This is a genomic window from Neisseria sp., from assembly GCF_030527965.1.
Classification (GTDB): domain Bacteria; phylum Pseudomonadota; class Gammaproteobacteria; order Burkholderiales; family Neisseriaceae; genus Neisseria.
This window is the reverse complement of sequence record NZ_JAUMZU010000005.1, coordinates 1-115,343: the sequence shown is the minus strand read 5'-3', so window position 1 is coordinate 115,343 and position 115,343 is coordinate 1. Positions and strand designations below refer to the sequence as shown.

The following is a 115,343-nucleotide window of genomic DNA, read 5'->3' as shown; positions in this document are numbered from 1 at the left end:
GACCGTGCCAATGCGGGCCGAATCTTCGCTCCGGAGGATGTGGCCGCTTTGCTGAAAGCAAAACCTCAAAAAGACAAGCCGTCTTATTTGCTGGCCGAAAACCTGCCGCAGCCCGTATTGATTGAAGTTCAAGCAATCGAAGCGCCTGAAAACGTAGATGAGCAATTGCTCCAAGCACGCACTGCTTTGGCTCAGAGTATGAATGCCGATGTATTTGAAGCGCTGATGCGTTACCTTCAACATGAAATCAAACAAAAGCAAGGCTCTCAAAAGTTGGATAAGAGCGAGCAAGATGCACCTTGATTTTTGTAAAGACAATGCCTGTCTGAAAGTCAGCTCATAACATATAACCGGCATTAAGCTTATTCATGAAAGCTTAATGCCGGTTATTCTTTATCTTAACTTCTAACATAGCCGCCGTTGCTGAATGCACAGAACGCCGTTATCCGCTTACGTCTGAAACATGGCGTTTCACACTGTATTCCATAGCCTTGCCGGGATGTAACGTTGCAGAAACATAGCCGTTGGCAGGATTTCGTATGTAATCCAAATAATCCTGCATAGACGGCTGAAAGCCTGCCACATCATCAACAGCAATAACCGCGCCATCTGCCAAACGAGGTTCCAAAATTTGAAATACCGGATAAACAAGGTTCGGCCACCCATCTAACAAAACAAAGTCTGGCGCAATATCAAGTTCTTGCAGCGTTTGCAATGCATCGCCTTCGCGCAACTCAATAAAGTCAGACAACCCCGCTTCAGCAAAATGGCGGCGCGCTGCTTCCGCTTTATGTGGCAAATATTCGCATGTAATTACCTTGCCGCCATTACGTTTAGCCGCTGCCGCAAGATAAAGCGTAGATATCCCGTAGGAAGTTCCGAACTCAACAATATTTCGAGCGCCGGTTGCCATCGCCTGCATATAGAGAAAAGCCCCTTGCCGCGGATCAATAGGAATGTATTTGTCCTCATAAAAGCATTCGTTTTCATCGCGCCAATTAATGCCTTTACCCATAAGATGAAAAATTTTAGGCAGAAAGTGCAAAAAAATACGGCCGCTTTGCTTGAGCGTTTCTTCATAAAGACGCCACAACGTAGCTTCCGCTTGCAGTTCATGTAGAAAAGCAAACATTTCCGGCTTTAATTTTGCCATGCGAGACTCCTACAATGATTCAAACCATACTTGGTTAAGCCAGCTTAACTTATGACTCTTGAATTATCAACCTATATAAGCAATCTTATTCTAATAATTAAGATTCATTCAGCAATATTATTGAACAATAAACACAGATTAAAGAATCTAATATTCCAACCCTTCTAAAAAACATACCGGGCTTCATCGCCTCATGCAAACTAACGCCCATAAAAAAACCGTACTATTCCACCCTATGGAATTTCCGGTTTATCCGCTCTATTTTCAGACAGGCATTTTAAGCAAAGCAATCTATTTCAGAAAATGCCCTAATTTTTCCGCCTTCGTACTTAAATAATTTTCATTTTCTGCATTTTCACCCACTTGCAACGGCACCCGCTCAACCACTTGAATTCCCGCGCGTTCCAAAACCGAAATCTTCTGCGGATTATTCGTTAACAATCTGATGCTTTTAACGCCCAAATGAGCGAATATATCTCGTGCCAAAGTAAAATCACGGGCATCTATCGGCAGCCCCAAGGCTACGTTTGCTTCCACCGTATCCATACCCTGATCTTGCAAATGATACGCGCGAATTTTATTAATCAGGCCGATGCCGCGGCCTTCTTGCCTCAAATACACGATTACTCCGCGCCCGGCACTTTGCACCGCCTGCATCGCCGCTTCCAGTTGCGGCCCGCAATCGCATTTTATTGAAAACAAAGCATCGCCGGTCAAGCATTCCGAATGTATGCGGGCTAGCACGGCCTCTCCGTCTCCCAAATCCCCCATTACCAAGGCCGCATGCTCCTGCCCCTCTGCTTCCTCAAAGCCATACATCGTAAACACGCCCCATTGGGTCGGCAAACGGCAAGATGCTACAAACTTGAGCTTCTCCACAATCACGCCCCCTCTTCTGCCGCATCACTCGCACCGAACACGACCTGCATTGGCTCAGCCAAAGCCAGCGCCAGCCCAACCCACAAGGCCTGTTCTGTTTCATCAAACGCATGTTTCGATTCAGCCTCCACATGCAACACGCCCAACACGCGCCCGTTCAATAAACAGATAGGCAACGACATTTGACTTTGGCTTCGGTTGTGATGGGCGCCTTTCAACTCTGCCATTTCCAGCCACTTCGCCACATCATCGGCAATATTAAGCCAACCGGTTTGAGCCGACCGAACAGCCAAGTAAGACCAAGTATTCTCATCGTCCACCGCCATCCGCTGCTCCATAACCGTCCCTTGTTGCGCCAAACGCAACAAAAAAGGCTCTTTACCCTGCATCAGCCCGTAAACCGCCGCACTTTTGGCTTCAGAGCGCTCAAATATCGAATCCAGCGCCATAAAAATCTGCCTCAAGGCTGCTTCATTCGATTCGTTTTGATCAATGTGCTCCGACAATACCGCCTCTTCATTGGCATACCACAACACATTACGTTCCATCGCCGCTTGGCCTGAAGCCATTACGGCCTGCGCCACCATTTTCGCCACAAGCACTTCGTCTGCAGGCAGTTTCAGGCCCTGTGTTTTCAGATAATCCCGCACCGCTAAATCGTTAGACATACTTTTCCTCTTGATTATTTATATATACTTAAGCTATTGACCAACCAATAAAAAACCGCCCGAATCTCAACGCGAACGGTTTCAGCATATTATTTAAAATCAGCGCTCATTATAGCTTTTTCAATGCCTGTCTGAAAAAATATTTCAGACAGGCATTTCCATTTTTCCTGTTTATCCGTATAATTGCTCGCTCATTTCTAGCGGACGTGGCGAAATTGGTAGACGCACCAGATTTAGGTTCTGGCGCCGAGAGGTGTGAGAGTTCGAGTCTCTCCGTCCGCACCACCCAACCCCTTACAGGGGTTATTTTTTTATTTAATGCCGTCTAATACCGTAAACCAAACCCAAGTAAAAAAAGGCCTTCCGCCTGATTCATCCTTTTCCTGTCGTTTAACTCCATCTAATACCGCATAATAAAAACAACCTAAAAATGTTGGTGCTTTTGTTGGTTCATGGCAAAATCCCCTCAAAAGCACCAACACTATCAGCGCAAAACCGCGCCATACAAAGCCTTGAGCAAATCTCTTTGAAACACAAAAAGCACCAACACCATCATGCCGCTAAACGATTTACAGATTAAGCGCACCAAAGCCTCCGAAAAGAAACAGACACTTTCAGACGGCGGAGGCCTTGCTTTGGTTATCAATCCCGCTACGCGCGGCGGAACAAAATATTTTGTTTACAACTACCGTTTCAACGGCAAACAGCAAACATTACGGTTTGGTAAGTATCCAGATATTTCTTTAGCCGAAGCAAGACTAAAGCACCAACAGGCTCGTAACGATTTAGCCAACGGCATTAACCCCAGCACGGCCAAACAGGAAGCAAAGCAAGCCCGCAAAGTAGCCGAACAGAACACCTTTTCAGCCATTGCTTGCCGCTGGCACACCGATAACCTGCACCGCTGGAAGCCCGATCATGCAAAGCGCGTTTTGCGGTATTTTGAAACAGACATTTTCCCCTATATCGGCGCAATGCCGATTAATGAAATTCGCGTCAACCACATTAAAGAGCTAATCAGCCTGAAAGCAAGCGGCGGCACTGTAGAAACCGCCGAGAAATTGCGGCAATGGATAGGCGCGGTATTCAAATACGGCGCAATGCTTGAAATTAACGAGAACAACCCTGCCGCTGTATTGACTAGATTTTTACCGAAGCGCGAAGCCGCGCACATGGCCGCCTTGCCCGAAACTGAGCTTGTAGAGTTTTTCCGCCGTTTGATATTGGCTGACATCAAACCACAAAACCGCATTTGCATTTTACTGATTATGCTTTGCTTTGCACGCAATACCGAGATACGCGGCGGCGAGTGGAACGAAATCGACCGAGAGAACAAAATATGGACAATCCCAGCCCACCGCATGAAACGCCCACGCCTACACGTCATACCGCTGGCCGATTGGACGCTTGAACTGCTGTCCGAGCTGAATACTATAACAGGCAGCGGGCGGTTTATGTTCCCGAGCCGTCAAAGCGCAAACAGCTACATCAGCGAAAACACCGCAAGCAAAATCATCAACAACATGGGCTACAAAGGCGTAGCCACGCCACACGGTTTTCGCAGCTTGGCAAGCAGCATATTGAACGAACAAGGCTTTAACCCTGACGCGATAGAGCGGCAATTAGCCCACATCGAAGAGAACCGAATCAGAGCCGCCTACAACCGCGCCGACTATATGGACGAGCGACGCAAAATGATGGCTTGGTATGCCGACTTTTTGCGAGAGCGGTACGAACAGGCCAAAGCCTTGATTGACGCAGGGTAACGAGAAGAGGCCGTCTGCAAATACAAACACTGGCCCACCGATGATATTTTTGTTGCATTTAGTAAATCTTATTGCGCATTATCAGTCTTTAATTTACTATTTGTATATACAAATCATATTACCTTGCTATGTTATACATATCTGAAGCAATAAGGGCGAAGCTGCTTACCAGACATCAAGTAAGCGAAAATGAAATAACAGAAGCCTTCAGCAACAAAGAAAAAGGCCTGCTGGAAGACAGCAGGGCGGAAAACCAAACCATACCGCCTACCTTATGGTTTATCGCAGAGACCAATAGAGGCAGGCGGCTGAAAATAGTATTTATTCACGACAGCCGGAACAATCGCATTATTTTAAAAACAGCGTATGAGCCCAACAGTGAAGAAATCCGTATTTATAATAAATTTGCATAAGGAAAGACATCATGGAAACCGAAAAATTTTACGAAGACTTGGCACAATGGGAAAGCCGAGAACTTGGCGCAGATGAAACCTTTGCAAGAAAATCAGCCGTTACAGGCGAAGAAATGGATGCGGCTTTAGGCCTGAAACCTATTTCGATACGGCTACAACAAGGCATGATTGACGACTTGAAAGCCATTGCTGCTTTACATGGCATCGGCTATCAGCCTTTGATTAAGCAGATTTTGGCGCGGTTTATCGAGAGTGAGCAGAAAATGTTGGCAAACGAACTAATCCGCAGCACACTTGAAGAGCGGGAAAAGCAACAACAAGTAAAAACACACGCCGCATAATCACGAGCCGCCACAAAGCCCCTTAATGCCGTCTAAAACCGCCCCGCTACAGGGCGGTTTTCTGTTGTGAATTTATGGTTTCGCCAATGGATATTCATTCTTCCGAAATGCCAGCCGATGAGCGGGCTTTTTTCATACCTGTCAATATCCGTATCATCTAACAACGTCTGATACAGTATAATGAATAGCAACATTAAAGCAGGGAATTTAACCAGCACACCAACCGCGTACAGCGACAGGCAGAAAAACCCCCGTAATCATTACCAACATGGGTAAGCCCGCACATGTACTCTTGAGCTATGGCGAAGCAGGAGTAGTAGATTGTTATCGTATGCTAAGGTTAAACGCGCATGCACCCTTGAGCTATGCCGACTATAAAAAGCTGATCCGCAAGCCGTCTAAAAGCCTGTTTGATTGGTTTGCACAGGCCGCCTGCACATTCCCGACAAAGCACCGGAAAACGATTCATGGATAGCGGCAAATACAGCACCGCTTGATTTTGGTAACACGCAACACGGCCGATTTTAAACAAACGGGGCGCAACTGCGTAACCTGTTTAAGGTCGTCTGAAAGATTGGATTTAAGAAATGGGATTTATTGCCGACACTCTTAAGGCAGAGCATGATAAATATATCTTGCTGAATGACATTGTTCTTTTTGTACAGTCGCTGGATACAGAAACACCGAGCCTTGCCGATACGGCAAAATATTTATTGCGGAAATATGAAGAACATCGATTAGATATACCTTTTGAGTATGTTGATGAGAATCCTTTCGAAAAAGACATGACGGAGCGGTTTGTTCCGACAAAAACAAAAGACGGGAAGCCTTTCTTTCATTTTTTAAGATTTGTGGCGACATACGACTGTTTTGATTATGGCTGTAGTGATGATAATCCCAACTGGACAGAATACAATGATTATCAAAATATATACTTGGGGAAAGAGGCAGTTAATGCTTTTCTTAAAGAATCTGGACTGCCTGAATTAAATCAACCGACCCCGATACAGTCAAAACCCGATACCGCAGCAGCCCGTGCCAAAATAGACGAATTGAAAGCAGAGATTGAAAGACTGAAAGACAAGAACCAACAGCTGGAAGCTGAAAACCAAAATCTGACAGGGATAAAAAAACAAATCGACGACCGCACCGCATTGTTGAATATCGTTTACGCCTTGAAAGTAACTTTGACGGATAAGGGCACATTTAACAACCAAGCCGCTGTTATTGATTATCTAAGCAACGAATTTAGCAGCTATGGCCTATCTGAAAGTAATTTGCGCGCCAAATTTGCGGAAGCGAACCAAACAAAAAAATCTAATTAGATTTTTCGCAATCCAACAAGAAAACTGATTAGATTAAAAAAAATCTAATTGTACTGAAGCCGCCCTACGAGGGCGGTATCTTTTTGCCTGTAATCCAACAACGCCCAACAGGGCAGAAAGGTAAGCAATGAAGCCAGCCAACGAAACCATTTACCGCCCCAAACAGGCCGCCGCCGCATTGGGTATCTCACTGGCTACCCTTTGGTACAGGCTAGACCCGAAAAACCGCCGCTTTGACCCTGATATGCCACGCCCGTTTAAATTGTCCGAGCGGGCAGTAGGATTCAAAGCAAGCGAAATCAGCGCCTACATTAATCGACTGGCAGAGCATCGCATTTAACAGGGGGAGAAACACCATGCAAAAAGAAACCGCCCGAAACACACAAGACATTTCAGACGGCCACACACAGAGCCGCCATTCTACACCACCATCACAAAACGAGCGCATTTTGGCCGTGTTGAAATCAGGCAGAACGCTGACCGCTTACGACATGCACCAAATGGGCATTATGGGATGCAATGCCCGCATTCACGAATTGCGGCTGTCGGGGCACAACATTACCTGCACAATGGAAAACATCAAAAACCAATACGGACAGACCGTAAAGCGCGGGCGTTACCGGCTGATACAGGGAAAGGACTCAGTATGAAAACTTTATCATTGGATTATCAAGGCTTGGCTGTCTCTGCCACGCATGAGGCATGGTTTAACGCTACCCAGATAGCAGCCATGTTCGGCAGGCGGCCTATCGACTGGTTACGACTGCCCGAAACCGAGCGCTACATTCAAGCCCTTTGCAAACGCGAAGCGGGAAAACAAGGTAAAAGCGAAGTGAGAAAATCCCACTTCGTCAAAACCAAGAAAGGCGGCGATTTATCGCAGCCTGAAATACAAGGCACTTGGCTGCACCCCAAGCTAGCTGTAGCCTTTGCCCGCTGGTGTGATATTGATTTTGCCCTATGGTGCGACAAACAAATAGAAACTCTGATTGCCAACGGTAAAGACTGGCACACAGCGCGGGCTGAAAGCAAATTAGGTTTTCAGGTCATGGCGGAAATTATACAGAGCACCCGCCAAGCCGAAGGCAAAGACGCCAAGTCCTATCACTACAGTAATGAAGCCCTATTGTGCAATGCTGCTTTAACAGGGCAATTCAAGCCAATAGAACGCGATCGCTTAGATAAGGCAGCCCTTACCATGTTGATACGTTTGGAAGCCCGCAATGCCGCTTTAATCGGGCAAGGCTTGTCTTATGAGAAGCGCAAGGCATTATTATTTGAACGTGCGGCAGACGAACGGGCAAAGTTTCAGGCAGCCATAGCATAAAAGCCCTGAATTTGCGTTTTAAGCGCGTTTTGGTATTGGAAATAGGTAGCAAGGACAAAACGGAGAAATACCGTCAAACGCCGTTTTTGCTCCCTTGCCGCCCGCTAAAAGCCATGCTGCAAAACTTGGCAAATGTTCGGTTTTGTCATACTGGCCGAACGGCGGTAGCCCGAAACACCCGCCTAAACAGCCTTTTGCACGACAGGAAATTGGGAATTTTCAGAGCATTACGCGTACGCGCACGAGTAAAAAACGCTATCAGACGGTATCAGGCGGCAAATACGTCAAATTAATCCGCTTACTTTTCAGAGAATTGCGTTTTTTACCGCACAAACCCTTTGACATAACGAGCCTTGAGAATTAAATTTTAGGTTCTCTCTCAAAAAACACCAATGCCCAAATCAGCAGGGTAAACGCTGATTTTTTATCGCCATTCTTTCAGACGGCCTGAACGTATTTTGTACATTCAGGAAGTATCAAGCTATGGCGGTGTCTGCCAACCGCAAGGCGCAGGCTGGTGTCATTGGTACCAGAGAGAGCACCGCCCCCTAACGGGCATTCTCAAATCTCAAGAACCAATGGAGCCAATCATGGCAAATTCAAATCTTCAAAACCAATCCTTCAAAACTATTGATACCGCCACTCTATCGGGTATTAGCGGAACCTTGTTCAGCCTGCACGAATTTTCCCGACATGCCGGACAAATGGCTGCCGTAGCCTCTACCCTGCTAGAAAATGGAGACTGCCATAACGCATTGGTACTACTACGAATTATTGCCGAACAATCGGAGCAACCCGCGGTATGGGACGCTGATTCTCTGGCTTCTGATATTTTCAACATGCTAGGTAAAACTAGAGGAGAATAATCATGAATCAGCAGAATCATCACACCGCAAAACTCAACACCAGATTTTATGCCTGCCTCCCTGATGTGCTTAGCAACTATCATGTTTTGTCCAATATGGAAAACCTTAGTGAGAAAGATAAATGGCGCCTCCAGCTTAGCATAGATGGCTCTATCGTTACGCTCGGCAATATTTTAGAAACTGCGGGCAGATTGGTAGAGGCCCATAACCATGTTGACACAATCAACCGTATCGAATCTGAAGACATTAACCGCTTTATATTGGACTTAAACACCACTGTTGGCGGCTTGATGGTTGCATTATCAGAAATATACAGCGACTTATCGTGTTGCGAAAAAGCATCTGAATAATCCCCCTTGAAAACAACATCTGCCCGGTGCGTCGAAACCCACCGGTCGGATAGTTGCAGCCTTACGTTTCTGATTTCAACGGGAGAATCAAACATGTATAAGCCTGATTTAAACACAGTCAAAACATTAGCGCATGGCCGTTGGACTGATATTCATGCTGCGTTAGGTTTGCCACGCAACCTACTCGATACCCACAAACACCAGCCTTGCCCTTACTGCGGGGGTAAAGACCGTTTCAGATATACCGACTATCAAGGCAACGGCGGCTTTATCTGCAATCAATGCACACCACAAGGCGGAAGCGGTTTTGATTTGCTCATGCTGGTGTTTGGTTACACCTTTACGGAATCTGTAAATCAAGTGGCCTCATTGCTTGGCTTAATACCGGCCCAACAAAATCAGCCTGAAAAGATTGCCTCCAACATACCGCCTAAAACGAGCACAGAACGCGCCCAAGACCATCAAGCCGCCTTAACCTTACTTTGGGATAAAAGCGTGCCTGTAAGTGATTCTGACGCAGTTACAGCCTATTTACGCAGCAGGGGGTTATTTGTGCAGGCGGGTATTTCATCAATGCTACGCTTTCAACCTGAAGCCCCCTACTGGGTACAGATTACAGACAGCGGATTGAAATGTATCGGTCATTTTCCCGCCATGATTGCTGCCGTTTTCAGCTTAGACGGCCAACTGCAAGGCCTGCATCTGACTTATCTCAAAGCTGCCCGTTCAACGTTCAGGGCTAAGAATCTACCAGCAAACACGTTTGCAAAGTTGAATATTCGACACCCTGAAACAGGGCAACCGTTGCCTGCTAAGAAAATGCGCAGCCGCTTGCCGGGCAGCCTAATAGGAAACGCGGTGCAATTATTCCCCATAGACCAACAAGGCCGCCTGATTGTGGCTGAAGGGATAGAAACTGCTATTGCCGCTCATGAGCTATTCGGGTTGCCTGCATGGGCCTGTTTAAGCGCAAACGGCTTGAAAACGTTTCTCTTCCCTGATTGCCTGAAAGAACTGCTAATTGTTGCCGATCATGACGAGCCACGCCCTATTGGTTATGAAGCAGCCCATGCTTTAGCAATCCGTGCCATTAAAGCGGGTATTAAAACGCGCATCTGGCAACCCGACTATGCAGGCGATGCATTAGACGAACTGAACCGCAGACAACGCCCTGCTTATCAAATTGAGCAGCAACTCAAATTAGGAAAACAACTATGACAAACACCAGCAATCCAGCCTTTGAGCGCATTAATTTATCCGATGTAGAAACCTTTACCGTAAAACCTCGTTTCACTTGCACAGATAAAGGCGTGTTTTATATCGGCGTAAAAACCGCAGACGGAGAAAGTATGGAAGCCGAACCATTAAGGCTGGCAGACACAATAGACATTATCGGTAGCGGAACAGATGCTGCGGGCAATTACTACCGTGTGATTCAATATCGGGATAAATTCACACAGCAAAAAAGGATTGATGTCATTCCATCGGCGGAAATTGGCAGCCATTCATGTTGGCAACGTTTGCAGTCATGGGGAATTACCATTCTTTCAGGCCGTATTAAGCGCGAACGTTTGGCAGATTATTTGCAAACGGAAGGAAGCAAGGAACGATACAGCATAACTGACAAGGCAGGTTGGCATGATGGCGCATATATCCTGCCTAATGGAGAAGTGATTCAGCCTGACACCTGCACGGCCAAGATTATTTATAACGGCGATAAAAGCCACGGAGCTGCTTATACCGCATCAGGCAGCCTTGCAGAATGGCAACACAATATAGCCCGTTATGCTGCGGGGAACAGCCGTATATGCCTCGCACTAGGCACAGCCTTTGCCGCTCCCCTACTCTCTCTACTCAATGCTGAATCAGGCGGTTTTCATTTATACGGCGACAGCTCCGACGGCAAAACAACAGCGGCAAAGATTGCTTTAAGCGTATGGGGGCGTCCATCGGAAAGCCTGATTACATGGCAAGGCACAGGCTTGGCATTTTCCAATACGGCAGCAGCCCGCAATGATGGGTTGCTGGTGCTGGACGAAATCGGACAGGCAGCCCCTAAAGTAATCAGCAGCACTGTTTACGGCATTATGAACGGCATCAACAAAGCACAAGGAGCCAAGGAAGGAGGTAATCGCCACCAAAGCCGATGGCGTGTGTTGGTATTGAGCACTGGGGAAAAAACACCTGATTCGATACTGAATGGCATTTCAGACTGGCACGCAGGACAGGCTACCCGCTTACCATCTATTCCCGCAATAGCGCAGCACGGTATCTACGACACTCTGCACGACTTCAAGAATGGGGCTTTACTATCAGAGCATTTACAACAAGCAACAGAACAGACCTATGGAGAAGCAGGCTGCGCTTTTATCCGTCTGATTGATTCAGACACACCGGCAAAGGCACTGGAACGTATAGATGCATTTATGCAGACCATGCCCGAATTATCCGGCCAAGCCCGCAGAGTAGCGAAACGCTTCGCCATGATAGCCGCCGCCTTAGAACTAGCAGCACCTATAACAGGCTTGCCTGTTGGTGTCGGTATGGACGGAATCAAGCACTGTTTTAACACATGGCTGGCACGCAACGGATCAGGAAAGCAGGAAGATATGCAGATAATCAAACAGGCAACGGATTTTATGCAGTTGCACGGCGATTCTCAACGATTTACTTCATGGTCAATAGACGGAACACAACACAACCATGCAGGATATAGAAAGCGTGCTGATAAGGCAGAGCATGACGAATTTTGGATTATTCCAGCAGTATTTGAAAATGAAATTGCCAAGAGCTTTGATACAGAAAAAGCGTGCACCGTGCTTCACGCTGTAAACTGGTTGAAAAGGAATAATTCAGGCAGTCGATGGCGACATCAAAGATACGGGAAAGGCAGGTTCTATGTTTTGGTAGGCATAGAGCCACCGGAAAATAACTAACCACACACCAGCCGCCTAAATCAGGCGGTTTTTTATTGCATTCAGGTTTATAACTTTCTTTGATTGTTTCTTATTGGGAAACTATCAAGCAAAAAAAAAATACTCCATTGTTTCCAATTTTCCAGAAAACACTTATGCGCGTATCTGTTTTTTAGCGGTTATAGCGGTTATGCAATTAAAAACACCCCTGAAAGCCTTTATTCATGGGCTTCTTTGCATAACCGCTTAACATAAATTTACCGGTTATGCTGCGGTTATGCCGGTTATATCTTTTTAATCAAATAATTATAATGTAAAGACAATAATCATAACCGCACATAACCAGTAGGGAAATTGTGTGCGGTTATGCGAAAAGCCTTTATCCATGAGGGTTACAGCGATTCATAACCGCATAACCGCCATAACCGCAGGTTTTTTTATATATATACGCTTTTTTCAACACCTGACCGACAAAACCGCCAGCCATACGGCCAAACCGCCGCAAACGGCGGGGAAAATCCGAAACCGCAGCCGAACCGATGGCACCGCACCACGACCACAGAGCAGAAAACGAACCGCCGCGCGGCTAAGTAACGCAAAAGCCACAAACCACCCCAAGAAAGCGCATGACTTCATTAAAATGTTGGTGCTTTTGTTGGTGCTTTAGTTTTTATAAAATTTTATTTACTTTATAAACAATAATTTAATAGTTTAGTTTGAGTCTCTCCGTCGCCCCAGTCTCAAAGCGTTCATCAAAACCAATAAAGAGCTGCTGCTCATGCCCAGTGCCGCAATCCATGGCGTTACATAGCCCGCTGCCGCCAACGGCATCGCAACGATATTGTACAAGCTGGCCCATACTAAATTCTGCCGGATATTGGCACGGGTACGCACTGCCTGCATCAGCATTTCGGGTAACACGGCCATATCTTCATTTAAAAGTACCACATCGGCACCGTCACGCGCCACATCGGCGCCTCCCGCCACCGCCACAGATACGTCTGCCGCTGCCAGCACGGGCGCATCGTTGATGCCGTCGCCCACCATCAGCACCTTGCGGCCTTGTCGTTGCAAAGTTTGTACGTAAGCCAGTTTGTCTTCCGGCGTTGCTTCGGCATACGTATGGGTAATTTCAAGCTGCTTTGCCAACGCATTTACCGCTGCTTGTCTGTCGCCGCTCAGAATATGCGGCACGATACCCCGCTGCGTTAACCGCCCCAACATTTCAGGCACACCAGCCTTTACTTGATCTTTCAAGAAAAACAAAGCCTCGAATCCCTCTTGGTTTCCCAAAGCGATCAATGTGCCATCGTGCTCGATATTCCGGTATTCAACCGGCAAAGTTCCGGCTATTTCCGCAACAAACTCAAGACGGCCAATCGCCCAGATTTGTCGCTTACCCGAAATATTCAATACCGCACTCACGCCATGCCCCACGCGGTTGACCCGTTGCTCGCCGGTCATCTCAACAGGCGCTGTCACCGGCAGCTTCATAATTGCCCGTGCAATCGGGTGCTCAGACTGGCTTTCCAACATCTGCGCTGCCTGAACGACATGTTTGCCGCCCAACAATATGGTTTCGGCTACCCACAGATTACCTTCGGTCAACGTACCGGTTTTATCAAACACCACATCGGTTGCCTCCGCCAGAGCTTCCAGCGCATGACCGCGAGCCACCAGCACACCGCCTGCCGCCAATTTGCCCGTCGACACGGCCAAGGCGGTCGGCGTGGCCAGCGAAAGTGCGCACGGGCAAGTAATCACCAATAAAGAAACCGTTACCCATAATGCCTGATACACGTCGGCAAAATACCACCACACGGCAAACACCAGCACAGCAGCCAACAACATGCGGGAAACGAATTTCGCGGCATATTTATCGGCCAGCTCCGCCAAACGCGGTTTCTGCGACAAAGCCCTGTCGAGTAATTTCACAATGTGTGCCAAACGGGTACGGCTGCCGACTTCGTCGGCACGGATAACCAGCGGGCCGGTCGTGTTAAGCGTTCCCGCCGTTACTTGGTCGCCTTCATGTTTGGCTATCGGCAAACTCTCCCCCGTCAACATGGCCTCGTTGGCTTCGCTTTCGCCCAACAAAACTGTGCCGTCAACCGGAATCACTTCGCCCGCGCGCACCAATATCACATCGCCTTCCTTCAACTGCGCCACCGCCGCCTCTTGCACCGTTTCGGCAGGATAAGCAGGCAGTTTATGGCAGAAAGCAGGCACCAGCTTAACCAGTCGCTCGGCCGCGTCGCCCGCCTTGCGCCGCGCCGCCTGTTCCATAAAGCGCCCCAATAAAAGCAGGAAGGCAAACATCGCGATGCCTTCAAAATACATATTGTTTCGAGCGCCCGACAGCAACGCGTAAGTACTGCCTAAAAACGCCAGTAATATCGCCAGCGCCACCGGCGTATCCATGCCGGTACGGCGGTTTCTCACATCACGCAATGCGCCCTGATAAAACGGCACCGCGGAATAGAATATTACGGGCAGCACCATCAGAAATGCGCCCCAATGCAAAACTGTCAGGTATTGCGGCTCGATGTTGTCGTAAAGATAGGTCGGAATGGCGAACATCATGGTCTGCATCATGCACAAACCCGCCACGGCCAAGCGTGCCAGCGATTTTTTACGCTCCTTAATCGCCGTTTCTTCCACTTTCTGCGCATCATAAGGTGCGGCGGAATAGCCTGTATTCCGAATACGTAACAAAATATCCGAAAGCTTAACTCTGCGTTCATCCCATTTGACGCGCACCCTTTGCGTACTGTAATTCAATTCAACCGATACCACGCCGGCCAGTCGTAAAAGCTGTTGCTCAATCAACCACACGCAAGCCGCACAGGTAATGCCGCCGAGCATCAATACAGCCTCGCGCCCGTCTGCCGAATCCATTTCCACAAAATCAGCCTGCACTTCGGGCAAATCATACAATCGGAGCTGATCGAGCAGCTCTTGCGGCGGCAGATCCGCCTTTTGCGCCTCTGCCGTACGCTGCTTGTAATAATTGCCCAAGCCCGCATCAATGATGCTTTGCGCCACCGCTTGGCAGCCTGCGCAACAGGCGGGTTCTTCTTGGTTTTCATAATGGATGGGCAGATGAACATCCTCTGGCACGGGTAATCCGCAATGGAAACAGGATTGGGTCATGATAGACGTTTCAAGAATAGCATTAAGAAAATAGCCGTTTCATACGATAACGAAGTAGTAAATAAAGACAACATCAGCGATGCTTATCACAAGGCGGCCACCGTTACCTTGGTTAAGCCGCGCGCCACGCCTTGCGAATATCTGCGCGGGATATAAGCGCTCAGCTCGCCCTTTTGCACAACGGTTTCATAAGAACAAACCAAGCGCTCTTCTTCGTTAACGATTTCTGCATAATTTTCGCCAAACAAGGGGGAAATACGGGTAAACAGGCGCCATAAAATCCGGCTGCCTTCCGGCAAATCGAGTGCCGCCGCAATATGCGAATTGCCTTCATTACAACCGACATGATGTTTTTCAGGGATAAAATTCGGCCATGTTTCAGGAAAATCCGGCGCATCAAGAAAACCGAACAAGCGGTCATGAGCACACAGGCTTTGCTTCGCGTAAGGCCAAATATGCTCGCGCAAGAAAAACTGATCGGCAAAATGGCGCGATTCCAACGGATTTTTCAGATAGGCATCTATTTTCCCCCGCATATCCGGCACTGCGCCGGCAACCATACCCCACAAACCGGCCAGAATCAGCTCGGTATGCGTGCCCGCATCGCGCATCGTGTGAAACAGTTTACCTCCGGCCAACCATTTGTTTACCGCTTTGGCTTCCCGTTGTGAAATAACCGAATCGGCATCACGAAACACCACATAAGCAGCATTCTCATCATCCGCCGCCAGAAAACGCCACATCGTAGCCGGCCAGCTTTGCAGTGCTTCTTCAACCAAAACGGTTTCCGCGCCAAAGTGCTTCAACCGCGTTACGATTTGCTCCGGCACACTATCGTCGATATAAAAACAGCATACCCAACCCGGATAAACCGACGGGCAAAGTTCGGCGTTCATCACCGCCGTTTCGCAATAGGCCGAGCTGGCGCCGAACAGGGAAAACGAAATGATTTTTTTGCCATCCGGCTGCGGCACGATTGGCGGCAATACCACTTGCGTTTGGCCGTAAAGCTCGTCGCGCAGCTGCAAGGCGCGCAATCCGTAACGAGCGCAATTTTCCCAATCCGCCAAGCCATCATAAGCATGGGAAAGCGCATCATAAGCGTTGATGTGTTTAGCATCCAGCTTCAATGCCTGCTTGGCATATTTGATGCCTTCCGCCCACAAGCTGCTTTTGACCGCCATAGATGCGGCATCGCTCAAAGGCGCGATGGCTTTCGGTATCAGCTTGTGCGCCTTCAACGATTCCCGCATCGCAGCAGGAAAATCTCCGGCAGCCGAGCAGGCTTGAAACCGCGCGGAAATTTTGTCTAGCTGGTGCTGTATTTTCTGCTGTTGCGGGGTCAGACGCTGAGGTTTCATAAGGCTCTTTCGTTAAAGGATTCGAGGTTTTCAGACAGGCATTCGGGCTGAAATCAAAAGTGTACACTGCTTTTTTCAGACAGGCATTACACACCCAGATAGTTTTCACGGCTGCCCAACCATCTGTTTAAATGTGCCTGCACCACATCCGGTCGTTTGGCAATCAATTCCGGCGCAATATCGCGGGCTTGCTCTAAAAGACGCATGTCTTCTTGCAAATTGGCAAACCGCAACATGGGCACCCCGCTCTGCCGCGCGCCGAGAAACTCTCCCGGCCCCCGAATATTCAAATCCTGCCACGCGATTTCAAAACCGTCGGTATTTTCATAAATCACTTTCAATCGTGCTTTGGCCAATTCGCTCAACGGTTCGGCAAACAACAAAACGCAACTGCTGGCCGCCACCCCGCGGCCCACCCTGCCCCTCAATTGATGCAGCTGTGCTAAACCCATACGTTCGGCATGCTCGATAACCATCAGACTGGCATTGGGCACATCCACCCCAACTTCAATCACCGTTGTTGCCACCAATACGTGAATATTGCCTGAGGAAAATTCCGCCATAACGGCCGCTTTTTCCGCCGCCTTCATCCTGCCGTGCAGCAAGCCGATGTTCAGCGACGGCAATGCTTGCTGCAATTCAAGCTGCGTATCAACGGCGGTTTGTAATTGTAAAGTTTCGCTCTCTTCAATCAAAGGGCAAACCCAATAGGCCTGCTGCCCTTTTTCACATGTGCCGAGCACGAAGTTTTCCACTTCCGCGCGGCGGGCACTATTGACCAATCGGGTTTTGATGGGCGTGCGATTGGGTGGCAATTCATCGATAACCGACACGTCCAAATCGGCAAAAAAACTCATCGCCAGAGTACGCGGAATCGGCGTGGCCGACATCATCAGCTGATGCACGTCTTGCCCTTTGTTTTTTAACGCCAGCCGCTGCGCCACGCCGAATCGATGCTGCTCATCCACAATCACCAGCCCCAACTGCTCAAACTGTACGTCATCTTGAAACAGTGCATGGGTGCCGACTGCAATTTTGATTTCACCGCTTTCCAGCAAAGCCTTGGTTTGCTCCTTGCTTTTTTTCCGTCCGCCACCGGTCAACCAAGCCACGTCCAAACCCATAGGCTCGAACCATTGCTTGAATTTCGCATAATGCTGCTCGGCCAGAATTTCGGTTGGCGCCATAACCGCCACTTGATAACCCGCTTCAATCGCACTCAATGCCGACAAGGCCGCCACAATGGTTTTGCCACTACCGACGTCACCCTGCAACAAGCGGTGCATAGGATGGGGCTGCGCCATATCCTGCCTGATTTCGGCCAATACGCGCTGCTGGGCTCCGGTCAGCTCGAACGGCAACACCGAAAGCAAACGATTGCTCATGCTGCCATCGCCACATACGGGTTTCGCCCGCGCCTCAACCCGCTTCTGCCGAGCCAGCCGCATCGAAAGCTGTTGCGCCAACAATTCATCGAACTTCAACCGCTGCCAGGCCGGCAATGTGCCGTCGGAAAGATGAGTTACGCTGTATTCCGGCGGCGGCGCATGCAAAAGGCGCAAGCTCTCGGCCAGATGCGGTAATTTCAATTGCGCCAGCAATTCTTCGGGCAAGGTATCGTTGAGCGGAACGGCTTCCATAGCCGTTTGCACGATGCGGCGTAAAGTCGGTTGGTTCAAGCCGTTTACCGTCGGATAAACCGGCGTCAGGCTTTCGGCCAGCCCGCTGTTTTCCGCATCTCTGATTTTCGGATGAATCATTTCTTTGCCGAAAAAACCATGCTTGATTTCGCCCACCGCCCTAATCCGCCGCCCTTCGGCCACCTGCTTTTGCGTGCTGGCATAAAAATGGATAAACCGTAAAAACAATACCTGACCCGCATCGTCTCTCATCTGAACAACCAATTGCTTGCGCGGTTTAAACTGCACATCTTGCCGCACAACCGTTCCTTCAATCTGGCAAGGTACGCCGAAAGGAGCATCGGCAAGCGGCGTGATGTGCGTTTCGTCTTCGTAGCGTAACGGCAGATGCAACACCACATCCCACACGCTCTTCAAACCCAGCTTATCCAGCTTCTGGGCGGCGGTGTCTGTGATTTTGAGCAGTTTGCGGATTTCCGGTGTCATCAGGTATCAAGCAGGTCTGTTTGGCGTTGGCGACATTTTACCTTATATGGCTCAAGAACTTCATTTGTCAAATTCACCTCCAGCCAATCATCATCACGATAAGGTACAAGTGGTCTTTAAAGAAATGGGGCAAACAGTCGAAACAATCATACGCAATGATAAATGCCTGTCTGAAAAATTCAGACAGGCATTGGCTTTAATCATCAATCATTCGTTTGATTGAATCATTTTTTCTCATCAAACAACGCACAGGTTCCGTCTACATCGCAGTTGGTCTGACGATAAACATGGATAAGGTGCTCGGTAGAACTGTCGTGTTTTTGCGGCGGAATGGTTCCGGTTAATTCGGAAAGAATGGTTTTGGCAAGCTGTTTACCCAGCTCCACGCCCCATTGGTCGAAGCTGTTGATACCCCAGATAACGCCTTGTACGAATACTTTATGTTCGTAAAGAGCAATCAGGCTGCCCATGTTACGCGGGTCGACTTCATTCAGCATAATAAGGTTGCTTGGGCGGTTGCCGGAGAAGGTTTTATGCGGAACCAAAGCCTCGATACGCGCTTCGTCCACCCCTTGTTCACGCAGCTCCTGACGCGCTTCATCCGGTGTTTTGCCTCGCATGAAGGCTTCGGCCTGCGCAAATACATTACTGAGCAAAATTTCATGATGGCCGGGCAAATTGCTGCGTTTTTCCAAAGACGCAATCAAATCAATCGGTGTGATGTGCGTGCCTTGGTGAAGCAATTGGAAGAACGCATGCTGGCCGTTGATGCCGGTTTCACCCCAAATAATCGGGCCGGTTTCGTATTGCACGGGTTTTCCGTCCATGGTTACTTGTTTGCCGTTCGATTCCATATCCAGCTGCTGGATAAACTTGGGCAAACGATGCAAGTGTTGGTCGTAAGGCGCAATGATATGGCTGCCGCCGCCAAAATAATTGATATACCAAATGCCGACCATCGCCAGCAATACAGGCATATTTTGCTCCAATGGCGCATTGTAAAAATGCTGATCCATCAAATGGGCGCCATTGAGCATTTCGATGAAGTTTTCTTCACCCAAATAAAGCATGATCGGCAAGCCGATGGCCGACCAAAGGCTGTAACGGCCGCCTACCCAATCCCAAAATTCAAACATATGGTCGGTGTCGATACCGAATTCGGCAACCGCTTTTTTATTGGTAGATACCGCCACGAAATGCTTGGCAATGTCTTCCTCGCTGCCTTCGCGCAAGAACCATTGGCGCGCGGTATTTGCATTGGTTAGCGTTTCCTGCGTAGTAAAGGTTTTAGATGCAATGATGAATAAAGTGGTTTCCGGATGCACACGCTCAAGTGTATCGCGCAATTGAGCGCCGTCCACGTTAGATACGAAATGCATTCTCAGGCGCGGATGGCCGTAGTTTTTCAAAGCGGAACACATCATCAGCGGGCCTAAATCCGAACCACCGATACCGATGTTGACCACATCCGTAATCACTTGATTGGTGTAGCCCAACCAGTCGCCGCAGCGCACGGCATGGGCAAAACGGCCCATACGCTCCAGCACGCTGTTGACTTTAGGCATCACATCTTCACCGTCAACCTCGATCGGCGCATTAGTGCGGTTGCGCAAAGCCACATGCAAAACGGCGCGGTTTTCGGTTTTGTTGATTTTCTCACCGGCAAACATGGCTTTTCTGCGCTCTTCCACGCCGGCTTCCCTGGCCAATGCCATCAGGCCTTGCAAAATTTCATCGGTGATGCGGTTTTTAGAGTAATCCAGTTTCAAGCCGCCCACTTCCAGCCAATAGCGTTCGGCGCGCTTCGGATCCTGCTCGAACAATTCGCGCATATGCAGGTTTTTGGCGGTTTCAAAGAGGCTCCATAACTGTTTCCAGGCGGGTAATTCTTGCAAATTTTTCATTGGTTGTCCTTTATATTTATCTGTATGAGTGAAGCTGATTATGAGGAAAACGGCAACCTGAAGCAGGCTGTCTGAAAGAATGGTTCACAAATCCGGCTAACTATTTTGTAATAAAGCTACAAATAAAATCAAATTCAGCCGTTTTGCCGCCACTTGGGCAGCATAACGTTTTATCTGCGATTTACTCAGGCATCATCTTCTGCTTGATCATGCTCGATACGCTTATTATGAATACTTCGTTTACCTTTTTGTAATTGCAGGCTGGCGGTTTCACCTAAGCGCAACGCCAAGCCGATAGCCAGAATGTCGACCACCACCAGTTGCAACAAACGGGAAACCATCGGCGTATATTGTTCGCTGTTTTCCGACGAGGCTACGTTCAGCACGCAATCCGCCAGCTGGGCCAGAGCGGAATCGGCACGGGTAATCGCAATCACCGAAGCCCCGTTTTCTTTGGCAATGCTCACCGCATCCAATACTTCAATCGACGAGCCCGAATTGGAAATCACCACCAACACATCCTGCTCGGTCAACACAGAAGCGGCCATAAGCTGAATGTGCGGGTCGGCATAAGCTACGGTCGACATACCGAAACGGAAAAATTTATGCTGCGCATCCTGAGCCACAATACCGGAGTTCCCTACCCCGTAAAACTCGATGCGGCGAGCATGGGTTAGCATCGCGATGGCATTTTCCAATTCAGTTTCATTCAGGAACCGTCGTGCACCAAGAATGGATGCGGCGGTATTACCCAACACTTTTTCGGTAACATCGCCCATATCATCGTCACTGTTGAGTTCCGCGTGTACGAAAGGCATACCTTCTTGGCCGATACTGGCCGACAACGCCAGCTTAAATTCAGGCAGGCCTTTATAGCCCAAGCTGCGGCAGAAGCGGATAACGGTAGGCTGGCTCACCAAAGCACGCTCGGCAATTTCCGCCACGGCCGCATGAACAAACCATTTTGGTTCTGCCAAAGCACATTCGGCTACTTTACGCTCAGCGCCGGATAACTCGCTTAAAAATTCACTGATTTTACTCAACATTTATCTCGTTCCTTATACTTGGATTTTTTATTCAGGAAGCGTTCCAACTCTGTTTTCAGACAGGCATTCTTTATTATTTTACAACGGTTAAGAGTTAAATCAGATGCCTGTCTGAAGCACCTCTAACCGTTTTACTTTCCGGCGTCCGAAGACCCCGCGGCTTAACGGATGCCGGAAAAAATCAGCGTATGCCTTTGGCCGCCAATTCATTATCCAACGCCACAGCGGCGCCCGAAATGCCCGGATACTCCGCCAGCACGATAAAAACCGGAATCGCTGCCAGATAAGCGTCGAAACGGCCTTTGTTTTCAAAACGGTTGCGGAAAGAAGAATATTTAAAATAGTTGATAAAGCGCGGGATAATGCCGCCGCACAGATAAACACCGCCGCGCGCACCCAATGTCAAAGCCAGATTAGACGACACGGTTCCCAACATGGCGCAGAAAATATCCAATGTCAACCGACATAAAGGCGACGAACCGCTCAAGGCACGCTCGCTGATTTCCGCCGGTGTGAGTTTTTGCGGTTTCATGCCTTCCTTTACAGCCAGAGCTTCATAAATCAAGGTTAAGCCGGAGCCGCTCAGAAAACGCTCGGCCGAAACGTGTCCGTATTTTTTCTTGGCGTATTGCCAGATAATGATTTCAGCATCGTCAAACGGCGCAAAGCTCACATGGCCGCCCTCTCCCGCCAGCGCGGTATAGCCGCCACGACCGTCGGGAATCAGCCCGCTCACACCCAAACCGGTGCCCGGGCCGAGTACTGCCTTAGGCGCATTTTCAACCGGCTGCATGCCGCCCACCTGAACTAAATCTTTCTCATTCATCTGCGTAATAGCCAGTGCTTGTGCAGTGAAGTCGTTCAGCAAAATCAGGGTATCAAACCCCAACGACTGGCGCGTGGTTTCGATGGAAAACGCCCAATGGTGATTGGTCATCTGCACCCAATCGCCCACAATGGGATTGGCAATGGCAATGGCAGCATGCTTGATGGGCGGATTACCGACGCGGTGCAGATATTCTTTGATGGCATCAACCACCGTATCATAATCGTTACACGGTAGCACTTCCACCTGTTCGATTTTCTGCGGCGCCGTTTCCAAAGCAAAACGTGCGTTGGTTCCGCCGATATCGGCAACCAAACGAGGCCACAGCGCGTTGGCCTTCGGTGTTTCTTTATTTTTAGCGGGTGTAGTGGACATGACAGACAACCTTTTCTGAATTGAGAACAAAACTTACCGGAAACGCTTTATTTGCCGCAACAGCCGCTTGATCAAACACGGCTTTTTTATCGGCTCCGGCTATCGCCAATAACACGACCGGCGTTTTTTCAATCGCGGCCAGCGTCATAGAAATACGCTCATGCGGCGCGGTAACCGGCGTGGTATGCAACAAGGGAACGCTATTGGCAGGATCCAACCCTTTATCAAGCTGAGGCGCTTGCGGAAACAGAGAAGCAGTGTGCCCGTCGCCGCCCATGCCCAGCACCAGCACATCGGGCTGGCGGAAATGCTGCAAAGCAAAAGCCACGGCACGTTCACTGTCTACCAGCGCCGTTTCATCCACACCGGCCTCAACCATCGGAATCCATGTTGCCGAGGCCGCTTGGTTTTTCAGCAGATATTCACGCACCAAGCCGGTATTGCTGTCTGCATGATCGGTCGGCACGATACGCTCGTCTACCAATGTCACACCCACATTGGCCCAATCCAGATTGATTTTCGATAAAGCTTCAAAAAAAGCAATCGGCGATTTACCGCCGGATACGGCCAAGACCGCACTGCCTTTTTGCGCCAACGCATTTTTCAATGCCTCAGCAACAGCTTCGGCCTGTGCCTGCGCCGCAACGGCGGCATCGGCATGCTCATGGAATTGGTAAGTCATCACAGTTCTCTCTTGTTTAAATATTCTTCTGTTGTTTTCAGACAGGCATAGAAACCCAACCGTTAATGCCTGTCTGAAAACCGGTAGTTCTTTTTGGAAAAACGCTTATTGGTCTTCCAGCCACGCATTACCGTCTTTTGCCAGCAATGCCTGCGCTTCCTTAGGCCCCCAGCTGGATGCGGCATAGCCATGCGGCGGAATCGCGCTTTGCGCCCAGTTCTCCATAATCGGCATCACCCATTCCCAAGCCGCCTCCAATTCATCCCGACGGTTAAACAGGTTGACCCGACCGTCAATCACTTCGCGCAATAACAATTCATAAGCCTCTGCACGACGGCCTTCGATTTCTTTCGCCAAATCAATACTCATTTCCGCAGCCACCACGTTCATACCATTCCCCGGCTGTTTCATGAATACGCGCGCGCTAACCGTTTCCTGCGGCTGCAAACTGATAACCAAACGGTTCGGCGTGTTTGGAAACAAACCGGCCGTATCTTCACGGAAGTTCAACACGATTTCAGCGGTTTTGCCGGCCATCCGTTTGCCGGTTCGCAGATAAAAAGGCACGCCTTTCCAGCGCTCGTTATCAATTTCCGCTTTGATAGCCACATAAGTTTCGGTACGGCTGCCAGCGGGCACATTATGCTCTTGCAGATAACCGGGCTGACTCTCGGTTGCCGTATATTGCGCACGCACCACATTGGCATCCACGTCGGCCGACGTAAACGGCTTAAGCGCTTTAAGCACTTTCATTTTCTCATCGCGTACGTCGTCTCCCGCCAAGGTTTTCGGGCGCTCCATCGCGGTAAAGCAAAGCATTTGAATAATATGGTTTTGCACCATGTCGCGCAAGGCGCCGGTAGCATCGTAAAACTCTCCGCGCTCTTCCACGCCCAGTTGCTCGGCAATGGTAATCTGAACGCTTTTCACAAAGCGGTTGTTCCATACAGGCTCAAAAAAGACATTGCCAAAACGCAAAGGAATCAGGTTTTGCAAGCTTTCTTTGCCTAAATAGTGGTCGATACGGTAAACCTGCGACTCTTTGAAATATTTGGCCACATCCGCGTTGATTTCCTGAGAGGATTTCAAATCGGTGCCCAACGGTTTTTCTAACACGATGCGTACATTCTCACCGTTCAAACCGACATCCGCCAGATTTTCACAAGCCTGCGCAAAGAAAGTGGGCGCGGTAGAAAGGTAAACGATAACGTTTTCTGTATTTTGGCGTGCTTTCACCAATTTAGCCAATTCATCGAAATCGGCTTTTTGAGTTACGTCTACCGTTAAATATTGGATGCGCTTAACGAAGGAATCCCATAATGCTTCGGTAAAATTCTGTTTGATATGGATTTTAGAATCACTCTCCACTTTTTTCAGAAATTCCGCCGTATCAAGCTTACTGCGGCTGACGCCCAAAATACGGCCTTCCGGATTCAACAGACCGGCCGCATGAGCTTGGTAAAGACAGGGCAAAAGTTTACGCATCGCCAAATCGCCGGTTGCACCGAACAATACCAAATCAAAATTTGTTTGCGTATTCATCATTATGTTTTTCCTTAAAATATTCAAATGGGGGCGATTGCCCTTATTAATAATTGTGGTTAAATTTCAAATTCGAAGAAATTGTATTTCAAAACACACCTTTGCGAATCACAAAAAACTTAGTTTTCATATAAAATACACATTAGCAAATGCCTTTTGAAATACCATCTACATGTTCGTAGCAATCCTACACGCCGTTACACCTTTTGTCTATGGTTTCATGTGCGTAAAAGTTTGACCTAAGTAAATACTTTCTTAGATTAAAGTGGTATTATGTTAGAAAATTACAACCTAGCAGCAAAGTACCAGGATGAATAAGTTTGTAACTAAACTACGATATAAAATACCTTATAAATACCAAATGCAAACGTTTCAGAGCACGAACTTCAAGAAAGACAACTTATGACTACCTTAAATCCAACCTTAAAAGCCATTACCGACCGCATAATCGAACGAAGTCGCCCTACGCGCGAAGCCTACCTTAAACGCACTCGCTCTTTCGTGCAACAAGGCCGAGTTGAACGCGACCAATTAGGCTGCTCCAATCTGGCGCACGGTTACGCCTCCATGCCCAAAACCATCAAAATCGAAATGCTTCAGCCCACCGTACCTAACTTAGGCATGATTACTGCCTATAACGATATGGTGTCCGCCCACCAGCCTTTTGCCGAATTTCCGGCTTGGATAAAAGACGAAGCGCACAAACACGGCGCCACCGCTCAAGTAGCCGGCGGCACACCCGCCATGTGCGACGGCATCACCCAAGGTTACGAAGGCATGGAATTATCACTGTTTTCGCGCGACGTGATTGCCATGAGCACGGCCGTCGGCCTTTCGCATCAAATGTTTGACGGCGCACTCTTCTTCGGCGTGTGCGACAAAATCGTTCCGGGGCTCGTAATCGGTGCTTTGAGCTGCGGCCACATCCCCGGTATTTTTGTGCCGGCCGGCCCGATGACCAGCGGTATCGGCAATAAAGAAAAAGCGAAAACCCGCCAGCTTTTCGCCGAAGGTAAAGTTGGCCGCGAAGCCTTGTTGGAAAGCGAAATGGGCTCTTATCACAGCCCTGGTACTTGCACATTCTACGGCACGGCCAACTCCAATCAAATGATGATGGAGCTGATGGGCGTACACTTACCTGCCGCTGCGTTTTTCAACCCATACACACCCATGCGCGAAGCGATGACCCGTTATGCGGCGGCACATCTGGCGGAAGGCATTAAAAACAAAACCGCCAAGCCCATTGGCGAGATGCTGAGTGAAAAATCTTTTATCAATGCCATTATCGGCTTGATGGCAACCGGCGGTTCAACCAACCACACCATGCACTTGGTTGCCATGGCTCGTGCCGCCGGCGTGATTCTGACATGGGATGATTTCGACGAAATTTCTTCCATCATTCCTCTGCTTATCCGCGTTTATCCGAACGGCCAGGCCGACGTTAACCATTTCGCCGCCATCGGCGGACTGCCATTCGTTATCCGCGAACTGCGCAACAACGGTTTGCTGCACGACGATGTTGACACCGTAGTCGGCCGCGGCATGGAAGCGTATACGAAAGAGCCCTTCTTAATCGACGGCAAACTCGAATGGCACGATGCAGTGGCCGAAAGCCGCGACGAAGATATTCTGCGCCCCTTCTCGCGCCCCTTCTCTCCCGACGGCGGTTTGCGCCTGATGAAAGGCAATATCGGCCGCGGCGTGATTAAAGTATCTGCCGTAAACGATGAATTCCGTGTTATCGAAGCGCCTGCGATTGTGTTCAACGATCAAAAAGAAGTATTGGCCGCTTTTGACCGCGGCGAATTGGAACGCGATTTTATCTGCGTGGTTCGCTTCCAAGGCCCGCGTGCCAACGGCATGCCGGAGCTGCACAAACTGACCCCGCCTTTGGGTATTTTGCAAGACAGAGGGTTTAAAGTTGCGCTGGTTACCGACGGCCGGATGTCGGGTGCATCGGGTAAAGTGCCCGCTTCCATCCACATGAGTCCCGAAGCCCTGCTCGGCGGCGGTATCGGCAAAATCCGCACCGGCGATATGATTCGTTTCGATTCGTTTACCGGCGAATTAAACGCCCTTGTTGACGAGAAAGAATGGGCGGCACGCGAAATCCCCGAGCCCGATTTAAGTAAAAATACCCACGGCATCGGTCGCGAACTGTTTGCAGGCTTCCGCAGCATCTCCAGCAGCGCGGAAACCGGCGCCATGAGCTTCGGCGGTGATTTTGCCTAAGGCTAACAGATAGCTGGCCGGCAAAGCCTGTCTGAAAACGATTCAGACAGGCTTTGCCAATATACATGCACTTTCTTCGTCTAAGTTAATATTTTGATTATCAATAGTTTTGTTCCGAGTTGCAATACAGTGCGATAATCTGATCTCCATTTTCTCATTCGATAAAGAACAGACCGATGAAAACAGCCTTCTTGCTTATTCCCGTTGTAATACTTTCCGCCTGCGCCAGCTTGAGTAACACTCAATTTACTGGCGAGAGTGCCTCTTACAACAACGACAATATTTTACGCAACGATGTCTTCGCAGCCATCAAACGCAACGAAAACCTGGCTTTTCAGTGCCGCAAAATCAACTCGGTCAATGCCGTTATCAATGGCGCCAGCCGACCTAACGGGCTGTTATATGTAACCGAAACATGGACGGTACAGGCATGCGGCAAAATCCATGCTTATGATGTTACGCTGCGTCAAGACGCCAAAAACGAAACAGATTTCGGGGTGTCTTTTAAGCCATAGGAAAAACCGTTGTTGATTCGACCCAATCCCATTTAATAGCTTGAACCCTAAAAATACCAGCCTAAGCTACATGGCCGATGGAATCAAAATCTTAAATCTGATTTGTCTTGATTCAAATTAAATTACATCGGTTTATATTTGTATTAAAATTACACTTTGTACCCATCGAAGGAAACTGAACTATGAACGCACGCGAAATTCTGAGTGCCGGTGCCGTTGTGCCGGTGATGGCGATTGAAGATTTGTCTACCGCCGTCGATTTAGCACACGCCCTTGTGGCCGGCGGCATCCCCACTTTGGAAATCACTTTGCGCACACCTGTCGGCATTGATGCCATCAGATTGATTAAAAAAGAAGTGCCCGGCGCCATTGTTGGTGCGGGTACGGTCATCAACAGCGAACAGCTTAAAGCCGTAGCCGATGCGGGCGCGGTATTCGCCATCAGCCCGGGGCTAAACAGCCATTTTGCCAAAGCCGCCGAGCAAAGCGACATCACCGTTATCCCCGGCGTGGCCACCCCGGGTGAATTAATGCTGGCGCTGGAGCATGGCATCGACACCCTGAAACTCTTTCCCGCCGAAGTGGTTGGCGGGCGCGAAATGCTCAAAGCGCTAAACGGCCCGTTTCCGCAAGTGAAATTCTGTCCGACAGGCGGCATCAGCCTCGAAACCGCACCGGAATATCTGAAACTACCCAACGTATTGTGTGTCGGCGGCTCTTGGCTGACACCTAAAGCTGCCGTGGCTGCCAAAGATTGGGCAACCATCACTCAACTGGCAAAAGAAGCCTCCGCCTTGCGCAAATAAAGCAGACGCAGCCCGAGTACACAAATGCCTGTCTGAAACCATTTCAGACAGGCATTTCTTGCCAAGCAATAGCCGACCCATCTCATTTACCTGTAAAATCCACCGGCAATCGTCATTCCAAGCCCTTCATGAAACACGCCAAAAAGCTCATCGCCAGCCTATTTATCACATCCGCCCTTGCCTATTTCCTTATGCCAGACACCTATCCCGCCTACCCGACCAGCGACCATTACAATCCCCAAACCGGTTTGTTTTACAATCCCGAGCCGCAGCGTCCGGTAAAAGATGTAGCCAGTGCCATGTGGCGCATGCTGACAGACAAAGCCTCCACCCGCCCGCCTGAAACTTTGCCTATGGTTAAACCCGATTGGTCGGCTTTTTTGGCCGCCGGCGCAAAAAGCCGTTTTATCTGGTTCGGCCATTCCACTTTACTCATGCGCATCGGCAATCAAACCGTTATCACCGATCCCGTTTTCGGTAAATACGCTTCGCCCGTGCCCATTATGATGCGCCGCTTCCAAGCGCCGCCTGCCGGCCTTAACGAGCTGCCGCCGTTAGATGCGGTGCTTATTTCGCATAATCACTATGATCATTTGGAAAAATCGACCGTCAAATATCTGGCTGCAAAAAACAATCATTTCATCGTATCCCTCGGCTTGGGCGTGTTGCTGGAAAAATGGGGCGTGCCCCGTTCGCGCATTACCGAGCTTGACTGGTGGCAAAGCACCGAGCGCAACGGCATCATCTACACTGCCGTTCCCGCACGCCATGATTCCGGCCGCGGCCTAAACGACCGCCATAAAACCCTGTGGTCGGGCTTCGTTATCGAGCACGACCAAGAGCGTTTTTATTACAGCGCCGATTCTTCCTACGGCAAACATTTCGACGCCATTGCCGCCCGTTTCAGCCCGGTCGACATTGCCTTTGTCGAAAACGGCCAATACAACGAGCGCTGGCCGGATAATCATATGTTCCCCGAACAAACGGTGGAAGTGGCCGCCAAATTCAAGCCCAAGCGGTTTATGCCGATTCATTGGGGTGCCTACCCGCTGGCTTTGCACTCGTGGAACGAACCCGTATTACGTAGCATTCCGCTTGCCCGCAAACTCGGGCTCAATCCGTTAACACCGCTGCAAGGGCAAATATTCGACACAGATACAGCAACGGAAGATTGGTTTGCCAAGCCTTAAAACCAAAATGCCTGTCTGAAAACATTCAGACAGGCATTTTTTCAGACAGGCATTAAAGGTAAACCACTTCCCCCGTACGGCCCTTGCTTTCGTGGCTTGCCCAGTAAACGAAATCCGGCATGATGTCAGCGATATTCTTGCGTTCGCCGGAAGATTCGCCCGGGTGAGTTTTAATCCGTTGCGGCGAATTAACCGCACCGGGCACCAATACATTGGCTCGCAGATGAGGGAAACGCTCCCATTCGTCGGCCGCAACCCGGCAAAGATAATTGAGCGCGGCTTTCGATGCGCCGAAGCCGCCCCAATAGGCCTGAGGCTTCTCGCCATGACTTTCGCCGACAAAAATCACCGAAGCATCCGACGACGCCTTCAACAAAGGCAAAAAGGCACGGGTCAAACCCATAGGCGCAACCGTATTAATGCGGTATTGGTTGACCCATTCGGCTACGGTCTGGAAATCCAAAGGCGAGAGCGCATAAAAATAGCTGGCGCAATGCACAATGCCGTCGAGCCGATTGCCGGTTGCTTCCGCAATGGTATGAGCCAGATTGTCAAACTCTTTTTCTTCCGCAGTCATCAGGTCGAAACATACGGCAAACGGCTCCGGCCCGCCTGCCGCAACGATTTCATCATAAATTTTTTCCATTTTCTTCTGATGGCGCGCCACCAAAATCACGGTTGCGCCCTCCGCGGCAAACGCTTTCGCCACCTCGGCTCCGATTCCTTGCGAAGCGCCGCTAATCAGAATGTTTTTGCCTTCAAGTTTGTTGCCCATATCGGTTCCTTAATTTTCTATCAATCTTCCGGCCAAACCGGCTTTCATCGTTCAAACCGGTTCAGCACTAGCGCAGCCGCCTGTTGCCCGCTCCGCACCGCGGCTTCAAGCGTAGCGGGATAACGCGGATGCAAATAATCGCCCGCCGGAAAAATATTTTTGTGATGCAGCCATGCACAATCCGGACGCACTCGATTAACCGTAGAAGCAACGGTTGCGCGTTTTTCCGTAATGACCCGCGCCTCCTGCGGCCTCGGCAAATGCGGGCAAACCCGCAATACATCCGCATGCACTCGCTCCACCCATTCTTCATGGTTCAAGTTATGGGTTTCCGATACGCTGATAACCGCAGCCACTTCATGTGCATCGCCGCCGAGACGGCCTCTGTCAATCAACCATTGCGCCGTGCCAGAGGCAAAACCCGTCATCGCGGCAGGCAATATTACCGACACGGCATAGCGCAAGTAAACCGTAGTAATCGCATGGTAAGAATAAGATGCCAATGCCTGTCTGAACGCTGCCGGGGTTTCTTCAGGCAAAAGACCCAACGCATGGTAAGGCGCAACCGCCATCACCGCAGCATCAAACACCTCTCCGTTGACGCCCACCTTGTCGTAAGGCAAACATTGCAAGGTCTCCGCCCGTTCGCCCAAGCGCACTTGCACCTGATGCTTTTTCAGACAAGCCATCACAGGCTCAACCAGCAATTCGCCTAAGCCGCACTTAGGCAGCCAATAATCGCCCGCACTTTTCTCCAACCACACGCCGTCACGCAAAACGTGGCAAAGCGTGTTCACACTGGCCTGCTCCAGCGGCGTATTCAAAGCGCCCAATACCAAAGGTTCCCAAAAATCGCTCAGCTGCCGTCGCGATACATTTTGCGCACGCAGCCACGGAGCTACGGCCGTATCAGGTGCTTCCGGCGCACGCTTTTGCAAGGCAGACATCTGGCCGAGCAAACCCAGTTTATCCGACAAGCTGATGTTTTTCGCCCGCAATACAGCCGTTAAAATATGCAGCGGCGCAGGTAATATGCCTGTCTGAAAACGCATGCCGTCGGCCAGATACCATTGCAGCGGCAAGCGTAAAAAAGCCTGCTCGGGCTTAACGCCGGCATGCTCCAACAGCGTACGCACGCCATGATAGGCGCCAATCAAAATATGCTGCCCGTTGTCTAAAAAGCTGAAGCCGCCTTTTTCAGCATTAAGCGTGCGGGCACGGCCACCGGCGGTTTTGCCCGCTTCAAACAGGGTCAATTCAGCCTTGCCGCATAGCCCCATCGCCGCAGCCAATCCGCTCCAGCCCGCGCCGATAACGGCGATTTTCGGTTTGTAGGTAGTTTTCATGGCCTGAATCCGAACAACCAAGTTTTCAAAGCAATGCGTTTTTTACGCGGCCCGGGAATGGTAATTTTATATTTCAATACGTTCTGCGCCCCGTCTCGCTCGATTTCGAGCAGCAAGGCATGGTAAATGGCAGCCATCACCAGACCCGCTTTCTGGTTTTTCTTATCCTGCGGTGGCAACGCGCTTATCGCCTCCCGATAAACCTGCTTCGCGCGATCTATCTGAAAAGCCATCAGCGTCTTAAATTCCGGCACCGCTTCACCCCGCATAATGGCTGCGACGGGCACATTGAACTGCTGTAATTCAGCGATGGGCAGATAAATCCTGCCGCGGCGAGCGTCTTCACCCACATCGCGGATGATATTGGTCAATTGCAGCGCCAGCCCGGTTTTATCGGCATAATCCAAAGTTTGCGGCTGGGTAAAGCCGAGAATCCGGGCAATCAGCCGCCCTACCACGCCCGCTACACGGTGGCAATAAAGCTTGAGCGTCTCAAAATCCTGATAACGCGCCTGAGTCAAATCCATCTGCATGCCGTTTACGATTTCTTCCAACTCTTCCTGCGGCAAAGCAAACTCATGCACAATGGTTTGCAAGGCCTGATTTACCGGATGCTCCGGCAGCCTGTCTGAAAATACCGTGGCTAAATCTACGCGCCACCAATTCAGCGTTGTTTGCGCCACATTGGCATCGGAGCAATCGTCAACCGCATCATCCAGCTCACGGCAAAACGCATACAGCACGGTCATCGCCTCGCGCTGCTTTTGCGGCAGGAAACGAAATCCGGCCAGAAAACTGGAGCCGCTTTCGGCGGCTTTAAGTGTGCAATATTCTATCGGTTGCATAATCGCTCGAACACAATCAAATCAGAATGGGTTTAACAACAACCATTCTACTTCAGGCCATGCGACGAATGAGGGTTGCTCGGCGGAATGTAATCCGCGCTTTTCACTTCCACATTAACCGTCAACGGCTTGGCATGTTGGAATTTTAGCTTCAAAGGAAAGGTGCTTCCCGCTTGCAAGGTTTTCTTCAACCCCATCAGCATAACATGGTAACCCCCGGGCATCAGCATCACTGCCTCGCCCTGCTTCAAAGGCAAACCGCCTTTAATCGGCTGCATTCTCATCAAATCGCCTATTCTGACATGCTCATGAATTTCCGCTCTTTCAGCCACTGGAGAAGATGCGCTTAACAGCATATCGTCTTGCTTGCCTTGATTTTTCAAAATCAGAAACGCACCGCCATTACGCACACCTTCCACCGTCGGCCTCGCCCAAGCTTGTTCTGCATCGATACCCCCCGCCAGAGCACTGCAACACGCCCCCATAACCATCAAACCCAATAAGGTTTTTTTCATTTTTGCTCCTTAAAACAGATTCAACCCATATTCGCGCCACAATGCCATCGCCCATAATCCGACCAACATCAGCAAAGCCATACATTGAGCGGCCGAGCCGACGTCTTTTGCCCGTTTGGCCAAAGGATGTTGCGCCAAAGAAGTATGGTCCACCGCCGCTTCCAAGCCTGTATTAAGCAGCTCGATAATCAGCGTGATACACGAAGCCATGAACAGCATCATGCGGGTCGCCGGGCCGAATGGCAAAAAAATCAGTAACGCAAACAAAGCCGCATTCAAATAAACCAACTGCCGGAAGCCTTGTTCCTCCATAGCCGCCGCAAACCCGCTGATAGAATAACGGGTTGCATTGAGCATGCGCCTGATGCCGGTTTTCCCTTTAACTTCTTCAGCATAACTCGGCTTTTGAACCGGTTTTTCCATAATTTTCCCGAAGGTTCATACATAACCAATGCCTGTCTGAAACGACAGTATGCGTTTTCAGACAGGCATTCTGCTTTTAATTCGAAGCGTGCGATTCTACCGCATCGATAAATGCCGCGGCGACATTCCAGTTTTTCTGCTTCGTGATTTCCTGAAAACCGGTCGGGCTGGTCACGTTAACCTCGGTCAGATAATCGCCAATCACATCCAGCCCCGCCAACAAAATGCCGCGCTTTTTCAATTCAGGCGCCAACGTTTCCGCAATTTCACGATCTCGATCGCTCAACTCCTGCGCCACGCCGCGTCCGCCGGCCGCCAGATTGCCGCGCGTTTCGCCTTGCTGCGGAATCCTCGCCAAAGCATAGGGCACAACTTCGCCATCAATCACCAGCACACGTTTATCGCCTTTAACAATATCCGGAATGTAACGTTGCGCCATAATCGTACGCGTTTCAAGCTGCATCAAAGTTTCCAAAATGCTACCTATATTCGGGTCTTGCTGAGTCAAGCGGAAAATCCCCATTCCCCCCATACCATCAAGCGGCTTCACAATAATATCGCCATGCTCAGCCAGAAAATCACGCACATCCTGAGCACGAGTCGTCACAATAGTAGGCGAAATAAATTGGCTGAAATTCAAAATCGCCAATTTCTCATTGAAATCACGCATGGCCTGCCCACTATTGAATACCTTCGCCCCATTCGCCTCGGCTAAGGTAAGCAGTTGAGTAGCATAAAGATATTGCATATCAAATGGCGGATCAGTACGCATCACGACCGCATCAAAATCCGTCAGTGCCGTTACAGAACCCGATCCTGCTTTAAACCACGCATGATCATCATCATTTTTCGCGCTGATAAAATCAAACGGCGCCGCCGCCGCCACAACCCGCCCGTCTTTAACCGCCAAACTACCTGCCAACGTATGGAAAAGCCGATGCCCGCGTGCAGCAGCTTCACGCATCATCGCGTAAGTCGTATCTTTATAAGTTTTAAAACCCGCCATCGGGTCGGCAATAAACAGAATATTCATTTTGATTCCTAATAAGCGCTCGGCTTAAAATGGCTTGTAATAGGCCAGATACACAATAACCGCAATACAAGATACCCCCATCACATAGCCGGCAATCGATTTGAAAGAACGTGAAGGTGCCCGCATGGCCGCCGCACCGCAAAAAATATACAGCACGACCAAAATCAGCTTCACGCCTAGCCAGTTGGCATTACCGAAAGGCACCCATTTTGCAGTTGTCATCGCCCACAAACCCGTGAACAACAACAAAGTATCATTAATATGCGGAAGAATTTTTAAAACCGATGGTAGTGGTTTACTCGGACGCGCCACACGCAAACCATAACGCAAATTAAACAATAAGATGGTAATAACCACAAATGTAATATGCGCATGTTTAATAACGAGAAAAGGCATAGTGGTTTCTATATTTTATTTTCAGACAGGCATTATTGTAACCCAACTGCCCCTCTCCTTCTATGCAGGCTTACGCTTCCAAGTCAAATAATCACTATGCTACCTTTTATCAATCATCACATTACCGATACATTGCAGGAAACCAGCCCAAGTATAAAAAACAGCCTCTATAAAATAAATAGTTTATTCAATAATAAGTTGCCTACCTCGGCCCTCTCTCAAAAACAGCTCGCACACAAATCGATGATAAACGTTTGTTTTTAAAAAATACTAAAAACAAAACCCCTTTGCCTATTCGGGCAAAGGGGTTATTCAAACTAATCTACGGATTAACCTAACACTTCAACGTGTTTTTCCAAAACGGTTTCCAGTGTTTGTCCGCTGGAAATACCCGTAAAGGTAATGCTGTTGTTATAAGTCGTACCGTCTGTTCCGACACCGGTAAAGCTCAAGGTGCTGGTGGCATCATCCCATGTGGCATTCTTCAGCTGGTCTACGCTAACCAAGTCAGCAAACACAACTTTATCATGGCCTTCTGAGAAATCAGTAATTACGTCTTTGCCGCTGTTACTGTTGGCCAAGAATACAAACTTATCGGCACCTTCGCCGCCGGTCAGCGTATCGTTACCGGCACCGCCGATCAAGACGTCATCACCATTACCACCGTTCAAGACATCGTTACCACCATCCACACGGTTATCCAGCAACTCGCTCCAATGAGATTTCAGATACTCGGTTTCTTGCGCATTGGTCGGTTCCACCCCGGAGTTCTCACTCCATTTGATGAACTGATGCAACGCTTCAGAACCCATACCATTGTGGTTGCTATTGGTGTAAACGGAAGACGTATCACCGTCGGTCCAAGTCAAGTGGTCGGTATTAATCGTATCACCAAAGATAATGTCATTACCATTACCGCCTGACAAATGATCATCGGCAACCGGGCTCAAGACTTTGCTTTCGCTACCGCCTTTCAATGCCGCATCCAGTTCGTTCGGGTTGCTGACAATCGTAGATTCGCCGGCCAATCCGTCGTAAACCACTTTACCAAAGCGAGGTGCGTTGTAGCTGTACTCTGAATCGGTTATCGGGTGGCTGGAAGTATTGTCAAAGAAATCCAACGCACTTTGGTTAACGCCTTTAGAGAAGCCAATCGCATGAACGTCAGATACTTTGCTCAATGCAGTAAAGCTGTTCTGAGCCGCATCAATCGTCGTTTGAGTAACATAAGCACCATAAGGCGTTACCGTACCATTCGGACCGTAAGACGTAGGTTCACCGTCCGTCAAGAAATAAGTTACATTCTGATAACCTTTGCTTGACGTGCTGCTGAGCCAATCGGCCACATCATGGAATGCGTCATCATAGTTCGTTGTACCTTCCAAACGATTTCCAACTTGCAGGCTGTTAATTCTGTTGATTAATTGATCAACGTTATCAGGCCTTAAATCATCAATGTCAATCTTCAAGCTGGTTGTGTGATTGAAAGCAAACAATGCTACGCTTACTTTACCATCGTGATTTGCCAAATCGTTTGCCAATTTCAACAACGATTGCTTAGCCATGTTCAGATATGTTGTTCCGTTAGAAGTACGGTAGTACTGCATACTATTGGAAATATCCAGCAGAATAGCAACGTTGTAGTTGGTTCCCGGAGTGATAATTGTAGTTGAACCACCTTTATCGCCAATCAGCACATCATCACCGCTACCTGAATTAATGGTATCCGGATCATTGTTACCAATGATGGATTTATCGCTGTCTTTACCATTAATCGTAATAGACAAGGTAGCCGTGCTGCTGTCTCCATCAGCATCTTTCACTGTATAGGTGAATTTATCGGTTAAGGTTTGCCCATCATTCAATGCTTTAACAGCCGCATTATTACCATCCAAAGCGTATTTGTAAGTACCGTCAGCATTCAACGTCAACTCACCATATTTACCATGAGTATCAGATGCACCGACTGTTATCGGAGTATCGGCATTCAACTTATCATTGCTCAATACATTACCACTTACAGAAGCGTCAGTCTCCCCAATAGCATTGGTGTCATTGGTGGCTACCGGAGCAGTATCCGTAATCGTCACATTCAGAGCAGCGTTAGTAGTGTTACCCGCAGCATCTTTCACAACGACATTGAAATGGTCAACAACCGAATTGTCTCCTTTACTATGATCTTTAGCCGTACCGTTTTCTGTATATTGATAAGTTACCGTACCTGTTTCAGTATTAACACCGGTAATTTTCAAAGTACCTTTATCTGTTTTAATTTCAACAGGATGGTTGGCACTGGCTTTAGAAACATCTACACCGCCAACGGTAATAGAGCCAATTTTTGACACATCGGTCACTTTAATTGTGCCGTTAACCGTCGCCGAGCTTGCCTCTTGAACGCTGATACCATTTGCAGTAACTGATGGCGCAGTCGTATCAATCGAGCCGTCGTCATTAGCCTTACCTTCATTACCAGCAGGGTCCTTAACGGAAACACCTGCTTTATACGGGCCTTCCGGTATCGCTTTCGGTACATCTACAGAGTACTTGCCACCATCTTTAACGGTAGTCGTCACCACTTGGGTTGCACCGTTTTTATCGGTAACCGTTACAGTTACTACCGAACCTTTAGGTGCATCGGTTGTACCGGTGATGGTCGGCGTGGTGTCGTTGGTGTTGTCCGGTGCATCTACCGTAATCTTCGGCGCAGTCGTGTCGATCGAACCCGGATCGCTTGCTTTGCCTTCGTTACCAGCCGGATCCTTAACGGAAACACCCGCTGTGTACGGACCTTCCGGCAATGCGTTCGGTACGTCAACCGAGTAGGTGCCACCTTCTTTAACAGTGGTGGTCACTACTTGGGTTTCGCCGTTTTTGTCGGTAACCGTTACGGTTACCACCGAATCTTTCGGTGCGTCGGTTGTACCGGTGATGGTCGGTGTGGTGTCGTTGGTGTTGTCCGGTGCGTCTACCGTGATCTTCGGTGCAGTCGTGTCGATTGAACCCGGATCGCTGGCTTTGCCTTCGTTACCGGCCGGATCTTTCACCGATGCGTCGGCTTTGTAGGTGCCTTCCGGCAATGCTTTCGGTACGTCAACCGAGTAGGTACCGCCTTCTTTAACGGTAGTGGTCACTACTTGGGTTTCGCCGTTTTTGTCGGTAACCGTTACAGTCACGACCGAACCTTTAGGTGCGTCGGTTGTACCGGTGATGGTCGGCGTGGTGTCGTTGGTGTTGTCCGGTGCGTCTACCGTGATCTTCGGTGCAGTCGTGTCGATTGAACCCGGATCGCTGGCTTTGCCTTCGTTACCGGCCGGATCTTTCACCGATGCGTCGGCTTTGTAAGTACCTTCCGGCAATGCTTTCGGTACGTCAACCGAGTAGGTACCGCCGTCTTTAACAGTGGTGGTCACTACTTGGGTTTCGCCGTTTTTGTCGGTAACCGTTACAGTCACGACCGAACCTTTAGGTGCGTCGGTTGTACCGGTGATGGTCGGCGTGGTGTCGTTGGTGTTGTCCGGTGCGTCTACCGTGATCTTCGGTGCAGTCGTGTCGATTGAACCCGGATCGCTGGCTTTGCCTTCGTTACCGGCCGGATCTTTCACCGATGCGTCGGCTTTGTAGGTGCCTTCCGGCAATGCTTTCGGTACGTCAACCGAGTAGGTACCGCCTTCTTTAACGGTAGTGGTCACTACTTGGGTTTCGCCGTTTTTGTCGGTAACCGTTACGGTTACCACCGAACCTTTCGGTGCATCGGTTGTACCGGTGATGGTCGGCGTGGTGTCGTTGGTGTTGTCCGGTGCATCTACTGTGATCTTCGGTGCAGTCGTGTCGATTGAGCCCGGATCGCTAGCTTTGCCTTCGTTACCGGCCGGATCTTTCACCGATGCGTCGGCTTTGTAAGTACCTTCCGGCAATGCTTTCGGTACGTCAACCGAGTAGGTACCGCCGTCTTTAACAGTGGTGGTCACTACTTGGGTTTCGCCGTTTTTGTCGGTAACCGTTACGGTTACCACCGAATCTTTCGGTGCGTCGGTTGTACCGGTGATGGTCGGTGTGGTGTCGTTGGTGTTGTCCGGTGCATCTACCGTAATCTTCGGCGCAGTCGTGTCGATTGAACCCGGATCGCTGGCGGTGGCATCATTACCATCTTTATCTTTTACCGATGCGTCTGCTGTGTAGGTACCTTCCGGCAATGCTTTCGGCACGTCAACCGAGTAGGTGCCGCCTTCTTTAACAGTGGTGGTCACTACTTGGGTTGCACCGTCTTTATCCTTAATCGTTACGGTTACCACCGAATCTTTCGGAGCACTGGTTGTACCAGTGATGGTCGGGGTGGTGTCAGTTGTATTATCTGGTGCGTCTACTGTGATGCCAATAATACTACCGGGGTCTGTCGCTTCTGCCGTGTCATTGGGAGAAAGCTTGTCTGAAACTGTTGCTTTAACAGTGTAATCACCGCTTGCCAATTGAGTTGTAGGCTCAACAGAATAAGTACCATCGGCTTTAACCGTTGTGGTTAACGTTTGAGTTGCACCAGCACTGTCTGTTACCAATAAAGTAACGGTACTGCCTTCGGCAGCGTTGGTTGTACCGGTAATAGTCGGAGTAGTATCTGCAGTCTGATCGGGGGCGGATACAGTAATTTTTAATGCATCTTCAGCATCATCGTCATTATTCTTTGCCGCAGCGGCAGCCAAACCGCCCACAGGCAAAGCGGCTAAGGCCCATAACGGATTAGGCACCCACACAGCGCTGGCTACAATCTCGCCACCCAAAGCCTGGCCGGCTGCTACTTCATCAGCCAACATGGTAACGGCTTCTTCCTGAAGCGTACTTTCAGGAATATAAGGATACATATTGCCGTTTTCATGAAGACCAACTAAAAGATTGTCCGCACCGTTATTGTTATAGAATCCTTCAATAACTAAATCCGGATTATCAATATTGGTTCCTTCAAACGCAATTTCCAAATTATCACCAACACGTTTGGTCATGATATTTTCAGGGCCAAATGAGGTTGCATCGTCAATAAACTGATAATTGACATTTTCTTGCGCAGGAATTCGAACCGGCGTGCCAGTAGCTGTTTTTAACTGGACCGTTTCTACTGTTGATTTAGCATCATTTATGTTAAGCGTAATGTTTTTAGACATAGTTTTTCACCTTGACTGTTAGTTGTTTTTTTCACCGTGAAGAATAATCTCCACACGACGGTTCGGTTGGTCACATGCCTGACGGGCAGCCGCATCTTTCGGATGTTTTGCTCGACAATCTGACACGACAAGATCGTTTTCACCTCGCCCTTCCGGTGTAATTAGATTTGCATCCAAACCACTTCCGGATAGAGCCTCTTTAACTGTTTTGGCCCGAGCCAAAGACAGTTTATTGTTATACTGATCGTTACCTTCAGGATCAGTATAGCCAATCACTTGAATACCGCTTATCCGACTAGGATTATTTTTAATATCCTCAGATACAGCAGCGATTTCTTGCTTACCTTTAGGCAGCATATCTTTATAGCTTGAACGGTTGAATTTGAACAACGCAGACGCTTGCAATGTATATTTCTTCAACACGCTCGAACATTGAGCTGCAGTTTGCACGCGCGACAGCGTATGATGTTGGCTGAGCACACCTTTCATTTCTTGCTCCGCCTGCTCCGGCGTTACCGCTTGTAAAGCTGGGCGCCCATTCTCACCTTGGATAATCTTAAAGAATGAAACTGCAGCCTCAGGTAAATTGTAGTAATCTCCCGAGTTGGCTTTTGCGTTATAAGCCGCATCACGGTTAGCAAATTCAGCAAAGAAGCGTTGATTTTGAGCACATACGGTTTCTTGGCGATATGCATTAGGCTGCAAAGAACCTAAATATTGACCGTTTACATAAATGTTAACTGTCGGGCCGTTAATGGCATCAGCTTGACGATAGAAAACAACGGAAGATTTATCGTCCGGCACACTAGTGCTGTATGCTGTGCTGGTTGTATCAGTCCAAACCTCGCGAGCGGTATTTTTATAAGTACAGCCCGCAGCCAAAAACGGCAACAAAACCAACCACATTTTCTTATGCTGAATCATTATCGAACCTCCATAAATTTAAGCGCTTTCCCACACTGAAAATAATATGCACCTAAATTCCGTAATCGTTAAAAAATAAAAACCTTTGAATTCAAATACAGCCACAACTTTTCATCATTGGTTCAAGCCAAGCAAATTTACTTAAAACTCAAAGACGTAAAGCGGCATTTAAGATAATTTAATGATATTAAACAATAAAGCGACTATCTTTGCGCCCAGCAACAACAAGTGGCTTTTATGCCAGACGGAAGGTATTATATCAAATAAAATTCATTATGAATATTTTATTGTCATTTTTGCATAGTTCATATTGTTATTATATTTTTATACTTAAAAATCAAATAAATAAGAAATGCAGCGCTTTACCAAAATATCATAGCTATTATCCCAGCCATGCTCAAAACATACTGATTTACATAGAGTCGCATTTTTAATACACACTTGATTAAAATCTTATCCTAATTAAACTTTGTTAAGATTAACACTCTAACCCCAACCGATTCGGCTAAAATCCAACTAAGATTTAAACCGTTTAACTCAACACACACCACCATGCGCCTTACCCATATCAAACTTACCGGCTTCAAATCGTTTACCGACCCTACCACTATCCACATCCCTGGCCAACTGGTTGCCGTGATCGGCCCTAACGGCTGTGGTAAATCCAATGTTATCGATGCAGTACGCTGGGTGCTGGGTGAAGCATCGGCCAAACAACTGCGCGGTGAAAGCATGCAAGACGTGATTTTCAACGGTGCAGCCACCCGCAGGCCGGCGCCACGTGCGATGGTGGAATTGGTTTTCAACAACACCGACCAATCGCTGCAAGGCCCTTGGGGGAAATATGCAGAGGTCAGCATCAAACGACAGATTACCCGCCAAGGCGAATCCACTTACTATATCAACAATCAAGTTGTTCGCCGGCGCGACATCACGGATTTATTTCTGGGCACCGGCGTAGGTGCGCGTGGCTACGCTGTTATCGAACAAGGCATGATTTCTCGAATTATCGAAGCAAGGCCGGAAGAATTGCGTGCTTATATCGAAGAAGCTGCCGGCGTATCAAAATACAAAGAACGCCGCAAAGAAACCGAAAATCGTTTGAAAGATACCCGCGAACATCTACAACGCCTGTCCGATTTGCAGTCCGAGCTTAGCCGCCAAGTGGAAAAGCTGGAAAAACAAGCCGAGACGGCAGCACGCTACCGCACACTGACCGAGCAACTCACCAAACAGCAAGATTTACTCGACTACACCCATTGGCAACAATCGCTTGCTGCGGCTGACAAGGCAACCGAGCAACATCAGATTTCTTTACAAAAGCAAGACGAACTCTCAGCACAAAACCGAGCTACAGGCGAGGCCTTGCACGCATTGCGCGAAAATGAGCAACAGCAACAACAGCAGGCTCAAGACATCAGCAACCAACGTGCCATGTTGCGCGAACAAATCGCCCGCCTAGAAGAGCAATTACGCTCACAACATAACCTTCAACAAAGAATTCAGCGAGACAAATTGGCCGCACAAGCCCAATTGCAACGCATTCATCAAGAACAGCAAAATATCCGCAGCGAATTGGAAGCTCTGGAAGCCGAATTGGAAGAAAAACAAATCGAGTTATCCGATTGGGCCATGCAAGTAGCTGAGCGCGAAGAAAGCCTGCCTGAACTGGAAGCCGAGCAGCATACGCTTACCGCTGCATTACAAAGCCAGCAAGACGAATTAAACCGCATCAAACGCGAATTGGCACTCAAGCAACAACAACTTGCCCATACCTTGCAAACTCTGCAACAAAACGCATCGCGCCGAGAAAAACTCCATCAGGAAAACCAATCACTCAATCTGCCCGCAGATACAGAAACCGAAGCAGCACAACAACACGCCGCATTATTGCAAGCCCAACACGAACACTATGAGCAACAGTTGCTTGAAAGTGAAGAGCGTCATGCCTGTCTGAAACAAGATTTTCAGACAGGCTCCAATCATTACAACGCTTTATACCAACAACATCTTGGCCTACAAGCCGAACAGCAAGCGCTCGCCACCCTACTAAAAAACAGCAGCCAAACGGAAGATTTCTGGCAGCACCTTCCTCATACTGCCCAAACCGCCTTATGGCAGCACATCAAAGCCCCCGAAAGCTGGCAACACGCCTTGTCCGTCGTACTCGCCGCACGCCTGCACGCCCGCGCCCTACCTCACGATTTTTCCCTGCCCGAACCTTTGCCCGCAGGGCAAGCCGCGTGGTTTCGTTCAGACCTTTCTCCTGCAAAAAAAACACAACCTGCGCAAGCATTAATCAACCAGATACAAGCCGAACCGCCCTATCAAGCCGCCTTAACATACTGGTTGGACGGTATTTTATGCGCTCCGACTTTGGATTACGCCTTGCAGCAACAAGAGCGCCTACAAGCCCACCAGTGCTGGCTGACACCGGAAGGCCACCAAGTCGACCGCATCGGCGTCGTGTTATACGCAGAACACAACGACAACAACCTTATCGAATTGAAAAATCGGTACGACAAATTAACCGAAGAGCTTGAAGCCTTCGCCCCCAAACTAACCAAGGCCGAACAACAATCCAAAGCGGCGGCGGTGGCTCTGGAAAAACATGAAGTGCAACACAAGCAATGGCAAACCCAACACCGTCAACACACCTTACAACTTCAATCTGCCCAAGCTCGGGCAACTGAATTGCTCGCCCGCACCAACCAAGGCCAACTGCGCCGCGAGCACATCGAACAAGAATTGGCACAACTGGAAGAACAACAACTCATCTCAGAGCAAAGCAGCCATACCCTGCAAGACGATATTGCGGAGCTAACCGAAGCCGCGACCGAACTGGAACATCAGCAAACCGGCCTCAACGAACAGCGCCAAACACAACAAAACCAACTGAAACAAGCCCAGCTTGCCCTACTCGAGGCCAACCGCCGCTACGGCGCAGTGGAAGTTGCCGTATATAAGCAGCAACAGCGCAAACAATCGCTGCAGCAACAATTAACTTCGCTCGAGCAACAAACCTTAGATTGGCAGGAGCGCCAATCCGAACTGGCCTTGGCCTACGAAACCGAGCAACAAGACAGCGAACAACGCGAAAAGCTGGAAATTCTGGCCGAACAAGTTGCCACATTAGAAACACAATACCTTGCCGCACAAGAATGCCTGTCTGAAATCCAGCGGCAAGGACGCGAACTGTATGCCAGCCAGCAAACGCTGGCCGCCGCCCTGCCCCAGCTTCAAGCGGCCACCCAAACCGCTCTGCTGCAACAACAAGAAGCGCTGATTAATGCCAAACGCTACCACCAAAATCTTGAAGAGCGGGAAGCCGATTTCGACGCATTAGAACAATTAGCCAAAGAAGCCGGTTCAGATTTAAAAACACTATCGGGCGGCATCCAAAGCCTGACGCAACAAATCGAAGCCCTTGGTGCCGTCAACCTGGCCGCGCTGCAAGAATTGGAAGAAGCGCGCGAACGAGACGGCTATTACCGAAGCCAAAGCGAAGACGTACAGGCCGCCATCGGCTTGCTGGAAGAAGCAATCGGCCAAATTGACAACGAAACCAAACAGCGTTTCAAAGAAACCTTCGATGCAGTCAACGAAAAAATGCAAACCTTCTTCCCAACCCTATTCGGCGGTGGCGAAGCCTCGTTGCAAATGATAGGCGACGATTTGCTGACCGCCGGTGTTTCCATCACCGCAAGGCCGCCCGGTAAGAAAAACAGCACCATCCACCTGTTATCAGGTGGGGAAAAAGCACTGACCGCCATGAGCCTTGTATTCGCCCTATTCAGCCTCAACCCCGCCCCATTCTGCCTTCTGGATGAAGTGGATGCCCCGCTGGACGACGCCAATACCAGCCGTTTCTGCCACCTCGTCAAAGAAATGTCGGCTCAAACCCAATTCCTCTATATTTCCCACAACCGCCTCACAATGGAAATGGCCGAACAACTTATCGGCGTAACAATGCAGGAAAAAGGCGTATCTCGCATCGTGGCAGTAGACATCCAGCAAGCACTAAGCATGGCAGAAGCATGAAGATTTTGCAGACAGGCTTTCCGCTATTATGCATAGTCACGAATGCATTACGAAAATTAGCGCAAAAGCTTGGTCATTAGATTTTATCTGCGTCCCTTTATGTACTACAGAATAAAAAGCCTGTCTGAAAATTTTTCAGACAGGCTTTTTGCTTATGGCCATAAAAATGAAGCTAGAGAAGAACCTGCAGACATTTATCAGCCGGCCTTCTCTATTTACTTACTTAAACCTCCAAATATTCCATAATGCTCTGGGCTGCATCACGGCCTTCGGCGATGGCGGTAACAACTAAATCCGAACCGCGCGTGATGTCGCCTCCGGCAAAAACTTTCTGATTGGCCGTTTGCTGCTTCAAGCTGCCTTCAGAAACGATACGGCCTCTGCTATCCACATTGACACCCACTGAAGCCAACCACGGCATGGCATGGGGGGCGAAACCGAATGCAACGATAACCGCATCGCAAGCAATGATTTCTTCACTGCCTTCAATGATTTCGGCACGGCGGCGGCCGTTGGCATCGGGTTCGCCCATACGGGTTTTTACGATTTTGATACCGACGACTTTACCCGAAGCATCGGTTTTCACTTCCAACGGCTCGGCTTCAATTTCAATCGGCTGAGCATTAAATTGGAAGGCAACACCTTCTTCTTTGGCGTTGGTATATTCTTTTTTACTGCCCGGCATATTGGCTGCATTACGGCGATATACGCAGGTTACCGCTGCCGCTCCTTGGCGCACGGAAGTGCGCACGCAGTCCATTGCTGTATCGCCGCCGCCCAATACGACAACGCGCTTTCCTTGCATGCTGACATAATCCGGTGCGTCAAAATTAAGCAAGTTTTGCGTATTGCCGATTAGGAATGGCAGTGCGGAATACACTCCTTCGGCATCTTCGTTTGGAATATCGGCTTTCATGCCCTGATAGGTTCCGACACCTAAGAACACTGCGTCATACTGGTTAACCAATTCTTCCAATGAAATATCTTTGCCAATATCAACGCCCAGTTTGAATTCAACGCCCATATCGCCGAATACTTTACGACGGCGCACCATCACTTCTTTTTCCAATTTGAACGAAGGAATGCCGAATGTCAGCAAACCACCGATTTCCGGCTGGCGCTCGTAAACGGTAACGTCCACGCCGTTGCGCGTCAGCACATCGGCACAACCCAAACCTGCAGGGCCTGCGCCGATAACCGCTACTTTCTTGCCGGTTTTCGGCACTTCGCCCACTTTGGGCTGCCAACCCATTTCAAAGGCTTTTTCAGTAATGTATTTTTCTACATTGCCGATGGTTACCGCACCAAATTCAGCGTTTAAGGTGCAATCGCCCTCGCATAAACGGTCTTGCGGACACACACGACCGCACACTTCAGGCAGGCTATTGGTTGAGTGTGCCAGCTCTGCCGCTTCGATAATGCGACCTTCGTTAGCCAATCTCAGCCAATTGGGAATGTTATTGTGCAACGGGCATTTATTTTGGCAATACGGGTTACCGCATGCCAAGCAACGGTCGGCTTGCGATTGCGCTTGTGTATCGGTAAATGCCTGATAAATCTCGACAAACGCTGTTTTCCGTGTATTCAAAGGAATTTTCGGCGGATCAACACGCGGCAGGTCGATAAATTGATATACATTTTCGCGGGACATGGTTTGTTCCTTGGATTTCTAATATTCTTTTGAGTTGCCGCCTGAAATTCCCTTTTCAGACAGGCATTTTGTTTTCTCGTTTACTTTTTAAACGGCCTTATCATGTCTGTCTGAAGCCCATTGTTTGAATCTCCAACTTCTTCATCACACCCATTCTCTCAAGAACAAACTGGCAATTATGAAAAACTTAGTTCCAAGCTTTTTTTCAGACAGGCTTTGGTATCAGGCCGTTACTTCTCGCAGCTCCATCACAGTACGAGGTTTATGACCCAACAAAGCATTGACATCGTTAGCTTTCGGTTTCACCAACACAAACTTGCCGACATAGTTTTCCCAGTTGGACAAAATTTGTTCGCCGATATGGCTGCGGGTCAATTCAACATGACGGGCAATCAGGCCGCGCAGATGCTCTTGATGAGTAGGCAGTTCGGCAATACCGAGGCCCTCAACCATTTCAGGGTTAATGCGGTTTCTAAAATGGCCGTCTGTATCCAATACATAAGCGAAGCCGCCTGTCATACCGGCACCGAAGTTAATACCGGTTTTACCAAGTACGGTAACCACGCCTCCGGTCATATATTCGCAGCCATTGTCGCCAATGCCTTCCACTACCGCCAATGCGCCTGAATTACGTACGCCGAAACGCTCGCCGGCACGACCTGAGGCAAAAAGCTCGCCGCCCGTAGCACCATAAAGGCAAGTATTGCCGGCAATGGCCGCATCTTCGGCTTTAAAGGCAACGCCGTTGTGCGGTTTGATAACGATGCGACCGCCCGCCATGCCTTTACCAACGTAGTCATTCGCATCGCCGGTTAAATCAAGATTCACGCCGCCGGCCAGCCACACGCCAAGGCTTTGGCCTGCGGTGCCATTCAGGCTGATATTGAATTCTTGTCCCATGCGGCCGCGATTGCCATATTGCTTAGCGATAATGCCGGACAGAGTCGCGCCGACGCTACGGTCAAGGTTGCTGATATCAAAGCTTAAATCGGCTCCGCTGCCGCTTTCCAGCGCAGTCTGAACTTCGTTGACGATTTCGGCATTCAAACGGCCTTTGTCGAACGGCGCGTTATTTTGCGTGCAATGGCGTGCGCTGCCATCGGGTACTTTGGGCGAATACAACAGTTTTTCCAAATCAAGACCGCGTTGTTTGGCGGTTTTGCCTTCGATGATGCCGAGCAGTTCGGTGCGGCCGATAAGGTCGGTTAATTTTTCCACACCGAGAGACGCCATAATTTCGCGTACATCTCGAGCGATAAAGCGGAAGTAATTCATGGCTTTTTCAGCATCGCCGTGGAAATGCTTGCCTCGCAACGTGTCGTCTTGGGTTGCAATGCCGGTAGCGCAGTTATTCAAGTGGCAAATACGCAGATAGCGACAACCGAGCGCGACCATCGGGCCGGTACCAAAACCGAAACTTTCCGCACCGAGAATGGCGGCTTTAACAATGTCCAAACCGGTTTTCAAACCGCCGTCAACTTGCAGGCGCACTTTGTGGCGCAGATTGTTTTCCACCAAAGCCTGTTGCGCTTCGGCCAAACCGAGCTCCCAAGGTGAACCGCAGTATTTCACGCTGGAAAGAGGCGAAGCACCGGTACCGCCGTCGTAGCCGGCAATGGTAATCAGATCGGCATAGGCCTTGGCCACGCCGGTGGCGATGGTACCGACACCGGGCAGTGAAACCAGTTTTACCGAAATCAGCGCTTTGGGATTGATTTGTTTCAAATCGAAAATCAGCTGAGCCAAGTCTTCGATGGAATAAATATCATGGTGCGGCGGTGGAGAAATCAGCGTTGAGCCGGGCACGGCATAACGCAGCTGGGCGATATACGGAGTCACTTTGTCGCCCGGCAATTGCCCGCCTTCCCCCGGTTTCGCACCTTGAGCCACTTTAATCTGAATGACGTCGGCACTCATCAGGTAAGCAGGCGTTACACCGAAACGGCCGGATGCAACCTGTTTAATACGCGATACTTTTTCTGTGCCGTAACGTTTCGGATCTTCGCCGCCTTCGCCAGAATTAGAATAGCCACCCAAGCGGTTCATCGCCATGGCCAGTGATTCGTGCGCCTCGGGGCTGAGCGCGCCGATAGACATCGCGGCACTGTCAAAGCGTTTGAACAGATTTTCAGCCGGTTCTACACGTTCGATTTCAATCGGCGAGCAATTCTCGGTTTTCAGATGCAGCATGTCGCGGATAGTGGTTACCGGGCGATTGTTGACCGCATCGCGATAACGCAAGTAGTAGCCATAATCGCCGCTATTGACCGCAGCTTGGATATTGTTGACCACCTCGGGGTTGTAAGCATGGTATTCGCCTTGCGGTTTGAATTTGAGCAAACCGCCGGCATCGATATCTTGGCTGTGTCGCCATGCGCGTTTACGAGTGGAGGAAATCTGTTCGTGCAAATCAGCAAACGAAGCGCCTTCCACACGACTGGTAATGCCGGGGAAGCACAAATCGGTAATTTCGCTACTCATGCCGACCAGCTCGAATAAACGGGCACAACGGTAGGAAGACACGCAAGAAATGCCCATCTTCGACATGATTTTGTAGAGGCCTTTATTAATACCGTTACGGAAATTGGCCATCACCACGCGCAAAGGTTTGGTAACTGCGCCTACGTTTACCATATGCGCAAGGCTCTCGTATGCCAAATACGGATAAATAGCCGTTGCACCCAAGCCTATTAATACGGCGAAATGATGCGGGTTACGCGCCTCGGCCGTTTCTACGATGATATTTGCATCGCAACGGATGTTTTTCGCAACCAGCCGGTTTTGGATGGCGCCCACAGCCAGTGCGGAAGGAATCGGCTGACGCGTTTGCGCAATATGCCTGTCTGAAACAATCAACAGTACAGCGCCGTCTTTAACGGCCTGCTCTGCTTCATCACACAATTGTTCGACTGCGCTTTTCAAATCACTTTCAGCATCGTAAGTAGCGTCCAATACTGTATGTTTGTAGTGCTCCGGAGGCAGACGCAATAATTGCTGCATATCGGAATACAACAAAACCGGCGATTTGAAGTTCACCCGATGCGACATACCTTCCGCTTCAAAGAACACGCTCATCTCGCGACCGATGCTGGTGGTTAAGCTCATAACATGGGCTTCGCGCAGCGGATCAATCGGCGGATTGGTTACTTGGGCAAAGTATTGGCGGAAATAATCAAAAATCAGGCGCGGACGTTCGGATAAGACTGCAAACGGCGTATCGTCGCCCATCGAACCTACCGCTTCTTGCCCGTCTTCACCCAAGACGCGCACGATGCTTTCAAGCTCTTCTCTATCATAGAGGAATTGTTTCTGATAAACGGCAAGCGTATCGGCACTCATACCTGCATCGCCTGTTTCGTTGTCAGGCAGCTGCTCGAAAGGAATAAGACGCTGAACGTTTTTATCCAGCCAAGTACGGTAAGGATGACGGGCACGCAATTCGCCGTCAATCTCATCCGAATGCAACATTTTGCCGTTTTTGGTGTCGATAACCAGCAATTGGCCCGGGCCTACGCGGCCTTTTTCTACAACTTCGTCGGGAGAATAATCCCAAATACCCACTTCCGAAGCGATGGTAATCAGGCGGTCTTGCGTGATGACATAACGCGCCGGACGCAGGCCGTTGCGGTCTAGATTACAGGCGGCATAACGGCCGTCTGAAAGCACGATGCCGGCAGGGCCGTCCCACGGTTCCATATGCATGGAATTGAAATCGTAGAAGGCGCGCAAATCATCGTCCATATCGGGGTTTTGCTGCCAAGCGGGCGGAACCAACAAGCGCATGGCGCGGAACAAATCCATCCCGCCGCAAACAAACACTTCCAGCATATTGTCGAGCGAGCTGGAGTCCGAACCGTTTTCGTTAACAAAAGGGGCAGCAGTTTGCAAATCGGGAATCAGCGGTGTGTGGTATTTATAGGCGCGCGCGCGCGCCCACGCGCGGTTGCCTGAAATAGTATTGATTTCACCATTGTGTGCCAAATAACGGAACGGCTGTGCCAGCTTCCAGCGCGGCTGAGTATTGGTGGAAAAACGTTGGTGGAATAGACAAATAGCAGATTGCATGCGCAAGTCGCCCAAATCAAGATAAAACTTAGGCAAATCTTTCGGCATACACAAACCTTTATAAATCACGGTTTGATTGGAAAAACTGCAAATATAGAAATCGGGATGATCGATGCGCTTTTCGATACGCCGACGGGTTACGAACAAGCGGCGTTGCAAATCTTGTGTGCGCCAGCCGCTGGGCGCATTAATGAATACTTGTTTAATCTGCGGCATATCCGCCAATGCAATCGAACCGAGCACCGCAGGGTTTGTAGGCACGTCGCGCCATGCGGGAATACCCAAGGTTTCTCGGGTTAATTCTTCATTAATAATGGCAATGTATTCTTCGGCTTTAGCTTTGTCTTGAGGTAAAAAAATCTGCCCGACGGCAAATTTTTGTGCCAAGGAAAAACCGGCCTCCTGAGCTATTGTGCGGAAAAAACTTTCCGGCATCTGAAGCGACAAGCCGCAACCGTCGCCGGTTTTACCGTCTGACAAAATGGCGCCGCGGTGTTGCATGCGCGACAAGCCCAAAATGGCATTACGGACAACTTTATGGCTCTGAACACCATCAATATTGGCAATCAGGCCGAAACCGCAGTTTTCTTTTTCTAATGAACGGTCATATAGCATAATCATAGGGAGCTTTCTGGTAATCTGGTAATTTTGAATGTGTATTTTCGGGCAAAACCGCCGTCGCGAAACCGGCTACGGTAATTTTACATACGTATTTCCTTATGATATCAGACAATACACCCAGAACAAGAAATTGTCTACAATTTAACAGTAATTTTTTAGAAATTTTTAATGTTTTTTGATAAAAGTCTATAAAATACAGGCATATTTTAGATGTAACAGAATTACACAGCATATATTCCTAAGTAATATAACTCATAAATTAATGAAGACTTCACGTTTGTTTTTGAGCTCTCTTAACATTTATAAAAGCCATGCCTGTCTGAAATTTCAGACAGGCATGGCTTTTATCATCTGCTATTTACACAAAGGATTAAAGGCTTTGCAATGCCAACCGCATCTGCTGGATAACCGATTCGTAATCCGGCTGACCGAAAATAGCCGAGCCGGCCACAAACGTATCTGCTCCTGCCGCTGCCACCTCTACAATATTACTCGGCTTGATACCTCCGTCTACCTCTAAGGCAATCCGCCTTCCCGTCTCGCTTTCGTAAGCCTTCAAGATTTCCCGAACTTGGCGGATTTTATTTAAAGTATGCGGAATAAAACTTTGACCGCCGAATCCCGGATTAACCGACATTAAAAGCACCATGTCCAAACGATCAAGCACGTTTTCCAAAACACTGACGGATGTAGCCGGATTCAATACCAAACCGGCTTGGCAGCCTTTGTCGCGAATCAGGCTCAAGCTTCGGTCTACATGGCGGCTCGCCTCAGGATGAAACGTAATTATTCCCGCTCCCGCATCTGCAAAAGACACAATCAAATCATCAACCGGCTCCACCATTAAATGGACGTCGAGCGGCACGGTGGCATAAGGTTTCAAAGCGGCACAAATCATCGGGCCGAAGGTCAGGTTCGGCACATAATGGTTATCCATCACATCAAAATGAATCAAATCGGCACCCGCTTCGATCACTCGGGTAACCTCTTCGCCCAATCGGGCAAAATCGGCAGACAAAATACTGGGGGCAATACGAAAGCCGTCCATTCCCACTCTCCAAAATACTTTTTCAGACAGGCATTATTATTCCATTCATCCGTATCAGGCACAATTACAACAATACCAAACAGACGCTCTGAAAAAATAAATCCTAAAAATCAAAATCATTAACGAAGGTTAACTCCACAAATACCGTGTTTCACTCCAAAATCCTCTATATTAGAACCCGCTTTACACACGGGATTATGAAATGAGCGTTTCTTGCTTTTCAATCGTCAAAAACATCACATTTGCCGCACTATGCACGTTATGCGTGTCATCGCCCGTTTTTGCGTGCAATTTTTACCCGAATTGCGACATGCGTTCCCTTTCGCTGACCGAAGAGCAACAAAAAGAACTACGTCAGATTCGCATCGAACACCGCAAAAATATAGAACGGGCACGCCAGCGCGACTATAGCGAAGGTTTTTCGCGCAAACAGGATTTAATTCGGGTTTTATCCGCCAGTCAATTCAACAAACAAGAAGCCCGCCGTTATCTGCAAAAGCGCTACGATTCCGATATGGATATCGCCATGGAAGAATTATCGGTGCAATACAAAATTTTCCAAGTGCTCAATCCCCAACAACAAGAAAAATGGCTTTCTACCTGCACACGCTGAAAGCATAAAGCCCCGACATGCCCGAACCTGCTTCGGGCATTTTCACGTCGACGAGGCGTTGCCGCAAGAGCGCGTTTCAAGGTAAAATCGCCCATTCCAACCGAAGCGGCAAACATCAATTATGACTAAGTTTATCTTCGTAACCGGCGGCGTTGTATCTTCATTAGGAAAAGGCATCGCCGCCGCTTCCATTGCAGCCATTCTCGAATCGCGTGGTTTAAACGTAACCATGCTTAAGCTCGATCCTTATATCAACGTCGATCCCGGTACCATGAGCCCGTTTCAGCACGGCGAAGTTTTCGTTACCGACGACGGCGCGGAAACCGATTTGGATTTGGGGCATTACGAGCGCTTTATCAACGCCACCATGACCCGCCGAAATTCATTCAGCGCGGGTCAAGTGTATGAAAACGTAATCACTAAAGAACGACGCGGCGACTATCTCGGCGGCACGGTTCAGGTTATTCCCCACATTACCGACGAAATCAAACGCAAAATCCACGATGGCGCGGCTGGGAAAGATGTTGCCATCGTTGAAATCGGAGGCACCGTGGGCGATATCGAATCATTGCCTTTTCTTGAAGCCATCCGCCAGATGCGCAGCCAGTTGGGGCGCAACAATACCCTTTTCGTACATTTAAGCTACGTGCCCTACATCGCAGCGGCTGGCGAAATCAAAACCAAGCCGACCCAACATTCGGTTAAAGAATTGCGTGAAATCGGCATTCAGCCCGACGTATTAATCTGCCGCATGGATCGCATCCTGCCCGAAGACGAGCGTCGTAAAATCGCTCTGTTTTGCAATGTGGAAGAAAGAGCCGTCGTCGGCAGCTATGATGCACAAAGCATTTATGAAATTCCGCAAATGTTGCACGATCAGGGTATCGACGCCATTATCTGCGAACAATTGCAATTAAACGTGCAGCAAGCCGATTTAACCGACTGGAAAAAAATCGTCTACGCAATTAAAAATCCGAAACACACGGTTAAAATTGCCATGGTTGGCAAATACGTCGACTTGACCGAATCGTATAAATCGCTAACGGAAGCGCTCAAACACGCCGGCATCCACACCGACACCGACGTGCAGATTACCTATATCGACAGCGAATCCATTGAGAAGGAGGGCATTGCCTGTCTGAAAGACATGGATGCCATTCTCGTGCCCGGCGGCTTCGGTGCACGCGGCGTGGAAGGCAAAATCGCCGCCGTCAGGTATGCGCGCGAAAATAACATGCCTTATCTCGGCATCTGCCTCGGCATGCAAATTGCGCTGATTGAATACGCGCGCGACATCGCCGGCATGCAAGGTGCCAACTCCACCGAGTTTGACTTGAAAACGCCCTACCCCGTTGTCGCTCTGATTGACGAATGGCAAACCGCCGACGGCAATATCGAAACCCGCAACGAACACACCGATTTGGGCGGCACCATGCGCTTGGGCGCACAGGAAGTCGATTTGACGCCCGGTAGCCTCGCCGCCAAAATCTATGGCGACACCAAAATCCGCGAACGCCACCGCCACCGCTATGAAGTCAACAACCATTTCCTGCCTGAGCTGGAAAAAGCAGGCTTAATCATCGGCGGCGTTTCATCAGGCAGCGAACGCTTGGTGGAAGCCATCGAGCTGCCGAATCATCCTTGGTTTTTCGCCTGCCAGTTCCACCCCGAATTCACCTCCACACCGCGCAAAGGCCACCCGCTCTTTACTTCGTTCATCAAAGCCGCATTGGCTAAGAAAGCATAACACTAACGAATTCGCTCGGGCGGCTCTGCCGGCCAACATAACAAAAGCCTGTCTGAAAAGTTTTCAGACAGGCTTTTGTTTAATCAACCCTATTATCTATTGCAAGCGTTTAAGCTTAAAAACATCAAGCCTCCCATTCCTGCAATGCCGCACGTAATTTCGGAACGGCAGCAGCAATGTCTTCGTCGCTAATCAACAGGCTGGGGGCAAAGCGCAACACATTAGGCCCCGCCACCAGAATCATCAGGCCGTGTTGCAACGCCTTGGCCACAATTTCCGCGGCCTTGCCCGCATAACGGTCAGCCAACACACAGCCGATAAGCAAACCTTGTCCGCGTACGGCCTGAAATACGCCGGTTTCTTCTCCCAATTGCCGCAAAGCCTGCATCAGTTTCTCGCCTTGTTGCTCAACCTGTTTCAATGTAGCAGCCGTATTGATGATGTCGAATGCCCTGTTGCCAACCGCACAAGCCAACGGGTTGCCGCCGAAAGTAGAACCATGAGTGCCCGGGCCGAAGCTGGGCGCGATTTTATTGGTAGTCAGCATGGCGCCGATGGGGAAGCCGCAACCGAGCGCTTTGGCCGAACTCATAATATCCGGCGTGATGCCGCTATGTTCATAGGCAAACAGCTTCCCTGTGCGGCCCATGCCTGTCTGCACTTCATCAAGAATCAGGCAGGCATCATATTGGTCGCACAAACGGCGGGCGGCTTGCAGATATTCTTTCGTCGCCGGCAACACACCGCTTTCTCCCTGCACCGGCTCGATAATCACGGCACAGGTTCGCTCGCTTACCACAGCTTCCAACGCGGCAACGTCATTAAACTGCACATGGGTGATGCCTTCGGGCAGCGGCGCAAAATCCTGACTGTATTTGGGCTGCCCGCCTACGCTCACGGTAAACAGCGTGCGGCCGTGAAACGCATTGACACAGGCGATGATTTCGTTTTTTTCTTCGCCATAATGATCGCGCGCATATTTTCTGGCCAATTTCAGCGCCGCTTCATTGGCTTCGGCACCCGAATTACAGAAAAATACTTTATCGGCAAAGGTGTTTTCCACGAGCTTTTTCGCCAAAGTTTGCGCCGCTTCCGTGGTATAGATATTGGAAACGTGCCACAGCTTATGGGCTTGCTCGGTAAGCGTTTCCACTAATGCCGGATGGCAGTGCCCCAACGCATTAACGGCGATACCGCCCGCCAAATCGATGTATTCTCGCCCTTCCGTATCCCACACACGGCTGCCTGAAGCACGCTCGGGGATAATAGGGGCGAATGAGAAATTGGGCGTAAGATAGTTTTGCATGTTGTCAGTATTCCTGATGGCTTGTTCGATTTATTTATTCAAAAATAATTTCCGGTTCACACGTCACTGGAAAGTTAACTGAATTGCTGATAAAACAGGCTTGATGTGCTTTTTGACACAAGGCTCGCGCAATATCGGCATCACTATCGGCCGAAATAGTTATTCGAGGCCTTAACACGACAGAAAGAAAACGCCCGGGTTCAGTCCTGCTGCCCTCGCTCATTTCAGCTTCGGCATAATCGGTATAGGCCGAAACAATCACTCCTGCGTTAGCACAAAAATGCAGATACCAAAGTTTATGACAAGAAGATAGTGCAGCCAGCAGCATATCTTCAGGGTTCCAACGCGAAGCATCGCCTAAGAATGCCGGATCAGAAGAGCCTTCAATATCAGGCTTACCTTGAACTGAAGCGGTAAAATCGCGTTTATATGCGTCATAAGATGAAGTGCCGCTACCGGTATTGCCCGTCCACTCTATAATGGTTTTGTAATGATGAATTTTCATGGTCTTTCTCCTTTTGCCAACAAATAAAGCCTTGCTACGTTTTGCGCGGCGGAAATCAAATTTTCTCGGGCTTGCACCAGCGTTTCTTCCAAATCGCCTACACTACGGATAATGGGAAACACCGCATCGATACCCTCATCATACACCGCTTCGTAACCCTCCCCCAGACTGCCCACCAGTGCCACCACCGGTTTGCCGAACCGTTTGGCCGTTTTCGCTACGCCGACAGGCGTTTTTCCACGAACGCTTTGCCCGTCCATCCGCCCTTCTCCGGTAACCACCCAATCGGCATCTTGCAATTTTTCCGCCAAACCCACTGCTTCCGCCACGATTTGCACACCTGCTTTCAGGCAGGCATTCGGCAACAGCAGCAAGCCGCCGCCCATTCCGCCGGCGGCTCCTGCCCCGGGCTTGTCTGCGATGGCGCAGCCCGTATCACGCCATGCAATCTGCGCAAAATGCTTCAATGCGGTATCAAGCATCATCGCCATTTCCGGCGTCGCGCCTTTTTGCGGGCCGAACACAAACGAAGCACCACGCTCGCCGCATAAGGGATTATCAACATCACAAGCCGTTTCAATAACAACGTTTTTCAAACGGGTATCCAAACCGCTCAAATCAATGCGGTGCAACTTGGCCAACACGCCACCTCCGAAACCCAGCTCTTGCCCCTCGGCATCGGTCAAACGTGCACCCAACGCCTGCAGCATGCCTGCGCCGCCGTCGTTAGTGGCACTGCCGCCTATGCCCAAAATGATTTTTTTCGCCCCTGCATCCAAAGCCGCGGTCATTAGTTCGCCGGTACCATAACTGGTGGTCAACAACGGATTACGTTTTAACCAAGGCACATGATGCAGGCCGGAAGCCTCGGCCATTTCGATAACCGCCGTAGATCCGTCGCCGCACATACCGAATGCTGCCGAAACTTTATCGCCCAGCGGCCCAGTTACCTCCGCTTTCAACACCTGCCCGCCGGTGGCATCGGTTAATGCGGTTACCGTGCCCTCTCCGCCATCAGCCATCGGCACCTTCAGGTATTCCACATCAGGCAAGACATGCCGCAAACCGCACTCAACCGCCTCGGCAACTTCCCGCGCACACAGGCTTTCTTTAAAAGAATCGGGAGCAATCACGATTTTCATTTTTCGGCCCTCTTCATTTTTAGAAAAACTCGCTCAGGGATAATAATAGTAAGGACGGCGCGGATACCGCCGCTCTCTCACTACCGGCTGCGTGTCGTTATAAATAACGGTTGTGCCCGGCGGCGCGTTGACGGTAATGGTTTTATTAACCGTGGTTTGCTGCTGCACCGGCAAATCCAGCACTGCCGTACGCCCGTATGGCGTTTCGGCATACATGCAGCCGCCAAGCAGAAACATGCTGACGAGTAGAACGGGGGGTTTCATATCCGACTCCTTTTCAGACAGGCATTAACCATGTCGAAATGCCCAACATTGATGGATTTTCTTATTGCGAAAGTCTTCCGGCACAGATTGGTGCGAAATGTCTTTTACCTGATAACGTTGCACCAGCGCTTCGTCCAGCTTGAAACTGCGCAAGTTATTGGAAAAAAACAAGGTGCCGTCCGGCGCCAGCAGCTTCATTGCATCGTCAATCAAACGCACATGATCTCGTTGGATATCAAGAATATCCAACATTTTCTTGCTGTTGGAAAAGCTCGGCGGATCCATCACAATCAAGTCAAAGCGTTTGCTTTCACGAATGCCTGTCTGAAGATAAGCAAACACATCGGCACGAACGATTTGGTGCCGCGCCGCATCCATGCCGTTCAACTCAAAATTGCGCCGTGCCCAATCTAAATAAGTATTGGATAAATCCACCGTCTCGCTCGCTGCGGCACCGCCCGTGGCGGCATATACGGTAAAGCTGCCGGTGTAGGCAAAAAGATTGAGAAAACGCTTGCCGGCAGCCATCTCGCCAACCTTCGCCCGAGTATTGCGATGGTCGAGAAAAAGGCCGGTATCCAGATATTTATCAAGATTAACCCAGAATCGGCGGCCGTTTTCGCTCACAACAAAATCCTCACCCGCCAAACCGGTTTTCTCGTATTGCTGCACACCCTTCTGCCGCTCGCGCCGCTTGAGGTGGATGTGCGTTTCGGGGAAGCCGGTAACAAAAGCCACCGCTTCCACCACCTCTTTAAGCCATGCCTCGTATTCTTTCGGCTGCATCAGCCAGCCGGTATCATATTCTTGCAAATGAATCCGCTCGCCATACACATCAATGGCAAACGGAAATTGCGGAATATCCCGATCATACATACGCCATGCTTCGATATGGTTGCGCCGTGCCCATTTCAAATAATGCTTGATGTTTTTACCCAAACGGTTGGAAAAAGATTGAATGTCGCCCATAGCCATGCCTGTCTGAAAATGCGGTTTATTCTACCCGACTTTCCCCGTGCTGGCAGCGGCAACCGGCGAATCCACCCAACCTTTTTCAAACACAGCGGCCATCCGGTATGCGTTTACCGGCGGTTCGGCTATAATATTCCGCACAACCTTTACCAACCGCCGATTCAGGAAAGCAGCATGTTGAAAATCAGCACCCGTTTCGACGCCGGCGCCATCATCGTAAAAGACTTGGCCGACGCCTCAAATATTCGCCTGGAAATCCGCCCCGACAACGCATCCGATTTCGCCCAATGGTTTTATTTCCGCCTGCAAGGCGCCGCCTACACGCCCTGCACCATGCATTTTGAAAACGCAGCCCAATGTGCCTATCCGGAAGGCTGGCAAGATTATCAAGCCTGCGCTTCCTACGACCGGCAAAACTGGTTTCGCGTGCCCACCCGCTACGAAAACGGCAGGCTGACCATTGAGCATACCCCGCTCGCCAACAGCATTTATTACGCCTATTTCGAGCCTTATTCCAGCGAACAACATCTCAATCTGCTTGGCGACGCGCAAGGCAGCGGTTTATGCCAGATTGAAGACTTGGGCAGCACCGCCGAAGGCCGCGACATCAACCTGCTTACCATCGGCAATCAGGTAGAAAGCGATCTGAAAGTATGGGTTATCGCTCGCCAGCACCCCGGCGAAAGCATGGCCGAGTGGTTTATCGAAGGCTTGCTGGCACGCCTGCTCGACCCGCAAGACCCAACTGCCCGAGCCCTGCTCGATCAAGCCACATTCTATATCGTGCCCAATATGAACCCCGACGGTTCCGCGCTAGGCAATCTGCGCACCAACGCAACCGGCGCCAATCTTAACCGCGAATGGCAATCGCCCTCGCCGGAAAAAAGCCCCGAAGTTTATTATGTGCGGCAAAAAATGCAAGAAACCGGTGTCGATCTGTTTCTCGACATCCACGGCGACGAAACGCTGCCTTACGTATTTGTTGCCGGCACCGAAGGCGTGCCTTCTTACAATCAGCATATTGCCGAGCTGGAAGCCCGCTTCAAATCAGCCTTCCAAGCTGCCAGCCCCGATTTTCAAGACGAATTCGGCTACCCGAAAGATGAGCCCGGCCAAGCCAACATGACTTTGGCCACCAACTACGTCGGCGAAACCTTCCACTGCCTCGCCTATACGCTTGAAATGCCGTTTAAAGACAACAACAATCTGCCCGACGACGATTTCGGCTGGAACGGACAACGCTCCTTGCGCTTGGGCGAAGCCAGCTTGTCTGCCATCTTGAGCACACTGCCGCATTTGCGTCAACCGGCTTAAAGCCCGGCTACCAGGCTCGTTGTTGCAACACAGTAGCGACAAGCCGAAAGCTACACAAAGCAAGGTTAAACGGCTGCCGCTAAGCTCGAGATGCTTGAAAACAATAATGCCTGTCTGAAAATTTTCAGACAGGCATTGCTACAATATAGAGGCCGTTGATTAGTTTTTATCCAAATCAACCAGTTTGTTTTTGGCAATCCACGGCATCATACCGCGCAGCTGAGCGCCGACTTGTTCGATCTGATGATCGGCAGTCAGGCGGCGGCGGGCAGTCATGCTCGGATAATTGGTTGCGCCCTCTTGAATAAACATTTTGGCATATTCGCCGGTTTGAATGCGTTTCAGCGCATTACGCATGGCAGCGCGCGATGTTTCGTTAATCACTTCCACACCGGTAACATATTCACCATATTCCGCATTATTGGAAATCGAATAATTCATGTTGGCAATACCGCCTTCATAAATCAAATCCACGATTAACTTCATTTCATGCAAGCACTCGAAATAAGCCATTTCAGGTGCATAGCCGGCTTCCACCAAAGTTTCAAAACCGGTTTTAATCAACTCAACCACACCGCCGCACAATACAGCCTGCTCGCCGAACAAGTCGGTTTCGGTTTCTTCGCGGAAATTGGTTTCAATTACACCGCCTTTGGTACCGCCGTTGGCCGCAGCATAAGAAAGAGCGATATCACGCGCTTTGCCGCTTTTATCCTGATATACGGCAATCAAAGAAGGCACGCCGCCGCCTTTCAAAAATTCGCTACGCACGGTATGGCCCGGGCCTTTCGGCGCAACCATCACCACATCCAGATCAGCACGCGGAACGATTTGGTTATAGTGCACGTTAAAACCGTGGGCGAAGGCCAATACGGCACCTTGTTTCAGATTGGGTTCGATTTCATTTTTATAAACCACAGGCTGATTTTCATCAGGCAGCAAAATCATAACCACATCGGCTTTTTTAGTGGCATCTGCAACCGACAAAACTTCAAAACCGGCTGCCTCGGCTTTTTTCCAAGAAGCGCCCTGACGCAGACCTACCACCACATTCACACCGGAATCTTTCAAATTGGCAGCATGAGCATGGCCTTGCGAACCATAGCCGATAATGGCAACGGTTTTACCCTTGATTAACGAAAGGTCGGCATCTTTATCATAATAAACTTGCATTTAGAATTTCCTTAAAATAATAATTAGGTTCAGAGATTAATCTTTATTTTCAGACACATCGCGCATCATTACGATATCCAAACTGTCGGTTTTGCCTTCAATGGCCTGCAAGAAACCCTGAAAGTGAGCGGTTGCGCCGTGCTCGTCAACGGCTGCTTGGTTTTTCCAGTTTTCAAAAAAGACAAAACGGTTTTCATTCTGAATGTCTTGATGCAAATCATAACGGACATTGCCCGATTCGCTGCGGCTGGAAACCACCAACTGACGGAATACATCCAGTAGCGTTTGGCGGTATTCAGGTTTTACCGTAATCGTTGCAGCAATTTTAATATTGTCCATATCCATATATCCTTAAATTCAAATTTAGTGAAACATATCATTCCGATTTAAACCGTAAACAAAGCATTTTCAGACAGGCATAGCGCATCATTTGGTCAACGCCTGTCTGAAAAGCAGCTTTATCAACGTTTTGAGTAGGAAATTAAACTTTTAAAATCCGCTCTCCGCGGCCAATACCGGCAGCCCCCGTTCGCACCGTTTCCAGAATCTGGGTTTTGCCCACCGTTTCCAAAAACGAATCCAGCTTACCGGAAGAGCCCGTAATTTCGATGGTGTAGGTTTTATCCGTTACATCAACCACACAACCGCGATAGATTTCGGTTAAGCGCAAAAATTCATCACGATCCTTACCGGACGCACGCACTTTTACCAACATCAGTTCACGCTCGACAAAACGGCTTTCGTTCAAATCCACAACCTTAACCACCTCAACCAGCTTATTCAGCTGCTTGGTTATCTGCTCTATAACAGTTTCATCGCCATGGGTAACAATGGTCATGCGGGAAAGCGTTTTGTCTTCCGTCGCCGCCACGGCAAGCGAGTCGATATTGTAATCGCGTGCTGAAAACAAGCCTACCACGCGGCTCATCGCGCCTGATTCGTTTTCCATCAGGATAGATAATATATGTCGCATTATGGTACGCTCCTTGTATCGTAATCACGGTCTTTCACATCGTTAACATCGGAATCCTTGGCCGATTCGCGCATATGCGGCGGCAGCACCATTTCATCCAAACCCTTGCCGTTGCCTACCATCGGGTAGACATTTTGCTTTTTATCGGTAATGAAATCGAGGAAAACCAAACGTTCTTTCTGCTTTAATGCCTCACGCAACGCACCTTCCACATCCGATTTTTTATCAACACGGATACCGATATGGCCGTACGCTTCCGCCAGCTTCACGAAATCCGGCAACGAATCAAAATACGTTTCCGATTCACGATTGCTGTAATAAAGCTCCTGCCATTGGCGCACCATGCCGAGATAGCCGTTGTTTAAAGTAACGATATTAATCGGCAGCTTGTATTGAAAACAGGTTGAAAGCTCTTGGATATTCATCTGCACCGAGCCTTCGCCGGTAATACAGAACACATCCTGATCGGGCGCAGCCAGTTTGGCGCCCATCGCATAAGGAATACCCACCCCCATTGTGCCCAAACCGCCAGAATTAAGCCATTGGCGCGGGCGTTCAAACGGATAATATTGCGCGGCAAACATCTGATGCTGCCCCACATCGGAAGTGATGATGGCCGAATTATTGGTTACCTCCGCCAATTTTTGTACCACATATTGCGGCTTGATAATTTCATCGGCATCGTCAAACCACAAGCAATTACGGCCGCGCCAACCTTCAATCGTCTGCCACCATCTCTCCAACGCGCCGGTATTGATCAGCATGTCTTGCTTCATCCACAAGCCGATCATTTCAGACAATACGTTTTTCACATCACCCACAATCGGCACGTCAACTTTCACGCGTTTGGCAATGCTGGAAGGATCCACATCGATATGAATGATTTTTTTGGCTTTTTCAAAGAATTTCGACGGCACCGAAATCACACGGTCGTCAAAACGCGCACCGACTGCCAACACTACATCGGCATCCTGCATCGCCAGATTGGCTTCGTAAGTGCCGTGCATGCCCAACATGCCGAGAAACTGACGATCGCTAGACGGATAAGCACCCAAACCCATCAGTGTGCCGGTACAGGGAACGCCGGTCAGCTTCACGAATTCAACCAATTCGCGATGCGCATTACCCAAAACGATACCCCCGCCGAAATACACCAGCGGGCGCTTGGCCGAAGCAAACATCTGCACCGCTTTTTTAATCTGCCCGGCGTGACCTTGCTTAACGGGCTGATAAGAACGAATGAAAATATCTTCTTGCGGATAGCTGAATTTGGCCATCGCCTGCGTAACATCTTTCGGAACGTCAATCACAACAGGGCCTGGGCGGCCGCTGGCAGCTATCTGGAACGCCTTTTTAACGGTCGGCGCCAGCTCGTTGATATCGGTTACCAAAAAATTGTGTTTCACACACGGTCGGGTAATGCCGACGGTATCCACCTCTTGGAAGGCATCCGTGCCGATCGCAGGGGTTCCCACCTGCCCAGTAATCACCACTAACGGAATCGAATCCGAATAAGCCGTTGCGATACCGGTAACAGCATTGGTCGCACCCGGGCCGGAAGTAACCAAGGCCACGCCGACTTTACCGCTGGTACGCGCATACGCATCCGCAGCATGCACCGCCGCTTGCTCGTGGCGAACTAATATATGTTTGAATTTATTTAACTGATAAAGCGCATCGTAAATTTCGAGAACCGCGCCGCCGGGATAACCAAAGACGTATTCCACGCCCTCAGCCTTAAGACTCTGCACGAGTATTTGTGCACCTGATAATTGCATGACTGCCTCTTTATTTCTGCAAGTAAACCAATAGGAAACATCCGCCTCGCCACAGCATCTGTAATGCTTGTTTTCCGAACAGCGATTTAGGGTACGCGACACGGAAAAAACCGACGACAACCAAGTGCTTCAATCAATTGGAAATAGTTGCTTGAGCGTTTAAAAAAGGATTGTAGAAATTGTAAGGTAACGCAAACTATCAACAAAATCAAGCAAAATCACGCTTTTAGCAAGGCCTTATAATTTGTAATATGCAGTAACACATTAAAATGCTAAACAAATTAATCATTATCCCTCACTGCAAACTCCTCTTCTACCTGCCAAACGGCAAAACCCGTTATCCAAAAACGGATAACGGGTTTTGCAATGAAAATCTGGCGCACCCGACTGGGATCGAACCAGCGACCTTCAGCTTCGGAAACTGACGCTCTTCCAACTGAGCTACGGGTACGAAAAGGCGAAGATTAACCGAAAACCGGCATTTTGGCAAAAATTTATTGGCCCCTGTCGCTGCAAGCCAGATTTTAAAACGTTGCGCAGGTGCGATACCGTAGGTAATAATTAGGATTTTTTTGAGATAAGCCAAACTTAAACGATTGGAAAACCCAACTGAATTCAGTATAATCCAGCAAAATATTGTTAATACAATTTAACATACCAATAATATTATTCGTCCAATACCCATCGGCGAGGCCAAACCACATGAACCATACAACCAAACAAAGTGTCCGCGGATCCGCAGCATTTACTCTGATCAGCGGCATTGTTATCCTTCTGGCAGTTTTGTTTTTTCTAGTCAAGCTGGCCACCAGCGGCTATTACGGCGACGTCGGGGAAACCACTGAGGCCGCCATCGCCACCCGTATTCTGCCCACCGGCAACATTACTATGGGCGACGGCGTTCCCGTAGGTATGCGCCAAGGCGATAAAATCTTCCAAAAAGTATGTTCCCAATGCCATGCGGCCGATAGCTCTGTTGCCGTAGCACCCAAAGTAACCCACAATGCAGACTGGGCTCCACGCATTGCAAAAGGTTTCGACACCTTGTTTGACCACGCATTGCACGGCTTTAACAACATGCCGGCCAAAGGCGGCGCCAGCGACTTGACCGATGACGAGCTGAAACGTGCCATTGCTTATATGGCGAATCAATCCGGCGGTCATTTCGAAGCACCACCCGTTGCTGCTTCCGGAGCCGCATCAGGCGCTGCCTCTGCTGCATCAGGCGTTGCTTCCGCCGCTGCATCAAACGCCGGTGCTTCCGCTGCAAAAAAATAATGATTGCATTTATAAACGAGCGTACCTTTAAGGTACGCTTTTTGCTTTACAGACTTGATGCCTGTCTGAAAACAGGTTTATCCTTTTTCAGACAGGCATTCCAATCCAAGACAATATGAACGACACCCAACTTTATATCGGCATTATGTCCGGCACCAGCATGGATGGTGCCGATGCCGTACTCATCCGCATGAAAGGCATGCAATGGCAGGCCGCCGAAGCGCATGCCTTCACTCCTTATCCGAATTTGTTGAAACAAGCTTTGCTCGATTTGCAAAACGTCGGAACAAACGAGCTGCATCGCAGCAGGCTGTTGGCTCAAGAGCTCAGCCTGCTATATGCCGACACGGTTCGCCGGCTTCTCACACAAACCGCTCTGCCGCCATCGGCCATTACCGCCATCGGCTGCCACGGCCAAACCGTGCGCCATGCCCCCGAAGCGGCCTACAGCATACAACTTGCCGAACTACCCCTGCTAGCGGAACAAACCGGCATTTTTACCATTGGCGATTTCCGCAGCCGCGATTTAGCGGCGGGCGGGCAAGGCGCACCGCTGGTGCCCGCTTTTCATGAAGCCTTGTTCAAATCCGAATCGGAAACCCGAGTGGTGCTCAATATCGGCGGCATTGCCAATATCAGCATTTTACCGCCAGCAGTTCCTGCTTTCGGCTTCGATACAGGCCCCGGCAACATGCTGATGGATGCATGGGTTTACCACATATGGCAACAACCTTACGACCGAAACGGCGAACAAGCCGCTCAAGGCAAAGTATTGAATGATTTGCTCGCCAAATTGTCGGCTCATCCCTATTTTCAACTTCCGCCGCCCAAAAGCACCGGCCGCGAGCTGTTCGCGCTAGACTGGCTGCAAGCCTATCTCACAGGCAACGAAAATCCCAACGATGTGCTGCGCACCTTGCTCGAATTAAGCGCTCGCAGCATCGCCGAAGCCATACGCCGATATGCGCCCGACGCACGCCATGTTTACACCGGCGGCGGCGGCATACGCAACGGCTTATTGATGCAGACGCTGCAAAACCTGATGCAGCCCGACGGCATCCACTTACACAGCACCGCCGAACTGCGGCTTGATCCGCAATGGCTGGAAGCCGCCGCCTTCGGCTGGCTGGCCGCCTGCTGGATTCACCGCATACCGGGCAATCCGCACCATGCCACCGACGCGCGCAAACCGTGTATTTTGGGCGCCGGGCATTACGCCTGAAATGCCTGTCTGAACGCCTCATTCATGTTTCAGACAGGCATGGTTTCGGCGGATATTGTATAATCCGCCCTATTATTTCATTTGACTCCCAATACTGCCGTTCACAAAACCATCCGAACCGCAGCAAAGCCCGTAAGTTGAAACAGGCATCCGCATTAACCGCAAATATTTATGGCAAACACATCACCTCAAAACCCGAAATCCAGCCACGGCAAAGCCACGCGAAAATCAGTCACCTCGCCCAAACCGCAGGCTGAAAAACCGTTGCCGAAAAGCAAAACGCCCGCCAAGCCGCCCAAGCGCCCCAGTAAAGGCGTTGTGAATAACCAAGAAAAAAACAAGCGTAACGAACACATTGCCAACCTGATCAGCGATACCCTTTGGCTGCTGGGGCTGGTAGCCGCTATTTACATCGCCGTTTCCCTGCTCAGCTTTTCCATGACCGACCCTGCTTGGTCGCGCAGCGTGGCCGCTTCAGGTGAAATTCGCAATATGGGAGGGTTGTTCGGCGCCTATTTTTCCGATATCTGCTATTACCTGTTCGGGCTTTCTTTCTGGTGGTTTGTCGTAGCCGGCTTGGTGTTTCTGGCTAAAAACTTCCGCCCGCTGCAAAAGCCGGATTACAAACCTTACAATACAGGTATCGCGCTGGCGGCGCTGGCCGTTTTATTGATTTGCAGCCCGGTTTTGGAAGTGTTCTTGTTAAAAAAAGAACTCTCTGACGAATTGCCCATCGGCGCCGGCGGCCTGTTCGGCTCGTTTATCGCTTCAGGTATGAGCTGGCTACTGGGCAATACCGGCAGCTTATTGATTACCTTGGTTATTCTCCTATTGGCCTTATCGCTGCTGATACAAGTTTCCTGGCTTGATATGATGGAGAAAACCGGCCAGAAAATGGAATGGGCATGGACCAAGTTCCGCCGCCGCAAAAACGGCTACCTCACAGAAATGCCCGATGCCAAAACCACCCGCCGCATGGTGCGCGAGGCCGAGCAGATTACCGCCGAGCCGGCGCCTTTGCTGGAAAACAGCAGCAGCAACCGCAAAGTCGTACCCGTTTCGCTGGCGCCGCCGCCCGCGCCCGTTCAAACAGCCTTATTCGACGAAAAAGGCAAGGCCGCCGAACCGGCCCCGCCGGGCGAATATGCCAAACCGACCCTGCATCTGCTCAGCACACCGAAAGGCGATGTACCGCCGCCCAATCCTGAAACCTTGCAGCAAACCGCAGAACGCATCGAAGCGAAACTGTTGGAATTCGGTATTGAAGTACAAGTAGTCAGCGCTACGGCCGGCCCGGTTATCACACGCTTTGAAATCGAACCGGCGCAAGGCGTGAAAGGTAGCCAAATCGTCAACCTTTCCAAAGACTTGGCTCGTTCGCTGACCATGCAGTCGATCAGAGTGGTGGAAACCATTCCCGGCAAAAGTACGATGGGCATCGAAATTCCGAACGAGCGTCGGCAGGAAGTGTTATTGCAAGAAATCTTCTCCTCCGCCGTATTCAACGATGCCAAATCCAAGCTGACCGTTGCGCTGGGGAAAGACATCGCGGGCGTGCCGGTGGTGGGCGACTTGGCGAAAATGCCGCATCTTCTGGTGGGCGGCATGACCGGCTCCGGTAAATCGGTGGGTGTGAACGCTATGATTATGTCGATGCTGTTTAAAGCCACGCCGGAAGAAGTCCGCTTTATCATGATTGACCCGAAAATGCTGGAATTAAGCGTTTACGACGGCATTCCCCACTTGCTCTGCCCGGTTGTTACCGATATGCGCGAAGCCGGCCAAGCGTTGAATTGGTGCGTCACCGAAATGGAAAAACGCTATCGTCTGCTCTCGCATGTGGGCGTACGCAATCTGGAAGGGTTTAATAAGAAGGTGGAAGAAGCCAAGGCCAGCGGCAAACCGCTGCCCAATCCGTTCAGCCTAAATCCCGACAATCCTGAGCCTTTGGAAAAACTGCCCTTGATTGTGGTGGTCATCGACGAATTAGCCGATTTGATGATGACCGAACGCAAAGCGGTTGAGCAGCAAATCGCCCGCTTGGCTCAAAAAGCCCGTGCCGCAGGCATTCATATGATTGTGGCCACCCAGCGTCCGAGCGTAGACGTGATTACCGGCTTAATTAAAGCCAACATCCCGACCCGCATGGCGTTTACCGTACAAAGTAAAATCGACAGCCGCACCATTCTCGATCAAATGGGCGCGGAAGATTTGCTCAAATACGGCGACTTACTGTTTCTGCAACCGGGCAACGCCGAACCAACCCGCCTGCAAGGCGCTTTCGTGTCTGACCAAGAAGTGCACGAAGTGGTTTCCCACATCAAGCGCCAAGCGCCGGCCAACTATATTGAAGGCCTGCTGACCGGCGAGGCGGCTCTGGAAACCACCAACGTAGTCAACCCGAATGCCAATAGCGACGAATTATTTGACCAAGCGGTTGCGTTCGTACTCGAAACGCGCAAAACATCCATCTCGTCGCTCCAGCGTCATTTACGCATCGGCTACAACCGCGCCGCCAATCTGGTACAGGCTCTTGAAGAGGCCGGCGTGCTCTCCGGAGCCGATTCCAGCGGTACACGCAAAATTCTGGCTCAAAAAGACAATCTATAAACAAAGCCTGTCTGAAAACCGTTCTATTTTTCAGACAGGCCTATAAAAACAACCCTCTGCCCCAACCTATTCCAATACATAAAACGGCCTTAAACCATCACACCCGATTGAACCTAACAGATGCCCGGCAGTCCAACAACGGTAAAAGGAGTATTGCCTCTAATGAAATACAGATATTTAACCCCCATTCTCATGACGCTTGCCCTCGCCGCTTGCGGCGGACAGCACGACAACGAACTTTCTTCATCAGAAGAGCAGGCACAAATGGAAAATGCCAGCAATTATGCCGCTTATGCCGACGCTTCCGCCCCGCCACCCGACACGTTGCCCGACGATTACGCTTCCGGCGAAAACGCACCGCAAGAGCAGGAACCCGGGTTGCCCGCCAACCGCACCGCCGATTATCACGCAACAGATAAAACCAGCGCCCACGCCGTATACGACAGCACGGGCGACATGCCGGTTGTTCGTTTGAAAATCAACGGCCAGGCCGAAGCCGTTTTGAAACAAACCGATGCCCTGCCCCAAGGCGCAGTTTACAGCGACGGCAACATCACATGGGAAACCGACGGCACCAGTGCCGAATTGACTCAAAACGGCAAAACCCTCCACTTTACCGAGCATGCCGCCCACGGCAAACCGGCTCATGCCGCATCCGCCGCTGCAGGTAAATAACCCCTATTTCAGACAGGCATGCCTGTCTGAAAAGCGTTCGGGAACAAGCAGAAAGCAGGATTCGCTTCCATATAAAGGAACTTTTTCCCGATTATCTTTACTAACTTCCCAATTCATTCCTAAATTAACGACACGGAGTACACAATGAAATCACTGAAAACCCTCGTACCTGCTGCCTTGCTGATGGCCTCTTTGAGCGCTTGCTCTGCTTTCGGTAAAAAAGAAGAACCCAAAGCAGAACCCGCTCCGGCACAAGCTGCCTCCGCTCCGGCACCTCAAGCACCGGCCCAGCCGAAAACCGTTACCGTAGATTCGATTGACGGTAAAAAAGAAGTGGCCTACAAATGCGGTGACAAAGGCCAGAATAAATTGAATGTGATGTACGGCTTCAAAGGCAACGATGTTGTGGTTGCCCAAGTTAAATACCAAGGCAAACTGTCGCCCAATCTGATGCGCGTTGTAGACGATAACGACAGCAACAGCTTCTTCGGCAACGGCATCCGCTGGACTGCCGGCAAAGCCGACGCATCCAACGTCGACCAAGTCGACGGCAACATGCTGACTCAAGAAGCGGTAGAAACCGTTAACGGCCAACAAACGCCTGTTTCGCAAATCGTGACTAAATCTTGCGTGTTGGATAAATCAGCTTCTGGCAAATTGAATCAAGCCGAAGCACCGGCCAAAGCGAAAAAAGCAGCTAAAGCAAAAAAAGCCAAACGCTAAATAACCGAAGCGCAGGTTAATCCAGCGCGCAAAAATGCCTGTCTGAAATATTCAGACAGGCATTTTTATTTAACACATACCCGTCGTTGCTTAATGATAAGCCCGCGACAATTCATGCACTTTCTCAACCAACGCCTGCACATGCTCGGGCGGCGTAAATTGATTGATGCCGTGCCCCAAGTTAAACACATGGCCGCTGCCGTTGCCGTAGCCAGATAAAATTCGCGCCACTTCCGTTTCAATACTCTCAGGCGTTCCGAACAAAGCAAACGGATCGAAATTGCCCTGCAAAGCCACCTCACCGCCCACGCGACGGCGCGCTTGAGCGATATCGCATGTCCAATCCAGCCCCAACGCATCGGCACCCGACTGCGCCATGGCTTCCAGCCACAAGCCGCCGCCTTTGGTAAACAAAATCACCGGCACGCGCCGCCCTTCATACTCGCGCTTCAAGCCGGCGACAATCTGCCGCATATAAGACAAGCTGAACGTTTCAAACGCCTCATGCGTCAACACGCCGCCCCACGTATCGAAAATCTGCACGGCTTGTGCCCCCGCGGCAATCTGCTCGTTCAAATAAGCCGTAACCGCCTCCGCGTTCACCTGTAAAATCCGGTGCAGCAAATCCGGTCGGGCATACATCATGGATTTAACCGTACGAAACTCACGGCTGCCGCCACCTTCAATCATATAACAAGCCAAAGTAAACGGGCTGCCGGAAAAACCGATCAAAGGCACCCGCCCGTTCAAAGCCTTGCGGATGGAAGCAACCGCATCGAACACATATTGCAGCTTAGCCATATCCGGCGCGCGTAGGGCCAAAATATCCCGCTCTTCCCGCAAAGGGCGCTCGAATCGCGGCCCTTCTCCTTCGGCAAAATACAACCCCAAATCCATCGCATCGGGCACGGTCAGAATATCGGAAAACAAAATCGCCGCATCAAGCGCAAAGCGGTCTAACGGCTGAATGGTTACCTCGGTCGCCAACTCGGTGTTTTTACACAAATCCAGAAAACTGCCGGCCTTGGCGCGCGTTTCCTTATATTCAGGCAGATAGCGCCCTGCCTGCCGCATCAGCCAAACCGGCGTATAATCCACCGGCTCTTTCAACAAAGCGCGTAGAAAAGTATCGTTTTTAAGCTGGCTCATTATTTATTTTCCCAACATGATTAAACAGGCCGCATCATAACATATGCCTGTCTGAAAAAAGCCGGCACGCCCTGTTTTTCAAGAAAAAAGTTGACGTTATCTCAAAATAACTGTATATTTTCGCGCTTCCCGCGCCCATCGTCTAGAGGCCTAGGACACTGCCCTTTCACGGCGGCAACCGGGGTTCGAATCCCCGTGGGCGTGCCAGAATGCCAACCCTCCGAACCGTCGTTTCGGGGGTTTGTTTTTTCCGGCTTGCGTTTCAGACAGGCATTGACACCGCCTTCACCCTATTTCGGCCCATTCCGCTTATGACCCCTATTCTCGTTCTCCAACATCCCGACATCGCCACTTGCGATTTAAGCAGCCTGAAAAACCTGCCCTCGCCTACTGTTTCCACCCCCAACAACCTGCGCATTCCCGTACCTGCCGGCTTCAGCCTGCCGCAAGATGCCGCATCTTCACTGAATGCCCAGAAAATCGATTTCGCCGTGTTGCCGGATATGCGGTTCGACCAATTAGGGCTGATTGTCAGCGATATGGATTCAACGTTGATTACCATTGAATGTATCGACGAAATTGCTGCATGCGCCGGCTTGAAAAACCAGGTAGCCGCCATAACCGAGCGCGCCATGCGCGGCGAACTGGATTTCACGCAATCCCTGCATCAGCGCGTCGGCCTGCTCAAAGGCCTGCCGGAGAGCGTATTGCAGCAAGTATACGAGCACGCATTGCAGCTTTCACCCGGAGCGGAATATCTGATATCCGAATGCAAAAAACACGCAGTGAAGTTCATGTTGGTATCCGGCGGCTTTACCTTTTTTACCGACCACCTGCAAACCCGCCTTGGCCTTGATTACACCTACGCTAACCAACTGGAAACAGATAACGGCATTCTGACCGGCCGAGTGAGCGGCCGCATTATCGACGCCCGCGCCAAAGCCGATTTGCTGGCCGAATATCGCGACAAGCTCGGCCTGCATAAACATCAAGTATTGGCTATGGGCGACGGCGCCAACGACATTCCCATGCTGGAGGCCGCCGGCATCGGCGTGGCTTACCGAGCCAAACCGAAAACACAAAGCCATGCCGATGCCTGCATCAACCATCACGGCTTGGAAGCCGTACGCGGCTGGTTTATTTAACCGATTCGGTTTACGCAAAGTAAAAGCCTGTCTGAAACATATTTCAGACAGGCTTTTTTTAGCCATACAGTTGAAATTACAACAAGCCCTGCTTAGCTAAAGCCTGCCGCACGCCTTCATCCGCTTCCATCCGCTCATAGAATCCGGCAAACGCAGGGTAAGCGCTCAAGTCCAAGCCCAAAGCGCCTGCCCAACGCAACGTCACATAAAGATACACATCGGCAATCGTTTTCTCGCCGGTCAGAAAATCCTGCTGCGCCAATACCTCATGCGGATAAGCATAAAGCGTCGTTACCTTGCCTGCTGCAACAGCGCGCAATTTTGCCTGCTCTTCCTCGCCATCCACAAAACGTTGCGGCGCAAACAAAGGCGAAAAAGAAGGATGCAAATCGGCATTGATAAAGCCGAGCCATTGATACACTTTCGCCCGCTTCTGTTTATCATCAGAGCCCAAAATACCGGCCTGAGGATAAAGATCGTTTAGATAGGCCAAAATCGCAATATTTTGCGACAACGACCAATCACCTTCTTGCAATACCGGCACACTCCCCATCGGGTTCAACGCCAAAAATTCAGGCGATTTCAATTTATCGCGCGGCACTTCCACCGCCTGATAATCCGCTCCCGACCACTCCAGCGCAGTATGCGGCACCAACGAGCAAGCACCCGGCAAATAATATAGATTCAGCATGTTTTTTGCTCCTTTGTTATTCGAATCGTTCAAAGCCGCGTATTTTACACCAACGGCATGTTGTCGGAGGTAATTATTAAATCCGTTTATCTGATATTTATCACTTTCGTAAACTATATTTTACAATAGTATTTATTCATAATTAAAATAACATAAGTTACATCATAAAATACAAAACGTCGAAAGCGCATATCATGAAAAATCTATATGACTTACTCAACCTGCCCGCAGGTGCCGATTCCAAACAAGTCAGCCGTGCCATGCTGCATGCCGCCGAACAAGAATTACTGTCGCTACGCCAATTGAGGGAAATCCGTGACACCTTATCCACGCCGGTTGCCAAAGCCGAATACGACGTCAAATTATTCCAAACCTATCCCGAACTCTGGGAAAAAATAAACCATCCCGAGCCAAAACCGACTCCATCCGACGACAGCCCCAACGAAAACGACTATCTGATTTTTGTCAACGAACCGCCTCCCTCCGCTCACGAGAAACAAATCGAGCGCATGCACACCGTCAACAAATCGCTCTATATCATCAGCGGTTTTTTCGGCGGCGCACTTGGCCTGCACCATTTACTGGTCGGCGACCGACTACTGGTCGGCGACCGACTGGCGGCCGTCATCCATTTGGTGCTTTCCCTAACCATCATCGGCCTGCCCGTTATGTTTTTCAAATCCCTGTTTGATATTTACCGCGCCGCCGCCCATATCCCCGACGAACACGGCATGATTCACATCTAAACCCGCCACATCAAAATGCCTGTCTGAAAATATAAAACGCCCTTTTATATTTTCAGACAGGCATTTGTTATAATAAATATTTACTCGGCAATCCCCGTTATGCAACTGCTCAAATACCTACAGGCCCAAGGGCTCGGCAGCCGCAAAAGCTGCCAATGGCTGATTGAAAACGATTGCGTCGAAATCAACGGCGCCATCGCCAATCAGCCCCGAAGCATCGTCTGCCCAAACGAAATACAAAGCCTCACGATAGACGGCCAAGCCATTACCGTTGTGCCACTCCCATATTTCTACATTCTGCTCAACAAACCCGAAAATTACGAAACCTCGCACAAACCGCGCGACTACCCCAGCATCTTCAGCCTGTTTCCCGACCACATGCGGCAAATCGGCATGCAAGCCGTCGGCCGTTTAGATGCCGACACCACCGGCGTTTTGCTCATCACCAACGACGGGCATTTCAACCATAAAATGACTTCGCCCAAGCATAAAGTCGCCAAACGCTATCGGGCAACGCTCAAACATCCCGCTGACTCTCATTTATGCGAAAGCTTAAAAAGCGGGGTTTTACTACACGATGAAAACGAAACCGTTGCCGCTGCCGATGCCGAACTCAGCGATCCAACAACCTTATTGCTGACCATTACCGAAGGCAAATATCATCAAGTCAAGCGCATGGTGGCCGCCGCAGGCAACCGCGTAGAAAAACTTCACAGATTGAATTTCGGCAAATGGGATACCGAAAATCTCACCTCCGGTCAATGGCGGTTCATCACACCGGAATAGAATTCAAATTCTATAATTAATTATTTTTCAATATGTTATTATTACAAATATCCTATTTACATTATTTAACATATATCTTTGGAACTATATTGAAACGCCCCTGTCTTAACAACACTTACTTTTCATAGAGTAAGTAAGTGAGTAAGACGTTTTCCCCGTAATGTGTTTGGCCATCTATACTTTCCCCTTGGTATAGATGGTTTTTTTTATCTAAAATTTCAGCTACACCACGGCTTTTTTTATTTATTCACTCAATCAAAAGCCGGCTTCATACAAAGTGTGTTTATTTACGCACAATCAAAATACCGCTTGTCAAAAATCAAAGCCTTTAAGGTTTTTTTTCCCGATTATTCGGGAACTAATTTATTATGCGCCCTGTCTGATAGACATTACTTGCTACCGCAAGTAAGTGAGTAAGACGTTTTCCCCGTAATGTGTTTGGCCATCTATTTCAATTCCCTTGACTTAGATGGCGTTTTTTTTACCGATTTTCAGTAACTATTTTCAGATAAGCATTCGGATTTCACACTTCGGCCGCCCATTCTAGAAATTCCCACCGACAGCAAGCCGAATCAGTTAAAATAACGCTCCCGATTACACGGTTTACACCATGAATAAACCAAAACTCTCGAACACACACTATTGGCTGCTTGCCGTTACAGCCATCATACTGGATCAACTCAGTAAAACGGCTATTTTGAAATTTTTTCAAGAATACGAACGGGTCAATATCATCCCCGGTTTTTTCGATCTGACACGCGTTTATAATACAGGCGCGGCATTCAGCTTTTTAGCAGATGCCGGAGGCTGGCAGAAATTTTTCTTTATCGGTCTGGCTGCCGTTATTTGCGGCTGGCTGATCCGCGAAATCATCCGCAACCAATTCGGTACTTGGGGTAAAACCGGCGCGGCTATGGTTATCGGCGGCGCCATCGGTAATGTTGCCGACCGACTACAACACGGCCATGTCATTGACTATTTGTTATTTTATTGGAAAGATTGGTTTTATCCCGCCTTCAACGTGGCCGACAGCTTTATCGTGGTCGGCGCGGCATTGTTGGTATTAGACGGCCTTAGAAACAATAAAAAAGAATCCGCCGCCCAAAAAGCGGAACATTCTTCCTGATTTTCAGAAACATGCACATCATGACAAACAAAACCATCATGTTGGCCAACCCGCGCGGCTTTTGCGCCGGAGTTGACCGCGCCATCAGCATCGTCGAGCGCGCGCTTGAGGAATTCGGCGCCCCGATTTATGTTCGCCACGAAGTGGTGCACAATAAATTCGTGGTTGATAACTTGCGCGAAAAAGGCGCGATTTTTATTGAAGATTTGGCCGACGTTCCCGCCGGTGCAACGCTGATTTACTCGGCACACGGCGTATCCAAAGCCGTGCAAGACGAAGCAGCAGCACGCGGCTTTCAAGTATTTGATGCGACTTGCCCTTTGGTTACCAAAGTGCATAAAGAAGTGGCCCGGCTGGACGAGCAAGGTTATCAGATTATCATGATCGGCCATTCAGGCCACCCCGAAGTGGAAGGCACGATGGGCCAACTGTCGGAAGGCGCCATGCTGTTGGTGGAAACGGTGGACGATGTGCACAAACTGCAAGTCGACAATCCCGACAAACTCTCTCATGTCAGCCAAACCACCCTTTCGGTAGACGAAACGAAAGACATCATCGAAGCACTCAAAGTGCGTTTTCCCAACATCCGCAGCCCGCACAAAGAAGATATTTGTTATGCCACCACCAACCGTCAAGAAGCGGTAAAAAATCTGGCGGCAGAATGCGATATCGTGATTGTGGTCGGTTCGCCCAATTCTTCCAACAGCAACCGTTTGCGCGAAGTGGCCAAATTGCGCGGTGTTGATGCCTATATGGTCGACAATGCCACCTATCTGCAACAGGAATGGTTTCATGGAAAAAACAAAGTCGGCATTACTGCCGGCGCCTCCGCACCGGAAATATTGGTGAAAGAAGTTATCCAAACCATTCAAGACTGGGGGCACCAAACCGTGCAGGAAGGCGAGGGAGTGGAAGAAAGCATCATATTCGTTTTACCAAAAGCGCTGAGAAAATAAACCTGCATTCCCGCCATGAACAAATGCCTGTCTGAAATATTCAGACAGGCATTGTTTGCGTTAGTCTACTGCTTAGAAAGGTCGCACAGGCAAACCGAACATTGCGCGCGCGGTATTCAACATCTGGCAGCTAAAGCCCCATTCATTGTCATACCATGCAAACACTTTAACCGCATTACCGTCAACTACTTTAGTCAGCGTGGCATCGAATACGCTGGCTTGCGTGGTGTGATTGAAGTCCATCGAAACCAGAGGCAGCGTGTTATAACCCAGCACGCCTTTCATCTCCCCTTCCGAAGCCGCTTTCACAATTTGGTTTACCTCTTCCACGGTCGTATCGCGCGCAGCGGTAAAGCTTAGGTCAACCAAAGATACGTTGACCGTCGGCACACGAATAGCCCAACCGTCCAACTTACCTTTCAAAGAGGGCAACACCAAACCTACCGCCTTGGCCGCGCCGGTTTTGGTAGGAATCATGTTTTCCACACCGCTGCGGGCACGGCGCAAGTCTTTATGCCGCACGTCGGTTACCGTTTGGTCATTGGTCAGCGCGTGAATGGTGGTTACCAAGCCTTTCTCAATACCCAGACCATCGTTCAGTGCCTTGGCAACCGGAGCCAAGCAGTTGGTGGTACAAGAGGCATTGGAAACCACCATCATTTCGGGCGTCAGCACATCATGATTCACGCCATACACCACGGTTGCATCCACATCCGCTTCGCCCGGAGCGGAAATCAATACTTTCTTAGCGCCCGCTTCCAGATGCACTTGTGCTTTGGATTTACTGGTAAACGCACCGGTACATTCCAACACCAAATCAACTTCCAAATCTTTCCACGGCAATTCAAGCGGGTTGCGCGTAGAAAAAAAGGCAATCGGCTTGCCGTTGATAATCAGATGCTGGGCATCATGCACCACATCAGCATTAAACCGACCATGAACGGTATCGAAAATCGTCAAATGCGTGTTGGTTTCCAGCGAGCCGCTGGCGTTAATCGCCACCACTTCCAGCTGATCTTCCAATTGATAATCATAAATTGCGCGTAATACTTGGCGTCCTATGCGGCCATAACCATTAATGGCAACTTTAATGCCCATTGTGTATTTCCTTTTTTGATTTTGTTGATTTTCTGATTGACAAAAAATTGACCGCCTTTCGCGGCTGCGCGCATTATAATAAAAATATGTAGTTTAATGTAGTCTTAAAATTTGAGTAACTCCAAACCCCTTCTTGTTATTAGTGATTTAATTCAAATTATTATCAATAAATACGACACACATACATTAAATCCAGACATATTATTTACAACACCACACTACACAAAGAGAATCAAAAAAGCCTGTCTGAAAACGAATTTTCAGACAGGCTTTTTCCATACCAGTCAGTATCAGGCGTAATCGCGAGTTTCTTCTTTGCCTTCCACGTTTTCAGCACAACGCTTACAAAGCGTAGGATGGGCTGCCACGGTGCCGATATCCGCAGTGTAATGCCAGCAGCGCTCGCATTTCTCACCACCGCTTACTCGCGCCGAAACGGCCAATTCGTTTCCTTCCACAACTTCTGCTTTAGACACCAACAATACGAAACGCAACTCGTCGCCCAACGCCTTTAAATAAGCGGCCAAATCTTCCGGAGCGGTAACCGTCACTTCGGCCTGCAAAGAAGAGCCTATGGTTTTATCACTGCGTAAAGGTTCGATGGCGGCAGTAACGGCTTCACGTACGTTGCGCACCGCCTCCCATTTCTTAACCAGCTCAGCCTCGCCTTTTTCATTCATCACAGGAAAATCATGCCAAGAATGGAATAACACGCTGTCTTCTTCGCCGCCGCCGATGATGTCCCACGCTTCTTCCGCCGTAAAACAAAGAATCGGCGAAATCAGCAGCACCAAACTTCGGGTAATGTGGTAAAGCGCAGTTTGTGCACTACGGCGCGCATGGCTGTCTGCCGGAGTGGTATAAAGGCGGTCTTTCAGAATATCCAGATAAAACGCCCCCAAATCTTCCGAGCAAAATGCCACAATATCTTTCACGGCAAAATGGAAGGCATAACGCGGGTAATAATCGCCAGCCAAGCGCTCTTGCAAACGGCGCGCCAAAATCATCGCATAACGGTCGATTTCCACCATTTGATCTTGCGGCACGGCATGCTCAATCGGGCTGAAATCGCTCAGATTGGCAAACAGAAAGCTCAAAGTATTGCGGATGCGGCGATAGCTTTCGGTAACGCGTTTGAGAATTTCTTTAGAAATCGCCAATTCGCCGCTATAGTCGGTAGAAGCCGTCCACAAGCGCAGAATATCAGCGCCAAACTCGTTATACACTTCCTGCGGCGCCACAACATTGCCTAAAGACTTCGACATCTTACGGCCGTTTTGGTCGACCACAAAACCGTGCGTCAGCAATTGCTTATACGGTGCGCGGCCAACTGCGGCGCAGCCGGTCAGCATAGACGATTGGAACCAGCCGCGGTGTTGGTCGCTTCCCTCGAGATACAGGTCGGCCGGCCAAGCCAAGCCCCCACGCTGTTTCAACACGGAAAAATGAGTGCTGCCGGAATCAAACCACACATCCATCGTGTCTTTCAATTTTTCATACTGCTCGGCTTCATCACCCAATAATTCTTCGGCCTGCAAAGAAAACCAAGCTTCAATACCTTGTTGCTCGATACGTTTGGCCACTTCTTCCAGCAATTCGGCCGAACGCGGATGCAATTCGCCGGTTTCTTTATGCACGAAAAACGTCATCGGCGTGCCCCAATAACGTTGGCGCGACACCACCCAATCCGGGCGCCCTTCAATCATGGCTTCCAAACGGGCCCGCCCCCACGAAGGGAAAAATTCGGTATCGTCTACCGCTTTCATGGCATTGTTGCGCAAAGTTTTACCGTCGGTGCCAGGTTTGTCCATACCGATAAACCACTGACCGGTGGCACGGTAAATCAAAGGTGTTTTATGGCGCCAGCAGTGAGCATAGCTGTGCTCGATTTTGCTGTCTGCCAACAGGCGGTTTTCTTCCTTCAACCAATCGATAATAACCGGATTGGCTTCCCATACGGTCATGCCGGCCAAGCGCGGCACTTCGCTGATAAAGCGGCCTTGGCTGTTTACCGCATTTTCAAGTTGAATGCCGTATTTCAGGCAAACGAAATAGTCTTCCAGGCCGTGTGCAGGCGCGGTATGCACCAAGCCGGTACCGGCATCGGTAGTAACGTGTTCCCCATTGAGTATCATGATGTCTCGGGCAAGGAACGGATGATAAAGATGCAAATTTTCCAAACGGCTACCGGTGGTTTCAGCCAAAACCGCGACAGGCTTGTCTGAAAAACCGTAACGCTTCAGCGCTTCTTCAGCTAAATCTTTAGCCAACACCAGCTTGCCCTTGGGCGTATCGATAAGCTGGTACACCACATCGGCACCGGCCGAAATAGCCTGGCTGGCCGGCAAGGTCCACGGCGTGGTTGTCCAGATAACGGCAAACATGTCGCCGCTTTGTTCGGGCAACCCGAACGCAGCCGAAACCGCGGCATTGTTTTGAAATAGATAGGCTACGTCGATTGCGGGCGAAATTTTGTCTTTATATTCCACTTCGGCTTCAGCCAGCGACGAGCCGCAATCCAAACAAAACTGCACCGGTTTTTCGCCGCGATAAAGATAGCCCGCTTTGTAGATTTCTCCCAACGTGCGCACCGTATCCGCCTCGGTTTGATAATCCATAGTCAGATAGGGGTTATCCCAATCGCCCAATACACCCAAGCGGATAAAATCTTTTTTCTGGCGCGCAATCTGCTCGGCGGCATATTCGCGGCACAACTCGCGGAACTTGGCATCAGGCATATTTTTGCCATGCAGCTTTTCCACCATAACTTCAATCGGCAAACCGTGGCAATCCCAGCCCGGCACATAAGGCGCGTCGAAACCGGCCAGCGTTTTGCTGCGGATGATGATGTCTTTTAGAATTTTGTTAACCGCATGACCGATATGAATGTCGCCGTTGGCATAAGGCGGGCCGTCGTGCAGAATAAATTTCGGGCGGCCTTTTACTTTTTCGCGCAGTTTCTGATAGCGTTTCTGCTCGTACCAGCTTTTGAGCCAAGCAGGTTCTCGCTTGGCCAGATTGCCACGCATCGGAAACGGGCTTTCAAGCAGATTTACGGTTTTGCTGTAGTCGGTCATTTGAGTTCTCTGAATGCTTTGCGCCCGGCATCTTTCAGGCAGCCGCCCGGGCTTCTGTTAAAAAATCAATATTGTAACGGAATTACCTTGGTTTTATAAGGGTGTTTTCAGACAGGCATCGGCAGCCGCCAAGCCTTTGCCGCCGCCATATCGGCTTGAATTTGCGCAACCATGCTTGCCATATCGGCAAATTTTTCTTCGTCGCGCAATTTGTGCAGAAAATGTACGCTCAAGCGATTTCCATACAAATCATCATTAAAATCAAAAAGATGAACTTCGAGCTTCTGCCGATTGGTGTTGGAAACCGTTGGATTCGTACCGAAACTCGCCACACCGCGTTTACGGCCGAACATACCTTCGGCCTCCACCACAAACACACCGCTTAACGCATAATGGTGATCAGGCAAATGGATATTCGCTGTCGGGCAACCGATGGTGCGGCCGAGCTTGGCGCCGTGTTTCACATGACCGCTCAGCGTATAATCGTGCCCGAGTAGGCTGCGTGCACAATCCAGCAAACCGCCGGCCAGCGCCTGCCGCACAGCCGTGCTGCTCACCCGCATGCTCTCAATCAATACCGAAGGCGTGCGCTCGGTTATCATGCCGCTCTGGTTTTGCAACATGGCGAAATCACCTTCGCGCCCTGCTCCGAAACGGAAATCGTCGCCCACCAGCAAATAGCGCGTGTTCAGATTCTCACGCAACAATCGGTCGATAAACCTATGCGCGGGAATATCGGCAAAACCTTGATTAAAGCGCAACACCCAAACCGCATCGAGATAGCCGGTGGCTTCGAGCAGCATCAGTTTGTCGCGCAGCGGGCTGAGGCGGAAAGGCATCGCCTTACCCAGCTTGCGGGCAAAAAATTCGGGCGGCTGCGGCTCAAACACAACCGCCACGGTCGGCAAGCCGCGTTTTTCCGCTTCTTCCCGCAAACGCCGCAAAATATGCCGATGCCCCAGATGCACGCCGTCAAAATTACCGATGGTGGTGGCGACCCCTTGGGAAAAGAAAGGTTTTTGGTTTAAACCAAACCGGATTTTCATATGGTTTTCTAAACGAATGTCGATATAAAGCAGGTATTGTAAACGGTATGGCAAAGTTAGGGTATCCGCACAATCAATTCGCGGGCAGATTCAGCAGCCTCAAACCTGCCGTGCGGCTAGCAAAATACCGGCATGGGCGCCTTCTTTTCCGCCTCTCTGCCAAACGGTTTATGTAAAAGGTAAAATTAAAAAACCCCTCATATCCGTTTTCTTGTAAAATATCAGGTTTAATTTGTAAGCGTTAAGCCGTGTCATACGCTTGCCCGCCTTTGTTTTACTAAAAGAAAAAACCATGAATTTCAGATTCGACATCATCTACGAATACCGTTGGATGTTTTTTTACGGCGCACTAATCACACTCGGGCTGACTATCGTTGCCACTCTAGGCGGAACGATACTCGGCCTATTCGGTTCTTTAGCACGTATTGTCCGCTCCGAAAAAGGCAGCCTGCCACTCAAACTCTTATTCGGTTTTTTGCGCAGCATTTCAACCTTATACATCACGTTTTTCCGAGGCACGCCTTTATTCGTACAAATTTTCATTTGGTATTACGTATGGTTTCCAATTCTGGTGAAATACGATGGCGGCCTGCTTATCAGCGGTGCCGAAGCCAATGACATTCGCCGCAGTTACGGTGCATTGATTGCCGGCGCACTGGCGCTGACGTTCAATGCCGGCGCTTATATCACGGAAATCTTCCGTGCCGGCATCCAATCGATTGACAAAGGCCAGATGGAAGCTGCGCGCTCACTGGGCTTAAGCTATGCCCAAGCCATGCGGTTTGTGATTCTGCCGCAAGCCACCCGCCGCATGCTGGCGCCTCTGGCCAATGAATTCATTACTTTGCTGAAAGACAGCTCGCTAACCTCAACAATCGCCGTTGCGGAGCTGGCTTATGTGCAGAAAACCATTTCCGGCCGCTATTCGATTTATGCCGAGCCGCTCTACACCATCGCCTTGATTTATCTGATCATGACCATATGCTTAAGCTGGTTTTTCTCTTGGCTCGAGAAAAAATACAGTATCGAAGGACACCGTTAAACCAAACCGAAAATAAAGATGCCTGTCTGAAAAAGGTTTTCAGACAGGCATCTTTATTTTAACTATGTATGCTTTTTCATACCGCCCCAAGTCTGCTCCATCAAGTTCGACTCCGGCAAAGCAAAAAATACAACCATAATGAATTAAACTAAAATATTTTTCAAAACATTTGAGAAAACATAAGCAATCATTAGCCGGAGCCTCTTCTGCTCCGCAGTACCTTTTGGAAGATTGATTATTTTAGCTTACGCAGGCGCCCGATTAAACAACCTAAGAATAGTACCAATCATCAGATAACGCAAAAGAGAGGCCAATAGTAGAGCAGGATACAGGATAAGTGGGCTGCTCCATGGCAACATTCTAGTTATTAGAATATAGAAAAACATGCCTATCCAGAAAATGGCCAAAAGCATACTGTTACCTTGTTTATTGCTGATTTGAAAAGTATGAGCTGGTATCAAAAGCAACCATAAAACAACAGAAATAACTGCTTTAAACGGCCATAACAACAGGAAAGACGCCTTAAAATTGAGCGTTTGCCGGATATAACAATCACATTTCTCTAACAAGCGATTACGGTCGAATATCAGATACAGATTAGCATTGAACCATAGCAAGGTTATTGTGGCTATATAGGGTATATAGTCCGCCGAGATTTGCAGGTTTGCATGATCCCGCATCAATTCTACTAAGCCAAGCAATGTGAGCGCTGCAAGGGTCCAACTTTCCATTGCTTCCAGATAGAGGCTTAAATAGTAATTCAGACTCAATATCACAAAAATTGTTATCGCCACAGTTACCGGAAAAGGATCATCGCCAATCAAAGGAGCGATAAAAATACTTAAGGGGAAAAGGATTAAATAGATTATTTTAGCTGTGTTGGTAGATTTAACTTTTTGCCAATCAGAACTCACTTTTTGGAGTGGTTTACTTTGTACTAACAACATGATCATTCCGATACATGTAAGATAAATCTTATCGAATACAAAATTCAAAATGAAATAATCAAATATCAATGCAAAGAAATAGTCAGATGGATTTGCAATAAAATAAGAAGTAATCAAAGCTGAGATTGTTATTAAATAAAACTTCCTTTTTAAGCCGTTGGATTCGTCAAACAAGCAACTCAAGGACGGCTGATAAAAACTGAGCTCGGCACGCTGTTTTTCACTTGTCTCCTGTGTTATTTCCGGCCACATCAGTATTGCACAGAATGAAGCAAAAAAACGTTTGATCAATGAGGGGGAATGTCCCAGAAAACGGCTGAAAGCGCGGGCAACGGGATAGGAATTATGTTCCTGTGTATCAGAAAGAGGATTATCTGAGTTAGGTAGAATCTGAGTGCAATGAAGCAAATCGCCAACTTCTCGATAATTTTCAAGAGCAAGTATTTCTTCCGAACTCAAAATATCATTATAGATATTATGATTCCATTCAAAATAGTTTGACCATTGCATCCACAATAAGGGATGAACGATATTGTGTTCTTTTAAAAAAGAACAGCAATTAAACGAAAGTGCCTCTCCGTCATCAAGAGAAACTTGTGCGAATAATTGGCTAATCTCAGGCCAAAGTGTTACCAGTTTAGCGCTGCCTGCTTCTTCATACCATTGCGACAACTGAATCATAATGCTTTCGACATCATTTTCATTATTAGACTCAATATCATCTACATCATTGGCATTGTCGGTGCTGTTTATTTCATGATCAATCTTGGCGTGGTGTGCTTCTTCAAACCAAGATTGCGCTTGAAAAGATTCGTCATCTCGACTGATGGTATTTACCCCGTCAAATTCATGAAAATCGTTGAGGGTATGGGTTGAGCTTTCAGACCATCTTATCTCTTCGGCATCTTCTGAATTATATGCAGCCAGTTTATCAAAAGGCGAATTGCTGATTACTTCATCGACAGATTCATCATCAACTTCATCCTCATCTTCTATATAAGGGGCGATAGATAATGCATCGTCGAATGCTTGACGCAGCCGTTGATAACCTTCCGCATCATCATCCGGCCTAGTTGTTTTCAACAACTTGGCATAAGCCCTTTTAATGGCGCGTTCATCATTAGTGGGCGAAATATTGAGTATTTGCCAGCAATCCATATTTTTTATCCCGTATAGGTTCGAGCGTGCCGTATAGCATGGCCTGATTTCAGGCGGCTTTTATAATAAATAAAAGCCGTATCGGCAATGAATCGGCACAGGTAAAGTTTTAAAGCAACCAACCGCCATCATAACGGTTGAGAAATTCATTAAATTCTTTTTGCGCCCGACGGATAAGACTCGAATCTTGTGTTTCTAAAACTTGTTCAAAGCAAGTAATCTGGTGGCCGATAAGCTGCCTTTGATCTCCAAGATATTCTTCATACAATCGTTTGCCTTTTTCCAGTAAATAGATATTCTCCTGTTGGTCTCTTGGATGGATTTTGAGTGCAGCCAGTTTTTGCAATGAAGCCTGAACCTCTTCTTCGGTAAGATTGGCACTGTTATGATGAAAAGTTTGGCTGGTATAGAGCGATAGGTCGCTGTTACTAATGTCAACATCAAGCAAACCGTTGATATCATAACTAAAACGTATGTTTATAGATACTTCGCCTGCCGGCTTGGGTGGGATTCTTACATTTAAACAACCCAGTTCAAGATTTTCTTTCGCCAATACCGATTCACCTTGCAAAACATGTACTGCAAGAACGCTCTGATTATCACTGATTGTGGAAAAGTTTTCTTCTCTCGAAATCGGAACAGGCATATTTCGTTCGATAATCGGAGAGAAACGGCCGGTTACCACTTTCCCGCTTTCTACTATAGACGCAGTTTCGATGCCGAGCGAGAAAGGCATCACATCGGTAAGCACAACTTCGTCTACACTGGCATCGCGTTCGATCAAGGCTGCTTGTACGGCCGCGCCACGCGCAATCGCTTCATCGGGATTAATAGTTACATTGGCAATCCGCTTGAATAGTTGCGCAATCGTTTGGCGGATTAGTGGCATACGGGTGGCACCACCCACCAAAATAATGCTGTCGATTTGGTCAGTACGCAGCTTGGCATCACGCAAAGCACGTTCAAGAGGTTGGCGTAAACGCATTATGAGCGGCTTGGCTGCTTCATAAAAATCGTTGCGACTAATAACGGTTGAAACGAAGCGGTTGTTAACATTCACGGCTACTTCGACCTGCATTTCTTCACCGAGCTTTCTTTTGGCGGTTTCCAACGCTTGCCATAATTCGGTGCTGTCTGAAAGTTGAGCTCGCTCGCTATCGCTTAATTCTTTACATTGGCTTAAAAAGCAATGCCGTAAGACTTGCAGAAAATCTTCGCCTCCCAAACGATTGTCTCCCGCACTAGCTGATACTTGCACTATGCCGTCAAAATAGTCTAAAACGGATACGTCGAACGTGCCGCCTCCCAAATCGTAAATCAGGAAGCGGGTGTCATCCGGACGTTCTTGCAAACCATAAGCCAAGCCGGCTGCGGTGGGCTCATTGAGTAGTCGTAATACATTTAATCCGGCCATGGTTGCCGCATTACGCGTGGCTTGACGCTGGATGGCATTGAAATAAGCCGGCACAGTCAGCACAATATCGTGAATTTCACACCCAAGATAAGCTTCTGCATCTTCTTTCAATTGTTTCAAAACCAGAGCAGAAAGTTCTTCTGCACGAAATTTCTTACCACCTAAAAAGAATACTTTGTCGGTGCCCATAAAACGCTTGAAAGCAGATGCAGTCGATTGCGGGGCGGTACGCAGGCGTTCCCGTGCAGCCAAACCTACTAAAATTTTGCCCGCATCATCAATACTCACGACGGAAGGGGTCAGCGTATGTCCTAATTGGTTTGGAATAAGACGTGTTTCCCCATCAATAAATTGTGCAACCAGGCTGTTTGTTGTGCCAAGATCAATACCAATTTTCGGTTTTGTTGTCATAGGTGTTATCTGAAAAATGATTTAAAAATAACTGTCATATACAGTGTGCCGTGTGTTTCAAAAGTAAAGATGGCAGCATTTCCACAATGCCCTCACCAACCTACTTTTATGAGTTTTACAAATATTTTAACAATAATTTTATCTGTTTTTCCGTAAATTGGGGAAACTATAACATTCCAGCCTGTTTATTATTCAGCAGCCATCTTAATAATGGCTCCAATTGAAAAACCAATTCGTAAATATATTAGTAATGTGCTTCTGAATGATGCTCACTCATTTCCAACGCAATGACAGAATGATTCTTTTATCCATTTCATCGGATCATCGTTCGTAAAGCTTGATTTTTTATAACCGCTCTACTCTTCACTTTAACATTCCATAATCCAATGCCTGTCTGAAAACCTTTTCAGACAGGCATTTTAAATTATGATGATATAATGATTTTTTTAAATCGACTGACACACCATGGATAAACAAACTGTATTGGATTTCTGGTTTTCCGAATCCACTCAACCATTCTGGTTTCAGAAAAGCGATGATTTCGACCAGAGCATCCGCACTCAATTTTTCCCGCTCTGGCAGCAAGCGGCGCAAAGCGAGCTTTATCATTGGCGCACTTCTCCCGAGGGCCGCTTGGCCGAAATCATTGTGCTCGACCAATTCTCGCGCAATCTCTTTCGCAACAGCCCGCAGGCGTTCGCGCAAGACAATATGGCCGTCGCGCTGACACAAGAGGCTCTACGCCAAGACGGCTTTGCCCGGCTGCCGGAAATGTGGCGCAAATTTACTTTGATGCCTTTGATGCACAGCGAAAGCCGCCTTATCCACGAGCAGGCGATGCTATTGTTCAACCGCCATGCCGACCCGCACACCTTGGAATTTGAAGCCAAGCATAAAGCCATTATCGACCGTTTCGGCCGTTATCCACATCGCAACGCGGTTTTGGGCCGCAAGTCAACGCCCGAAGAGATTGAATTTCTACAGCAGCCCAGTTCTTCGTTTTAGCGTTCCCATAATCCGATGCCTGTCTGAAAACCTTGGAATGGGTTTTCAGACAGGCATTTTCATTAACTGCATAATAGAGATGCAAACTCAATGAGCTTTAAAACAGCTTTTTCACTTCCGCTTCGATATCGGCAGCACGCATAAAGGTTTCGCCGATAAGAAACGTATCGACGCCGTGGCGGCGCATAAAATCAATGTCTTCCTTACCGCGGATGCCGCTTTCAGCAATCACGATATGACCTGCGAGCTGAGGTAAAAGATCAAGTGTTTGCTGCATGTTGACTTCAAACGTGCGCAAGTTGCGGTTGTTCACACCGCGCAGCGGCGTGGTCAGACGGCGGCATTTTTCCAGCTCGGCCGGTTCGTGCAATTCCAGCAACACGGCCATGCCCAAACGGTGGGCAAGTTGCTCGAATCGCTCCAATTCTTCGGCACTCAGCGCGGCGGCAATCAGCAAAATGGCATCGGCTCCCCATGCACGGGCTTGGTAAATTTGGTATTCGTCGATAATAAAATCTTTGCGCAACACCGGCAGGCTAACAGCGGCCCGCGCCTGTTGCAGATATTCGGGCGCACCTTGGAAATACTGCTCGTCGGTTAAAACCGACAGGCAAGCGGCGCCGGCACGCTCGTAATCGCGGGCATGTGCTGCCGGATTGAAATCGGGACGAATAAGACCTTTTGACGGGCTGGCTTTTTTGATTTCGGCAATAATCGCCGGCAATCCTTGCGTATGTTTGGCTCGGATGGCTTCGGTAAAACCGCGTGCAGGTGCGGCATTTTCGGCCTGACGGCGAATGTCTGCCAGAGCAACGGCAGCTTTGGCGGCCGCTACTTCTTCGGCTTTGGTATTCAGGATTTTTTGCAGGATGTCGTTCATGATGGTCTGATGAGGTTCGAGTTGGCAGGAATGCCTGTCTGAAAACCGAAGCTTATTTTTCAGACAGGCATTTATGTTAATGGAAAAGCGCGGTATGGTCTATCGCGGCGGCAGGCTGATCTTGTTTTGCATGATTTGCTGCAGGCAGATAACGGTACTCATGCCGGTAAGCCAACCGACCAGCACGTCGGTAGGATAATGCACGCCCAAAACCACTCGGGAATAGCCCGACAGCAAGGCGAACACGGCGGCGGCAAAAGCAACCTGCACGCGATGCCGGCTGTGCCAGCACAAGATAACGGTGGTAAAGGCCAGCGCGGCGGCAAAAGTGCTGTGTCCGCTGGGAAAAGACGTGCTGCCCTCTTCCACGATGCGCGGCCAAAATTCAGGGCGTGCCCGGCTAAAGAAAGATTTGGCCGCGCTCATCAAAGCGGTAGACACCACCGCGCCCAACACGATAAACACCGCGCGCAACGGGCGCTTTTGCTGCCATTCATACAAAGCAAACAATGCAACAATCACACTGGCCACCTGCCATTTCCCAACCCAATGCAGCGCAACGGCAATTTGGGTCATTACAAAACCGCTGTGTTGGTGCACGGCCAACATCAGCGGCTGCTCGAAAGCCAAACGCCCCTGCTGCGAAACGCTAACGGCCACACCCACCGCAATAAACAAAGGGATGAAAATGCCGAACAGCCAAACCGACCAACGGCGCGGCGCCGGCGTTATTTTTGTTGCATTCATAATATATGGAAAGTTAGATAAACGAAATGCCTGTCTGAAAACCACTGCTCTCAAATTAAGAAACTATTATTTAAAATAAGGAAGATTGTTTTCTTAATAAGAAATAGTGTATCAACAAAGGCTGCCTTCATCGGCATAGATAAAGTGCCTATACTGCCCGCATCTATCCTAAAAATCAAACTAGATGCAATCATGACTAAACTTCCCACTGTTTTTCTCGGCCACGGCAGCCCGATGAACGCCATCACAGACACGGATTATGGCCACAACTGGCGCAAACTGGGCCAACACCTGCGCCAACACTATGACATCCGAGCCATTCTGGCCGTTTCCGCCCATTGGTGCACCGAAGGCACCGCCGTTACCGCCATGCCGCAGCCGCGCACGATACATGATTTCGGCGGATTTCCTCAGGCCTTATACGATATGCACTATCCTGCGCCGGGCAGCCCTGAATTGGCGCAAACGGTTAGAGCGCTTTTGAAAGACAACAACATAGCAGCCGACTACCACTGGGGCTTGGATCACGGCACATGGGGCGTGCTGTGCCATGTTTTTCCCGAAGCGGATATTCCCGTCGTACAACTCAGCCTCAACGTCAGGCTAAGTGCAGAAGGCCATTTCGATTTGGGTCGACAGCTTGCCCCATTGCGAGAACAAGGCATCCTGATTGTCGGCAGCGGCAATATCGTACACAATCTGCGTGCCGCTGATTTCAGCCGAATGGATAATGCCACCGAAAGCTATGCTTGGGCCGAATCGGCGCGCGCATGGGTAAACGAACGCCTGCGAAGCGGCAACATCCCGGAATTGGCCAACGAGCAAGCATATCCTGAAGCGCTTCGACTGGCCGCCCCGACACCCGAGCATTACTGGCCTCTACTCTATATCGCAGGTGCGGCGCAGACGGATGAGCCGATATGCTTGTTTAACGACGATATCGTCGGAAAATCTTTAAGCATGACTTCGGTATTAATCGGAGATACCCAGTTTCATGATACGCTTAATCCGAAAGTCTGCTATGTGCAGGGTTAAAGCCGATGGGTTTCCGATAATTCTGTTTGCAAATGGAAACATCGGCACGCTGCACAGTTCAGACGATGGCTTTCGATGTGGCGAATGCACTTCGGTTAATTTGCACGCTTACAGCGGATGCTTCTGTCGGTACAAAATATGGCCGAATTTTCAGCATTGCATGCTTGTCTGACTTTGCTGCGCGTCAGTGTTTCGCCGTAGCCCGTGGCTTCAAAGGTTTTTCCAAACGGGGTAACGCTGCACACATAAAGCGGTTGCTGCTCTTTCTTATTGTTGATAATGATGGCTACATTATCTGAATTGCGGTGATCTGTATGGTGGCGTTCCAACAAAGCGATACGCCGCTCCAAATCGGCTATTCTCGTTTCAAGAGCGGTAATTCTGTCGCTGTCGGCAGCGATAGCGGAAGAGGCGGCCGCGGCCAATAATAAAGTGAATAAAGTTTTTTTCACGGTAGGTTCCTTAGCGTAATGGTTATAGTAGTTAAGGTGCGTTTTTACACTCCGGCCGCATTATATTTTTTATGTGTTTTTTTATAAATATTGTTCTTCCAGTTTTCTGATATAAGACAGGAAAACGGCTTATACACAGCCGGAAGAAAGATTCAGCAACGGTATGTCGCATGCGGGTTTACATGGCGCTGATGATGAGTGCTGGTGCGATATCTTGTTTTTTTATCTATAAAATAATCGACGTTATTTGATGAAATGAGTGCTTAATTTGAGAGGCAGTGATTTTCAGACAGGCATTTCGTTTATCCGGTTTCTATATATCATGAATGCAACAAAAATAATGCCGGCGCTGCTTGTCGGTCTGGTTGCTCGGCATTTTCATACCTTTGCTTATCGCGGTGGGTGTTGCCGCCGTTATCTGGTACTGACTAGCCGGTATCGCACGCAGGTTGCTTTTACTGCGGCCGTGTTCGCCTTACTGTCGGGCTATTCCCGAGTAGTTTTCAGCGTGCATTATCCTAATGACGCAATAATGCCTGTCTGAATACGTTTTCAGACAGGCATTATGATTTTGCAGCATGGCGGTAGGCTAATTCAGCAAAGTCTGCCCGGCAGCCATGCGCTCCCATTCCAAGCGATAGGCAACCAGCTCTTCATAATCGGGAATATCAAGTTCGATGCCACGCGCTTGAGCGAGATCCATCAAATCGGCCAGCAATTCAATCGGTTCAATTTCCAGGCCGTACAGGCCGGCGTCAAACTCCACGCCGGCAAGGCATTCGTCTTCGTCCATATTCAGCAGCCAAGTACGCATAAATTCGGCCAGCGTAATGGCCTCAATCTGATAAGCCGACCATTCTTCATTCTGGCAGGCATTCGCCCCTTCGGCCGACGACCAATAACACAAAACGGGCACCGGCTCACCGTCGGCACCGTTATATTCGGTAGATGGGCATTCAGCCACGCCGTTTTCATCAGAAAGGGTGTAAACGGTTTGCGTATCAAGCAGCGTGTTAAGGAAACTTTGGTATTCGGAATCTTCAAGCGATGTATACATAGAGATGCCTTTACGCTTCATCTTGGTTTTCTGAATCCGCCTCTTCCGACATAACGGTTTTGATTTCTTGATAAAGCGCGCGGAAATTTTTCGGCAGCTTGTTCAATTCCCTTTCTTTGCGGGTATTGCGGATAAGGGTGCGCAAAGCGGCCGTATCGGCATGGGGATGCTCGGCAACGAATGCGGTAAGCGCTTCGTCGCTTTCCAGCAAACGCAGGCGCACTTGCTCAACACGCTGCAAAAATGCGTTGTGTGCGCTGCTTTCGCCTTTAAGACGGGCAAGAAAGGCGCGTATCGGCGCAGGGTCGGTTTCGCGCATCAGGCGGCCGATGTATTGGGTTTGCCGCTTGGTTGCACCGTTAGACGTGATTTTTTTATATTCGCGCACCGCTTCATACAAATCTTCGGGCAGGCCGATTTTTTTCAGGGTTTCGGTTGAGAGGCGGGTCAGCTCCATACCTAAATCCTGCAATTCGTCCATGCGCTTTTTCATCTGGGTTTTGCTGATGGGTTCTTCGTGGTTACGTTCGGTCATCGGATCGCTACTTATTTGACAGGTAGCGGCATTTTAACATAGCCATAGCCGATTTCTTCAACGGCGGCAAACGAAAACGGTTAAAATAGCAACGGTTATCAAACAGGATGCGATATGTTCAACCACACTTCAGAAGAATTGAGCGGCTTATGTGCGCAGGTTTTAGACTTGGCCAAGCAAAAAGGCGCTACGGCGGCCGAAGCAGATTTAGCCGAGGCGCTGGGGCAGAATGTGCAGGTACGTTTGCAGGAAATCGAGCAGATTGAATACCAGCAGGATAAATCGCTGGATTTAACCGTGTATGTCGGTTCACGCAAAGGGCGAGCCAGCACTGCCGACTTCTCGCGCAGCGCGATTGAAGAAACAGTGCAATCGGCAATCGATATTGCGCGCTACACCGCCGAAGACGATTGTGCCGGGCTGGCGGATGCCGCGTTGATGGCGAAAACCGTCGGCGATTTGGACAAATATCATGAGTGGCACCTGAGCAGCGAACAAGCCGTCGAGTTATCCAAACAATGCGAAGCGGCAGCGCTGGAAGCAGATAGCCTGATTTCCAATTCCGAAGGTGCGGGCGTTCAGACCAACCATTATCAGTTTGTTTACGGTAATACGCACGGCTTTCTGCAACACCAGCAAGGCACGCGCCACAGTATGTCTTGCGGCGTGGTTGCTGCCGACAACGCAGGCATGCAGCGCGATTTCTGGTACGACTCGGCACGCTCAGCGGCCGATTTGGAAAGTGCGGAAACCATCGGCCGCACGGCCGCATTGCGTACGGTGCACCGCCTGAATGCCCGCAGCGTGCCGACCGGCAGTCATCCGATCGTGTTTGACACCACGCTGTCAGCCGGGCTGATCGGCCATTTGGTCGGCGGTTTGAGCGGCAGCGCTTTATACCGCCAGAGCAGCTTTCTGGTTGATAGCTTGGGCAAGCAGATTTTTGCCGACTTTATCCATTTGCGCGAAGAACCGCATATCCCACAAGCATGGAGCAGCACTTATTTCGATGCGGAAGGCGTGGCAACACAGCCCCGTTCCATCATCGAAAAAGGCGTGGTGCAAGGCTATTTCCTCAGCAGCTACAGCGCACGCAAACTAGGCATGCAAACAACCGGCAATGCCGGCGGCGCGCACAATCTGCTGCTAACGCCGACGCACCCGAACCAAGAAGCGCTGTTAAAAGAAATGGGCACTGGCCTCTTGATAACCGAGCTGATGGGCCAAGGCGTCAACATGCTGACCGGCGATTACTCGCGCGGCGCGGCGGGTTTCTGGGTGGAAAACGGAGTTATCGCTTATCCGGTGGAAGAAATTACCATTGCCTCGCGCCTTCAAGACATGTTTATGAACATCAGCGGCGTGGCAGACGATGCGCTCCGCCGCTCCGGGCATAAGGTAGGCTCGATATTGGTTTCGTCGATGATGGTGGCGGGAAGCGATTAACGATTTTTCAGACAGGCATTGGCATCGCCAACACCTGAAGAACCTTCGTTTCACTTGCGCTGGCGCAAGCGGCGCACATGATCGCGGGTTTTGGCGCGGGTAGCGGCAAATTCGTCGGCCGAGAGCACAGCCGCGGCGCGTTCGATTTCCTCGCCGTCGAGAATGCCTGTCTGAAAACGTTTCACATAGGCAACGGCCTGACCGAGATGGCAGACATTGGCCGGCATAGCAGTTTTGAATTCCGCCTCGCCGGCGAAAATTACCAATGAATGAAATTTGTTTTCCGGCAAATTCAGCAAAGCCAACAAAGCTTTGATATGGGCATAATTTTGGCGCAGCGGATTTTGAAAACCATGTTTCTTCTTATATACAACCTGAGTCCATCTGGCTTGATTGGCACTGCCGAAAATCCAACCGGAATAATTCTTGGTTTCCACCACGAAGATACCGTACGGCGACAAATAAAGATGATCTATCTGGGTTGTGCCGCCTTCGGCCGGAATAATCAGATTGTGAAACGGCCGGTAAACCTGCTCGTCCAGCCGGCGCCCCAAACCGGATTGCACTGTTTTTTCACCCAACCAGCCTTTAAACAGCGGGCTGCGGCTGAATGCCAGCAGCAAAGCCAGCGGCAACAGCCACCAAACAGATTGAAATACAGCAATCATGCTGCCGAAAATAGCTTCTGTCAGATTCATTTTTATCCCCATGTGTTATTGATTTTTCGGTTGGCTGCTTTCAGACAGGCATGGTTGCCATTTCTGCTCCGGCCATTCGTTTGTTCCGAACAATTCAATATTGCAACAAAATCAAATTGTGCCGTCGATTTGAAATGCTATAAATCCAGCAACCGTTTTATTATTTTATAACAATGCCTGTCTGAAAACCGATTTTCAGACAGGCATTGTCGTTTTACAGCAAACAACCGGTTTACACATTCTCGCTCATGGTTGCCACCAATACGGCCTTAATGGTGTGCATCCGGTTTTCAGCCTGATCAAATACAATGCTGGCTTCACTTTCAAACACATCCTCGGTCACTTCCACGCCATCCAAACCGAAGTTTTGATAAATCCACTCGCCTACTGCGGTTTCCCGGTTATGAAACGCAGGCAGACAATGCATAAATTTCACGTTTGGATTGCCGGATGCGGCCATCAATTCCGAAGTAACGCGGAAAGGCATCAGCAAGCCGATGCGCTCTTTCCATATTTCTTCCGGCTCGCCCATAGAAACCCAAACATCGGTGTGGATGTAATCCGCGCCTTTCACGGCTTCTTCGGCATTTTCAGTCAACAACACGCGCGCGCCGGTCTTTTTGGCCAATTCGTGCGCCTGTTGAATCAGCTCTCCGGCAGGCCAAAGGTGCTTCGGTGCGCCGATTCGCACATCCATACCCAGTATGGCACCGGTTAAGAGAAATGAATTGCCCATATTGAATCGGGCATCGCCCACATAAGCATAAGCGATTTGTTCAATCGGTTTATCGCTGTGCTCGCGCATGGTCAGCATATCGGCCAGCATCTGGGTGGGATGAAATTCATCGGTCAGGCCGTTGAACACGGGTACGCCCGCATATTCGGCCAATTCTTCCACAATCGATTGACCGAAGCCTCGGTATTCTATGCCGTCATACATACGACCCAACACGCGGGCGGTATCTTTCATGCTTTCTTTATGGCCGATTTGCGAGCCGCTGGGGCCGAGGTAAGTTACATTGGCGCCTTGGTCGTGCGCGGCCACTTCAAACGAGCAGCGGGTACGCGTGCTGGTTTTTTCAAAAATAAGCGCAATATTTTTTCCGGTTAATCGTCGACTTTCCCTACCTGCTTTCTTATCCGTTTTCAGCTTGGCAGCCAAATCCAGCAGCGAAAGAATTTCTTCGCGGCTGAAGTCGAGCAGTTTTAGAAAATGACGGTTATGAAGATTAACACTCATAAGAATCTCGCTTTGTAAATAGAGTCAGACAAGATGGTCACAATCCGACCATCGGAACACTACATGTCTAGTCTAACCGAATTAGCAAAGAAATCCGAATGAAAATACCAGAATTTGCCGTTTCAACCGGCCGAAAACTTATTTTCGCTCCACTTGGCTTACATCGCGCACGGCACCCGTATCGGCGGAAGTGGTCATAGCGGCATAGGCACGCAACGCAGCGGAAACAACGCGGTCGCGGCTAACCGGCTTCCATGCCTGAGCGCCACGGCTTTCCATTTCTTCGCGCCGCTTCTCCAGCTCTTCGTCGGATACCGCCAAATGGATGCGGCGGTTGGGGATGTCGATTTCAACGGTATCGCCCTCATGCACCAAACCGATGGCGCCGCCTTCCGCCGCTTCGGGCGATGCATGGCCGATACTGAGGCCCGACGTGCCACCCGAAAAGCGCCCGTCAGTCAGCAGCGCGCAGGCTTTGCCTAGGCCTTTGGACTTCAAATAGGAGGTCGGATAAAGCATTTCCTGCATACCGGGGCCGCCTTTGGGGCCTTCGTAACGGATGATAACGATGTCGCCCGCAACAATCTGGTTGGCCAAAATGCCTTCGACCGCCGCTTCCTGACTTTCAAACACGCGTGCGCGGCCGTTGAATTTCCAAATGCTTTCGTCTACGCCGGCGGTTTTAACCACACAGCCGCGTTCGGCGATGTTGCCAAACAATACTGCCAAGCCGCCGTCTTTCGAATAAGCATGTTCGGCATCGCGGATACAGCCGCTTGCGCGGTTTAAATCCAGCATTTTCCACTGGCGGTTTTGCGAAAAGGCTTGCGTGGTACGCACGCCGCCGGGTGCGGCTTTGAACCGCTCAATGGCTTCTTCGTTGGCAGGATTGGTTACGTCCCAGCGTTCGATGGCGTCTTTCAAGCTGGGCGCATGCACGGTCGCAACGGAAGTATCGAGTTTGCCTGCTTTATCCAGCTCTTTCAGAATGGCCATAATGCCGCCGGCACGGTGCACGTCTTCCATGTAATAGTCGTGATTGTTGGGTGCTGTTTTGCATAAACAGGGCACTTGGCGGCTGATGCGGTCGATGTCGGCCATTTTGAAGTTGACTCCCGCTTCATTGGCAACGGCCAAAAGGTGCAGAATGGTGTTGGTGGAGCCGCCCATCGCCACGTCCATTGTCATAGCGTTTTCAAACGCGGCTTTGCTGGCGATGCTGCGCGGCAATACGCTGTAATCGTCTTGCTCGTAATGCCGCTTGGTAATCTCGACAATCAGGCGGCCCGCTTCGAGAAACAGCTCTTTGCGCGCAGCATGGGTTGCCAGAAGCGAACCGTTGCCGGGCAGCGACAATCCGAGCGCTTCGGTTAAGCAATTCATCGAATTGGCGGTAAACATGCCCGAACAGGAGCCGCAGGTGGGGCAAGCGTTTTGTTCGATTTCGGTAATGGCGGCATCGGAAACTTTATCGTCCGCCGCATCAACCATGGCATCTACCAAATCAAGCTTGCGTTCGTCTTGAATATTGATGGCACCGATAACCTTGCCTGCTTCCATCGGCCCGCCTGATACGAATACGGTGGGAATATTCAGGCGCATGGCGGCCATCAGCATGCCGGGGGTGATTTTGTCGCAGTTGGAAATACACACCAGCGCATCGGCGCAATGGGCGTTGACCATATATTCCACCGAATCGGCAATCAAATCGCGGCTAGGCAGGCTGTAGAGCATGCCGCCGTGCCCCATGGCGATGCCATCGTCCACCGCGATGGTGTTGAATTCTTTGGCAATGGCGCCTGCTTTTTCAATTTCGCGTGCAACAAGCTGGCCCATGTTATGCAGGTGCACATGGCCGGGAACGAATTGAGTGAATGAATTGGCGATGGCGATAATCGGCTTGCCGAAATCGGCGTCGGCAACGCCGGTGGCGCGCCACAATGCGCGCGCGCCGGCCATGTTGCGGCCGTGGGTGGAAGTTTTGGAGCGGTAGGCTGGCATGTTTAGTTCCTTGGTTTTGGAAGCCGACTGGCCGAAAACGGGAAAGCGGCTTTGTTTTGGCTTTATCAATCTGGAAAATCTGTGTATTTTATACCAAACGCAGGCAGCCGTTAAGAAACCTGTAATCGTTGCTAAAACACCTTTCAGACAGGCATTAGGGTCTATTAATCATTTCCAGTATAATGCCTGTCTGAAAAATGAAATACCAAAAGGGAACTTTCCGCTATGATGATTCACCCCCAATTCGACGCCGTTGCGTTGGCAATCGGCCCGCTGGCCATCCGCTGGTATGCGCTCAGCTATATTCTGGCGTTTGTTTTGTTTATGGCATTGGGGCGGCTGCGCATCAAACAGGGGCATACGGTATTTACCCGCGAAATGCTGGACGATTTGCTGACATACGGTGTGCTCGGTGTAATTCTGGGCGGGCGCTTGGGTTATGTGCTTTTTTACAAACCGTCGGAATATCTGGCCGACCCGCTCTCCATTCTTAAAGTATGGGAAGGCGGCATGTCGTTTCACGGCGGTTTTCTGGGCGTGCTGGCGGCAATGTGGCTGTTTGCCAAACGGCGCAAACTGGGCTTCTGGCAAGTTACCGACTTCATCGCGCCGCTGGTGCCGCTCGGCTTGGCTTCCGGCCGCATCGGCAATTTTATCAACGGCGAATTATGGGGGCGCGTTACCGACCCGAGCCATTTCTGGGCGATGGGCTTCCCCCAAGCGGCTTATGAAGATGTGCCGCTGGCGGCAACCAACCCTCAATATGCACAATGGTTGCAACAATTCGGCATGCTGCCGCGCCACCCTTCGCAGCTTTACCAGTTTGCGCTGGAAGGCATTACGCTGTTCATCATCGTTTGGCTGTTTTCCAACAAACCGCGCCCGACCGGGCAGGTTTCGATGGTCTTTCTGGCCGGCTACGGCATCTTCCGCTTCATTGCCGAATATGCCCGCCAACCCGACGATTATCTGGGCTTATTGTCGCTCGGCTTGTCGATGGGGCAATGGCTGAGCCTGCCGATGATTGTGCTGGGCGTAATCGGTTTTTTCTGGTTCGGCCGGCAGCAAAACACCGCTTCATAATTTTATTTTCAGACAGGCTTCGCAAACGCCTCATGCCTGTCTGAAAACTACAGAGAAAACGCTTAAATTTATGTCCAACCAAAGATTGATTTACGGCTTTCATGCCGTTAATGCCCGTTTGTGGCAAAACCCGAAAAGCATTACCGAGCTTTATGTGCAGGAAGGCAAAAACGACGCGCGCACGCGCGAAGTGTTGCAGAAAGCGGCCGACGAAAACATCCGCCTGCACTTTGCCGATGCAGACCGTTTAAACAGATTAAGCAAAGGCATGCGCCATCAAGGGGTGGTCGGCTTTATCGACGCATCTAAAAACCATGTGCATCTGGAAGACGTGTTGGAAAATCTGAATGAGCCGCCGCTGCTCTTGGTGCTCGACGGCATAACCGACCCGCACAACCTCGGCGCCTGCCTGCGCACTGCCGACGCCATGGGCGTGCACGCCGTGATTGCGCCGAAAGACAAAAGCGCAGGGCTGAACGCCACGGTTAGCAAAGTGGCCTGCGGCGCGGCCGAAACCGTGCCCTACATCACCGTTACCAACCTCGCACGCACGCTGCGAGAATTAAAAGAATACGGCATCTGGATTGTCGGCACCGACATGGGTGGCCAAGCCGATTTATATCATTGCGATTTACCCGAAAGTGTCGCATGGGTTATGGGCAACGAAGGCGAAGGCATGCGCCGCCTAACGCGTGAACATTGCGACGTATTGGTTTCCATCCCCATGTTCGGCACGGTGGAAAGCATGAACGTTTCGGTCAGCGCCGGCATGGTGTTGTCTGAAACACGCCGCCGCCGCGTGCTGCAAACCGAAAGAAAACCGTCCGCACAAAACTGATGCCTGTCTGAAAACCCATTGCAGGCAAGCTGGGCAAAAAGCCCGGCGGGCAGTTTTTATTATTCAATCCCGATTTCCACCCTATTCCGATAATGTATCAAACGATTCTTCCTAAAAAAGACTTGACCGAATGGCTAAACCGACTCGGCAAGCTCGAAAATACCGGCAGCACCCTGGCCAGCATCACACATTGGCTGCGCAAGGGCGGCAGCAAAGATGCTGCGCCGCGTATGGCCTTGTTGCTGCAAACCCTGTCCGAGCATCCTGAAACCGCCGCCCAAATCGGCACCCAGCTCCACCGCTGGCTCAACGATGCCCACATCTACCCTGCTTTGGTTACGCTGGGCATTTTCTCCCGCCGCGGCTTCAGTCGCGAACTGGGCAAGCGCATTTACGACCGCTTCAGCCCGCCGCCGCATAACGAGCGCAGCCTGAAACACATGTTTCAAAAACTGTTTTACCGCAGCAACGACACTGAATGGCTGCAAACCATTCCGCCGCGCCAATGGTTGCGCCTGTATGAAATTTTGGCTGCCAACACGCCCGAAAGCATTCGGCAGAGCACCCACCGCAATTTCCAGCACGCCAATCTGTATGCCTTGGAAATGCTGTCGATCTGGATTGCCGCCGAAGAGCTGGACTCCGACCTAATCCGACTCGACCCGAAATTACTGGAAGTAGATTCCCCTTTCGTCGCCCTCAAGCGCGAAGTGGCCGAATTAATCGAACATTACCAGCAAGGCAAAGAAGGCGCCTTCGACGACGGCCATCTGCAAGTCATGCTTGCGCAATCACAATCGCAAATCGAACGCCTGCGCAAAAAAGGCGTATGCGCCGGCGCCGGCTCGTCCATCGCCGTATCGCATCTGCTGGAGCGGCTCGATCAATCGCTCGAACGGCTGACCGTATTGCTGGCCATTCAAACGGCAACCGACAAGCCCGCTTTGCAGCGCTACCTGATTACACTGCTGCAAGCCATGGCCTCCGCCGCGGCCGAACAAAAAAGCGCCTCCATGCTCTGGCGGCGCAGCGTCAAAATGCTGGCCAAAAGCATCAGCCAAAACACCAGCAACCGCGGCGAACATTACATCACCAGCACCAAAGCCGAATATTTCTCCATGTTGCGGGCGGCGGCGGGCGGCGGCGTGGTCATCGCCTTGATGGCGCTGCTCAAGTTGAAGCTCGGCATGATGGGTTTGAGCAAACTGCAATATGCCATTCTTTCCAGCCTTGATTACGGTTTAGGTTTCGTGTTCATCCACATGATTCACTGCACCGTGGCCACCAAACAGCCCGCCATGACCGCATCCAGCATCGCCGAACAAGTAGAGCGCAACGAATCGGGCAAGGCCGTGGATCAAAAGCTGGCCAAACTCTCGATAGACGTTATCCGCTCGCAGGGTGCCGCCGTATTCGGCAACGTCAGCGTGGCCGTATTGGTATCCGTATTGGTGACGGCGCTGTATTATTTTCAGACAGGCATGCCGATTCTGGATGAAGCAACCGTACACAAACAATTCAAATCCGTATTGCCGCTCAGCCAGCCTTCGCTGATTTACGCCGGTATTGCCGGCATCTGGTTGTTTTGCTCGGGGATTATCTCCGGCTTTTTCGACAACCGTGCCGACTACCTCAACCTGAACCTGCGCCTCAAGCAACACCCGCTACTGGTCAAAATCCTACCCGCACGGATACGTGACGCGCTGGCCGAATACCTGCACCGAAATTACGGCGCCATTATGGGTAACTTTATCTTCGGTGTGATGCTGGGCAGCACCAGCTATATCGGCTACCTGCTCGACCTGCCGCTCGATATCCGGCACGTTGCGTTTTCATCCGCCAATATCGCCTATGCCGCGGCCACCGATTTAACCAACCCACTTCTCTTCGGCTTTTACCTGTTTTGCGTTTTGCTGATCGGCATCGTTAACCTCTGGGTCAGCTTTACCCTCACGCTTTGGGTTGCCCTGCGTTCGCGCGATACGCGTATCGGCAGCTTCCGAAAACTATTTAACAGCATGATTGCGCAAATCCGCGCAAACCCATTAAGCCTGCTGTTCCCCGTGCAAGCCGCGGGCCAGCTTATCAAAGAAGCGCGCCAACCCACCGCACAAACCAAAGAAAAAGAAGACAAGTAAGCAAAAATCAAAAAGCCTGTCTGAAAATATTCAGACAGGCTTTTTCTTTGATCAAATAGTGCGCCGTCATCGTTCAAGCAGGCCGAAAAATCTTTCTCTACAAGCTATCGGCAACAAAGATGGCTTATTTTACAAAATCGAACACCCCCCTTCAGAGCAGGGGAATGAACAAGGTGCTCATCTGAAACGGTTTGATGATGAGCTGCTGGAAGCTAGTCGAAAAAAGAAAGGCTTCCATGCTACATCTATATGAAATATCCCCCAACGGCAATATCCGAAAATGCTTCTAAAAACATTGGCGGCCAAAGCCTCAACGTCCGAAACGGGGAGGGGGCATATGGTAATAATACTCCTGCCGACAGCGATAACCAACTGTTTCAGTCTAAAAAGAATTAGAAAGTTCTTATACTACAGCAGGAAAATACGACGTGGCGGCCGCGTACAATCAGGCGGCAGCCTCTAACGACAAGCGCGAAGGCACTCTTTAACTAATTCCGGCCCCCGATAAACCAAACCGCTGTAAACCTGCACCGCCGTCGCGCCCAAACGCATTTTTTCCGCCGCATCGCCACCCTGCATAATGCCGCCAACGCCGATAACCGGCAATTTGCCGTCGATATGGGCCACCAGAGATTGCAACACCGCGTTGCTCTTTTCCCGCACCGGCCAGCCGCTCAATCCGCCTGCTTCGCCCGCCAAAGGATGATTGCCCAAAGCGGTTTTATCAATGGTTGTATTTGTAGCGATAATGCCGTCCATTTCCGTTTGTTTCACCACATGGGCGATGTCGGCAATCTGCGCTTCGTCCAAATCCGGTGCGATTTTTACCGCCAGAGGCACATACTTGCCATGTTGCGCCGCAAGCTGAGCCTGCTTGTTTTTCAACGCTTCCAGCAAAGCGCTTAATTCGTCGCCGCCCTGCAAAGCACGTAGGTTTTTGGTATTCGGCGAAGAAATATTCACCGTGATATAGCTGGCATAAGGATAGGCTTTTTCCAGGCAAATCAAATAATCTTCCGCTGCATTTTCAATAGGCGTTACCGCGTTTTTGCCGATATTGATGCCCAGAATGCCTTTAAAACGGCTGTTACAGATGTTGTCTATCGCGGTATCAATACCGCGGTTATTAAAACCCATACGGTTGATTACCGCCATGTGATCCGGTATGCGGAACAGTCGCGGTTTCGGATTGCCGTCTTGCGGCTTGGGCGTCAGCGTGCCGATTTCGATAAAGCCGAACCCCAGCGCCGCCAGCGCGTCGATATATTGGCCGTTTTTATCCAATCCCGCCGCCAGCCCTACCGGATTGGGCAGGCTCAACCCCATCAAAGTGGTCGGCTTGGTTTGCACATCGGTTTTTCCCAACAGGCCGAACCGATGGGCGAAACTCAATGATTCAAGCGTGAAATGGTGCGCTTTTTCAGCATCGCTGAGAAACAAAAACGGGCGGAGCAACGAATACATCATGCGGGATGACCTTTGAAAAAATGGATAATGCGCATTTTAACCGAAACCCACTATGCCTGTCTGAAAGGCTTAAGATTTGATTCACCGCAAGATTACGACCTTTCAGACAGGCATGTATAAACCATCTGCATGCGATGTGTTAAAATCGGCCGGAAGCCAATTTCAACAACGTAAAGGAAATTCCATGGCAACCATCGCCCCCGACATCTTCAAAGCCTACGACATCCGCGGCATTGTTGGCAAAACCCTGACCAACGAGGCCGCCTATCTTATCGGCAAAGCAATTGCCGCAAAAGCCGCCGAAAAAGGCATCAAAAAAATCGCACTCGGCCGCGACGGCCGCTTGAGCGGGCCCGAACTGATGGCCAACATTTCACGCGGCTTTACCGAGAGCGGAATCAATGTGCTTAATGTGGGTATGGTTGCCACGCCCATGCTTTATTTTGCCGCCATCCAAGAATGCGACGGCAGCGGTGTCATGATTACCGGCAGCCACAACCCGCCCGATTACAACGGCTTTAAAATGATGCTCGGCGGCGACACGCTGGCCGGCGAAGCCATTCAAGAATTGCTCGCCGTCATTCAAAACGACCGATTCGTTACCGGCGCCACTGCCGGCAGCGTTACAGAGAAAGACGTCTTCCCGCAATATCTCGACACCATCGTCGGCCACATCAAACTCAAACGCCCGCTAAAAATCGTGGCCGATGCCGGCAACGGCGTGGCAGGCGCCTTTATCGGCAAACTCTACCGTGCCTTGGGGTGCGACGTAACCGAACTTTTCTGTGAAGTAGACGGCAATTTCCCCAACCATCACCCCGATCCGGCCAAACCGAAAAACCTGCAAGACGTAATTAACGAATTGAAAAACAGCGACGCCGAAATCGGTTTCGCCTTCGACGGCGACGGCGACCGCTTGGGTGTCGTTACCAAAGAGGGCAACATCATCTATCCCGACCGCCAGTTGATGCTTTTTTCACAAGACGTATTAAGCCGCAACCCCGGCGCCAAAGTGATTTTCGACGTTAAATCCACCCGCCTGCTGGCGCCTTGGATTCGCCAACACGGCGGCGAACCGATTATGGAAAAAACCGGCCACAGCTTCATCAAATCGTCAATGAAGAAAAACGGCGCGTTGGTTGCAGGCGAAATGAGCGGCCACACCTTCTTCAAAGAACGCTGGTTCGGCTTTGATGACGGCCTTTACGCCGGTTGCCGCATGCTGGAAATCCTCTCCGCCAGCAACAATCCTTCAGACATTCTTAACGCGCTGCCGCAAAGCATTTCCACTCCGGAAATCAATATCGACCTGCCCGAAGGCAGCAACGGTCATCAGGTTATCGAAACTTTGGCCAAAACCGCCAAATTCGACGGCGCCACCGAAATCATCACCATCGACGGCCTGCGCGTCGAATTCCCCGACGGTTTCGGCCTGATGCGCGCCTCCAATACCACGCCTGTTTTGGTATTGCGTTTTGAAGCCGACAGCGAAGAAGCCATCAAGCGCATTCAAAATCAATTCAAAACCGTTATTGAAAGCAACCCTGCGCTGCATTGGCCTCTGTAAGTCACAATGCAGTAAAACATAAAACCAAAGCCTGTCTGAAAACGTTCAGACAGGCTTTTTAGCCAACAAATACGGGTTAAACCGCTTACACGCCAACGCAAGCTTGGCGGGCTAATCCTGCCACAGCCCGATTTGAAAACCGGTCGGCTCCAAATGGCTGACACCCAAACCGATGAGCCGGTAAGTGGTATCGGCGGAAGACGGCATACGCCTCGCGGTTTGACGGGCAGCGCTCAGCAAAGCAGCCGCATCTGGCAAAACGGAAGAAAAAGTCTGGGAGCGGGTAAGGATGTGGAAATCCGCGGTTTTCAGCTTCAGCGTGATGCTGCGGAATTGCACTTTCTTTCTATCGGCCTGCTGCCACAAATCTTCGGCCAGATGCGGTAGATGTTGCAGAATGCCTTCCAGCGGCAAATCTTCGGGCAAGGTAATTTCAGTGGAAATCTGCAAACGCTCGCGGCTGGGTTTGACCGCGCGGTTGTCGATGCCGCGCGCCAAATCATAGAGGCGATAGCCCCATTTTCCAAATAGATTAGCCAATTCGCCGCGCCCGAAACGCAGCAAATCGCCCACCGTGTTCACACCGAGCGCACGCATTTTTTGCTGGGTAACCTTGCCGACACCGGGAATTTTCCCGGCCGGCAAATCTTGCAGAAAAGCCGCAACCTGTTCAGGCGGCAACACAAACTGGCCGTTTGGCTTCTTCCAATCGGAAGCGATTTTAGCGAGAAATTTATTAGGTGCCACGCCGGCGGATGCGGTCAGACCGGTTTCGGCCAGAATTTCGGCGCGGATGATTTTGGCCACTTGGCTGGCGTAGGGAATATTCTGAAAATTGCGAGTAACATCGAGATAGGCCTCGTCTAGCGACAAAGGTTCGATAAGGTCAGTGTGGCGGCGGAACACGGCATGAATGCGTTGCGACACATCGCGGTAAAGCGGGAAATGCGGCGGAATGTAAACCGCCTGCGGGCAAAGGCGCTTAGCCGTTGCCACCGACATAGCCGAATGCAGGCCAAACCGGCGCGCTTCATAGGAAGCCGCGCAAATCACCGAACGCGGCCCGTCCCACGCAACCACAACCGGCAAACCTTTGAGCTGCGGATTTTCGCGCAATTCTACCGAGGCATAGAATGCGTCCATATCAATATGGATGATTTTTCGCGCTTCCATAATCAGCAATCAATTCAGGATAACAATGCCTGTCTGAAAACATTCAGACAGGCTTTTCATTCAATCCCGCAGTCTCTCGGCCAATCGTTTGACAATTTCAACGGCGGCTTCGTCTTTGCCGGTTTCGGGAAAGCTGCTCTCCCCTTCGCTATCGATAATCGTAATGCGGTTAACCGCCTTGCCCATCGCCACCGCCACATCATTCGCCACCAGCATGGGAATGCCTTTTTTCAAGCGTTTGGCTCGGGCATGCTCAAGCATGTTTTCACTCTCGGCGGCAAAACCAATGCAAAAAGGCGGCGTTTCCAGCTTGGCTACCGCAGCCAGAATATCTGGATTTTCAGTCAGCTCAATAACCGGCGCCGTTGCAGAACCATTTTTTTTCAACTTCTGCACACTACGGTTTTTCACCCGATAATCGGCCACCGCGGCAACCCCGATAAACACATCCTGCCCGGCAATCCGCCGCATCACCGCTTGGTGCATCGCCTCGGCGCTGACCGCCTCTTCCGTATGCGCCAAGCCGGCCGGCAATGCGGTTTGAATCTGGCCGTAAACGAGGATTACTTCCGCGCCGGCCGCGCGGCAAGCGCGGGCCAGCGCCATGCCCATCTTGCCGCTGGAAATGTTGGTGATGCCGCGCACAGGGTCTATCGCTTCAAAAGTGGCGCCGGCGGTAAGCAACACTTTCTTTCCCTGCAAAAGCTTGGGCGTCCACATATCGGGCAGCATATCGGCCAATTCGGCCGCTTCCGGCATTCTGCCGATGCCGGTTTCACCACAGGCCTGCTCGCCCGAAGACGGCGGAAACACAATAATGCCATCGGCTTCAAGCTGCTTGATATTGCGCAGATTGGCGGGGTTGTGCCACATCTCCACATTCATCGCCGGCGCAACGGCCAAAGGACATTTGCGCGCCGCCGCCAGATTGGTCAGCAGATTGTCGGCAATGCCCGCCGCAATTTTCGCCAACGTATTGGCGGTAGCGGGCGCAATAACAAAAGCATCGGCCTGACGGGTCAAATTGATGTGCGCCATCGCGTTACCCTCTGCGTTGCCGTGCGTTTCGGTCAAAACAGGATTGCCGCTCAGGGCTTGAAAGGTCAACGGCGAAACGAATTCGGCCGCCGCGCGGCTCATCGCAACGGTTACGCTGTGGCCCTGCTTTTTCAAGAGGCGCACGAGTTCGCAAGATTTATAAGCGGCGATGCCGCCGCTGACGCCGAGAAGAATATGTTTGCCCATGAATGATGAGGCTCCGGTTTTCAGACAGGCTTTATTTTAGCAAATTACAGGAAATGCCTGTCTGAAAGATGCGGCGGCCTCTCCAACAAATTAGCCGTATCCTTAAAGCCGTCGCCGTGTTAAGATTGGGCTACATTGAATTACATTCCGTCAAGACAACTTTCAGGATAAGCAAATGGACGATTTGATTAAAGAAGCGGCCCTTCATTTCCACCAGCACCCGCAACCGGGCAAAATCCAAGTGGCACCCACCAAGCCTCTGGCCACCCAATACGATCTATCACTGGCCTATTCGCCCGGCGTTGCCGCGCCCTGCATGGAGATTTACAACGATCCGCTCGCTTCCTACAAATACACCGCCCGCGGTAATTTGGTTGCCGTGATTTCCAACGGCACCGCCGTTTTAGGTTTGGGCAATATCGGCGCCTTGGCGGGCAAACCCGTGATGGAAGGCAAAGGCGTATTGTTTAAAAAATTCGCCGGCATCGACGTATTCGATATTGAAGTCAACGAAACCGACCCGGATAAACTAGTCGAAATCATCGCCGCGCTGGAACCGACCTTCGGCGGCATCAATCTGGAAGACATCAAAGCCCCCGAATGCTTCTATATCGAGAAAAAACTACGCGAACGGTGCAACATTCCCGTATTCCACGACGACCAGCACGGCACCGCCATCATTACCGCCGCCGCTATTCTCAACGGCTTGCGCGTCGTAGAAAAAAATATCGGCGAAGTAACGCTGGTCTGCTCCGGCGCAGGCGCTGCTGCAATTGCCTGCTTAGATTTATTGGTTGCCCTCGGCATGAAGCGGGAAAACATCACCGTATGCGATTCCAAAGGCGTGATTTACCAAACCCGCGAAGATCGCGAACGCATGGATGAAAGCAAAATACGCTACGCCATTCCCGATAACGGGCAGCGCGTGTTAGCCGATGCGGTTAGCGGCAAAGACATCTTCCTCGGCCTGTCCGGCGCCAATCTGCTCAGCCCAGACATGCTCAAAACCATGAATGCCAAGCCGATTGTGCTGGCGCTGGCCAACCCTCAGCCCGAAATCTGGCCAACCGAAGCCAAAGCCGCCCGCTCCGATGTGATTATCGGCACCGGCCGCTCCGACTTCCCCAACCAAGTCAACAATGTATTGTGCTTCCCCTTTATCTTCCGCGGCGCGCTTGATGTGGGTGCCACCACGATTAACGAAGAAATGAAACTGGCCTGCGTGCGCGCGATTGCCGATTTGGCCCTGGCCGAAGCCAGCGATGTTGTAGCCGGCGCCTACGGCGGCACCGATTTGAAATTCGGCCCGGAATATCTGATTCCCAAACCTTTCGATCCCCGCCTGATCGGCCGCATTGCACCTGCTGTAGCACAAGCCGCTATGGATTCCGGTGTGGCCACCCGGCCGATTACCGATATGGATGCCTATATCGAAAAACTGAACGAAAGCGTTTACAAATCCAGCCACTTCATGCGCCCGGTATTCTCTCAAGCCAAACGCGACGTCAAACGCGTGGTGCTGGCCGAAGGAGAAGACGAACGCATGCTGCATGCCGCCCAGCAAGTTGCCACTCAAAAACTGGCCTTCCCTGTTCTGGTTGGCCGCAAAGACGTGATTGAAGCAAAGCTGGCCGCGCAAAGTCTAACCATTCAAGACGGCAAAGATTTTGAAATCATCGACCCCGTTAACAACCCCTATTACGAAGAGAGCTGGAAAGAATACTACAACCTACTCCAACGCAAAGGTGTTACCGAAGAAATGGCGCGCCGCCGCACGCTGGCAAATACTACGCTGATTGCCACCATGATGGTTCATTTGGGCCATGCAGACGCCGTTGTCTGCGGAACGATGGGCCGCTTCCGCGATCATTTCAAAATCATGGAAGACGTGATCGGCTACAACAACCCGGAAAAACTGGCTTTCTCGATGAATGCGCTGATTATGCACGACCGCAGCCTGTTTATCGCCGACACCTACGTCAACGCCAATCCGACCGCCCAGCAGCTCGCCCAAGGTACGCAAATGTGTGCCACCGAAATGCAGCGCTTCGGCATACAGCCCAAAGTCGCCTTGGTATCCAATTCCAACTACGGCTCGCACATCGACCCCGAAAACCTGAAAATGCAAGAGGCTTACCGCATCTTGTGCGAACAGGCGCCCGACTTGGAATTAGACGGCGAAATGCAGGCAGACGTGGCACTGGATGAAAAAATGCGCAAGCAGATTTTCCCGGAAACCAAGCTGAAAGGCGCCGCCAACCTGCTGGTTATGCCCAACGTAACGGCCGCCAACATCAGCTACAACCTGATGCGCGTCTCGGCTGCCGACGGCATTACCGTAGGCCCGATTCTGATGGGTATGAACAAAGCGGTGCATTGCGTAACTCCGATTTCCACCGTACGCCGCATTGTGAATATGATTGCGCTGGCCGCAGTAGACGCACAGCGCCAATAGCGCCGACTACCCGTCGGCACCATAACCAATGCCTGTCTGAAAACATTTTCAGATAGGCATTTATCATTTGCCATTGACTACAAAACGTTACATTGTCAACAATATAGCCAAGACAAAACACCGTGCGTTTTTCAGACAGGCATTATCTTTAAAAAGCCTTACGATGAAACCGGCACCGCTTCCCAACATAAGCAATAAGAAAGACAAGCCATGCAATTCCATCAAATCAACAACCCCAAAGACCAAGCCCTCGCCCAAGATGCTGCATTCCTTGCCAACGCTCTCATCCGCATGCTGGAGAGCGAAACCAGCGAGGCCGTGATTTCCGTTGTGAAGCAATTGGCGCAAAACCAAGACAGCACCTCCATCATCTCGGCCGCCCTGCCCAACCTCAATGCCGAGCAAACGCAAAACCTGATTGTTGCCTGCGGCCTGTTTGCACAAATTCTCAATATCGCCGAAGACATTCACCACCGACGTCGCCGCCGTTTACACGAACAAGCAGGCGACCAATATGCCGAAGGCAGCATTGCCGGATTGGTACGCAAGCTGGCCGCAGCCGACATCAACGGGCAAACGCTCCAGCAACAGTTAAACCAAACCGACGTCGCCGCCGTATTAACCGCCCACCCGACAGAAGTTCAACGCCAAGCTACCTTAAATTTCCACCGCCAAATCAGCGCATTGCTGGAAAAAAGAGAATATTGTGCCGGGCAGGAAGAGCTAAATTCCCTACAACGCGAAATCGAAACCATTCTGCTTGCCTTATGGCAAACCAGCGAAACCCGCCATTTCAAACTGACCGTTGAAAATGAAATCAACAACGGCGTGTCGATTTTTCCGCTCAGCTTCTTTCAAGCCGTACCTCGCCTCTATCGCAGCATGCAGCGCGATCTTCAGACGGCCTTTCCCAATATCGAATTGCCCAACCTGTTGCACATCGGCGGCTGGATAGGCGGCGACCGCGACGGCAATCCTTTCGTTTCCGCTGCCACGCTCAAGCATGCCTTCACGCAGCACGCCGACGTAGTATTCCATTATTACCGCCGTCAACTCGGCACATTGTATGCCGACCTGCCGCTGTCCGTGCGTCGCGTGCAAGTCAGCAACGCCGTGCTTTCACTGGCAGAGCGCTCGCCCGATAAAGAAATCGCCCATGCGGAAGAGCCCTACCGCCGCGCCATCGCGCTGATTTCATCGCGCCTCGTTGCTACTGGCCACCGCCTCGGCCTCACGCTGGGCTGCCGCTGGGGCTTGGGCGAACCTTACGCCAATGCAGACGAATTCATTTCCGATCTGCGTACCTTGCAACAATCGCTGGCCGACAACGGCAGCCGTCTGCTGGCCGAAGCCCGCATTGCCGATTTAATCCGCACGGCCACCGTATTCGGTTTCCACCTAATGCCGCTGGATTTGCGCCAACATGCCGCCAAACACGGTGAAGTTGTCGCCGAGCTATTCCGCCATGCCGGCTTAGAAGATTACGAAACCTTAGATGAGGCCGCCAAACAAGCCGTTTTACTGCGCGAGCTGCAAACTCAGCGCCCGCTATACAGCTCGTATGTCGACTACAGCGAAGCCGCTCGGCACGAACTGGCCATTTTCCAGCAAGCCCGCCGCGTTAAAAACGAATTCGGCGAACAAGCCATCAACCAAAGCATTATTTCCAACTGCGAACAACCCAGCGATTTATTGGCGCTGGCACTGCTGCTGAAAGAAAGCGGATTGTTGTCTGTCAATCAAGGTCTGCCTGAAAGCCGCATCAATATCGTACCGCTGTTTGAAACCATCGAAGCCCTGCAAAATGCTTCGGTCGTGATGGAAACCTTATTCGGGATGGAATGGTATCAAGCCCTATTGGCCAGCCGCGGCCATATCCAAGAAATCATGCTCGGCTATTCCGACAGCAATAAAGACGGTGGCTACGTTACCAGCTCGTGGTGCCTTTATCAGGCCGAGCGTGAGCTGGTCGAATTGTTTAACCGCTACAACGTACGCCTGCGCCTTTTCCACGGTCGCGGCGGCAGCGTAGGCCGTGGCGGCGGCCCTTCTTACCAAGCCGTTTTGGCGCAACCGGCCGGCAGCGTGGCAGGGCAAATCCGCATTACCGAACAAGGCGAAGTCATTACGGCCAAATACGCCGACCCCGGCAATGCCTGCCGCAATCTGGAAACCCTAGTTGCCGCCACATTAGAAGCCAGCCTGTTGCCTCATTCCGGCGGTGAGCCAGATGCAGATCTGATGCAAGATTTATCTGACCGCGCATTTGCCCACTACCGCGCGCTGATAACTCATCCCGATTTTATCGATTATTTCCTGCAAACCAGCCCGATTCAGGAAATCGCCACGCTCAATTTGGGCAGCCGCCCCGCCAGCCGCAAAACGCTGGCACGCATTCAAGATTTACGCGCCATTCCGTGGGTATTCTCATGGACGCAAAACCGCTTGATGCTGCCCGCATGGTACGGTTTCGGCAGCGCCGTTGCCGACTTGTGTCGAGAAGAAGGAAAACTACAAGCATTGCAAGAACACGCGCGCGATAACGCTTTTTTCCGCACCATGCTCTCCAATATGGAGCAGGTAATGGCCAAAACCGATCTGACCATTGCTGAAAACTACACCACTCTCAGCAGCGACCCCGCAGCAACCCGCGCTCTGTTCGGCATGATTACCGACGAATACCGCGCCAGCCGCCAAGCCTTGCTGGATATTCTGCAAACCGACGAATTGCTGAGCGGCAACCGCAGCCTTGCCCGCTCGCTGGCTCTGCGCATTCCCTATCTGAACGCGCTTAACAGCCTGCAAGTTTTGCTACTGAAAGAATTGCGCCAAGCACCGGAAAACCAGAATATTCTGAAATTGGTTCATCTCACAATTAACGGCGTTGCCCAAGGCTTGCGCAATACCGGTTAAACCGCTACAAACAAAAAAGCCTGTCTGAAAATATTCAGACAGGCTTTTTTTCATTCGCAAAATTCAAACACAGCGGCTAAATTCGCCTAAATCAACCTTCCGTTTAAATAAAGCCTTAACGCCAGGTTGATGGCTGACTGCAAGGCATAAAGTGTTGGGCAGGTTTTCTCTAATCATCTGCATTAATGAAAGCGCCGCATCATCATCGAGCTGATTGGTTGCCTCGTCCAAAAATAAAATATTCGGGCGATGCAGCAAAACGCGAGCCAGACTTAAGCGCTGTTGCTCGCCGCCGGAAAGCACCTTGTGCCACTCCCGCTCCTCGTCAAGCTGCCCGCCCAAACGCGCCAAACCGACTTGCTGCAAGATGCGCTTAATTGTTTCATCGTCGCGATCGGGCATAAACGGATAGCCGATAACCGCACGCAAACTATCTTGCGGCAGATAAGGGCGCTGCGGTAAAAACAGCTTGTCGGAGCCGGCCAAACTGAAGCTGCCGCGATAATAAGGCCACAAGCCGGCCAGCGTGCGCAATAACGTCGATTTGCCGATACCGCTGCGGCCGTCCAGCAACAACCATTCGCCATTATTCACCTGAAAATCAACATGTTCCAGTAAAACATGGCCTTCCGCCGTATGTACGGTCAAATCATGAATATCCAGTTGGTTCGTGCAATCGTTCGACCCGCCAACCGTTTCAGCTTTCGCCGCAGCCGGCAAATCCGCTTCTGATTCAGGGCTTGCTATGGTTTGCAATGCCGTCTGGAATTGTGCTAACCGCTGCACCACGGCCGCCCACTCGATAATTCGTTTGTAATAATCGACAAACCAGCTGAAACCGTCCTGCACCTGCGTAAACGCACTGCGCGCCTGCATCATATCGCCAAAAGTCATCGTTCTTGCCAGATAGAGCGGCAAAGTAGCAATAATTGGAATAAAAATACTGATGCGCATATAGGCGGAGCTGAAAATTTCCAAGCGTAGTTCACGCGCAATCAGCGCAAACCAATTACGGCGTATCGCAGCAAAACGACCGTTTAAACGTGCTTGCTCCGCCTTCTCGCCATGATAAAACGCAATTTGTTCCGCATAATCGCGAACTTTCAACAAGGTTGCCCGGTAATCCGCTTCCCGATGTTGCCGCTCGACATTCAGCATTTGCAGTTTACGGCCTATCCAATGCGTCGCCAGCGAACAAAACAAGGTATACGCCAAGGCAATCCACACCAAATAACCGTGCACAGTCCATTCACGACCGAACAAATCGATTTTCTGTATGCCCGACATGGCCCACAAAGCAGCCACAAAAGCCACCAGTCGCGCTGCGTTCATCACAAAGTTTTTAAACAAATCGATGCTTTGCTCCGCCAGCATGGCGCAATCTTCCGCAATACGCTGATCAGGATTGTCCGGCTCGTGTTCCAGTTGCAGACGGTATTGCTTATGCTGGGTAAGCCATTTGTTTTGAAAATCATCCGTCAGATGTACACGCCAGCGGAACAGCAAAACCTTACGCAGCCAGCTGCCCAAAACCACACAAGTTACTTGCAACGCGACATAAAACAGATACAGCAAAATCAGCGTAGGAATTACCTGGCCGTTAAAATCAGCCACCGCATCATAAAAAGTTTGGGGCTGTCCTAGATAACTAGGACAAATCATGCTTTACTAATTGTTTTAAAAT

At 50.1% G+C, this 115,343-nt stretch carries 92 protein-coding genes, 3 tRNA genes and 1 pseudogene (1 of these 96 running past the window's edge); 44 read left to right on the top strand and 52 right to left on the bottom strand.

Annotated elements, in window-relative coordinates:
• Positions 1-303 carry the 3' end of a SurA N-terminal domain-containing protein gene (locus Q4A84_RS03705; RefSeq protein ID WP_303087578.1) on the top strand. 1,557 nt of this gene lie to the left of the window's left edge, so only the last 303 of its 1,860 coding nucleotides appear in the window; its start codon lies off the left edge, out of view; the stop codon is at positions 301-303.
• Positions 304-442: 139 nt separating this feature from the next.
• Here the strand turns inward: Q4A84_RS03705 and Q4A84_RS03700 are convergent, their stop codons facing one another.
• The 3 genes from Q4A84_RS03700 to Q4A84_RS03690 all read right to left on the bottom strand — a co-directional run bounded on the left by Q4A84_RS03700 (position 443) and on the right by Q4A84_RS03690 (position 2,700).
• Positions 443-1,153 carry an O-methyltransferase gene (locus Q4A84_RS03700; RefSeq protein WP_303087577.1) on the bottom strand — a complete coding sequence of 237 codons (711 nt, stop codon included), beginning with the start codon at positions 1,151-1,153 and terminating at the stop codon, positions 443-445.
• A 291-nt stretch (positions 1,154-1,444) separates the two neighbouring features.
• Positions 1,445-2,035, bottom strand: coding sequence for a GTP cyclohydrolase II (gene ribA / locus Q4A84_RS03695; RefSeq protein ID WP_303087586.1), 591 nt, complete (start codon positions 2,033-2,035; stop codon positions 1,445-1,447).
• The gene (locus Q4A84_RS03690; RefSeq protein WP_303087576.1) at positions 2,035-2,700 is read right to left on the bottom strand and encodes a GAF domain-containing protein; all 666 of its coding nucleotides are present in this window, start codon (positions 2,698-2,700) and stop codon (positions 2,035-2,037) included. Before Q4A84_RS03690 ends, ribA begins: the two co-directional genes overlap by 1 nt.
• Positions 2,701-2,900: 200 nt before the next feature.
• On the opposite strand from Q4A84_RS03690, the gene Q4A84_RS03685 reads away from it, so the two are divergent.
• The 12 genes from Q4A84_RS03685 (at position 2,901) to Q4A84_RS03630 (ending at position 12,670) form a co-directional block, all read left to right on the top strand.
• Positions 2,901-2,985, top strand: a tRNA-Leu gene (locus Q4A84_RS03685).
• A 269-nt stretch (positions 2,986-3,254) separates the two neighbouring features.
• On the top strand, positions 3,255-4,466 hold the full coding sequence (locus tag Q4A84_RS03680) for an integrase arm-type DNA-binding domain-containing protein (protein ID WP_303087575.1): 1,212 nt from the start codon (positions 3,255-3,257) through the stop codon (positions 4,464-4,466).
• A gap of 424 nt (positions 4,467-4,890) precedes the next feature.
• Positions 4,891-5,220 carry a hypothetical protein gene (locus Q4A84_RS03675; RefSeq protein ID WP_303087574.1) on the top strand — a complete coding sequence of 110 codons (330 nt, stop codon included), beginning with the start codon at positions 4,891-4,893 and terminating at the stop codon, positions 5,218-5,220.
• 587 nt (positions 5,221-5,807) lie between these two features.
• A complete protein-coding gene (locus Q4A84_RS03670; RefSeq protein ID WP_303087573.1) occupies positions 5,808-6,545 on the top strand; it encodes a hypothetical protein in 738 nt (245 codons plus the stop codon).
• 127 nt (positions 6,546-6,672) lie between these two features.
• Positions 6,673-6,885, top strand: coding sequence for an AlpA family transcriptional regulator (locus Q4A84_RS03665; RefSeq protein WP_303087572.1), 213 nt, complete (start codon positions 6,673-6,675; stop codon positions 6,883-6,885).
• A gap of 16 nt (positions 6,886-6,901) precedes the next feature.
• The gene (locus Q4A84_RS03660) at positions 6,902-7,195 is read left to right on the top strand and encodes a helix-turn-helix domain-containing protein (protein WP_303087571.1); all 294 of its coding nucleotides are present in this window, start codon (positions 6,902-6,904) and stop codon (positions 7,193-7,195) included.
• Positions 7,192-7,872, top strand: a complete 681-nt coding sequence (locus tag Q4A84_RS03655) for a KilA-N domain-containing protein (protein ID WP_303087570.1) — start codon at positions 7,192-7,194, stop codon at positions 7,870-7,872. Before Q4A84_RS03660 ends, Q4A84_RS03655 begins: the two co-directional genes overlap by 4 nt.
• A 590-nt stretch (positions 7,873-8,462) precedes the next feature.
• A complete protein-coding gene (locus Q4A84_RS03650) occupies positions 8,463-8,738 on the top strand; it encodes a hypothetical protein (protein WP_303087569.1) in 276 nt (91 codons plus the stop codon).
• A gap of 2 nt (positions 8,739-8,740) precedes the next feature.
• Positions 8,741-9,088, top strand: a complete 348-nt coding sequence (locus tag Q4A84_RS03645; RefSeq protein WP_303087568.1) for a hypothetical protein — start codon at positions 8,741-8,743, stop codon at positions 9,086-9,088.
• Between the two features lie 93 nt (positions 9,089-9,181).
• The gene (locus tag Q4A84_RS03640) at positions 9,182-10,306 is read left to right on the top strand and encodes a toprim domain-containing protein (protein ID WP_303087567.1); all 1,125 of its coding nucleotides are present in this window, start codon (positions 9,182-9,184) and stop codon (positions 10,304-10,306) included.
• Positions 10,303-12,024 (top strand): DUF927 domain-containing protein, encoded by a 1,722-nt coding sequence (locus Q4A84_RS03635; protein WP_303087566.1) that lies wholly within the window; start codon positions 10,303-10,305, stop codon positions 12,022-12,024. Before Q4A84_RS03640 ends, Q4A84_RS03635 begins: the two co-directional genes overlap by 4 nt.
• A 364-nt stretch (positions 12,025-12,388) precedes the next feature.
• A complete protein-coding gene (locus tag Q4A84_RS03630; protein ID WP_303087565.1) occupies positions 12,389-12,670 on the top strand; it encodes a hypothetical protein in 282 nt (93 codons plus the stop codon).
• Positions 12,671-12,714: 44 nt separating this feature from the next.
• Here the strand turns inward: Q4A84_RS03630 and Q4A84_RS03625 are convergent, their stop codons facing one another.
• The 3 genes from Q4A84_RS03625 to recG form a co-directional block, all read right to left on the bottom strand.
• Positions 12,715-15,156 (bottom strand): heavy metal translocating P-type ATPase, encoded by a 2,442-nt coding sequence (locus tag Q4A84_RS03625; RefSeq protein WP_303087564.1) that lies wholly within the window; start codon positions 15,154-15,156, stop codon positions 12,715-12,717.
• An 86-nt stretch (positions 15,157-15,242) separates the two neighbouring features.
• Entirely contained in the window at positions 15,243-16,517 is a 1,275-nt protein-coding gene (locus tag Q4A84_RS03620) for a hypothetical protein (RefSeq protein WP_303087563.1), read from the bottom strand.
• Between the two features lie 86 nt (positions 16,518-16,603).
• Complete coding sequence (gene recG, locus Q4A84_RS03615; protein WP_303087585.1) at positions 16,604-18,646, bottom strand: ATP-dependent DNA helicase RecG; 2,043 nt, start codon at positions 18,644-18,646, stop codon at positions 16,604-16,606.
• Positions 18,647-18,707: 61 nt separating this feature from the next.
• On the opposite strand from recG, the gene Q4A84_RS03610 reads away from it, so the two are divergent.
• On the top strand, positions 18,708-18,866 hold the full coding sequence (locus tag Q4A84_RS03610; protein ID WP_303087562.1) for a hypothetical protein: 159 nt from the start codon (positions 18,708-18,710) through the stop codon (positions 18,864-18,866).
• A 1-nt stretch (position 18,867) separates the two neighbouring features.
• On the opposite strand, the gene pgi is transcribed toward Q4A84_RS03610, so the two are convergent.
• From pgi to zwf, 5 genes are all read right to left on the bottom strand, one after another.
• Entirely contained in the window at positions 18,868-20,547 is a 1,680-nt protein-coding gene (pgi, locus tag Q4A84_RS03605) for a glucose-6-phosphate isomerase (RefSeq protein WP_303087561.1), read from the bottom strand.
• 185 nt (positions 20,548-20,732) lie between these two features.
• Positions 20,733-21,593 carry a MurR/RpiR family transcriptional regulator gene (locus Q4A84_RS03600; RefSeq protein WP_303087560.1) on the bottom strand — a complete coding sequence of 287 codons (861 nt, stop codon included), beginning with the start codon at positions 21,591-21,593 and terminating at the stop codon, positions 20,733-20,735.
• A gap of 181 nt (positions 21,594-21,774) precedes the next feature.
• Complete coding sequence (locus tag Q4A84_RS03595) at positions 21,775-22,794, bottom strand: glucokinase (RefSeq protein ID WP_303087559.1); 1,020 nt, start codon at positions 22,792-22,794, stop codon at positions 21,775-21,777.
• Positions 22,775-23,476 (bottom strand): 6-phosphogluconolactonase, encoded by a 702-nt coding sequence (gene pgl / locus Q4A84_RS03590; RefSeq protein WP_303087584.1) that lies wholly within the window; start codon positions 23,474-23,476, stop codon positions 22,775-22,777. The genes Q4A84_RS03595 and pgl overlap by 20 nt, the downstream gene beginning before the upstream one ends.
• A 105-nt stretch (positions 23,477-23,581) precedes the next feature.
• The gene (gene zwf / locus Q4A84_RS03585) at positions 23,582-25,018 is read right to left on the bottom strand and encodes a glucose-6-phosphate dehydrogenase (protein WP_303087583.1); all 1,437 of its coding nucleotides are present in this window, start codon (positions 25,016-25,018) and stop codon (positions 23,582-23,584) included.
• Positions 25,019-25,420: 402 nt separating this feature from the next.
• Here zwf and edd point away from each other — a divergent pair, with 402 nt between their 5' ends.
• From edd to Q4A84_RS03565, 4 genes are all read left to right on the top strand, one after another.
• Positions 25,421-27,250 carry a phosphogluconate dehydratase gene (gene edd / locus Q4A84_RS03580; protein WP_303087558.1) on the top strand — a complete coding sequence of 610 codons (1,830 nt, stop codon included), beginning with the start codon at positions 25,421-25,423 and terminating at the stop codon, positions 27,248-27,250.
• A gap of 176 nt (positions 27,251-27,426) precedes the next feature.
• On the top strand, positions 27,427-27,765 hold the full coding sequence (locus tag Q4A84_RS03575) for a hypothetical protein (protein ID WP_303087557.1): 339 nt from the start codon (positions 27,427-27,429) through the stop codon (positions 27,763-27,765).
• A gap of 182 nt (positions 27,766-27,947) precedes the next feature.
• A complete protein-coding gene (locus Q4A84_RS03570) occupies positions 27,948-28,571 on the top strand; it encodes a bifunctional 4-hydroxy-2-oxoglutarate aldolase/2-dehydro-3-deoxy-phosphogluconate aldolase (protein ID WP_303087556.1) in 624 nt (207 codons plus the stop codon).
• 128 nt (positions 28,572-28,699) lie between these two features.
• Positions 28,700-29,761: an MBL fold metallo-hydrolase gene (locus tag Q4A84_RS03565; protein WP_303087555.1), complete on the top strand. Its 1,062-nt coding sequence runs from the start codon at positions 28,700-28,702 to the stop codon at positions 29,759-29,761.
• Between the two features lie 52 nt (positions 29,762-29,813).
• On the opposite strand, the gene Q4A84_RS03560 is transcribed toward Q4A84_RS03565, so the two are convergent.
• From Q4A84_RS03560 to Q4A84_RS03520, 9 genes are all read right to left on the bottom strand, one after another.
• A complete protein-coding gene (locus Q4A84_RS03560) occupies positions 29,814-30,536 on the bottom strand; it encodes an SDR family oxidoreductase (protein WP_303087554.1) in 723 nt (240 codons plus the stop codon).
• 44 nt (positions 30,537-30,580) lie between these two features.
• Positions 30,581-31,882 carry a hydroxysqualene dehydroxylase HpnE gene (gene hpnE, locus Q4A84_RS03555; RefSeq protein ID WP_303087553.1) on the bottom strand — a complete coding sequence of 434 codons (1,302 nt, stop codon included), beginning with the start codon at positions 31,880-31,882 and terminating at the stop codon, positions 30,581-30,583.
• Complete coding sequence (gene hpnD / locus Q4A84_RS03550) at positions 31,879-32,727, bottom strand: presqualene diphosphate synthase HpnD (protein WP_303087552.1); 849 nt, start codon at positions 32,725-32,727, stop codon at positions 31,879-31,881. Before hpnD ends, hpnE begins: the two co-directional genes overlap by 4 nt.
• Positions 32,728-32,774: 47 nt before the next feature.
• Positions 32,775-33,242 carry a copper chaperone PCu(A)C gene (locus Q4A84_RS03545; RefSeq protein WP_303087551.1) on the bottom strand — a complete coding sequence of 156 codons (468 nt, stop codon included), beginning with the start codon at positions 33,240-33,242 and terminating at the stop codon, positions 32,775-32,777.
• A 9-nt stretch (positions 33,243-33,251) separates the two neighbouring features.
• The gene (locus Q4A84_RS03540; protein ID WP_303087550.1) at positions 33,252-33,665 is read right to left on the bottom strand and encodes a diacylglycerol kinase; all 414 of its coding nucleotides are present in this window, start codon (positions 33,663-33,665) and stop codon (positions 33,252-33,254) included.
• Positions 33,666-33,741: 76 nt separating this feature from the next.
• Positions 33,742-34,698, bottom strand: coding sequence for a glutathione synthase (gene gshB, locus Q4A84_RS03535; RefSeq protein ID WP_303087549.1), 957 nt, complete (start codon positions 34,696-34,698; stop codon positions 33,742-33,744).
• Between the two features lie 24 nt (positions 34,699-34,722).
• Positions 34,723-35,094, bottom strand: coding sequence for a SirB2 family protein (locus Q4A84_RS03530; RefSeq protein WP_303087548.1), 372 nt, complete (start codon positions 35,092-35,094; stop codon positions 34,723-34,725).
• 329 nt (positions 35,095-35,423) lie between these two features.
• Positions 35,424-40,088 carry an Ig-like domain-containing protein gene (locus tag Q4A84_RS03525; RefSeq protein ID WP_303087547.1) on the bottom strand — a complete coding sequence of 1,555 codons (4,665 nt, stop codon included), beginning with the start codon at positions 40,086-40,088 and terminating at the stop codon, positions 35,424-35,426.
• A 177-nt stretch (positions 40,089-40,265) separates the two neighbouring features.
• Positions 40,266-41,171, bottom strand: a complete 906-nt coding sequence (locus Q4A84_RS03520; protein WP_303087546.1) for an OmpA family protein — start codon at positions 41,169-41,171, stop codon at positions 40,266-40,268.
• Between the two features lie 209 nt (positions 41,172-41,380).
• Between Q4A84_RS03520 and Q4A84_RS10995 the strand changes: the two genes are divergently transcribed.
• Together Q4A84_RS10995 and smc are read left to right on the top strand one after the other, a co-directional pair.
• Positions 41,381-41,605: an inositol oxygenase family protein gene (locus Q4A84_RS10995; protein WP_368389556.1), complete on the top strand. Its 225-nt coding sequence runs from the start codon at positions 41,381-41,383 to the stop codon at positions 41,603-41,605.
• 118 nt (positions 41,606-41,723) lie between these two features.
• Positions 41,724-45,212, top strand: coding sequence for a chromosome segregation protein SMC (gene smc, locus Q4A84_RS03515; protein ID WP_303087545.1), 3,489 nt, complete (start codon positions 41,724-41,726; stop codon positions 45,210-45,212).
• Positions 45,213-45,435: 223 nt separating this feature from the next.
• Here the strand turns inward: smc and Q4A84_RS03510 are convergent, their stop codons facing one another.
• The 3 genes from Q4A84_RS03510 to rpe form a co-directional block, all read right to left on the bottom strand.
• Positions 45,436-46,863, bottom strand: coding sequence for an FAD-dependent oxidoreductase (locus Q4A84_RS03510; RefSeq protein ID WP_303087544.1), 1,428 nt, complete (start codon positions 46,861-46,863; stop codon positions 45,436-45,438).
• Between the two features lie 222 nt (positions 46,864-47,085).
• Positions 47,086-51,549, bottom strand: coding sequence for a glutamate synthase large subunit (gene gltB, locus Q4A84_RS03505; protein ID WP_303087543.1), 4,464 nt, complete (start codon positions 51,547-51,549; stop codon positions 47,086-47,088).
• A gap of 370 nt (positions 51,550-51,919) precedes the next feature.
• Positions 51,920-52,597 carry a ribulose-phosphate 3-epimerase gene (rpe, locus tag Q4A84_RS03500; protein WP_303087542.1) on the bottom strand — a complete coding sequence of 226 codons (678 nt, stop codon included), beginning with the start codon at positions 52,595-52,597 and terminating at the stop codon, positions 51,920-51,922.
• Between the two features lie 202 nt (positions 52,598-52,799).
• Here rpe and Q4A84_RS03495 point away from each other — a divergent pair, with 202 nt between their 5' ends.
• On the top strand, positions 52,800-53,210 hold the full coding sequence (locus tag Q4A84_RS03495; protein ID WP_303087541.1) for a Spy/CpxP family protein refolding chaperone: 411 nt from the start codon (positions 52,800-52,802) through the stop codon (positions 53,208-53,210).
• Positions 53,211-53,331: 121 nt separating this feature from the next.
• Positions 53,332-54,957 (top strand): CTP synthase, encoded by a 1,626-nt coding sequence (locus tag Q4A84_RS03490; protein ID WP_303087540.1) that lies wholly within the window; start codon positions 53,332-53,334, stop codon positions 54,955-54,957.
• Between the two features lie 124 nt (positions 54,958-55,081).
• On the opposite strand, the gene Q4A84_RS03485 is transcribed toward Q4A84_RS03490, so the two are convergent.
• The 5 genes from Q4A84_RS03485 to Q4A84_RS03465 are packed head-to-tail and all read right to left on the bottom strand — an operon-like array spanning position 55,082 to position 59,143.
• On the bottom strand, positions 55,082-56,263 hold the full coding sequence (locus Q4A84_RS03485) for an acetylornithine/succinyldiaminopimelate transaminase (RefSeq protein ID WP_303087539.1): 1,182 nt from the start codon (positions 56,261-56,263) through the stop codon (positions 55,082-55,084).
• A gap of 34 nt (positions 56,264-56,297) precedes the next feature.
• A complete protein-coding gene (locus tag Q4A84_RS03480; RefSeq protein WP_303087538.1) occupies positions 56,298-56,768 on the bottom strand; it encodes an OsmC family protein in 471 nt (156 codons plus the stop codon).
• On the bottom strand, positions 56,765-57,910 hold the full coding sequence (locus Q4A84_RS03475; RefSeq protein ID WP_303087537.1) for a glycerate kinase: 1,146 nt from the start codon (positions 57,908-57,910) through the stop codon (positions 56,765-56,767). The genes Q4A84_RS03480 and Q4A84_RS03475 overlap by 4 nt, the downstream gene beginning before the upstream one ends.
• A 33-nt stretch (positions 57,911-57,943) precedes the next feature.
• Complete coding sequence (locus tag Q4A84_RS03470) at positions 57,944-58,174, bottom strand: hypothetical protein (protein WP_303087536.1); 231 nt, start codon at positions 58,172-58,174, stop codon at positions 57,944-57,946.
• A gap of 24 nt (positions 58,175-58,198) precedes the next feature.
• Positions 58,199-59,143 (bottom strand): class I SAM-dependent methyltransferase, encoded by a 945-nt coding sequence (locus Q4A84_RS03465; RefSeq protein ID WP_303087535.1) that lies wholly within the window; start codon positions 59,141-59,143, stop codon positions 58,199-58,201.
• 177 nt (positions 59,144-59,320) lie between these two features.
• On the opposite strand from Q4A84_RS03465, the gene Q4A84_RS03460 reads away from it, so the two are divergent.
• Complete coding sequence (locus Q4A84_RS03460; protein WP_303087582.1) at positions 59,321-60,460, top strand: M14-type cytosolic carboxypeptidase; 1,140 nt, start codon at positions 59,321-59,323, stop codon at positions 60,458-60,460.
• 159 nt (positions 60,461-60,619) lie between these two features.
• On the opposite strand, the gene ilvC is transcribed toward Q4A84_RS03460, so the two are convergent.
• The 5 genes from ilvC to Q4A84_RS03435 form a co-directional block, all read right to left on the bottom strand.
• On the bottom strand, positions 60,620-61,633 hold the full coding sequence (gene ilvC, locus Q4A84_RS03455) for a ketol-acid reductoisomerase (RefSeq protein ID WP_303087534.1): 1,014 nt from the start codon (positions 61,631-61,633) through the stop codon (positions 60,620-60,622).
• A 36-nt stretch (positions 61,634-61,669) separates the two neighbouring features.
• Positions 61,670-61,972 (bottom strand): putative quinol monooxygenase, encoded by a 303-nt coding sequence (locus Q4A84_RS03450; RefSeq protein WP_303087533.1) that lies wholly within the window; start codon positions 61,970-61,972, stop codon positions 61,670-61,672.
• Positions 61,973-62,114: 142 nt separating this feature from the next.
• Positions 62,115-62,606, bottom strand: coding sequence for an acetolactate synthase small subunit (ilvN, locus tag Q4A84_RS03445; RefSeq protein WP_303087532.1), 492 nt, complete (start codon positions 62,604-62,606; stop codon positions 62,115-62,117).
• A complete protein-coding gene (gene ilvB, locus Q4A84_RS03440) occupies positions 62,606-64,384 on the bottom strand; it encodes a biosynthetic-type acetolactate synthase large subunit (protein WP_303087531.1) in 1,779 nt (592 codons plus the stop codon). Before ilvB ends, ilvN begins: the two co-directional genes overlap by 1 nt.
• 375 nt (positions 64,385-64,759) lie before the next feature.
• Positions 64,760-64,835, bottom strand: a tRNA-Arg gene (locus Q4A84_RS03435).
• A gap of 251 nt (positions 64,836-65,086) precedes the next feature.
• Here Q4A84_RS03435 and Q4A84_RS03430 point away from each other — a divergent pair.
• The 5 genes and pseudogenes from Q4A84_RS03430 to Q4A84_RS03410 form a co-directional block, all read left to right on the top strand.
• Positions 65,087-65,650: pseudogene (locus Q4A84_RS03430) on the top strand (cytochrome c5 family protein); the annotation flags it as partial.
• Positions 65,651-65,777: 127 nt separating this feature from the next.
• Positions 65,778-66,884 carry an anhydro-N-acetylmuramic acid kinase gene (locus Q4A84_RS03425; RefSeq protein ID WP_303087530.1) on the top strand — a complete coding sequence of 369 codons (1,107 nt, stop codon included), beginning with the start codon at positions 65,778-65,780 and terminating at the stop codon, positions 66,882-66,884.
• 171 nt (positions 66,885-67,055) lie between these two features.
• Positions 67,056-69,494 (top strand): DNA translocase FtsK, encoded by a 2,439-nt coding sequence (locus Q4A84_RS03420; RefSeq protein ID WP_303087529.1) that lies wholly within the window; start codon positions 67,056-67,058, stop codon positions 69,492-69,494.
• 162 nt (positions 69,495-69,656) lie between these two features.
• On the top strand, positions 69,657-70,169 hold the full coding sequence (locus Q4A84_RS03415) for a hypothetical protein (protein ID WP_303087528.1): 513 nt from the start codon (positions 69,657-69,659) through the stop codon (positions 70,167-70,169).
• Positions 70,170-70,313: 144 nt separating this feature from the next.
• The gene (locus Q4A84_RS03410) at positions 70,314-70,892 is read left to right on the top strand and encodes a hypothetical protein (RefSeq protein WP_303087527.1); all 579 of its coding nucleotides are present in this window, start codon (positions 70,314-70,316) and stop codon (positions 70,890-70,892) included.
• A 90-nt stretch (positions 70,893-70,982) separates the two neighbouring features.
• Here Q4A84_RS03410 and hemE read toward each other — a convergent pair whose 3' ends face one another.
• The gene (hemE, locus tag Q4A84_RS03405; protein WP_303087526.1) at positions 70,983-72,041 is read right to left on the bottom strand and encodes a uroporphyrinogen decarboxylase; all 1,059 of its coding nucleotides are present in this window, start codon (positions 72,039-72,041) and stop codon (positions 70,983-70,985) included.
• Between the two features lie 131 nt (positions 72,042-72,172).
• Here hemE and Q4A84_RS03400 point away from each other — a divergent pair.
• A tRNA-Glu gene (locus Q4A84_RS03400) sits at positions 72,173-72,248 on the top strand.
• Between the two features lie 104 nt (positions 72,249-72,352).
• Positions 72,353-73,186 (top strand): phosphoserine phosphatase SerB, encoded by an 834-nt coding sequence (serB, locus tag Q4A84_RS03395; protein ID WP_303087525.1) that lies wholly within the window; start codon positions 72,353-72,355, stop codon positions 73,184-73,186.
• A 76-nt stretch (positions 73,187-73,262) separates the two neighbouring features.
• Here serB and Q4A84_RS03390 read toward each other — a convergent pair whose 3' ends face one another.
• Complete coding sequence (locus Q4A84_RS03390) at positions 73,263-73,877, bottom strand: glutathione S-transferase family protein (RefSeq protein WP_303087524.1); 615 nt, start codon at positions 73,875-73,877, stop codon at positions 73,263-73,265.
• A gap of 194 nt (positions 73,878-74,071) precedes the next feature.
• Between Q4A84_RS03390 and Q4A84_RS03385 the strand changes: the two genes are divergently transcribed.
• From Q4A84_RS03385 to ispH, 4 genes are all read left to right on the top strand, one after another.
• Positions 74,072-74,623 carry a hypothetical protein gene (locus Q4A84_RS03385; protein ID WP_303087523.1) on the top strand — a complete coding sequence of 184 codons (552 nt, stop codon included), beginning with the start codon at positions 74,072-74,074 and terminating at the stop codon, positions 74,621-74,623.
• 99 nt (positions 74,624-74,722) lie between these two features.
• Positions 74,723-75,409: a 16S rRNA pseudouridine(516) synthase gene (locus Q4A84_RS03380; protein WP_303087522.1), complete on the top strand. Its 687-nt coding sequence runs from the start codon at positions 74,723-74,725 to the stop codon at positions 75,407-75,409.
• A gap of 610 nt (positions 75,410-76,019) precedes the next feature.
• Positions 76,020-76,535, top strand: a complete 516-nt coding sequence (gene lspA, locus Q4A84_RS03375; RefSeq protein WP_303087521.1) for a signal peptidase II — start codon at positions 76,020-76,022, stop codon at positions 76,533-76,535.
• Between the two features lie 20 nt (positions 76,536-76,555).
• Positions 76,556-77,491 (top strand): 4-hydroxy-3-methylbut-2-enyl diphosphate reductase, encoded by a 936-nt coding sequence (ispH, locus tag Q4A84_RS03370; RefSeq protein WP_303087520.1) that lies wholly within the window; start codon positions 76,556-76,558, stop codon positions 77,489-77,491.
• A gap of 72 nt (positions 77,492-77,563) precedes the next feature.
• Here the strand turns inward: ispH and gap are convergent, their stop codons facing one another.
• The 3 genes from gap to ribF all read right to left on the bottom strand — a co-directional run bounded on the left by gap (position 77,564) and on the right by ribF (position 82,712).
• Positions 77,564-78,589, bottom strand: coding sequence for a type I glyceraldehyde-3-phosphate dehydrogenase (gene gap / locus Q4A84_RS03365; protein WP_303087519.1), 1,026 nt, complete (start codon positions 78,587-78,589; stop codon positions 77,564-77,566).
• Positions 78,590-78,879: 290 nt separating this feature from the next.
• Complete coding sequence (ileS, locus tag Q4A84_RS03360; protein ID WP_303087518.1) at positions 78,880-81,666, bottom strand: isoleucine--tRNA ligase; 2,787 nt, start codon at positions 81,664-81,666, stop codon at positions 78,880-78,882.
• Between the two features lie 107 nt (positions 81,667-81,773).
• Positions 81,774-82,712 carry a bifunctional riboflavin kinase/FAD synthetase gene (gene ribF / locus Q4A84_RS03355; protein ID WP_303087581.1) on the bottom strand — a complete coding sequence of 313 codons (939 nt, stop codon included), beginning with the start codon at positions 82,710-82,712 and terminating at the stop codon, positions 81,774-81,776.
• A gap of 292 nt (positions 82,713-83,004) precedes the next feature.
• Here ribF and Q4A84_RS03350 point away from each other — a divergent pair, with 292 nt between their 5' ends.
• The gene (locus tag Q4A84_RS03350; protein WP_303087517.1) at positions 83,005-83,754 is read left to right on the top strand and encodes an amino acid ABC transporter permease; all 750 of its coding nucleotides are present in this window, start codon (positions 83,005-83,007) and stop codon (positions 83,752-83,754) included.
• Positions 83,755-83,999: 245 nt separating this feature from the next.
• On the opposite strand, the gene Q4A84_RS03345 is transcribed toward Q4A84_RS03350, so the two are convergent.
• Entirely contained in the window at positions 84,000-85,859 is a 1,860-nt protein-coding gene (locus tag Q4A84_RS03345; protein ID WP_303087516.1) for a J domain-containing protein, read from the bottom strand.
• Between the two features lie 109 nt (positions 85,860-85,968).
• Positions 85,969-87,684, bottom strand: coding sequence for a molecular chaperone HscC (locus Q4A84_RS03340; RefSeq protein ID WP_303087515.1), 1,716 nt, complete (start codon positions 87,682-87,684; stop codon positions 85,969-85,971).
• Positions 87,685-88,149: 465 nt separating this feature from the next.
• Between Q4A84_RS03340 and Q4A84_RS03335 the strand changes: the two genes are divergently transcribed.
• The gene (locus Q4A84_RS03335) at positions 88,150-88,689 is read left to right on the top strand and encodes a DUF924 family protein (RefSeq protein ID WP_303087514.1); all 540 of its coding nucleotides are present in this window, start codon (positions 88,150-88,152) and stop codon (positions 88,687-88,689) included.
• A gap of 97 nt (positions 88,690-88,786) precedes the next feature.
• On the opposite strand, the gene trpC is transcribed toward Q4A84_RS03335, so the two are convergent.
• Positions 88,787-89,569 carry an indole-3-glycerol phosphate synthase TrpC gene (gene trpC, locus Q4A84_RS03330; protein ID WP_303087513.1) on the bottom strand — a complete coding sequence of 261 codons (783 nt, stop codon included), beginning with the start codon at positions 89,567-89,569 and terminating at the stop codon, positions 88,787-88,789.
• Positions 89,570-89,668: 99 nt separating this feature from the next.
• Entirely contained in the window at positions 89,669-90,316 is a 648-nt protein-coding gene (locus tag Q4A84_RS03325) for a phosphatase PAP2 family protein (protein ID WP_303087512.1), read from the bottom strand.
• 192 nt (positions 90,317-90,508) lie between these two features.
• On the opposite strand from Q4A84_RS03325, the gene ygiD reads away from it, so the two are divergent.
• Positions 90,509-91,351, top strand: coding sequence for a 4,5-DOPA dioxygenase extradiol (gene ygiD / locus Q4A84_RS03320; protein ID WP_303087511.1), 843 nt, complete (start codon positions 90,509-90,511; stop codon positions 91,349-91,351).
• 95 nt (positions 91,352-91,446) lie between these two features.
• On the opposite strand, the gene Q4A84_RS03315 is transcribed toward ygiD, so the two are convergent.
• The 3 genes from Q4A84_RS03315 to yjgA form a co-directional block, all read right to left on the bottom strand.
• A complete protein-coding gene (locus Q4A84_RS03315; RefSeq protein WP_303087510.1) occupies positions 91,447-91,803 on the bottom strand; it encodes a hypothetical protein in 357 nt (118 codons plus the stop codon).
• A gap of 589 nt (positions 91,804-92,392) precedes the next feature.
• Complete coding sequence (locus tag Q4A84_RS03310; protein ID WP_303087509.1) at positions 92,393-92,860, bottom strand: DUF2750 domain-containing protein; 468 nt, start codon at positions 92,858-92,860, stop codon at positions 92,393-92,395.
• 10 nt (positions 92,861-92,870) lie between these two features.
• Positions 92,871-93,395 carry a ribosome biogenesis factor YjgA gene (gene yjgA / locus Q4A84_RS03305; protein WP_303087508.1) on the bottom strand — a complete coding sequence of 175 codons (525 nt, stop codon included), beginning with the start codon at positions 93,393-93,395 and terminating at the stop codon, positions 92,871-92,873.
• 114 nt (positions 93,396-93,509) lie between these two features.
• On the opposite strand from yjgA, the gene pmbA reads away from it, so the two are divergent.
• Entirely contained in the window at positions 93,510-94,841 is a 1,332-nt protein-coding gene (pmbA, locus tag Q4A84_RS03300; RefSeq protein WP_303087507.1) for a metalloprotease PmbA, read from the top strand.
• A gap of 50 nt (positions 94,842-94,891) precedes the next feature.
• On the opposite strand, the gene Q4A84_RS03295 is transcribed toward pmbA, so the two are convergent.
• From Q4A84_RS03295 to ilvD, 3 genes are all read right to left on the bottom strand, one after another.
• Positions 94,892-95,539, bottom strand: a complete 648-nt coding sequence (locus tag Q4A84_RS03295) for a nuclease-related domain-containing protein (protein ID WP_303087506.1) — start codon at positions 95,537-95,539, stop codon at positions 94,892-94,894.
• A gap of 232 nt (positions 95,540-95,771) precedes the next feature.
• Positions 95,772-96,779, bottom strand: coding sequence for an ornithine carbamoyltransferase (gene argF, locus Q4A84_RS03290; protein ID WP_303087505.1), 1,008 nt, complete (start codon positions 96,777-96,779; stop codon positions 95,772-95,774).
• A 138-nt stretch (positions 96,780-96,917) separates the two neighbouring features.
• On the bottom strand, positions 96,918-98,780 hold the full coding sequence (ilvD, locus tag Q4A84_RS03285; protein ID WP_303087504.1) for a dihydroxy-acid dehydratase: 1,863 nt from the start codon (positions 98,778-98,780) through the stop codon (positions 96,918-96,920).
• A gap of 225 nt (positions 98,781-99,005) precedes the next feature.
• Between ilvD and lgt the strand changes: the two genes are divergently transcribed.
• The 3 genes from lgt to Q4A84_RS03270 all read left to right on the top strand — a co-directional run bounded on the left by lgt (position 99,006) and on the right by Q4A84_RS03270 (position 102,839).
• Positions 99,006-99,863, top strand: a complete 858-nt coding sequence (lgt, locus tag Q4A84_RS03280) for a prolipoprotein diacylglyceryl transferase (protein ID WP_303087503.1) — start codon at positions 99,006-99,008, stop codon at positions 99,861-99,863.
• Between the two features lie 70 nt (positions 99,864-99,933).
• Positions 99,934-100,701, top strand: coding sequence for a 23S rRNA (guanosine(2251)-2'-O)-methyltransferase RlmB (gene rlmB / locus Q4A84_RS03275; RefSeq protein WP_303087502.1), 768 nt, complete (start codon positions 99,934-99,936; stop codon positions 100,699-100,701).
• 92 nt (positions 100,702-100,793) lie between these two features.
• Positions 100,794-102,839 (top strand): site-specific recombinase, encoded by a 2,046-nt coding sequence (locus Q4A84_RS03270; RefSeq protein WP_303087501.1) that lies wholly within the window; start codon positions 100,794-100,796, stop codon positions 102,837-102,839.
• A 459-nt stretch (positions 102,840-103,298) separates the two neighbouring features.
• On the opposite strand, the gene Q4A84_RS03265 is transcribed toward Q4A84_RS03270, so the two are convergent.
• On the bottom strand, positions 103,299-104,303 hold the full coding sequence (locus Q4A84_RS03265) for a quinone-dependent dihydroorotate dehydrogenase (protein WP_303087580.1): 1,005 nt from the start codon (positions 104,301-104,303) through the stop codon (positions 103,299-103,301).
• 187 nt (positions 104,304-104,490) lie between these two features.
• Here Q4A84_RS03265 and Q4A84_RS03260 point away from each other — a divergent pair, with 187 nt between their 5' ends.
• Positions 104,491-105,873 (top strand): phosphomannomutase/phosphoglucomutase, encoded by a 1,383-nt coding sequence (locus Q4A84_RS03260; RefSeq protein WP_303087500.1) that lies wholly within the window; start codon positions 104,491-104,493, stop codon positions 105,871-105,873.
• 111 nt (positions 105,874-105,984) lie between these two features.
• Here Q4A84_RS03260 and dinB read toward each other — a convergent pair whose 3' ends face one another.
• A complete protein-coding gene (gene dinB, locus Q4A84_RS03255) occupies positions 105,985-107,046 on the bottom strand; it encodes a DNA polymerase IV (protein WP_303087499.1) in 1,062 nt (353 codons plus the stop codon).
• A 60-nt stretch (positions 107,047-107,106) separates the two neighbouring features.
• Positions 107,107-108,291 (bottom strand): bifunctional phosphopantothenoylcysteine decarboxylase/phosphopantothenate--cysteine ligase CoaBC, encoded by a 1,185-nt coding sequence (coaBC, locus tag Q4A84_RS03250; RefSeq protein ID WP_303087498.1) that lies wholly within the window; start codon positions 108,289-108,291, stop codon positions 107,107-107,109.
• 175 nt (positions 108,292-108,466) lie between these two features.
• Here coaBC and Q4A84_RS03245 point away from each other — a divergent pair, with 175 nt between their 5' ends.
• On the top strand, positions 108,467-110,746 hold the full coding sequence (locus Q4A84_RS03245; RefSeq protein ID WP_303087497.1) for an NADP-dependent malic enzyme: 2,280 nt from the start codon (positions 108,467-108,469) through the stop codon (positions 110,744-110,746).
• Between the two features lie 210 nt (positions 110,747-110,956).
• The gene (ppc, locus tag Q4A84_RS03240) at positions 110,957-113,659 is read left to right on the top strand and encodes a phosphoenolpyruvate carboxylase (RefSeq protein ID WP_303087496.1); all 2,703 of its coding nucleotides are present in this window, start codon (positions 110,957-110,959) and stop codon (positions 113,657-113,659) included.
• A 63-nt stretch (positions 113,660-113,722) separates the two neighbouring features.
• Here the strand turns inward: ppc and Q4A84_RS03235 are convergent, their stop codons facing one another.
• Positions 113,723-115,321, bottom strand: a complete 1,599-nt coding sequence (locus Q4A84_RS03235) for an ABC transporter ATP-binding protein/permease (RefSeq protein ID WP_303087495.1) — start codon at positions 115,319-115,321, stop codon at positions 113,723-113,725.
• Positions 115,322-115,343: the final 22 nt, after the last annotated feature.

What these genes read in the sequence shown, in the direction of transcription:
- Q4A84_RS03700 (WP_303087577.1), bottom strand. Translation starts at nt 1,153, where the DNA reads ATGGCAAAATTAAAGCCGGAAATGTTTGCTTTTCTACATGAACTGCAA.
- Q4A84_RS03690 (WP_303087576.1), bottom strand. Translation starts at nt 2,700, where the DNA reads ATGTCTAACGATTTAGCGGTGCGGGATTATCTGAAAACACAGGGCCTG.
- Q4A84_RS03680 (WP_303087575.1), top strand. Translation starts at nt 3,255, where the DNA reads ATGCCGCTAAACGATTTACAGATTAAGCGCACCAAAGCCTCCGAAAAG.
- Q4A84_RS03675 (WP_303087574.1), top strand. Translation starts at nt 4,891, where the DNA reads ATGGAAACCGAAAAATTTTACGAAGACTTGGCACAATGGGAAAGCCGA.
- Q4A84_RS03670 (WP_303087573.1), top strand. Translation starts at nt 5,808, where the DNA reads ATGGGATTTATTGCCGACACTCTTAAGGCAGAGCATGATAAATATATC.
- Q4A84_RS03665 (WP_303087572.1), top strand. Translation starts at nt 6,673, where the DNA reads ATGAAGCCAGCCAACGAAACCATTTACCGCCCCAAACAGGCCGCCGCC.
- Q4A84_RS03660 (WP_303087571.1), top strand. Translation starts at nt 6,902, where the DNA reads ATGCAAAAAGAAACCGCCCGAAACACACAAGACATTTCAGACGGCCAC.
- Q4A84_RS03655 (WP_303087570.1), top strand. Translation starts at nt 7,192, where the DNA reads ATGAAAACTTTATCATTGGATTATCAAGGCTTGGCTGTCTCTGCCACG.
- Q4A84_RS03650 (WP_303087569.1), top strand. Translation starts at nt 8,463, where the DNA reads ATGGCAAATTCAAATCTTCAAAACCAATCCTTCAAAACTATTGATACC.
- Q4A84_RS03645 (WP_303087568.1), top strand. Translation starts at nt 8,741, where the DNA reads ATGAATCAGCAGAATCATCACACCGCAAAACTCAACACCAGATTTTAT.
- Q4A84_RS03640 (WP_303087567.1), top strand. Translation starts at nt 9,182, where the DNA reads ATGTATAAGCCTGATTTAAACACAGTCAAAACATTAGCGCATGGCCGT.
- Q4A84_RS03635 (WP_303087566.1), top strand. Translation starts at nt 10,303, where the DNA reads ATGACAAACACCAGCAATCCAGCCTTTGAGCGCATTAATTTATCCGAT.
- Q4A84_RS03630 (WP_303087565.1), top strand. Translation starts at nt 12,389, where the DNA reads ATGAGGGTTACAGCGATTCATAACCGCATAACCGCCATAACCGCAGGT.
- Q4A84_RS03625 (WP_303087564.1), bottom strand. Translation starts at nt 15,156, where the DNA reads ATGACCCAATCCTGTTTCCATTGCGGATTACCCGTGCCAGAGGATGTT.
- Q4A84_RS03620 (WP_303087563.1), bottom strand. Translation starts at nt 16,517, where the DNA reads ATGAAACCTCAGCGTCTGACCCCGCAACAGCAGAAAATACAGCACCAG.
- pgi (WP_303087561.1), bottom strand. Translation starts at nt 20,547, where the DNA reads ATGAAAAATTTGCAAGAATTACCCGCCTGGAAACAGTTATGGAGCCTC.
- Q4A84_RS03600 (WP_303087560.1), bottom strand. Translation starts at nt 21,593, where the DNA reads ATGTTGAGTAAAATCAGTGAATTTTTAAGCGAGTTATCCGGCGCTGAG.
- Q4A84_RS03595 (WP_303087559.1), bottom strand. Translation starts at nt 22,794, where the DNA reads ATGTCCACTACACCCGCTAAAAATAAAGAAACACCGAAGGCCAACGCG.
- pgl (WP_303087584.1), bottom strand. Translation starts at nt 23,476, where the DNA reads ATGACTTACCAATTCCATGAGCATGCCGATGCCGCCGTTGCGGCGCAG.
- zwf (WP_303087583.1), bottom strand. Translation starts at nt 25,018, where the DNA reads ATGAATACGCAAACAAATTTTGATTTGGTATTGTTCGGTGCAACCGGC.
- edd (WP_303087558.1), top strand. Translation starts at nt 25,421, where the DNA reads ATGACTACCTTAAATCCAACCTTAAAAGCCATTACCGACCGCATAATC.
- Q4A84_RS03575 (WP_303087557.1), top strand. Translation starts at nt 27,427, where the DNA reads ATGAAAACAGCCTTCTTGCTTATTCCCGTTGTAATACTTTCCGCCTGC.
- Q4A84_RS03570 (WP_303087556.1), top strand. Translation starts at nt 27,948, where the DNA reads ATGAACGCACGCGAAATTCTGAGTGCCGGTGCCGTTGTGCCGGTGATG.
- Q4A84_RS03565 (WP_303087555.1), top strand. Translation starts at nt 28,700, where the DNA reads ATGAAACACGCCAAAAAGCTCATCGCCAGCCTATTTATCACATCCGCC.
- Q4A84_RS03560 (WP_303087554.1), bottom strand. Translation starts at nt 30,536, where the DNA reads ATGGGCAACAAACTTGAAGGCAAAAACATTCTGATTAGCGGCGCTTCG.
- hpnE (WP_303087553.1), bottom strand. Translation starts at nt 31,882, where the DNA reads ATGAAAACTACCTACAAACCGAAAATCGCCGTTATCGGCGCGGGCTGG.
- hpnD (WP_303087552.1), bottom strand. Translation starts at nt 32,727, where the DNA reads ATGCAACCGATAGAATATTGCACACTTAAAGCCGCCGAAAGCGGCTCC.
- Q4A84_RS03545 (WP_303087551.1), bottom strand. Translation starts at nt 33,242, where the DNA reads ATGAAAAAAACCTTATTGGGTTTGATGGTTATGGGGGCGTGTTGCAGT.
- Q4A84_RS03540 (WP_303087550.1), bottom strand. Translation starts at nt 33,665, where the DNA reads ATGGAAAAACCGGTTCAAAAGCCGAGTTATGCTGAAGAAGTTAAAGGG.
- gshB (WP_303087549.1), bottom strand. Translation starts at nt 34,698, where the DNA reads ATGAATATTCTGTTTATTGCCGACCCGATGGCGGGTTTTAAAACTTAT.
- Q4A84_RS03530 (WP_303087548.1), bottom strand. Translation starts at nt 35,094, where the DNA reads ATGCCTTTTCTCGTTATTAAACATGCGCATATTACATTTGTGGTTATT.
- Q4A84_RS03525 (WP_303087547.1), bottom strand. Translation starts at nt 40,088, where the DNA reads ATGACCAAACGTGTTGGTGATAATTTGGAAATTGCGTTTGAAGGAACC.
- Q4A84_RS03520 (WP_303087546.1), bottom strand. Translation starts at nt 41,171, where the DNA reads ATGATTCAGCATAAGAAAATGTGGTTGGTTTTGTTGCCGTTTTTGGCT.
- smc (WP_303087545.1), top strand. Translation starts at nt 41,724, where the DNA reads ATGCGCCTTACCCATATCAAACTTACCGGCTTCAAATCGTTTACCGAC.
- Q4A84_RS03510 (WP_303087544.1), bottom strand. Translation starts at nt 46,863, where the DNA reads ATGTCCCGCGAAAATGTATATCAATTTATCGACCTGCCGCGTGTTGAT.
- gltB (WP_303087543.1), bottom strand. Translation starts at nt 51,549, where the DNA reads ATGATTATGCTATATGACCGTTCATTAGAAAAAGAAAACTGCGGTTTC.
- rpe (WP_303087542.1), bottom strand. Translation starts at nt 52,597, where the DNA reads ATGGACGGCTTTCGTATTGCCCCCAGTATTTTGTCTGCCGATTTTGCC.
- Q4A84_RS03495 (WP_303087541.1), top strand. Translation starts at nt 52,800, where the DNA reads ATGAGCGTTTCTTGCTTTTCAATCGTCAAAAACATCACATTTGCCGCA.
- Q4A84_RS03490 (WP_303087540.1), top strand. Translation starts at nt 53,332, where the DNA reads ATGACTAAGTTTATCTTCGTAACCGGCGGCGTTGTATCTTCATTAGGA.
- Q4A84_RS03485 (WP_303087539.1), bottom strand. Translation starts at nt 56,263, where the DNA reads ATGCAAAACTATCTTACGCCCAATTTCTCATTCGCCCCTATTATCCCC.
- Q4A84_RS03480 (WP_303087538.1), bottom strand. Translation starts at nt 56,768, where the DNA reads ATGAAAATTCATCATTACAAAACCATTATAGAGTGGACGGGCAATACC.
- Q4A84_RS03475 (WP_303087537.1), bottom strand. Translation starts at nt 57,910, where the DNA reads ATGAAAATCGTGATTGCTCCCGATTCTTTTAAAGAAAGCCTGTGTGCG.
- Q4A84_RS03470 (WP_303087536.1), bottom strand. Translation starts at nt 58,174, where the DNA reads ATGAAACCCCCCGTTCTACTCGTCAGCATGTTTCTGCTTGGCGGCTGC.
- Q4A84_RS03465 (WP_303087535.1), bottom strand. Translation starts at nt 59,143, where the DNA reads ATGGGCGACATTCAATCTTTTTCCAACCGTTTGGGTAAAAACATCAAG.
- Q4A84_RS03460 (WP_303087582.1), top strand. Translation starts at nt 59,321, where the DNA reads ATGTTGAAAATCAGCACCCGTTTCGACGCCGGCGCCATCATCGTAAAA.
- ilvC (WP_303087534.1), bottom strand. Translation starts at nt 61,633, where the DNA reads ATGCAAGTTTATTATGATAAAGATGCCGACCTTTCGTTAATCAAGGGT.
- Q4A84_RS03450 (WP_303087533.1), bottom strand. Translation starts at nt 61,972, where the DNA reads ATGGACAATATTAAAATTGCTGCAACGATTACGGTAAAACCTGAATAC.
- ilvN (WP_303087532.1), bottom strand. Translation starts at nt 62,606, where the DNA reads ATGCGACATATATTATCTATCCTGATGGAAAACGAATCAGGCGCGATG.
- ilvB (WP_303087531.1), bottom strand. Translation starts at nt 64,384, where the DNA reads ATGCAATTATCAGGTGCACAAATACTCGTGCAGAGTCTTAAGGCTGAG.
- Q4A84_RS03425 (WP_303087530.1), top strand. Translation starts at nt 65,778, where the DNA reads ATGAACGACACCCAACTTTATATCGGCATTATGTCCGGCACCAGCATG.
- Q4A84_RS03420 (WP_303087529.1), top strand. Translation starts at nt 67,056, where the DNA reads ATGGCAAACACATCACCTCAAAACCCGAAATCCAGCCACGGCAAAGCC.
- Q4A84_RS03415 (WP_303087528.1), top strand. Translation starts at nt 69,657, where the DNA reads ATGAAATACAGATATTTAACCCCCATTCTCATGACGCTTGCCCTCGCC.
- Q4A84_RS03410 (WP_303087527.1), top strand. Translation starts at nt 70,314, where the DNA reads ATGAAATCACTGAAAACCCTCGTACCTGCTGCCTTGCTGATGGCCTCT.
- hemE (WP_303087526.1), bottom strand. Translation starts at nt 72,041, where the DNA reads ATGAGCCAGCTTAAAAACGATACTTTTCTACGCGCTTTGTTGAAAGAG.
- serB (WP_303087525.1), top strand. Translation starts at nt 72,353, where the DNA reads ATGACCCCTATTCTCGTTCTCCAACATCCCGACATCGCCACTTGCGAT.
- Q4A84_RS03390 (WP_303087524.1), bottom strand. Translation starts at nt 73,877, where the DNA reads ATGCTGAATCTATATTATTTGCCGGGTGCTTGCTCGTTGGTGCCGCAT.
- Q4A84_RS03385 (WP_303087523.1), top strand. Translation starts at nt 74,072, where the DNA reads ATGAAAAATCTATATGACTTACTCAACCTGCCCGCAGGTGCCGATTCC.
- Q4A84_RS03380 (WP_303087522.1), top strand. Translation starts at nt 74,723, where the DNA reads ATGCAACTGCTCAAATACCTACAGGCCCAAGGGCTCGGCAGCCGCAAA.
- lspA (WP_303087521.1), top strand. Translation starts at nt 76,020, where the DNA reads ATGAATAAACCAAAACTCTCGAACACACACTATTGGCTGCTTGCCGTT.
- ispH (WP_303087520.1), top strand. Translation starts at nt 76,556, where the DNA reads ATGACAAACAAAACCATCATGTTGGCCAACCCGCGCGGCTTTTGCGCC.
- gap (WP_303087519.1), bottom strand. Translation starts at nt 78,589, where the DNA reads ATGGGCATTAAAGTTGCCATTAATGGTTATGGCCGCATAGGACGCCAA.
- ileS (WP_303087518.1), bottom strand. Translation starts at nt 81,666, where the DNA reads ATGACCGACTACAGCAAAACCGTAAATCTGCTTGAAAGCCCGTTTCCG.
- ribF (WP_303087581.1), bottom strand. Translation starts at nt 82,712, where the DNA reads ATGAAAATCCGGTTTGGTTTAAACCAAAAACCTTTCTTTTCCCAAGGG.
- Q4A84_RS03350 (WP_303087517.1), top strand. Translation starts at nt 83,005, where the DNA reads ATGAATTTCAGATTCGACATCATCTACGAATACCGTTGGATGTTTTTT.
- Q4A84_RS03345 (WP_303087516.1), bottom strand. Translation starts at nt 85,859, where the DNA reads ATGGATTGCTGGCAAATACTCAATATTTCGCCCACTAATGATGAACGC.
- Q4A84_RS03340 (WP_303087515.1), bottom strand. Translation starts at nt 87,684, where the DNA reads ATGACAACAAAACCGAAAATTGGTATTGATCTTGGCACAACAAACAGC.
- Q4A84_RS03335 (WP_303087514.1), top strand. Translation starts at nt 88,150, where the DNA reads ATGGATAAACAAACTGTATTGGATTTCTGGTTTTCCGAATCCACTCAA.
- trpC (WP_303087513.1), bottom strand. Translation starts at nt 89,569, where the DNA reads ATGAACGACATCCTGCAAAAAATCCTGAATACCAAAGCCGAAGAAGTA.
- Q4A84_RS03325 (WP_303087512.1), bottom strand. Translation starts at nt 90,316, where the DNA reads ATGAATGCAACAAAAATAACGCCGGCGCCGCGCCGTTGGTCGGTTTGG.
- ygiD (WP_303087511.1), top strand. Translation starts at nt 90,509, where the DNA reads ATGACTAAACTTCCCACTGTTTTTCTCGGCCACGGCAGCCCGATGAAC.
- Q4A84_RS03310 (WP_303087509.1), bottom strand. Translation starts at nt 92,860, where the DNA reads ATGTATACATCGCTTGAAGATTCCGAATACCAAAGTTTCCTTAACACG.
- yjgA (WP_303087508.1), bottom strand. Translation starts at nt 93,395, where the DNA reads ATGACCGAACGTAACCACGAAGAACCCATCAGCAAAACCCAGATGAAA.
- pmbA (WP_303087507.1), top strand. Translation starts at nt 93,510, where the DNA reads ATGTTCAACCACACTTCAGAAGAATTGAGCGGCTTATGTGCGCAGGTT.
- Q4A84_RS03295 (WP_303087506.1), bottom strand. Translation starts at nt 95,539, where the DNA reads ATGAATCTGACAGAAGCTATTTTCGGCAGCATGATTGCTGTATTTCAA.
- argF (WP_303087505.1), bottom strand. Translation starts at nt 96,779, where the DNA reads ATGAGTGTTAATCTTCATAACCGTCATTTTCTAAAACTGCTCGACTTC.
- ilvD (WP_303087504.1), bottom strand. Translation starts at nt 98,780, where the DNA reads ATGCCAGCCTACCGCTCCAAAACTTCCACCCACGGCCGCAACATGGCC.
- lgt (WP_303087503.1), top strand. Translation starts at nt 99,006, where the DNA reads ATGATGATTCACCCCCAATTCGACGCCGTTGCGTTGGCAATCGGCCCG.
- rlmB (WP_303087502.1), top strand. Translation starts at nt 99,934, where the DNA reads ATGTCCAACCAAAGATTGATTTACGGCTTTCATGCCGTTAATGCCCGT.
- Q4A84_RS03270 (WP_303087501.1), top strand. Translation starts at nt 100,794, where the DNA reads ATGTATCAAACGATTCTTCCTAAAAAAGACTTGACCGAATGGCTAAAC.
- Q4A84_RS03265 (WP_303087580.1), bottom strand. Translation starts at nt 104,303, where the DNA reads ATGTATTCGTTGCTCCGCCCGTTTTTGTTTCTCAGCGATGCTGAAAAA.
- Q4A84_RS03260 (WP_303087500.1), top strand. Translation starts at nt 104,491, where the DNA reads ATGGCAACCATCGCCCCCGACATCTTCAAAGCCTACGACATCCGCGGC.
- dinB (WP_303087499.1), bottom strand. Translation starts at nt 107,046, where the DNA reads ATGGAAGCGCGAAAAATCATCCATATTGATATGGACGCATTCTATGCC.
- coaBC (WP_303087498.1), bottom strand. Translation starts at nt 108,291, where the DNA reads ATGGGCAAACATATTCTTCTCGGCGTCAGCGGCGGCATCGCCGCTTAT.
- Q4A84_RS03245 (WP_303087497.1), top strand. Translation starts at nt 108,467, where the DNA reads ATGGACGATTTGATTAAAGAAGCGGCCCTTCATTTCCACCAGCACCCG.
- ppc (WP_303087496.1), top strand. Translation starts at nt 110,957, where the DNA reads ATGCAATTCCATCAAATCAACAACCCCAAAGACCAAGCCCTCGCCCAA.
- Q4A84_RS03235 (WP_303087495.1), bottom strand. Translation starts at nt 115,321, where the DNA reads ATGATTTGTCCTAGTTATCTAGGACAGCCCCAAACTTTTTATGATGCG.